Annotated in this window: 114 protein-coding genes, 2 pseudogenes and 1 other annotated feature (2 of these 117 cut by a window edge); of the genes and pseudogenes, 95 read left to right on the forward strand and 21 right to left on the reverse strand. The window is 43.2% G+C overall.

Annotated elements, in window-relative coordinates; genetic code table 11:
• From VIG27_RS00290 to VIG27_RS00310, 5 genes are all read left to right on the forward strand, one after another.
• Window positions 1-966: the 3' portion of a putative manganese-dependent inorganic diphosphatase gene (locus VIG27_RS00290; RefSeq protein ID WP_394524184.1), read on the forward strand. 705 nt of this gene lie to the left of the window's left edge; only the last 966 of its 1671 coding nucleotides appear in the window; the start codon falls outside the window, past its left edge; the stop codon is at window positions 964-966.
• A 12-nt stretch (window positions 967-978) separates the two neighbouring features.
• Window positions 979-1617, forward strand: coding sequence for a flavin reductase family protein (locus tag VIG27_RS00295; protein ID WP_394524185.1), 639 nt, complete (start codon window positions 979-981; stop codon window positions 1615-1617).
• Complete coding sequence (locus tag VIG27_RS00300; RefSeq protein WP_394524189.1) at window positions 1617-2141, forward strand: shikimate kinase; 525 nt, start codon at window positions 1617-1619, stop codon at window positions 2139-2141. The genes VIG27_RS00295 and VIG27_RS00300 overlap by 1 nt, the downstream gene beginning before the upstream one ends.
• Window positions 2142-2301: 160 nt before the next feature.
• The gene (locus tag VIG27_RS00305) at window positions 2302-2757 is read left to right on the forward strand and encodes an ABC transporter substrate-binding protein (RefSeq protein WP_394524190.1); all 456 of its coding nucleotides are present in this window, start codon (window positions 2302-2304) and stop codon (window positions 2755-2757) included.
• Window positions 2751-3038: a hypothetical protein gene (locus tag VIG27_RS00310; protein ID WP_394524193.1), complete on the forward strand. Its 288-nt coding sequence runs from the start codon at window positions 2751-2753 to the stop codon at window positions 3036-3038. Before VIG27_RS00305 ends, VIG27_RS00310 begins: the two co-directional genes overlap by 7 nt.
• Before the next feature lie 35 nt (window positions 3039-3073).
• Here the strand turns inward: VIG27_RS00310 and VIG27_RS00315 are convergent, their stop codons facing one another.
• Window positions 3074-4753 carry a methyl-accepting chemotaxis protein gene (locus VIG27_RS00315; protein ID WP_394524195.1) on the reverse strand — a complete coding sequence of 560 codons (1680 nt, stop codon included), beginning with the start codon at window positions 4751-4753 and terminating at the stop codon, window positions 3074-3076.
• 388 nt (window positions 4754-5141) lie between these two features.
• Between VIG27_RS00315 and VIG27_RS00320 the strand changes: the two genes are divergently transcribed.
• The 31 genes from VIG27_RS00320 to VIG27_RS00470 all read left to right on the forward strand — a co-directional run bounded on the left by VIG27_RS00320 (window position 5142) and on the right by VIG27_RS00470 (window position 42359).
• Window positions 5142-6356 (forward strand): BTAD domain-containing putative transcriptional regulator, encoded by a 1215-nt coding sequence (locus VIG27_RS00320; RefSeq protein WP_394524196.1) that lies wholly within the window; start codon window positions 5142-5144, stop codon window positions 6354-6356.
• Window positions 6357-6568: 212 nt separating this feature from the next.
• Window positions 6569-7090, forward strand: a complete 522-nt coding sequence (locus tag VIG27_RS00325; RefSeq protein ID WP_394524198.1) for a hypothetical protein — start codon at window positions 6569-6571, stop codon at window positions 7088-7090.
• Window positions 7075-10359, forward strand: a complete 3285-nt coding sequence (locus tag VIG27_RS00330) for a hypothetical protein (RefSeq protein ID WP_394524200.1) — start codon at window positions 7075-7077, stop codon at window positions 10357-10359. The genes VIG27_RS00325 and VIG27_RS00330 overlap by 16 nt, the downstream gene beginning before the upstream one ends.
• 15 nt (window positions 10360-10374) lie before the next feature.
• Window positions 10375-10617, forward strand: coding sequence for a hypothetical protein (locus VIG27_RS00335; RefSeq protein ID WP_394524202.1), 243 nt, complete (start codon window positions 10375-10377; stop codon window positions 10615-10617).
• Window positions 10610-11179, forward strand: coding sequence for a signal peptidase I (gene lepB / locus VIG27_RS00340; RefSeq protein ID WP_394524205.1), 570 nt, complete (start codon window positions 10610-10612; stop codon window positions 11177-11179). Before VIG27_RS00335 ends, lepB begins: the two co-directional genes overlap by 8 nt.
• Window positions 11180-11248: 69 nt before the next feature.
• Entirely contained in the window at window positions 11249-12349 is a 1101-nt protein-coding gene (locus VIG27_RS00345) for a hypothetical protein (RefSeq protein ID WP_394524207.1), read from the forward strand.
• A gap of 29 nt (window positions 12350-12378) precedes the next feature.
• Window positions 12379-13113: a class B sortase gene (gene srtB / locus VIG27_RS00350; protein ID WP_394524218.1), complete on the forward strand. Its 735-nt coding sequence runs from the start codon at window positions 12379-12381 to the stop codon at window positions 13111-13113.
• Between the two features lie 25 nt (window positions 13114-13138).
• Entirely contained in the window at window positions 13139-13915 is a 777-nt protein-coding gene (locus VIG27_RS00355) for a Spy0128 family protein (RefSeq protein ID WP_394524222.1), read from the forward strand.
• Window positions 13916-13945: 30 nt separating this feature from the next.
• Window positions 13946-14773, forward strand: coding sequence for a class B sortase (locus VIG27_RS00360; protein WP_394524225.1), 828 nt, complete (start codon window positions 13946-13948; stop codon window positions 14771-14773).
• Window positions 14774-14865: 92 nt separating this feature from the next.
• Window positions 14866-15831, forward strand: coding sequence for a glycosyltransferase family 2 protein (locus VIG27_RS00365; protein WP_394524227.1), 966 nt, complete (start codon window positions 14866-14868; stop codon window positions 15829-15831).
• Entirely contained in the window at window positions 15818-17356 is a 1539-nt protein-coding gene (locus VIG27_RS00370; RefSeq protein WP_394524231.1) for a hypothetical protein, read from the forward strand. The genes VIG27_RS00365 and VIG27_RS00370 overlap by 14 nt, the downstream gene beginning before the upstream one ends.
• A 30-nt stretch (window positions 17357-17386) precedes the next feature.
• On the forward strand, window positions 17387-18250 hold the full coding sequence (locus VIG27_RS00375; protein ID WP_394524233.1) for a hypothetical protein: 864 nt from the start codon (window positions 17387-17389) through the stop codon (window positions 18248-18250).
• 16 nt (window positions 18251-18266) lie between these two features.
• On the forward strand, window positions 18267-19847 hold the full coding sequence (locus tag VIG27_RS00380) for a DUF2334 domain-containing protein (protein WP_394524235.1): 1581 nt from the start codon (window positions 18267-18269) through the stop codon (window positions 19845-19847).
• 43 nt (window positions 19848-19890) lie between these two features.
• A complete protein-coding gene (locus tag VIG27_RS00385; protein ID WP_394524237.1) occupies window positions 19891-21192 on the forward strand; it encodes a glycosyltransferase in 1302 nt (433 codons plus the stop codon).
• 46 nt (window positions 21193-21238) lie between these two features.
• Complete coding sequence (locus VIG27_RS00390; protein WP_394524242.1) at window positions 21239-23422, forward strand: cellulose biosynthesis cyclic di-GMP-binding regulatory protein BcsB; 2184 nt, start codon at window positions 21239-21241, stop codon at window positions 23420-23422.
• A gap of 45 nt (window positions 23423-23467) precedes the next feature.
• On the forward strand, window positions 23468-25420 hold the full coding sequence (locus VIG27_RS00395) for a glycosyltransferase family 39 protein (RefSeq protein ID WP_394524247.1): 1953 nt from the start codon (window positions 23468-23470) through the stop codon (window positions 25418-25420).
• The gene (locus VIG27_RS00400; protein WP_394524250.1) at window positions 25417-27054 is read left to right on the forward strand and encodes a glycosyl hydrolase family 8; all 1638 of its coding nucleotides are present in this window, start codon (window positions 25417-25419) and stop codon (window positions 27052-27054) included. Before VIG27_RS00395 ends, VIG27_RS00400 begins: the two co-directional genes overlap by 4 nt.
• 47 nt (window positions 27055-27101) lie before the next feature.
• A complete protein-coding gene (wecB, locus tag VIG27_RS00405) occupies window positions 27102-28202 on the forward strand; it encodes a non-hydrolyzing UDP-N-acetylglucosamine 2-epimerase (protein ID WP_394524253.1) in 1101 nt (366 codons plus the stop codon).
• A gap of 306 nt (window positions 28203-28508) precedes the next feature.
• Window positions 28509-29477 carry a C-terminal binding protein gene (locus VIG27_RS00410; protein WP_394524255.1) on the forward strand — a complete coding sequence of 323 codons (969 nt, stop codon included), beginning with the start codon at window positions 28509-28511 and terminating at the stop codon, window positions 29475-29477.
• 42 nt (window positions 29478-29519) lie between these two features.
• Complete coding sequence (locus tag VIG27_RS00415) at window positions 29520-30596, forward strand: ABC transporter substrate-binding protein (protein WP_394524257.1); 1077 nt, start codon at window positions 29520-29522, stop codon at window positions 30594-30596.
• 58 nt (window positions 30597-30654) lie between these two features.
• Entirely contained in the window at window positions 30655-31473 is an 819-nt protein-coding gene (locus VIG27_RS00420) for an ABC transporter permease (protein WP_394524260.1), read from the forward strand.
• A gap of 16 nt (window positions 31474-31489) precedes the next feature.
• Window positions 31490-32293, forward strand: coding sequence for an ABC transporter ATP-binding protein (locus VIG27_RS00425; RefSeq protein WP_394524262.1), 804 nt, complete (start codon window positions 31490-31492; stop codon window positions 32291-32293).
• Between the two features lie 88 nt (window positions 32294-32381).
• The gene (locus tag VIG27_RS00430) at window positions 32382-33239 is read left to right on the forward strand and encodes a MurR/RpiR family transcriptional regulator (protein WP_394524264.1); all 858 of its coding nucleotides are present in this window, start codon (window positions 32382-32384) and stop codon (window positions 33237-33239) included.
• Window positions 33240-33359: 120 nt separating this feature from the next.
• On the forward strand, window positions 33360-34634 hold the full coding sequence (locus tag VIG27_RS00435; protein ID WP_394524267.1) for a hydantoinase/carbamoylase family amidase: 1275 nt from the start codon (window positions 33360-33362) through the stop codon (window positions 34632-34634).
• Window positions 34631-35965: an amidohydrolase family protein gene (locus VIG27_RS00440; protein WP_394524270.1), complete on the forward strand. Its 1335-nt coding sequence runs from the start codon at window positions 34631-34633 to the stop codon at window positions 35963-35965. The genes VIG27_RS00435 and VIG27_RS00440 overlap by 4 nt, the downstream gene beginning before the upstream one ends.
• 13 nt (window positions 35966-35978) lie before the next feature.
• Window positions 35979-37178, forward strand: coding sequence for an aconitase X catalytic domain-containing protein (locus VIG27_RS00445; RefSeq protein ID WP_394524273.1), 1200 nt, complete (start codon window positions 35979-35981; stop codon window positions 37176-37178).
• On the forward strand, window positions 37178-37588 hold the full coding sequence (locus VIG27_RS00450) for an aconitase X swivel domain-containing protein (protein ID WP_394524278.1): 411 nt from the start codon (window positions 37178-37180) through the stop codon (window positions 37586-37588). Before VIG27_RS00445 ends, VIG27_RS00450 begins: the two co-directional genes overlap by 1 nt.
• 1 nt (window position 37589) lies before the next feature.
• Window positions 37590-39599: a urocanate hydratase gene (locus tag VIG27_RS00455; protein WP_394524281.1), complete on the forward strand. Its 2010-nt coding sequence runs from the start codon at window positions 37590-37592 to the stop codon at window positions 39597-39599.
• Window positions 39600-39632: 33 nt separating this feature from the next.
• Window positions 39633-40910, forward strand: a complete 1278-nt coding sequence (hutI, locus tag VIG27_RS00460; protein ID WP_394524285.1) for an imidazolonepropionase — start codon at window positions 39633-39635, stop codon at window positions 40908-40910.
• 2 nt (window positions 40911-40912) lie between these two features.
• Window positions 40913-41512 (forward strand): HutD family protein, encoded by a 600-nt coding sequence (locus VIG27_RS00465; RefSeq protein WP_394524288.1) that lies wholly within the window; start codon window positions 40913-40915, stop codon window positions 41510-41512.
• 7 nt (window positions 41513-41519) lie between these two features.
• The gene (locus VIG27_RS00470) at window positions 41520-42359 is read left to right on the forward strand and encodes a YitT family protein (protein WP_394524291.1); all 840 of its coding nucleotides are present in this window, start codon (window positions 41520-41522) and stop codon (window positions 42357-42359) included.
• 75 nt (window positions 42360-42434) lie between these two features.
• Here VIG27_RS00470 and VIG27_RS00475 read toward each other — a convergent pair whose 3' ends face one another.
• The 5 genes from VIG27_RS00475 to VIG27_RS00495 form a co-directional block, all read right to left on the reverse strand.
• Window positions 42435-43622 carry an MBL fold metallo-hydrolase gene (locus tag VIG27_RS00475; protein WP_394524294.1) on the reverse strand — a complete coding sequence of 396 codons (1188 nt, stop codon included), beginning with the start codon at window positions 43620-43622 and terminating at the stop codon, window positions 42435-42437.
• A gap of 1 nt (window position 43623) precedes the next feature.
• Window positions 43624-44322: a DUF542 domain-containing protein gene (locus tag VIG27_RS00480; protein ID WP_394524298.1), complete on the reverse strand. Its 699-nt coding sequence runs from the start codon at window positions 44320-44322 to the stop codon at window positions 43624-43626.
• 98 nt (window positions 44323-44420) lie between these two features.
• Window positions 44421-45107, reverse strand: coding sequence for a Crp/Fnr family transcriptional regulator (locus VIG27_RS00485; RefSeq protein ID WP_394524301.1), 687 nt, complete (start codon window positions 45105-45107; stop codon window positions 44421-44423).
• 44 nt (window positions 45108-45151) lie between these two features.
• Window positions 45152-45253 (reverse strand): hypothetical protein, encoded by a 102-nt coding sequence (locus VIG27_RS00490; protein ID WP_394524303.1) that lies wholly within the window; start codon window positions 45251-45253, stop codon window positions 45152-45154.
• A complete protein-coding gene (locus VIG27_RS00495) occupies window positions 45250-45411 on the reverse strand; it encodes a CorA family divalent cation transporter (RefSeq protein WP_394527354.1) in 162 nt (53 codons plus the stop codon). Before VIG27_RS00495 ends, VIG27_RS00490 begins: the two co-directional genes overlap by 4 nt.
• A gap of 231 nt (window positions 45412-45642) precedes the next feature.
• Here VIG27_RS00495 and tnpA point away from each other — a divergent pair, with 231 nt between their 5' ends.
• The 4 genes from tnpA to VIG27_RS00515 all read left to right on the forward strand — a co-directional run bounded on the left by tnpA (window position 45643) and on the right by VIG27_RS00515 (window position 49060).
• Window positions 45643-45987: an IS66 family insertion sequence element accessory protein TnpA gene (gene tnpA, locus VIG27_RS00500; protein ID WP_394522700.1), complete on the forward strand. Its 345-nt coding sequence runs from the start codon at window positions 45643-45645 to the stop codon at window positions 45985-45987.
• Window positions 45980-46336, forward strand: a complete 357-nt coding sequence (gene tnpB / locus VIG27_RS00505; protein ID WP_394524306.1) for an IS66 family insertion sequence element accessory protein TnpB — start codon at window positions 45980-45982, stop codon at window positions 46334-46336. Before tnpA ends, tnpB begins: the two co-directional genes overlap by 8 nt.
• Window positions 46337-46440: 104 nt before the next feature.
• Window positions 46441-48108, forward strand: a complete 1668-nt coding sequence (gene tnpC / locus VIG27_RS00510) for an IS66 family transposase (RefSeq protein ID WP_394524308.1) — start codon at window positions 46441-46443, stop codon at window positions 48106-48108.
• 163 nt (window positions 48109-48271) lie between these two features.
• The gene (locus tag VIG27_RS00515; RefSeq protein ID WP_394524312.1) at window positions 48272-49060 is read left to right on the forward strand and encodes an AAC(3) family N-acetyltransferase; all 789 of its coding nucleotides are present in this window, start codon (window positions 48272-48274) and stop codon (window positions 49058-49060) included.
• A gap of 82 nt (window positions 49061-49142) precedes the next feature.
• Here the strand turns inward: VIG27_RS00515 and VIG27_RS00520 are convergent, their stop codons facing one another.
• Complete coding sequence (locus VIG27_RS00520) at window positions 49143-51140, reverse strand: FAD-dependent oxidoreductase (protein WP_394524314.1); 1998 nt, start codon at window positions 51138-51140, stop codon at window positions 49143-49145.
• A 281-nt stretch (window positions 51141-51421) separates the two neighbouring features.
• Here VIG27_RS00520 and VIG27_RS00525 point away from each other — a divergent pair, with 281 nt between their 5' ends.
• Complete coding sequence (locus VIG27_RS00525; RefSeq protein WP_394524317.1) at window positions 51422-52897, forward strand: helix-turn-helix domain-containing protein; 1476 nt, start codon at window positions 51422-51424, stop codon at window positions 52895-52897.
• A gap of 449 nt (window positions 52898-53346) precedes the next feature.
• Here the strand turns inward: VIG27_RS00525 and VIG27_RS00530 are convergent.
• Window positions 53347-53847: pseudogene (locus VIG27_RS00530) on the reverse strand (IS3 family transposase); the annotation flags it as partial.
• A gap of 292 nt (window positions 53848-54139) precedes the next feature.
• On the opposite strand from VIG27_RS00530, the gene VIG27_RS00535 reads away from it, so the two are divergent.
• Together VIG27_RS00535 and VIG27_RS00540 are read left to right on the forward strand one after the other, a co-directional pair.
• Window positions 54140-54757 (forward strand): hypothetical protein, encoded by a 618-nt coding sequence (locus VIG27_RS00535; protein WP_394524320.1) that lies wholly within the window; start codon window positions 54140-54142, stop codon window positions 54755-54757.
• A gap of 15 nt (window positions 54758-54772) precedes the next feature.
• On the forward strand, window positions 54773-55204 hold the full coding sequence (locus tag VIG27_RS00540; RefSeq protein WP_394524321.1) for a DUF4279 domain-containing protein: 432 nt from the start codon (window positions 54773-54775) through the stop codon (window positions 55202-55204).
• 116 nt (window positions 55205-55320) lie between these two features.
• Here VIG27_RS00540 and VIG27_RS00545 read toward each other — a convergent pair.
• Window positions 55321-56464, reverse strand: a pseudogene (locus VIG27_RS00545) (IS3 family transposase).
• 206 nt (window positions 56465-56670) lie between these two features.
• Here VIG27_RS00545 and VIG27_RS00550 point away from each other — a divergent pair.
• The 5 genes from VIG27_RS00550 to VIG27_RS00570 all read left to right on the forward strand — a co-directional run bounded on the left by VIG27_RS00550 (window position 56671) and on the right by VIG27_RS00570 (window position 60435).
• A complete protein-coding gene (locus tag VIG27_RS00550; protein WP_318063293.1) occupies window positions 56671-56850 on the forward strand; it encodes a hypothetical protein in 180 nt (59 codons plus the stop codon).
• Between the two features lie 80 nt (window positions 56851-56930).
• Entirely contained in the window at window positions 56931-57407 is a 477-nt protein-coding gene (locus VIG27_RS00555; protein WP_394524326.1) for a zeta toxin family protein, read from the forward strand.
• A 1128-nt stretch (window positions 57408-58535) separates the two neighbouring features.
• Window positions 58536-59576 (forward strand): ATP-binding protein, encoded by a 1041-nt coding sequence (locus VIG27_RS00560; protein WP_394524329.1) that lies wholly within the window; start codon window positions 58536-58538, stop codon window positions 59574-59576.
• A gap of 10 nt (window positions 59577-59586) precedes the next feature.
• Window positions 59587-59913, forward strand: a complete 327-nt coding sequence (locus VIG27_RS00565) for an STAS-like domain-containing protein (RefSeq protein ID WP_394524331.1) — start codon at window positions 59587-59589, stop codon at window positions 59911-59913.
• Window positions 59914-59925: 12 nt separating this feature from the next.
• Complete coding sequence (locus VIG27_RS00570; RefSeq protein ID WP_394524334.1) at window positions 59926-60435, forward strand: hypothetical protein; 510 nt, start codon at window positions 59926-59928, stop codon at window positions 60433-60435.
• Between the two features lie 263 nt (window positions 60436-60698).
• Here the strand turns inward: VIG27_RS00570 and VIG27_RS00575 are convergent, their stop codons facing one another.
• Complete coding sequence (locus VIG27_RS00575; protein WP_394524339.1) at window positions 60699-61307, reverse strand: helix-turn-helix domain-containing protein; 609 nt, start codon at window positions 61305-61307, stop codon at window positions 60699-60701.
• 222 nt (window positions 61308-61529) lie between these two features.
• Here VIG27_RS00575 and VIG27_RS00580 point away from each other — a divergent pair, with 222 nt between their 5' ends.
• The 14 genes from VIG27_RS00580 to VIG27_RS00645 all read left to right on the forward strand — a co-directional run bounded on the left by VIG27_RS00580 (window position 61530) and on the right by VIG27_RS00645 (window position 71652).
• Complete coding sequence (locus VIG27_RS00580) at window positions 61530-61685, forward strand: DUF6462 family protein (RefSeq protein ID WP_394524342.1); 156 nt, start codon at window positions 61530-61532, stop codon at window positions 61683-61685.
• A gap of 2 nt (window positions 61686-61687) precedes the next feature.
• A complete protein-coding gene (locus VIG27_RS00585) occupies window positions 61688-62083 on the forward strand; it encodes a hypothetical protein (protein WP_394524344.1) in 396 nt (131 codons plus the stop codon).
• A 35-nt stretch (window positions 62084-62118) separates the two neighbouring features.
• A complete protein-coding gene (locus VIG27_RS00590) occupies window positions 62119-62889 on the forward strand; it encodes a conserved phage C-terminal domain-containing protein (protein WP_394524348.1) in 771 nt (256 codons plus the stop codon).
• On the forward strand, window positions 62873-63613 hold the full coding sequence (locus tag VIG27_RS00595) for an ATP-binding protein (RefSeq protein ID WP_394524351.1): 741 nt from the start codon (window positions 62873-62875) through the stop codon (window positions 63611-63613). The genes VIG27_RS00590 and VIG27_RS00595 overlap by 17 nt, the downstream gene beginning before the upstream one ends.
• Before the next feature lie 32 nt (window positions 63614-63645).
• A complete protein-coding gene (locus VIG27_RS00600; protein WP_394524353.1) occupies window positions 63646-64194 on the forward strand; it encodes a hypothetical protein in 549 nt (182 codons plus the stop codon).
• Between the two features lie 51 nt (window positions 64195-64245).
• Window positions 64246-65076 carry a hypothetical protein gene (locus tag VIG27_RS00605; RefSeq protein ID WP_394524355.1) on the forward strand — a complete coding sequence of 277 codons (831 nt, stop codon included), beginning with the start codon at window positions 64246-64248 and terminating at the stop codon, window positions 65074-65076.
• Between the two features lie 147 nt (window positions 65077-65223).
• On the forward strand, window positions 65224-65469 hold the full coding sequence (locus tag VIG27_RS00610) for a hypothetical protein (RefSeq protein ID WP_394524356.1): 246 nt from the start codon (window positions 65224-65226) through the stop codon (window positions 65467-65469).
• Entirely contained in the window at window positions 65462-65938 is a 477-nt protein-coding gene (locus tag VIG27_RS00615) for a hypothetical protein (protein WP_394524357.1), read from the forward strand. The genes VIG27_RS00610 and VIG27_RS00615 overlap by 8 nt, the downstream gene beginning before the upstream one ends.
• Window positions 65939-65944: 6 nt before the next feature.
• Window positions 65945-66091, forward strand: a complete 147-nt coding sequence (locus VIG27_RS00620; protein ID WP_394524358.1) for a hypothetical protein — start codon at window positions 65945-65947, stop codon at window positions 66089-66091.
• Window positions 66092-66158: 67 nt separating this feature from the next.
• Window positions 66159-69011 carry a phage tail protein gene (locus tag VIG27_RS00625; protein ID WP_394524359.1) on the forward strand — a complete coding sequence of 951 codons (2853 nt, stop codon included), beginning with the start codon at window positions 66159-66161 and terminating at the stop codon, window positions 69009-69011.
• Between the two features lie 100 nt (window positions 69012-69111).
• The gene (locus VIG27_RS00630; RefSeq protein WP_394524360.1) at window positions 69112-69420 is read left to right on the forward strand and encodes a hypothetical protein; all 309 of its coding nucleotides are present in this window, start codon (window positions 69112-69114) and stop codon (window positions 69418-69420) included.
• 142 nt (window positions 69421-69562) lie between these two features.
• Complete coding sequence (locus VIG27_RS00635) at window positions 69563-70441, forward strand: sigma-70 family RNA polymerase sigma factor (protein WP_394524361.1); 879 nt, start codon at window positions 69563-69565, stop codon at window positions 70439-70441.
• 89 nt (window positions 70442-70530) lie between these two features.
• The gene (locus VIG27_RS00640) at window positions 70531-70785 is read left to right on the forward strand and encodes a hypothetical protein (RefSeq protein ID WP_394524362.1); all 255 of its coding nucleotides are present in this window, start codon (window positions 70531-70533) and stop codon (window positions 70783-70785) included.
• A 669-nt stretch (window positions 70786-71454) separates the two neighbouring features.
• Window positions 71455-71652, forward strand: a complete 198-nt coding sequence (locus tag VIG27_RS00645) for a hypothetical protein (protein WP_394524364.1) — start codon at window positions 71455-71457, stop codon at window positions 71650-71652.
• 1862 nt (window positions 71653-73514) lie between these two features.
• On the opposite strand, the gene VIG27_RS00650 is transcribed toward VIG27_RS00645, so the two are convergent.
• Window positions 73515-73724 (reverse strand): hypothetical protein, encoded by a 210-nt coding sequence (locus tag VIG27_RS00650; protein WP_394524365.1) that lies wholly within the window; start codon window positions 73722-73724, stop codon window positions 73515-73517.
• A gap of 378 nt (window positions 73725-74102) precedes the next feature.
• Between VIG27_RS00650 and VIG27_RS00655 the strand changes: the two genes are divergently transcribed.
• The 10 genes from VIG27_RS00655 to brnQ all read left to right on the forward strand — a co-directional run bounded on the left by VIG27_RS00655 (window position 74103) and on the right by brnQ (window position 84362).
• Window positions 74103-74378 (forward strand): hypothetical protein, encoded by a 276-nt coding sequence (locus VIG27_RS00655; protein ID WP_394524367.1) that lies wholly within the window; start codon window positions 74103-74105, stop codon window positions 74376-74378.
• A gap of 217 nt (window positions 74379-74595) precedes the next feature.
• Window positions 74596-74955, forward strand: coding sequence for a hypothetical protein (locus VIG27_RS00660; RefSeq protein WP_394524369.1), 360 nt, complete (start codon window positions 74596-74598; stop codon window positions 74953-74955).
• A gap of 98 nt (window positions 74956-75053) precedes the next feature.
• On the forward strand, window positions 75054-76175 hold the full coding sequence (locus tag VIG27_RS00665; protein WP_394524370.1) for a tyrosine-type recombinase/integrase: 1122 nt from the start codon (window positions 75054-75056) through the stop codon (window positions 76173-76175).
• Window positions 76176-76378: 203 nt separating this feature from the next.
• Window positions 76379-76882, forward strand: coding sequence for a QueT transporter family protein (locus VIG27_RS00670; protein WP_394524371.1), 504 nt, complete (start codon window positions 76379-76381; stop codon window positions 76880-76882).
• A gap of 181 nt (window positions 76883-77063) precedes the next feature.
• A complete protein-coding gene (locus VIG27_RS00675; protein ID WP_394524372.1) occupies window positions 77064-77837 on the forward strand; it encodes a hypothetical protein in 774 nt (257 codons plus the stop codon).
• A gap of 221 nt (window positions 77838-78058) precedes the next feature.
• Complete coding sequence (murC, locus tag VIG27_RS00680; RefSeq protein WP_394524373.1) at window positions 78059-79438, forward strand: UDP-N-acetylmuramate--L-alanine ligase; 1380 nt, start codon at window positions 78059-78061, stop codon at window positions 79436-79438.
• A 262-nt stretch (window positions 79439-79700) separates the two neighbouring features.
• Complete coding sequence (locus VIG27_RS00685) at window positions 79701-80762, forward strand: DnaD domain protein (protein WP_394524374.1); 1062 nt, start codon at window positions 79701-79703, stop codon at window positions 80760-80762.
• Between the two features lie 36 nt (window positions 80763-80798).
• A complete protein-coding gene (locus tag VIG27_RS00690; RefSeq protein WP_394524375.1) occupies window positions 80799-81794 on the forward strand; it encodes an ATP-binding protein in 996 nt (331 codons plus the stop codon).
• Between the two features lie 72 nt (window positions 81795-81866).
• Window positions 81867-83045, forward strand: a complete 1179-nt coding sequence (locus VIG27_RS00695) for a ribose-phosphate pyrophosphokinase (protein ID WP_394524377.1) — start codon at window positions 81867-81869, stop codon at window positions 83043-83045.
• 12 nt (window positions 83046-83057) lie between these two features.
• Complete coding sequence (brnQ, locus tag VIG27_RS00700) at window positions 83058-84362, forward strand: branched-chain amino acid transport system II carrier protein (RefSeq protein ID WP_394524379.1); 1305 nt, start codon at window positions 83058-83060, stop codon at window positions 84360-84362.
• A 66-nt stretch (window positions 84363-84428) separates the two neighbouring features.
• Here brnQ and VIG27_RS00705 read toward each other — a convergent pair whose 3' ends face one another.
• The 3 genes from VIG27_RS00705 to asnS form a co-directional block, all read right to left on the reverse strand.
• Window positions 84429-86291 (reverse strand): ATP-binding protein, encoded by a 1863-nt coding sequence (locus VIG27_RS00705; protein ID WP_394524382.1) that lies wholly within the window; start codon window positions 86289-86291, stop codon window positions 84429-84431.
• Window positions 86292-86295: 4 nt separating this feature from the next.
• Window positions 86296-87366 (reverse strand): metallophosphoesterase family protein, encoded by a 1071-nt coding sequence (locus VIG27_RS00710; protein ID WP_394524385.1) that lies wholly within the window; start codon window positions 87364-87366, stop codon window positions 86296-86298.
• Window positions 87367-87445: 79 nt separating this feature from the next.
• On the reverse strand, window positions 87446-88837 hold the full coding sequence (gene asnS / locus VIG27_RS00715; protein WP_394524387.1) for an asparagine--tRNA ligase: 1392 nt from the start codon (window positions 88835-88837) through the stop codon (window positions 87446-87448).
• A 242-nt stretch (window positions 88838-89079) separates the two neighbouring features.
• Between asnS and VIG27_RS00720 the strand changes: the two genes are divergently transcribed.
• From VIG27_RS00720 to VIG27_RS00740, 5 genes are all read left to right on the forward strand, one after another.
• Window positions 89080-90354: a glucose-1-phosphate adenylyltransferase gene (locus VIG27_RS00720; RefSeq protein WP_394524388.1), complete on the forward strand. Its 1275-nt coding sequence runs from the start codon at window positions 89080-89082 to the stop codon at window positions 90352-90354.
• The gene (glgD, locus tag VIG27_RS00725; protein ID WP_394524390.1) at window positions 90351-91472 is read left to right on the forward strand and encodes a glucose-1-phosphate adenylyltransferase subunit GlgD; all 1122 of its coding nucleotides are present in this window, start codon (window positions 90351-90353) and stop codon (window positions 91470-91472) included. The genes VIG27_RS00720 and glgD overlap by 4 nt, the downstream gene beginning before the upstream one ends.
• 25 nt (window positions 91473-91497) lie before the next feature.
• Window positions 91498-91779 (forward strand): septation regulator SpoVG, encoded by a 282-nt coding sequence (gene spoVG, locus VIG27_RS00730; protein ID WP_394524393.1) that lies wholly within the window; start codon window positions 91498-91500, stop codon window positions 91777-91779.
• 140 nt (window positions 91780-91919) lie between these two features.
• Window positions 91920-92906: a diaminopimelate dehydrogenase gene (locus tag VIG27_RS00735; protein WP_394524395.1), complete on the forward strand. Its 987-nt coding sequence runs from the start codon at window positions 91920-91922 to the stop codon at window positions 92904-92906.
• 22 nt (window positions 92907-92928) lie between these two features.
• Window positions 92929-93363, forward strand: a complete 435-nt coding sequence (locus VIG27_RS00740) for a DUF3783 domain-containing protein (RefSeq protein WP_394524397.1) — start codon at window positions 92929-92931, stop codon at window positions 93361-93363.
• Between the two features lie 67 nt (window positions 93364-93430).
• Here the strand turns inward: VIG27_RS00740 and VIG27_RS00745 are convergent, their stop codons facing one another.
• The 4 genes from VIG27_RS00745 to VIG27_RS00760 form a co-directional block, all read right to left on the reverse strand.
• Window positions 93431-94180, reverse strand: coding sequence for a phosphotransferase family protein (locus VIG27_RS00745; protein WP_394524398.1), 750 nt, complete (start codon window positions 94178-94180; stop codon window positions 93431-93433).
• A 128-nt stretch (window positions 94181-94308) separates the two neighbouring features.
• Entirely contained in the window at window positions 94309-96219 is a 1911-nt protein-coding gene (gene glgB / locus VIG27_RS00750) for a 1,4-alpha-glucan branching protein GlgB (protein WP_394524399.1), read from the reverse strand.
• A 21-nt stretch (window positions 96220-96240) separates the two neighbouring features.
• The gene (locus VIG27_RS00755; RefSeq protein WP_394524400.1) at window positions 96241-96516 is read right to left on the reverse strand and encodes a YaaL family protein; all 276 of its coding nucleotides are present in this window, start codon (window positions 96514-96516) and stop codon (window positions 96241-96243) included.
• A gap of 73 nt (window positions 96517-96589) precedes the next feature.
• Window positions 96590-96976, reverse strand: coding sequence for an ArsR/SmtB family transcription factor (locus VIG27_RS00760; protein ID WP_394524401.1), 387 nt, complete (start codon window positions 96974-96976; stop codon window positions 96590-96592).
• Between the two features lie 348 nt (window positions 96977-97324).
• Between VIG27_RS00760 and VIG27_RS00765 the strand changes: the two genes are divergently transcribed.
• The 14 genes from VIG27_RS00765 (at window position 97325) to VIG27_RS00830 (ending at window position 109106) form a co-directional block, all read left to right on the forward strand.
• Window positions 97325-97888: a prepilin peptidase gene (locus tag VIG27_RS00765; RefSeq protein ID WP_394524402.1), complete on the forward strand. Its 564-nt coding sequence runs from the start codon at window positions 97325-97327 to the stop codon at window positions 97886-97888.
• A 31-nt stretch (window positions 97889-97919) separates the two neighbouring features.
• Entirely contained in the window at window positions 97920-98906 is a 987-nt protein-coding gene (locus VIG27_RS00770) for a hypothetical protein (protein WP_394527357.1), read from the forward strand.
• A 6-nt stretch (window positions 98907-98912) separates the two neighbouring features.
• Window positions 98913-100139 (forward strand): CpaF family protein, encoded by a 1227-nt coding sequence (locus VIG27_RS00775; RefSeq protein ID WP_394524404.1) that lies wholly within the window; start codon window positions 98913-98915, stop codon window positions 100137-100139.
• Window positions 100129-100866, forward strand: coding sequence for a type II secretion system F family protein (locus tag VIG27_RS00780; protein ID WP_394524406.1), 738 nt, complete (start codon window positions 100129-100131; stop codon window positions 100864-100866). Before VIG27_RS00775 ends, VIG27_RS00780 begins: the two co-directional genes overlap by 11 nt.
• A 9-nt stretch (window positions 100867-100875) precedes the next feature.
• Window positions 100876-102138 (forward strand): immunoglobulin-like domain-containing protein, encoded by a 1263-nt coding sequence (locus VIG27_RS00785; RefSeq protein WP_394524407.1) that lies wholly within the window; start codon window positions 100876-100878, stop codon window positions 102136-102138.
• A 15-nt stretch (window positions 102139-102153) separates the two neighbouring features.
• On the forward strand, window positions 102154-102339 hold the full coding sequence (locus VIG27_RS00790) for a Flp1 family type IVb pilin (protein WP_394524409.1): 186 nt from the start codon (window positions 102154-102156) through the stop codon (window positions 102337-102339).
• Window positions 102339-104234 (forward strand): DUF5702 domain-containing protein, encoded by a 1896-nt coding sequence (locus VIG27_RS00795; protein WP_394524411.1) that lies wholly within the window; start codon window positions 102339-102341, stop codon window positions 104232-104234. Before VIG27_RS00790 ends, VIG27_RS00795 begins: the two co-directional genes overlap by 1 nt.
• An 88-nt stretch (window positions 104235-104322) precedes the next feature.
• The gene (locus VIG27_RS00800) at window positions 104323-105177 is read left to right on the forward strand and encodes a TadE/TadG family type IV pilus assembly protein (RefSeq protein WP_394524412.1); all 855 of its coding nucleotides are present in this window, start codon (window positions 104323-104325) and stop codon (window positions 105175-105177) included.
• Window positions 105178-105188: 11 nt separating this feature from the next.
• Window positions 105189-105623 carry a prepilin peptidase gene (locus VIG27_RS00805; RefSeq protein WP_394524413.1) on the forward strand — a complete coding sequence of 145 codons (435 nt, stop codon included), beginning with the start codon at window positions 105189-105191 and terminating at the stop codon, window positions 105621-105623.
• Window positions 105620-106009, forward strand: coding sequence for a TadE/TadG family type IV pilus assembly protein (locus VIG27_RS00810; RefSeq protein WP_394524416.1), 390 nt, complete (start codon window positions 105620-105622; stop codon window positions 106007-106009). Before VIG27_RS00805 ends, VIG27_RS00810 begins: the two co-directional genes overlap by 4 nt.
• 1 nt (window position 106010) lies before the next feature.
• A complete protein-coding gene (locus VIG27_RS00815) occupies window positions 106011-107435 on the forward strand; it encodes a DUF6382 domain-containing protein (RefSeq protein ID WP_394524418.1) in 1425 nt (474 codons plus the stop codon).
• A gap of 50 nt (window positions 107436-107485) precedes the next feature.
• The gene (locus tag VIG27_RS00820) at window positions 107486-108106 is read left to right on the forward strand and encodes a rhomboid family intramembrane serine protease (protein ID WP_394524421.1); all 621 of its coding nucleotides are present in this window, start codon (window positions 107486-107488) and stop codon (window positions 108104-108106) included.
• 23 nt (window positions 108107-108129) lie between these two features.
• Window positions 108130-108546, forward strand: a complete 417-nt coding sequence (locus VIG27_RS00825; RefSeq protein ID WP_394524422.1) for an HIT family protein — start codon at window positions 108130-108132, stop codon at window positions 108544-108546.
• Window positions 108547-108563: 17 nt separating this feature from the next.
• Complete coding sequence (locus tag VIG27_RS00830; RefSeq protein WP_394524423.1) at window positions 108564-109106, forward strand: RNA polymerase sigma factor; 543 nt, start codon at window positions 108564-108566, stop codon at window positions 109104-109106.
• A gap of 2 nt (window positions 109107-109108) precedes the next feature.
• Here the strand turns inward: VIG27_RS00830 and VIG27_RS00835 are convergent, their stop codons facing one another.
• The gene (locus VIG27_RS00835) at window positions 109109-110176 is read right to left on the reverse strand and encodes an undecaprenyldiphospho-muramoylpentapeptide beta-N-acetylglucosaminyltransferase (RefSeq protein ID WP_394524426.1); all 1068 of its coding nucleotides are present in this window, start codon (window positions 110174-110176) and stop codon (window positions 109109-109111) included.
• Window positions 110177-110288: 112 nt separating this feature from the next.
• Between VIG27_RS00835 and VIG27_RS00840 the strand changes: the two genes are divergently transcribed.
• Window positions 110289-110831, forward strand: a complete 543-nt coding sequence (locus VIG27_RS00840) for a hypothetical protein (protein ID WP_394524428.1) — start codon at window positions 110289-110291, stop codon at window positions 110829-110831.
• 144 nt (window positions 110832-110975) lie between these two features.
• Here VIG27_RS00840 and VIG27_RS00845 read toward each other — a convergent pair whose 3' ends face one another.
• Window positions 110976-111335, reverse strand: a complete 360-nt coding sequence (locus VIG27_RS00845) for an arsenate reductase family protein (protein WP_394524430.1) — start codon at window positions 111333-111335, stop codon at window positions 110976-110978.
• 117 nt (window positions 111336-111452) lie between these two features.
• On the opposite strand from VIG27_RS00845, the gene VIG27_RS00850 reads away from it, so the two are divergent.
• From VIG27_RS00850 to VIG27_RS00860, 3 genes are all read left to right on the forward strand, one after another.
• Complete coding sequence (locus VIG27_RS00850) at window positions 111453-111980, forward strand: spore maturation protein (protein WP_394524433.1); 528 nt, start codon at window positions 111453-111455, stop codon at window positions 111978-111980.
• 107 nt (window positions 111981-112087) lie between these two features.
• Entirely contained in the window at window positions 112088-112537 is a 450-nt protein-coding gene (locus VIG27_RS00855; RefSeq protein ID WP_394524434.1) for a MarR family winged helix-turn-helix transcriptional regulator, read from the forward strand.
• A gap of 27 nt (window positions 112538-112564) precedes the next feature.
• Window positions 112565-113101, forward strand: coding sequence for a GerMN domain-containing protein (locus VIG27_RS00860; protein ID WP_394524436.1), 537 nt, complete (start codon window positions 112565-112567; stop codon window positions 113099-113101).
• Window positions 113102-113154: 53 nt separating this feature from the next.
• Here the strand turns inward: VIG27_RS00860 and VIG27_RS00865 are convergent, their stop codons facing one another.
• Window positions 113155-114975, reverse strand: coding sequence for a DUF885 domain-containing protein (locus VIG27_RS00865; protein WP_394524438.1), 1821 nt, complete (start codon window positions 114973-114975; stop codon window positions 113155-113157).
• 142 nt (window positions 114976-115117) lie between these two features.
• Window positions 115118-115343 (forward strand) — a binding site (T-box leader) (it continues 25 nt past the right edge of the window).

The following is a 115343-nucleotide window of genomic DNA, read 5'->3' on the forward strand; positions in this document are numbered from 1 at the left end:
ACGCCATATGACACGTATACAGCGGCCCGTCTGGTGAACCAGAGCATTCCCATCAGCTTTTTCATGAAGACGGAAGGGCTGATTACGTTTGAAGAGGAAGATTACATTGATGAGATCAAAGACGTGATGGCAAGCAAGCGCCACCGTGATTTCCCGATTCTTGATAAGAACGGAAAGTATAAGGGCATGATTTCCCGCCGTAATTTGCTGGGGGCAAAAGGAAAACGGCTCATCCTTGTGGACCACAACGAAAGGTCCCAGGCGGTGGAAGGTATGGAAAGTGCGGAGATCTTAGAGATCATTGACCATCACCGGCTTGGAACCGTGGAAACCATTGCACCTGTATTTTTCCGCAATCAGCCGGTAGGGTGTACGGCTACCATCGTTTATCAGATGTATCAGGAGAATCAGGTTGCCATTGAGCCTCAGATCGCTGGACTTCTGTGCAGTGCCATCATCTCCGACACGCTTTTGTTCCGTTCTCCGACCTGTACGGATGCAGATAAAAAGGCAGCCCTTGCTCTTGCAGAGATCGCAGGGATTGATGCTGAAAAGTATGCTTCCTCCATGTTTGCGGCAGGCAGTAATTTAAAGGGAAAGACAGACGGGGAGATTTTTTATCAGGATTTTAAGAAGTTTAACGTTGGAAAGGTGACATTTGGCGTAGGTCAGATCAGTTCTTTAAACTCCGAGGAGCTGAAGGAACTGGAGGAACGCATGCTTCCATACATGAAAAAGGCGAGAGAAGAGCACGGGGTGGATATGATGTTCTTTATGCTTACCAATATTCTTACAGAGTCCACGGTTCTGCTCTGCGAAGGCCAGGGAGCAAAGCAGATGATCGCAACAGCCTTCCGCGCAGATGACGACAAAACCAACTCACAGGAACATGTGGTCAGCTTACCGGGTGTGGTATCCAGAAAGAAACAGTTGATTCCCAGCATCATGTTAGCCGTCCAGGGTTAAGGAGGACGGTCCATGAAAAAACAGCAGTCAAATCAAAAACAGCTTCCTGTGAAACGAGAGAAAGTGGAATGGAAGCCGGGCAACATGCTTTATCCGGTTCCTGCCGTTATGATCAGTTGTCAGAGGGAAGGCGAAAAGCCCAATATTATTACGGTAGCATGGGCCGGAACCATTTGTTCCACGCCTGCCATGCTTTCGATCTCTGTGCGGCGGGAGCGTTATTCCTATGATATCATCAAGGAGACCGGGGAATTTGCCGTGAACCTGGTGTCAAAGGAGCTGGTGCGGGCAGCGGACTACTGCGGAGTAAAATCCGGCAGGGACGTGGATAAATTTAAAGAGATGAAGCTAACCCCATGTACGCTCAAGCACATCAAGGTACCTGGAATAGAGGAAAGTCCGGTCTGCCTTGCATGCCGGGTGGTGGAAATCAAGCCTCTGGGAAGCCATGATCTGTTTCTGGCTGAAATCCTGGGAGTGACCGTAGACAGCCGGTATATGGATGAGAAAAACAAATTTCATTTAAATCAGGCCGGGCTGGTGGCTTATTCTCACGGAGAGTACTTTGAGCTTGGAAAGAAAATCGGCAGCTTTGGATATTCGGTAAAAAAAACGGACAAAAAATCAGCCGGCAGGAGGAAAAAAAGATAATGGGGAAGCAAGATAATATCACATTGATCGGAATGCCTGGATCAGGAAAGAGCACCATTGGTGTTTTGCTTGCGAAACGTCTTGGATATTCATTTGTAGACGTGGATATTGTCATTCAGGAACAGGAAAAGCGGCTTTTAAAGGAAATCATCGCCGAGGAAGGGGATGACGGCTTTCTGGAAATAGAAAACCGGGTCAACCGGGAGCTTTCTGCCTCTCACAGTGTGATCGCACCCGGCGGAAGCGTGATTTATGGAAGAGAAGCCATGGAGCATTTAAAGGATATCAGCATCGTGATCTATTTAAAGCTCAGCTATGAAAATCTCAGGGAGCGTTTGGGCAATCTGGTGGACCGGGGGGTGGTACTGAAAAACGGTATGACCTTAAAGGACTTGTATGATGAGCGGATTCCCTATTATGAAAAATATGCGGATATCACCATTGATGAGACTGGACTGGAAGCCGGCAAGGTGGTGGATGAACTGAGAGCCATGATGAAAGAACGGTTCGGACTGGATACATAAGGTATGAAATGAGGAAGCAGAATAATGGTATTTCATATGTTTGACAATGGTTTCTGAGCAGAGAAGGATTCTGCCGGGCACTATTTTTATTTCCTGCGGAGACATGATGCCCTGCGGGATAGAAATGAATGGAATCCGATGATTGTAAGGGGGAAAAGTGATGAAGAAAAAATTAAAGCGGCTGGCAGCCGTCGGTATGGCAGGAATCATGGTATGGTCTTTGACTGCATGCAAAAGTGCAAAGACAGTAACAAAGGAAACGGAGCCTTTAGCTGCCAAAGCCGAGGAAAACCTGTTAAATGTACATATTGATGTGGAAGTGGCCTCTATGGACCCTCAGATTGCCACCGACGGGACTTCCTTTGAAGTCATTGCCGGGATTACCGATGGGTTATATGGAGTGGATGCCGGTGGAAAACCTGTGCCGGCACTGGCAGAGAGTGTGGATAAAAGTTCGGATGGCTTAACGCTCACGTATCATTTAAGAGATGCTATATGGTCCAATGGAACGCCGGTCACAGCCAATGATTTTGTATTTGCCTGGAGACGGGCGGTGGACCCCGATACAGCCAGTGAATATGCATACTCTTTATTGCCCATGACTTATCCATGGTGAAATACATCTCAGACCGGATCGGTGTCCTGCATCTGGGACATTTGGTGGAACCTGGGACCACGGAGGAGATATTTGGAAATCCCATTCACCCCTATACAAGGTCTTTGCTTTCCGCCATTCCAAGGCCGGACCCTCTGGGGGAAAAACGGAGGGTGGCCCTTTCTTATGACTGTAAGGAGCTGGGAATTGATTATGAAGCAGGAACGAGACATTTGCTGGTTGGACAGCATGTGGTACTGGGAACCGGAGATGAGATAAAAAAATGGACAAATGGGAGATAAAAAAAGCAGGAGAACGAAAATCCTCCTGCTTTTAATCATGCTTTTACTTTGAATCGCTGCATCAGTTGTTTCAGCATATGAGCCTGGCTGGACATCTCCTGGCTGGCTGCAGCGCTTTCCTCTGAGGTGGCGGAATTTGTCTGGACAACGCTTGAGATCTGGTCGATTCCCAGCGTTACCTGGGCAACGGCATTGGCCTGTTCCTCGGAAGCGGCCGAGATCTGATGAACCAGTATGGCCATGGACTGAGCAGATTCTACGATATGATCCATGGATTCTGCGGTCTCATTGGCGATTCGGTTACCGGTTTCGATGGAATTTATGGCATCTTCAATCAGAACGGTGGTGTTCTTTGATGCCTCCTGGCTCTTATTGGCAAGATTGCGGACCTCATCGGCAACGACTGCAAAGCCTTTTCCGGCTTCCCCTGCTCTTGCGGCTTCTACGGCGGCATTGAGCGCCAGGATGTTGGTCTGGAATGCAATGTCTTCAATGGTCTTGATGACTTTATTGATCTCTGCAGATGCTTCGCTGACGGCTGCCATGGCATCGGTCAGATCCTTCATTTTGGTTTTGCCGGATTTCAGCTCTAAGGTGGTATTGTTTACCTGTTTGCTGGTTTCTTTTGCATTCTCAGCATTTAAGTTGATGTTGTTGGAAATATCATTGATGGTGGCCGCCAGCTCTTCGATGGAGGAAGCCTGCTCCGTAGCACCCTGGCTCAAGGCCTGGGCACTGCTTGCAACCTGCTCTGCACCGGAAGCGACCTGGTCGGAAGCCTGTGTGATTTTTCCCATAACATCATTTAAAGAGTCTGTAAGGTGCTGGATGGAAATCTGTACCGGACGGAATTCTCCTTTAAATTCTTCCGTATCATGAGGAATGTTAAAATCACCCTTTGCCATACGTCCAGTGGTATCAGAAATGTAATCCATGTAGTAGGAGATCCTTGCCATCATGGTTCTCATGCTGTCGGCAAGACTTCCCAGTTCATCATGGGATTGATACTCAAGACTGCATTTCAACTCGCCCTGTGCCATGTGGTCAGCGACCTCTTTCAGTTCATCAAGAGGTTTGATGATTCCCTTTGTAATACGGAGTGCAAGGATTACAGAGGCGGCAATGGCAGCAAACACAATGACGATCATAATAACGATGAATATGGAAGCCTGTCTGGCAAGCTCTGCGGAACGGATCTGACCGGCGGAAGACTTATCTGCCAGTATGGAATTGATGGTATCTCCGATTTCAGCCGCAAGGGGAGCTGCGTTGCTGCGGAAATAGGACATGGATTCCTTGGAAGATTTTTCTGCAAGAGCGATGGTTTTACTGCGCATCTCCTCGTAGGTTTTCATTTTTTCCGTCAGGTTGTTGAAAAGCTCTTTTTCGGAAGCCGTTTTCATGCGGGTTCCGACCTTTGCCATTTTTTCATTGATCACATCAATTTGTTTGGCAAGGGTGTCCTTTTGCTTTTGGGTTTCGGAAGCACCTTCGGCGTAAATGATGTATAAAACCGTAGCCCGGTGAGCCTGGAATGCCTGTCCCAGACTTCCGATATCGCCCTGGGCAAATCCGTAATCCTCCAGCTCTTTATTGTACTCTTTATCAATGGTGTGAATCAGCTGAATCCCAATGATTCCAGCCAAACTTGAAAACAATACTACAATGAGAAAGGTGACTAGTAACCGGTTTTTAACTTTTAATTTGTTTATCATAAATTCTCCTCCGTGGTTCTTTGCGCTTATTGAAGCGTTTTATCTATAAATAACACTATGAACTCGTGGTATTTTTTTCCAGTGTAATATCGGTTATTATAGTTTTTTTCGTTCTAATAGTCAATGCTCATACTAGACTACATTTCTCAGGAATATTTGTAAATAAATGCCTTTTTTCACAAGGTAATTATATCGTAAATGAAAGTATGGAAGAAGTCAATTTCCTATTTCTGGGAATTATTTTTTTGTTTATCTTTTGATATTTTTATATCAATTTAAAGAGCTGAATGGAAAGAAATTTGACAAAGAAGGTTCCCTTCAGTATGATAAATAAAAAATAAATAACTTACCAGATAGTTGTACGAAAGAATACGAGGGGGTATGAAGTATGGAGAATGAAGGATTTCAGGTCCGTATGCTTGGTGAGTTTTCCATCTCTTACAAAGGGAAAGAAGTGATACTGGGAAAAAGAAGTACATTAAAATACATGCAGCTGCTCCAGTTTATTTGGTATTACGGCAATCGGAGCGGGGTAAAAAAGGAATCGCTGATCAGAGCTTTGTACGGAGGGGAAGGTGTTGCCGATTCCAATAACAGCCTGAACAATCTTATTTATCAGCTGCGGCGTCAGATGGTGAAGACGGGACTGCCAAATGGGGAGTATATCATTCGGTCGGATGGGTTCTATATGACGGACCCGCGATTTCCCGTAAAGCTGGATGTGCAGGAGTTTGAAGATCTTCTTTCCTGTGAATCTGGCAGTAAGGAGAAAATTTCCCGCTATCAAGCCGCATTTGAACTCTACCGTGGAGAACTGCTTCCCTCCATTTCCACGGAAATGTGGGTGATATCTGAGAATTCCCGTCTAAAGTCTATGTATGGAGAGTGTGTGAACTGCCTTGCGGATTATTATGAAAAACAGCTGGATTATCAGATGTTAGAGCAGATTTATGAGAGAGCGTCAAAAATTTATCCCTATGATAACTGGCAGTTAAAACAGATTGAAACGCTTCTGAAGCGGAAGAATTACAAAAAGGCGTACGTCGTGTATAACGATATGGTACACCAGTATTCGGAAGAGATGGGACTGCCCCCTTCTCCGGAGATGCTTAACTGTTATGAAACGTTAAGTCAGATGAGCGAACATGTTCCCGGCGACTTGGAAAATATTAAGAGAGATATGAGGGAGTATATTAACATCATGCCGGAAGAGGCCGGAGCCTACTACTGCTCCTACCGCAGTTTTGTTGATATCTGTCATGTGACCAGCCGGCGCATGGAGCGGCACGGACGATCCGTTTTCCTGATGCTGTGTACACTGGTGGATTATGAGAGAAAAATGATCATGAACGAGGAAAAACTTAGGAAACGCTCTCAACTGATTAAGGAGGTTATCAGCAGCTGTCTCCGGAAGGGAGATGTGTTTACCAAGTATAACTCCGCCCAATATCTGATTCTTTTGGAAGGGGCAAAACAGGAGGACTGTGAGGTGATCTACCGGAGGATTCGGAAAAAGTTTAAGGAACGGTCTGGTTACCGGTCTGAGGTGGAATACCTGATTACGTCCATGGCTGATCTGGTTGATCATAAGAAGACGTTGTAGGAGGCGTGTTAAGCGTCCGTTTTATAATGACATATCAGGTTTAAAAGGGCAAAAGAGGCCAGAGTTTTCTCATAGGAGAGGACCCTGGCTTTTTTGTGGTATCTGATATTGATCCTTAAATTGGTAAAAATGGATAAAAACAAAAATAACAGGTTTTATGATAGTTTGTAAGATAGGTGATTTGCTAAACTGTGTGCATGAGGTGAAAGAATATGGATCAAATGATCAGGAACATCCATGCACCGGATTTGGTCTGCATTTGTATTGATGAGTATCGTCAGGGAGAATATGCCGGGAGGATCTGGCATCAATACGATGATGAACCGCTTGTATTCAGAGGGATTATTCCTCTAATCCGGAAAATGGAGGAGTTATATGATAGCTGGGATTTTCCCCAGGCGTCCACGATCTGCCGTTCATGGACCGGAACGAGAAATGCCGGGGGCAGTATAAAAAAAAGAGATATGAATTTCCCCGTGCACAGATACAGTATCCAGGAGAATAGAGGAAATCTGGGAACCTTTATCGTACAGGTAAAGTACCGGCAGAATGCTACTTGGCAGGGGGATGTGGTTTGGGTGGAAAAAGGCAAGAAGGAATGCTTTCGCAGTGCCATGGAGCTGTTTAAGATGGTCGACGATGCAATCAATCCTGATCCTGTGGCATTGGAAGAATTATTTTCGGTTAAATGCGGCAGAAGAGAGGTGGTGACGGAGCAATGGTTCGAAAATTGAAGGTAAAACCAACGGCAACTCCCCTTGGCGGGAGGCTGCGGCACATGGGCAGACGAATCTGTGCGGCAGGACTTTGCATTAGCTTGATTTTTGGACACGGTGTAAGCACGGTTGAGGCTTCGTCTGAGACATCAGCAGCAAAAGTGGGAGAAACCGGGGTCACTTGCTTTAAATTGGATGGCAGACGGTTGGATCAAGCACTTCAGAAAGCGGTTAAAAAGGAAAAGCAGGTGAAAAAGTTGTTGGCATTCCGGGGAGAGGGAGCGGAGGATTATGAATCACTTTTTGAACCGGATGGAACATTATATGAGCTGAAGCCGAAGTTTGAGAAGGATAATAAATATATGGATCTGCGGATATTTGCCCGCCTGGAGCAGAGTAAAACGCCGGGAAGCAGATACCGGATGGAAGAGGATGAGGAAATTATTTTCCTCGTGACCAATAAATCCCATAAAGAACGGACGGCGGTAATCCGCGTGGATGGAAAGGTGACGGAGCAAATCGTGGTTGTGCCGCGCAGCGAGGTGGAATTGGAAGATGGTGTAAACGGCATCGTAAGCCAGCCTGCGGCAGAAACAAATGAGAAGACTGACGCGGTCAAAGAAGAAACACATGAAGAGACTGCCGCTGTTACAGAAGATGAAACGCCTGAGGAGACCACCGCTGTTTCAGAAGAAGAAATGCCTGAGAAGACCACCGCTGTTACAGAAGATGAAACAACTGAAAAGACGCAGGAAACAACGCAGGATACAAAGGTGCCTGACACTTCGGATGAAAAAATGACAGAGGCGGAAGAAAGCAATATAGAACCCAATGCTCTGGATAAAACGGAGAGCAAGGATGAGGACGGTTTGACAGAGAATCCTGTGGCAGCGATTTCCAGACATCAGACCTCCATTTTGACCATGACAGCAAGTCCCTCTGATGCGGACGGGGAAAGGGAGGATGAGAAAGCCTCCCCTTCGGAGGCGGCATTGGCAGAAGCGGATGAGAAAGAGGTACTGGAGGGAGATATTTATGAGACGGTGCTTCTTGGGAAGAAAACCGCTGCCGCTTTTGTGACGACTGCGGGAGATTTAGGACTGACCCGGCAGGAGTGGGATCTGGCAACTCCGGCTCAGGCAAAGCGTTTATACGAAGCGGATCTGGGGGATGCAGTCATCCAGGCTTATGCGGCAGAAGGAGTTCTGCCGGAGGACGCAGAGCTTCATGCAGTAAAGCTGGAGGAGGAGGGCGAGAATGCAGACCAATACCTGGAAGCAAAGGATGTTCTGGATGGTGACGGCACGAAATATGATGGTATGCTGGCTTACGATATCAGCTTTCTGGATGGGGAAGGGAATGAGATTGAGCCGGATGGGAATGTGCAGGTAAAGATCCGGCTGAATGCAGCAGTCCTTCCGGAAGAGACGGACCCGGAATCCCTTGTGGTCCAGCATCTGGCTGAGAGAAAAGATGGCGTTAAGGTGGAAGCGGTGGCTGATGCCCGGAAGAAAACACCGGGAGCGGTGGAAGTAGGGGAAGCTGAGACGGTCGCTGAATTTCAGGTAGAAAGTTTTTCTAAGTTTATAATTACCTGGACTGGGATTGGGAGAAGTGTGGATGCAGTGACTTATTTGAGGAATGCAGAAGGGGAACTAAATCCAGGTCCTTATAAAAAAATCCGTATGGGTTATGGGGAAGTGCTAAAATTTTCGGAGCAGAGTGATATAAAAGCGGTTACATATGAAGGGATATCATATCACTATGATTATGCGGAACTATATATAAAAGAAGACGGAAGGTATCGAAAAAAACATAACATTCATGGCATCAAAGCAAATTACTGGGGAAGGGATTACACCTATTACACCTATTACTATACGGCTGATGGCAGGGAATATAGTGGAAAAATAAGCGGAGATATTCAAATAAGATTGTACTACAAAGAAGCCCCCCGGTCGGGGGAGGAGATCAACTTTTATTATACTGCCAAGGATGAAATTGACAATGCAGGTTCTGTTACATCAATGAGAGATGCCAGCTACATGCGTTATACAATCGTACTGCGGGATGAAAATGGTGAGGAATATCTTGAGGATTACCTCAGTAAGAATGAAGCGGCAAAGGAAAACCATCCGGCTGAGTACAAATTTAATACAAAAGAGCTTAATATTGGCCCGGCTCTCATTGATGCCATGGGTATTTCCATTCCGGGATATTCGTTTACCGAGGGCTATGCCTATTTCTATTATGATGGTTACTGGAGTAACAGTGGGAATTACGTTAAAGTTTCACAATTACTGAATTATGGAGCACCTGCCGACAACGGAAATAGATATGATTCTAATTTGGCCTATACTGGAACCCATTATCAAGGAGGGCAGAAAATAAATATTAAAAGTTTGCCTGGAGATTACAGGAACACAGAGGAAGGTTATTATTCTTATAATCCCACAGGAACGCTCCGCCTGGTATTTTGTAAGGTTTCTGACATAGAAAAGAGCAAATATCACGTCAGCTATGTGGATGCATTCAGCAAGAACCCGAATTCCATTACGGTACATCAGGAAGAAATGCCCGGGCCGTATTGGGATGAAAAAGAAGAAATATTCTATGGGACGGTGGACGCCATATGGCAGGGGCAACCGGAGAAGGGCCCCAAAGGGTATGTGTTTGGCGGCTGGTACAAGGAAAAGGATTCCGAGGGCAATGGCATGGGGGAGCTGGCGCAAACCGATGTGGATGAGAAAACTCCATTTAAAACGGATGTATATTATTATGCCAAATGGATTCCTGAAGAAAAAAGTATTACGGTTCAGAAAAAGGTTGCAGGAAATGCCGGAAACAGGAGCCAAAAGTTTGAATTTACGATTAAGGTCAATGGGTTATTGGTAAACGGTGATGATTATGGTTATCCTTCCGTAAAAAATGGCGTATTTACGTTGGCAGACGGCCAGTCCATTACCTTTCATAATCTGAAATACAATGACAAGGTCGAAATAGAAGAAAACAATAACAACTCTCTGGGATATGAGACCGGATATGAGACATTTGACCGCAATAATCAAAAAATTGGTTCTCTGGAAGGATCGGTCTGGTATACGGACTGTTTGGGTGATGTATGTACCATAATCTTCACAAACACCAAAAACATAGCGGTACCAACGGGAATTATCACCAATGGAGTTCCGTATCTGCTGATGGTTACCGGAGGGGTATGCGGCGGTTTGTGGTTTCTCTTGGTGGGGCTGAGCCGGAGAAGGCGAAGCAGGAACGAGTTTATTTAAGGAGTTTTTATAGTGATGGAAGCAGAAAATATGGAAAATATAGCCCAGTTGTTTCGGAATCTTCGGTTTAAGAAAAAATTATTTGGCGGAGTGGATGAAAAAGATGTGTGGAAAAAGCTGGATACGGTGCAGAAAGAGTACCGTGCCGCTTATGAAATGCAGAGAGAACGCTACGAGGCACGCTTACAGGAACGGGATGAGATAATCGCTCTGTTTAAGGAAATGCAGAAGCACCCTCAGGAGTCTGCCGATGAGTAGAAGCAAGAAACAAAAACCGGCAGAAGCCATGACGCCGGAAATGGTGATCCGCAAAAGAATCCGCCGTCTTTCCGACCGGGAAGAAATTTTTTCGTTTATTGGGAAGCTGGTTTGTATGATTCTGCTGTTGGGAACGTTTTTCGGCGTGGTGTTCGGTATTACTCCAATGCAGAATAATGACATGTCCCCCAGAATCAGTGCCAGAGACCTTATGCTTTACTACCGGCTGGAACACAACCTTCATTCCCAGGACGTTGTTGTATTTGAAAAGGATGGAACGCAATACACCGGAAGAATCGTAGCTGCCGGGGGAGACCGTGTGGAAATCACCGAAGACTCACGGTTAAAGATCAATGGAAGTCCGGTTGTTGAGACGGATATCTATTACTCCACAGCGCGCTACGGCGACCAGGTGGCCTATCCCCTGACTCTTTTGAAGGGCCAGTATTTTATCCTGTGCGATCACCGGGAGGGGGCAAAGGACAGCCGGTATTTTGGACCGGTGGAGCAGAGGGAAATCAAAGGAAAGGTTATTACCGTTATCCGGCGTTCCGGTCTTTGAGACAGTTAAAAGCAAATGTTTGTAATAAGAAATAGAAGGGGAAACCTTATGAAAGAGAGGATACTATATATGAAAAGAAGAATCATTCGTTTATTTACATCAGCCCTGTTGACAGGAACTATGGTAATGACAATGGGAGGGATGAGCGCCCTGGCGGATACAGAAGGGGCCATATCGTCCATTGAATTAAAGAAAGTGGTTACAACAGACGGAAATACATATGCCCCCAATACGACCTTTGAATTTAAGATCGAACAGGGAAATGGGGAAGGCAGCACAAGCATTGGCGGTCAAACCTTTCTTGTTCAGCCCGGCGTAGAGGGGGGACTGGTACTTGACCAGGCCAATCAGTTTTCCTTTTCTCCGGTTCAAATGAATCAAATTGCAGATTCCTATACGGCAGATGGAAAAATCAATGTGGATATAGACAAATTTACGGCTCCGGGTGTCTATCATTATACGGTGCGTGAAGTCGAGCCTGAACTTGATCAAAAGTATGATGGTATTCTTTATGATAATAAGGTGCGGAATGTCTATGTATTTATACAGAATAAGGAAGCCGGTACGGGCTTAGAATGTAACTATGTGAAAATTGTGAAAGAGGGAGAAGACAGCAAAAGTGATTTGACCTTTACCAATAACTATGGACAGGGAGAAGGTGACAATGATACCACCCATGATGTCACAATCACCAAGAGTGTTACCGGTAATCAGGGAGACAAGGGAAGAGCCTTTACGTTTACTGCAGAGATAAAGAGCAGTAATGAGGGGGAATTTTATAAGGTAGTCCTGGAAAAAAAGGATGGATCGAATACTGAAACCATCGACCACATGGAAAGCGGTAAAAGTGAGACCTTTACATTAAAGGATGGGGAATCCATGCATATCTATGGCCTGACTCAGGGCGATACCTATACGGTATCCGAGGAGGATTACAGCAAAGACGGTTATATTACCATGATTGATGGGGAACAAATAGCTGCAGAGAATGGAAAAGTTACAAAAGTGGGCAACGTTAAGGTGGATGGTGAAACGATTAAGGTTGAAAACAATAAGACCGTATCCACCCCGACTGGTTTAGCTCTTAGTTTTGGACCATATGCACTTATGGTTGGGCTTGCAGGCGTGTTTGGAGCACTGTTTCTTAGAAAGAAAAGAGATGAGGAGTAATAAGTCTCAGGATGTAGGAGGTATTTAAAATGGATACAGCAGTCAATGCAGCAAGGATTGGAAATTGCATATTAAGGGTTTTTGCAGCATTGATGATTCTTCTGATGCTGTCCTACGGAGGGTATTCTCTCTGGGATAGCTTTATGATCAGCAGAGGGGCCTTTCTTTCGGGGGACTTGCTGAAGTATAAGCCCACAGGAGGTTTAAAGGATCAGGTTTCGCTGGAGGAGCTGATGGCCATCAATAAAGATGTGCTGGGCTGGCTGACGATTGATGATACCAGTATTGATTATCCTCTGGTACAGGGTGAGACAGATATGGATTATCTGAATCAGGATGTGAGGGGAAACTTTTCGTTTTCCGGCTCTATTTTCCTGTCTTGTTTAAATCAGCCGGATTTTACAGACAGCTATAGCCTGATCTATGGGCATAACGTGGATACCGGGGGGATGTTTGCGGATGTCAAAAAATTTACGGAGTCAGAATTTTTTGAAACACACAGGACAGGAACTTTGTATCTGAAGAATCAATCCCTAAAAGTGGAGCTGTTTGCATGCATGGAGGCGGATGGTTACGACCGCATTATTTACGCTCCGGGAAAAGAATGTGATATGGAGGAGCTGCTGGGCTATCTGGCGGGAAATTCCGTCTGTTACCGGGAGATTGGTGTCACCTCAAAAGACCGCATCATTGGGATGTCCACCTGTGAAAATGCCCAAACCAACGGCCGTATCATCTTATTCGGCCGGTTGGTTGAGGAATAGGCACAAAAAGGAGGAATTGTGAACGATGTATCAGGGTATTAGAAATATGCTGTTTTATACGATCATTCCAGCTGTGCTTGCAGCCCTGATGCTGCCGATGGTATGCGAAGCTGCACAAGATCCGGTTTCGGTATCAATTCCGGTTGGCATTGAAACATCCGGCAGACGAATACCGGATGGAATCCCTTATACAGTGAGCATTCAAAACGTCACGCCGGGAGCACCTATGCCTGAGACTGCTTCCATTACCATAAAGGGTTCGGGGCAGATCACATTTGGACCCATCGCCTACCGGGTACCGGCAGATTATCAATACCGCATCTGCCAGAATTCAGAGCCGCAAAGTGATTTGACCTATGATCAAACGGTTTATAAAGTCAATGTACGTGTAGTGAATACTCTGCGGGGCAGTCTGGCAGCAGAGATTTGGGCATCAAAGGACGGCGATGGGGGGCAGAAGGCAGATCGCATCGCGTTTACCAACCATTATGACCGTCCATCAGACGGAGGCAGTTCGGGCGGAGACGGAAACGGACCGGGAAGCTCTGATGCTCCAAGGGATGGATTGACCCAGATTGAGGATACAGCGACTCCTCTGGCGGGAATCCTTCCGGCTGGTCTGGTTCCGGACATTTTAATCCCGGAAAATATGGTTCCCAAGTCCATGTTTCCCAATTCCAGACTTCCGAAAACGGGAGATCCCACAAATCTGGCTTTATATATCATCCTGGCCGCCTGTTCAGGCACGGCGCTTGTACTGCTGGTGGCATACAAAAGGCGCATGGATGCAGAAGAAGGTTGAGGCTTTAGAAACAGAGGAGAGAACTAGTTAATGAGTGGTAAAAAGCATGAAGAGGCTGAAACTTCAGATATAAAAAAGAAAAGAACCCTGTTAAACCTATTAATCGTCATTTGCATTGTGTTATTTGCAGGATCGTTTTTCTGTCTGTTCTGGATTCTGTGGAATTCCAGACAAGAAGAAAATTCCTTCCGGACGTTGGCAAATGTGATTCAAACCGGGGAGCAGGAGGCCGGAGGGAAGAGTGAAGCGTCTTGCAGTACCAACGGGGAGCCAAAGCGGTCAAGACCGGCAAGGGATTATCGGAATGTATATGAGTTAAACCATGATTTTGCTGCATGGATCCGTATTGAGGGAACCCTGCTTGATTATCCGGTTATGAGCTCGCCGTATGACCCTCAATATTATATCCGCAGAGATTTCTATGGAAAAGATTCCATCAGCGGGACACCATTTCTCGGCGAAGGCTGCAACGTGGACAGCCTAAGCGTGATCGTTTATGGTCATAACATGAAAAATGGGACCATGTTTGGAACTCTGGATCAATATGCGGAAGAAAGCTACTGGAAAGAACATCCGGTCATTTCTTTTGATACGTTGGAGGAAGAACGGGAATATGAAGTGTTTTCCGCCTTCCAGACGACGCTTAATCAGGGAGAAGGGGAGAACTTTCGCTATTATGAATACGGAGGAGATCTCTCAAAGGAGGAATATGAACAATTTGTTTCCCAGGCACGTAAAGCCGCCTTTTATAATACTGGAATCGTTCCGGAATATGGAGAGGAACTGCTGATTCTTTCCACCTGCAGCTATCAGGCGGTTGACGGCCGTTTTGTTGTAGCTGCGAGAAGACGAAAATGATATTTACCTATAAAATATGAAAAGAAATCACACACCATTGGTATCTTATGAAGAATTTTAGGTAAAATAAATGGGTAAAAGGGGGACTGCGGATGAAGAAGCTCTGTATTGTAGTACCTTGCTATAATGAAGAAGAAGCCCTGGCCTATACGAATACGGAACTGACCGGTATGTTAAAGAAACTGACAGAAAAAGGAAAAGTGAAAAAAGACAGTTTCATTCTTTATGTGGATGACGGCAGCAGGGACCATACCTGGGAGAGGATTCAGGGATTCCGTAAGGAATATGAATGTGTTTTCGGTTTGAAGCTTGCCAGAAATACGGGTCATCAAAATGCCCTCACAGCAGGACTTCTGACTGCCTTGGATTTTGCGGATATGATGATATCCATTGATGCCGATTTACAGGATGATATTTCTGTAATCGAAGAAATGATTGATCAATTTGAACAGGGGAATGATATTGTTTACGGAGTCAGGAACAGAAGGGATACGGATACCTTTTTTAAGAAATATACGGCTCTTGGTTTTTATAAGCTGATGCAGGCCATGAAAATTGATATCGTTTATAATCACGCGGATTACCGGCTCATGTCCAAACGGGCAGTGGAGCAGTTTTCCGGCTATACGGAAAGAAATCTGTTTTTAAGAGGCATCATCCCTTTGATCGGATACCGTTCTGCCATTGTAAAGTATGACAGGAAGTCCCGGATAGCCGGTGAATCCAAATATTCCTTAAATAAAATGTTTTCCATGGCTTTTGAAGGAATCACTTCTTTTAGCATACAGCCGATCCGAATGATAACACGTCTTGGGCTTGCCATTGTGGTTTGCAGTATTTTGGCAGCAGTATATGCATTTATTTCCTTTATTACCGGAAAGGTCGTTGCGGGCTGGACCTCGATCATCTTATCCATCTGGTTTATCGGCGGAGTCCAGCTCTTGTCCGTGGGACTGATCGGCATTTATATCGGGAAAATTTATATAGAAGTAAAACATCGCCCTAGATATAACATTGAAATAAACAATCTTATGGAGAAGCCTCATGAAGAATCGTGAAGAGTCAAAAGCGTCCAGACAGATGAACAGACTGCTGACTTTTTTTAACGGAATCAAAGCGTTTATAAAAAAAGTCAATGTAAAAATGGAGGGAAAATACTCGCCCTCTCTCCTGGCTCTGGCGGTGACTGCCATAACGGCACTGGTGGTTTCTTCCATCCTGTTCCTGCCGGGTGGCCTGGGCGTGGCAGGGGACGGCTCTACGGATGACATTATGAGATCTGCGGGTATTTACTATAAGGATAAGGAACCGGACCGGATTTATAACAATTATTTTGTGAAAACCTATTCCACCGTTGCATCGGGAAACGATGTGCCGGGAAAGACGGTAAACAGCCAGGTGTTTCTCATCAGACTGGCCAAAGGGCTGGATCAGGTCTTGACAAGGGATAATAATTTCGACATCCGTTTTCTTGGGTTTCTATACCTTCTTTTGTATCTGCCGGCGGTTTATCTGATAGTCAGACAGGTATGCCAAAGGGTCCGGCAGTTTTCCGAAGGGGTCATCATTGCGGCAGCAGGCTTGTTCATTTTTTCCGATATCGGGTATGTGACTTACTTTAACTCCTTTTATCCGGAAGCCATCTGGTTTATTACCATGTTATACGTTGCAGGCGCTTCCATGTCCTTTCAGACGGAACGGAATGCTCATTGGGACTTCTACAGCCTGCTTCTGTTTCTGGTCTCTGGGGTCATTCTGGTGGGTTCCAGGCGGCAGTGTGCAGTCATTGGTTTTATTCTGGCCGTATATGTGATCCGCCTCATCTTCGTACGGAAAAGTTTTCTTTGGGGAGTAAGCTGTGTGGCGGCTGCATTTTTATTAAGCATATTTTCAATTTTAAATATCTTTTTATTTCCGTCGGATTTTACGGAAACCAGTAAATTCCACGCAATGACAAGAGGAGTATTGTTTGGTTCTTCCAATCCGGCACAAACCCTTGAGGAATTTGGCATTGATCCCTCCTATGAGCTTTTGACCGATGCCTCCGCCTATGATTATATTCCCTTTGTAAAGGCAGGCGATGATTCCTTATATCATGGCTTTATGGATCAATATACCACCTCAGACGTGGCGGTTTATTATCTGCGGCATCCGGGAAGCCTGTTAGGAATGCTTGATGTTTCTATCCGGGCCGGAATGGATATCCGAAGAAGCAGCTGCGGCAATTATGAGATAACTGCAGGTCTTCCAAAGAAGGCGAGAAGTCTTTTCTGGTCCGGATGGAGTACGTTTAAAATGACATTGGCACCAAGGACCATCGGATATCTGATTTTGCTGATTGGGGCGGTCTTCTTTTTATTTTACAAAGGGTACTCCATCAGGCCCCCAAAGGATCGGAGAAACACCATATTTTTGGATCTGCTTATGATGGTCTTAGGCGTGCTGCTGTCCCAGTCACTTGTCGTGATCATTCATAGCGGTGATGCTGAAATGGTGCAGCGTATGTTCCTTGTGGGAATTTCCCTGGACATTATGACGTATTGTGTATTTGCGGAGCTGCAGCACAGGATCAAAGTTGTTTAAAAAATGCAGAGTAGGAGGAATCGAGGTTAGATGTCAGATAAAAAGTCTTTTGGCTATTTGTTTCAGGATGTTGGTCTGGTTTTGCTGCTGGCCTGTTTGTTTACAGGTGCCATCACCGTCAGTTATACCCCAAGGGCTATGCTTTTTGAATCGGTGCTCATGCTGCTTGGAACCTTTACAGTCCTTTTGTTTGCAGGCTTTAAAATGTTTGGAATTGCTTGTGTGCTGGCAGGCCTTCAGGTGACCATTTACACCGCTTACCGTTTGTATCTGTTCCTTTCCTATGATACGGAGATTCCCAAACTTAGCTTTGTCTGGATATTTCTTCCTCTTCTCAGTGTGGCAGTTATGTATCTGTTCGTATCCGGCAATCACAGGCTGGAACTGGAAAACGATATTTTAAGGGAACAGGTGGAGGAGCTGGTGATGATAAATCCTCTGACCAAGCTCTATAACCTGAGAAGCTTATATTATGACTTAAATGTGCAGGTTTCCTACACCGAGAGGAATAAAATGCCTCTGTCCTTAATGATCATCGTATTGAAATACGAAGCAGAGCTTGCAAGTATTTTATCAAGGCAGAATTATGAGCGTGTGATCCAGCGGCTGGCTCAGATTGTGGTAGATACGGTTCGGGCGGAGGATAAAACCTATTCCATCGACCAAAAAGGCAGTCTGGCAATCATTATGACCTGTGATAAGACGGGAAGTGAAATTGCCATGAGAAGACTGAAAAGCCGTATTTCAGAAAAAGATGCATTTTCCGGTATTACCGATGCTGCGATTAAAATTGATGTGAAAATAGCAAGTCTGGAATATGATAAGGAAGCGTTTGGAGATAACATGTTGTTATTCAAGCAAAGGGTAGAAAATGAACTTCAATATGATGTTTAGAAGAATTCTCGTCTGTATGGCCATATTTATAGTATCCGGTATCATAAATCCGTCCCCGTCATGGGCTTTGAGCGGTAAAAAGATAGAAAAAGGGGACATTCTGCTCATCTACAGCGATGGTTCGGATGAGGAGACCCTTGACACGGTTTATGATATGACAGAGCTTCTGACCTATCAGAGCTTTAAAATAAGCTATGGCTCGGTATCGGAAAGTATGGACCATCTGGATCAGTTTTCCTATATCATTTGCTATGATCTGACCACATATCCCAAAGACTTTACAAAAAAGCTGAATCAGTATGAGAAGAATGTTACCGGCTTGGGCAAGAACACATCGCCCCATATTTTATTTGTTGGCAGCAGATTTTTAAAAAGTTACTTAGAAGATACGAAAAGAGGAGACGATTATGAGGGAATCAACAGTTCCACCGGGAAAGCCAGTTATACCTTTGATGGTTTGACCTATCAGTCGGGAATCGTAAAAGATGATTATTATCTGTTTTTAAAGAAGGTGGGTTACCGGAATGGAAGCCTGATTGCAGATGGCAGAGAGGGCTATCTCTGCGGGAGCAGCGGTGCGATTACCCATATACCGGTGACGAACTTAAAAAATCCTCTGGTCAAGGCCGTATTCATAAAAGAGGCAGCCCGGTGGAAGTGGCCGTTTCAAGGGGAACCCAATATCTTTGCCCAGTATCTTGTGATTGACAAAGTGTTTCCCTATGAAAATCCTGAGAAGCTGCTGGAGGTGGTGAAGCTTTTGGCAGATGCAAAAACTCCTTTTGTAATTTCGGTCATGCCTATGTACGTTAACGGGGATTATCCGGCAATGTCAAGGTTTTGTGAGGTTCTGCGCTATGCCCAGGCAAATGGAGGCTCTGTGGTGATAAATGCTCCCATCAATCAAATGCCGTCCTTTCAAACGGATACCATGCTGAATTATCTGGAACAGGCTTTGGAATTATACAACAAACAGGGGGTTTATCCCCTGGCTCTGGAGGTCCCGCGTAACTGGCTGTTTCATAAAGATACCATTGAGATCATGAGCCATTTTAAAACCATTGTTACATCCCAGGAGAAAGATCCTTATATAGAACCGTCGGATATGGCGGGAAATGAGGTCTATAAAGACGGTCATCAGTGGATCGGCAGTTCTGTGGCTCTTGATGATCTTGGCATCAGCTATGTGTCTGCCTATTCCACCGCAGTTCCCATTTCCTTAGAAGCGGATACGGCAGAAATTCTTAAAATCGCAGATGCCTGCCGCAGTTCCTCCATTCCTTTAAAAAGCCTGTGGGACATGGACCACAGCTGGTGGACGGAAAAAAACATGATGGTTTATAACAATCACAGCCTTGTATTAAATGACAAAAAGATGGATTTGACCTTTGTTCCAAACACGTATGGGAAAAAACATAATTATCACCGAAACATGCTTCAGAGGTTTTCCAGGGATTTGACAACCCAAAACCGAATCCTGGTCACCTTAGTAGGCATTACTTCCATTCTCTTTGTGCTGTTTATATTGTTAGCCAGATATTATAACCGGAGAAATTATTTCTTTAGGGATAGCAATGAGGAGAATGACAGACCATAAATATGATTGATCTGGTAAAAAAGATTAAATACTGGGAGGGTATATGTCAATTATTGATGTACTGGCATTATATTCCATCTTTGTGATATGGGGCCTGATGTTTCTTAATATAGTGCTTTCAGTAGGAGGGTTTATCTATATTATGAGGATGTACCGCACAGATGGTCATAAGCCGATTTCAGAATATCCAATGGTGACCGTCATGGTTCCTGCTCATAATGAAAGCATTGTTATACAAAAAACAATGGAAGCTTTATTAAAATTTGATTATCCCAAAGATAAATATGAAATAATAGTGGTAAATGACAATTCTACGGATCAATCAGCCGAAGTCCTTCAAAGGATTCAGCAGAATAATCCGGATTCCAGGATCATTGTGATCAATACGGACCATGTGGTAGGAGGAAAAGGAAAGTCCAATGCCTTAAATATTGCGCTGTCCGTTGCGTCGGGAACGGTCATTGCAATCTATGATGCAGATAATACTCCGGAACGACAGGCGTTAAAGCTCCTGGTAGAAAATTTAATGTCAGATGATAAATTAGGGGCAGTCATCGGAAAGTTCCGCACCAGAAACAAGTATGCCTCTTTGCTTACCCGGTTTGTAAACATTGAGACCCTGGCTTATCAGTGTATGAACCAGGCCGGCCGGTTTTTCTTCTTCAAACTGTGCACGATACCTGGCACCAACTATGTGATCCGGCGGGAATTGATTGACAGAATGGGCGGCTGGGATGTGAATGCCCTTGCCGAAGATACGGAAATCAGTTTCCGTTTGTACCGGATGGGGTATACCATCAAATTCATTCCTCAAGCGGTCACGTGGGAGCAGGAGCCACAGCTGCTCAAGCAGTGGTTTAAGCAAAGAACCCGTTGGGTAAAAGGGAATCTATATGTATTAAAAAGCAATTTTAAATATGCGTTTGACCCGAAAGCCGGAAGGATGAGGCTGGATGTGATTTATTATGCCCTCGTTTACCTGCTGATGTTCACCTCCCTGGTCTTTTCCGATATGATATTCCTGCTGGGGATTCTGGGATTCTGGTATGTGACTCTTGGCGGATTTTCTTCTCTTTTGTGGGAAATGGCCATTCTCCTCTTTGTATTAAATGTAGCCATCACCTTATCGGTGGAAAAAAATGAGTTTAATTTCAGCAATCTGGTACTTACCTTTTTCATGCTGTTTACTTATGCCAAGCTATGGGTGCTGGTGGTTTTAAACGGAATCTTACAGGGCATAAAGGATACGGTTTATCAAAGGGAAGTCATATGGGATAAGACCGAACGTTTTGAAGAAGACGGTGGGAAGAAAAAAGCCGGTAACCCAAAAGGAACAGAGAAATAAGCCAGAGATTACACCGCCGCCGGCGGAGAAATAGAGGATGACGATTATGAAAATACGGAAAAAAATCGGAGTATATCTGGGACTCGTCCTTTTCATCATGCAAGGACTGACAGGCACAGCATATGCAGACAATACAGATACAGTCAATACAGATGCAGCCATAATGGGGGAAACTCCGCCCCCGCCCCCGGATACCACAGAACCTGTTCATGAACCCACAAGCTATACCCAGGATATTTTCTTTCCCAGAAAGACCTTAAAGGGGATTTATTCTTCTGCCGATTTGTATTTTAATATTCCGGATTACTGGGATGTGAAGTATGTATATGCTCAGATCCAGTATGATGTCAGCCAGCTTCTGGAAGGCAAGCGGTCTTCTGTGACGCTGTCCATCAATGACGTTCCCATCCAGTCCTACAGACTGGAGTATCAGAACGGAAGTTCTCAGATCCTCTATGTGCAAATCCCCATGAGTGAAGTCCGCACCGGTTACAATACTCTCAAAATAACCGCCTATGCAAGGCTTTTTGATGAGGAGGGCTGTGTGGATGAGGAGTCCGGTGCCAACTGGCTTAGAATCGACGAAGCTTCTCACATCCGGTGCGGCTATGAGAGCAAAGACCCGGAACACAGGCTTTCCTATTTTCCTTATCCATTTATGTCAACCTATAATCCCACGGGTGAGGGGCTTGTGATTGCCGTATCCGATCAGGCGTCCAATGGGGAAATCGCTGCGGCCATGAATTTAATGGCAGCTTTAAGTACGGATACGAAGGAGCGGAATGATATTCAGGTATGTCTTCTTTCTGACCTGGCAAATAAAAATCCAAGCCGGACCATAGTAATATCGGATTATGAGAATCTCCCCCAGGAGTATAAAGACCGGGCAGCCAAAGCACCTGATTCCACAGAAAATGCCACGGTGACCTTTACCGATGATGCTCAGGGAAAGCCGCTGCTCCTCATCACCTCAATGGCCGATGAAAGTCTGCTGGAAGCGGCATATATGCTTATGGATAAAAGCCGAACCTCTCAGGAATACACCCATGCTGCCACGGTGGAAAAAGGAAGCGCCCAGATTGCTATGGATGCTACCCAAAAGAATGATATGATGGCCGGCCATTATACCTTTGAAGACATCATGGGCAGCGGAATGAGCTTTGTCGGCCCATTTCACCAGGAAAATTATCTTTATCTTCCCGTATCCAAAGATTTTGTCCTTTCCGAAGGCGGAAAGATTGCCCTGAAGTTCCGGTACAGTGAAAATCTCGATTTTACCCGTTCTCTTATTACTGTCTGTTGGGGAGAGGTGCCAATTGCCAGCAAACGTCTGAGTAAGGAAAATGCCTCCGGAGATGAGCTGAATTTTGAAATCCCCCGTGACGTTATAGGCACGTCCGCAGGCAGCATCAAGATTTCCTTTGATTTGGAGATTGCGGATATGCTCTGCACCCCCAGACAGAGTGATATGCCCTGGGCCTATGTCTCCAGGGAGTCTGCGGTGTTTTTACCGTCCTCGTCGGATGCGGCCCTTTCCTTTGATTTACAGGCATTTCCATTCCGCAGGGATGGGAGATTCAACGATGTGATGCTGGTGGTTTCTGATGCACCCTCTTCCGGGGAGCTGAATCTGCTGGGGCAGATTGTGGCCATGTATGGCAATGGAGTGAAACCTTACGGCAGCTTTTTGGTAAGGAGAGCCGGTGCATTCACGGAGGCGGACGGAGACTACAATCTCATTACAACCGGCACTTATGGGAGCAATCCATGGATTCCTCAGATCAATGATAAGCTGAGTTTTCGATACACCCCGGACGGAACCGGTTTTGAAAGCAATGAACAGCTGATTTTGTCTAAGGAGTATGCCGGGACCATTGGAATCATGCAGCTCATAAAATCTCCATATGCCCTTAACCGGGGGGTGCTTGCTGTTACCGGAAGCAGCAGTGAAACTCTTTTAAACGTTGAGAGATTTTTAAGGGAGAGCAGGCAGCGCAGTAAGATCACAAAGGATTGTGTCATCATTGCTCCCGATTCCAGTGCCACAGCCTTTCAGTTCTATCAGACCACAGCGGGGAAGAAGGAGCCGGCTCCCATAGAAAAGCTGGTCCGGAATAAGCGGTCTGTTATATTTACAGCAGTTGCCACTTCCGCCATGTTTATGATGTTAATTGCTGTCATCATCATACTGCTCCGGATGCGCTCGTACCGGAAAAAGGATGAGAAATAGACTTGCCGGACATTTGGTACTGCCTGAAAAGGAATGAGGGAACGTATGAAATTAGAAAAAAACTGGTTCTATTATTTTTGTATCGCTTTATCTGTGGCTGGAATTGCCTATATCCTGATCTGCGGCGTATCCAATCCGGGAGGAAGTCAGAACTATCCCTATGTGAGGAAAGGGCTGATGATCCTTGTCTTTTTCCTGGTCTGGATCGGTGTGCATTTCTTTGCGCTGCTTTGTGCCAGACTGGATTTGGCTTCCAGGCTTTTAAAAAGAAGAAACCTTTCCTTGGGGCTGGAGGGTGTTTATGTAATACTCATTCTGGGAGCGGCATTTGCACTTCGGTATGCGGTGATCGTTCAGTTCCCCATGGAGCCGGCATCGGATTACAAAACCTATTATGAAATTGCAGAAATGCTGAAAAACGGGACGCTTCAGGAGAAGGGAGAGGGGTACTGCAATTACATTGCCATGTTTCCTCATATCATAGGCTATTGTTACATTTTAAAAAATGTGTTTGTACTGTTTGGTACAAGTGTATGGAACGGCCAGATGGCCAATGTCCTGTTTTCGGTGGGAACGGTATTTGTTATTTACCGGATCGGCAGGAAGCTGGGAGGAAAGCTGGCGGGAGTGATTGCCTTGACGGCAGCCGCATTCTGGCCGTCTCAGATTTTTTACGGGACCATGCTGGCGGCAGAGTTTTCCTTTACGTTTTTTCTTTATTTATCCCTTTTGCTTTTTCTGCACCTTGCAATGGATTATGATGCGGCAACGAGGCATGCGGTGTGGGGAGTGCTTCTTCATATCCTTTTGGGCTTTCTGATTGCGGTAACGTCTGCCATCCGTCCCATGGCCCTGATTCTTCTCATTGCAATCATACTCTGCCTGTCGCCTCAGAACATGAAGCTGCCGAATATACCCAAAAACAGCATCTCAATCTGGGTTCGGTTTATGGCAAAGGGCTGGTTAAGAAGCGTTCTCATCCTGGTTTCCTATTGGATTCTTTCCAGTGTTATTACCACGAATATTGAACTGACCATCAATAAAAGCCTTCCCTCCCTCAGCGAATCCTTTGGCTACAATCTGCTGGTAGGGTTAAATGAGGAATCAAGGGGAGGCTGGAACGAAGAGGATTCCAAATTTTTATATGCAAACCTGGACATCACCAAATCTCCCATACAGGCTCAGATTGCCTGCCGGGACCGGGCCATGAAACGGCTCACTTCCGACCCCAGGGCACTCTTTGATCTGTTTGTCAACAAATATGAATTGCTTTGGGAAAATGATGATTATGGTGTGACCTGGAATCTGGCATTTTTAAAAGAACAGAACCAACTGACTCCCAAGCGGGCGGGTATTCTGACAGCGGCTCAGGAAACGAATCATATGGTATATATGATAACAATTTTGTTTACCTTAATGACGCTGGTTTATTTGCTGCAGCGAAAAGCCTCCTACTTATACGTGCCCATTCTGCTTTATCTTGGTACCGCAGCCATGCATCTGTTCGTGGAAAGCCAAAACAGATACCACTATCACGTGCTTCCGGTCTTCATGATCGCAGCTTCCGTTGGTATCGGATATATTTTTGAAAATGCCATCGTCTTTGTGAAATCCGCGGATCTGCAAAGAAAGGAAAAGGAACGGCAGAAGCATCAGGAAGAAACGGTGTTGAAGCAGTTCGAGGAAGAGGAACGCAAGGCCATAAAAACCCGTTATAAGAACATGACCAATGCGTTTGACATGGATTCTGCAATCAAAAACGGCAATGTAATCGTGACGGTTTCTGCCAAATATATGAAAGAGACAGCACATCCAGACAAAGAAGATCAAAAAGACATAATATTTCAGGAAATGAGAGACAGTGAACGGACTGAGTTATTCAACAAAATAGAGCAGTTAGAGAAACAAAATAAGAAATTGACAACCGAATGTAAAGCATTAAGAGAAGAATTGGAGCTGGAAAAATCCAAGCACAGCAATTGGAGAAAAGAAAAATGAAACCAGTAATTCCTTTATCAAAGCTAGAAAAAATATTGATTATCATTCTCGTTATATTGGCTGCCGTTACCATAGCCGGAGGTATGCTTCTTTTGTTGTATACTCCTGATGATGAGGACCTGCCCGGTCAAAGCAGTGGAAAGAAGGCCGATTGGAGTCAGGAGGAGCAAATGGCACAAGAGGTTTCTCTTGATGACATCACAAGCGTTCTCCCGGAACATTGTGATTTAAACCAGAAGATACCGGATGTTTCCTTTGAGGATGAGAATGGAAAAGAAGTATCGGTAAGGGCGTTTGAAGGGAAGGTAACGGTCCTGACCTTTTGGGCGAGCTGGTGTCCGGACTGCCAGAAAGAGCTTTCTCTCCTGAATCAATTTCTTGACAGGGCCAAAGGATATGGTGAAATCAATTATGTTCTCATCAACAAGCTGGATAATTTAAAGGAAACAAAAGAGAAAGCCACACAATATTTATCCAAACAGGAAATCCCTATAAACACCTATTATGACAATGGTCTGGCTGCTTATAAAAAACTGGGACTGCACAACATTCCCACCACCATATTTCTCGATGAGCAGGGAATCATCAGGGCCTGGAGTTCCAGACAGATCACAGAAGCCTCCGTGTTTGAAGGGTTTTTAAAGGATGCGGTGGAAGGAAGCGCAGCGGTAACCTGCGAATTCGTCACCAGCCACATGATGGATTCCAAAGGCGGCATCCATACGATATACGACACCTCCAGAGAAAAGACAGAGGCAAGTGACGTTCTTTGTGAAACCCAGGGAGCCATGCTTGAATATGCGGTATTAAAAAACGACCGGGAATTATTTGATAAAATATACCATTATGTAAACTCCGTCATGAAAACCCACGGTCTCACCGCCTGGAAAGTCACTGAAAATAAGCCTTCTCCGGTGAATTCCCTTCTGGATGATTTGCGGATCATCAAAGCCTTAATGGCCGCAAACCGTTTATGGGGCGGATATGATGAAGCCATTAACGATTATAAAAAAGAGTTACTTCGATATGGAGTTTCCAATGGATCTTATGTAGATTTTTATGACAGCAAATTCAAAAAAAATGGAAACCGTTTTACTCTCTGCTATGGAGATTTAAAGACAATGAAAGAATTATCCATTCAGGAGGAACGGCTGAAAGAACCTTATGAGAAAGCAAAAAAACTGATTACGGAAGGTAAAATAAGTGATGAATTTCCTCTGTATTACAGCTGGTATAACTACAAGACCAAAGCATATGAAAAAGACGATATCAACATGGCGGAAGCGATGGTCACGCTTCTTCATCTGGCGGAAGCGGATCAGTTGGAGGAGGATACCATAGCCTGGTTAAAGAAAGAAATGGACCAGGAAGGAGTCAAAGCCCGTTACTCCGTGGAAGGGAAAGTGATAGATGGCTATCATTATGATTCCACCGCGGTTTATGCCCTGATTGCCATGATTGCAGAACGGATCGGAGACAGGGATTTACAGGGAAAGGCTCTTAAAAAGATGGAAAAGATGAGAATTGTAAATACCTCTTATGTCTATCACGGAGCGTTTGGACTGGAAGACGGCACGGGCATCACTTCTTTTGATCAGGTGATGGCAATGCTGGCTTACGAATATACCAATTAACCCCTTTTTGAATACAAATTTCTGAAAAACCAATGAGGTGCTTGACGATGAAACATATAATGGTGGTATTTGGGACAAGGCCGGAAGCCATAAAAATGTGTCCGCTTGTGAAAGAATTAAAAACAAGAAAGAATGTCCGGATAAGTGTCTGTGTGACCGGTCAGCACCGGACCATGCTGGATCAGGTACTGGAGGTATTTGACGTGGCTCCGGATCATGATCTTTGTATTATGAAGGAAAATCAGACCCTGTTTGAGATTACAATAAATATTTTAAACGCAATCAGACAAATCCTTCAAAATGAACGGCCGGATATGGTATTGGTCCACGGCGATACGACCACAACCTTTGCCACGGCCCTGGCCTGCTTTTACTTACAGATTCCCATTGGCCATGTGGAGGCGGGACTGAGAACCTATAAGATTCATTCCCCTTATCCCGAAGAATTTAACCGGCAGGCCGTCGGTATCATAGCAAAGTATCATTTTGCCCCCACGGAGCAGGCAAGACAAAATCTGCTCAAAGAAGGGAAACCGGCAGATCAAATCTATGTGACCGGAAATACGGCAATAGACGCATTAAAGACAACCATTCAAAAGGATTATTATCATAAGGAGTTAGACTGGGCATCGGGAAGCCGGCTGATCCTGCTGACCGCCCATCGGAGAGAAAACATGGGAACTCCCATGCAGCAAATGTTTTGTGCCATCAAACGGATTATTGCGGAGACTCCGGATGTAAAAGTCATTTATCCCATCCATTTAAATCCCCTGGTCCGGCAGATTGCTTATGCTGTTTTTAACGGGGAGGAGCGAATCCATATCATAGAGCCTTTGGATGTGCTTGATTTCCATAATTTCCTTGCAAGGTCTTACCTGGTACTAACGGACAGCGGAGGTATTCAGGAGGAAGCTCCAAGCCTTGGAAAGCCTGTCCTTGTCATGCGGGACACAACGGAGCGGCCGGAAGGAATTGCAGCCGGTACCCTGCGTCTTGTGGGAACAGAAGAGGAAAATATCTACTTGTCTGTTAAAAAGCTATTAAGTAATAATGAGGAATACGATCAAATGTCCCAAGCCAGCAATCCTTACGGAGATGGATTTGCCAGTAAACGGATTGCAGATATATTAATGGGGGATGGAGAGTAAAGCCACACCCCATTCGTATCCGATCGCCGAATTATATCTCAGGTCAATATAATAACAACTTTGATTTAATAACCAATGAGTTTGTTATTTTGTCGATTTTTCATCAATTTCCATACATTATAAACTCCACACCTTTTATTTGAAAATAATTAAAATAATAATTGACGCTTCAGCTATTTGATGCTATGGTAATACAAACAAAGACGTTTTGGCAGCAGCCAGAGCGTTTTTTTTTACCCATTCATGAATGAACTCATTAATAGAAAATGGAAATATAATGATATTATTAATTGCCGGAGGTGTAACATGAGTCCCTTAATCTGGATTATTGACGAAGAATGGCCGGACTATGAAGAAGAGAAGAGAATTCTTGCCGAGAGATACCCGCAAGCAGATATCCGGTTTTCCGGATATGATTTTGAGCATGATTTAAATGCGTTTGGTTATCAGGCAGATCTTATTTTGACTCAGATTTATACGTCTATAACCGCTGAAACCATAAACAAACTGGAACGGTGCAAAGGAATTGCTGTGTATGGAGGCGGATATGACCGTGTGGACATAAAGGCCGCAAAGGAAAAAGGAATTAAAGTCACCAATGTACAGGGGTACTGCGCTGAGGATATTGCAGACTATATCATAGCCGCCATGTACACATTCAACAAATGTCTGACTGAATACAAGGAATCCTTAAAAGATGGAAAGTGGGGAGCGCAGGCGATTTTAAAGATCGCCCCCAGAATCTCCGAAACCACTCTTTTTATCATTGGATGCGGAACAATCGGAAGAACGATTGCGGAACGGGTGCAATTACTTGGAGTCAGGGTGACCGGCTATGATCCGTTTCTTACGAAAGAGCAGTTGGAAGCTTCTTTCATCCAGCCGGTCAGCATGGAAGAAGGGTTAAAGACCGCGGATTATGTCAGCATGAATGTAAAATACACCCAAGAGACAAAACATCTGTTGAAAAAAGAACATTTTGAGTTGATGAAACCAACGGCTTACTTTATCAATACGTCGAGAGGAGGCACCGTTGCAGAACAGGATTTGATTGAGGCAGTAAGAGAAAAGAAAATAGCAGGCGCCTGCCTGGATGTAATCACCAACGAGCCGCCAACAGTATCAGAGACCATATTATCGGTGGAAAATATCATTGTAACACCCCACATCTCTTATTTATCTACACAATCCTACGCGGATTTAAAGCGGAGGACCGTAGAAAACGGGTTATGTATGTATGAGGGGAAAGAACCTGCTGATTGGGTAAACCCTTAATCATAAATCACAGACAAAACAGCATGCACAAGGAGGAAAAGGATGAAAAAATTTCTGGCATTATTTTTCGCACTCACAATGACAACCGCTCTTTTAGGAGGATGCGGCAGCAAATCCACAGAAGCACCGGACAGTCAGGCAGAAACAACAAAAACCGAAGAAACAACAAAAACCGCTGAAACCACCAAGCAGCCGGCAGCAGAAGGTGATCTGGCGTTCTATGAAGGCAATACCATCATCGGTCAGTCTTCCTGGATTGGATTTGCACCGATGTATCTGGCAGAGCAGAAAGGATTTTTCAAAAATCACGGTGCTGACGTATCCATTCAGCTATTTGAAAGCAAAACAGACAGTAAAAGTGCACTGATGGCAAAGAGGATTCAGGGTATGTCAACAACCATAGATACCCATGTTTTAAACAAGGCCAGCGGAATGGATATTTCCGTCGTATTAGCACTTGATACCTCCGCAGGCGGAGATGGTCTGATTGCAAAGTCTGATTTAAAAGATGTAAAATCCCTGGCAGGCCATACCGTTGCACTGGATACTACCGGCGGTGCTTCCTACTTCTGGTTCCAGTATCTCCTGCAGAAAGAAGGAATGACGCTGGACGATGTTCAGGCAGTGAATATGAGTTCCGGTGATGCGGGAGCGGCTTTTATTGCAGGGGAAGTGGATGCAGCCGTAACCTGGGAACCATGGCTTTCAAAAGCAAAAGAGACAGAAGGTGACTCCGTCATGATTGATAGTTCTGCCACACCAGGCATTATTTTAGATGCTTTGGCTATGGATAATGATTTTATTAAATCTTATCCCGGAACGGTAAGGGCGATTGTAAGCGGATGGTATGATGCCCTTGACTACATAAAGAGCAATCCTGAGGATGCTTATAAAATTATGGCAGAATATACGGGAAATGACAGCGGTGACAGTCTGAAGGCCGCTATGGAATCCGAGATCGAATTATACGATGAAGCAAAAAATCTCTCCTATTTTGAGACAGATATCTATACGATTGCGGATATGGCCTCAGAATTGTGGATTGATATGGGACTGATCAATGAGGTGCCGGATTCCAAGAAAATGATTACAGGCGATTATCTGGAGCGGTTAAAATAAGGAACAGGCGTAAAACATCATTCATCATGGAATGTTTAGGAAGGAATCAAGGGAAGTCATGAAAGAAATGAAAATGGGACTTTTAAAGAAATTATCCGATTCGTTTACCCCCAAAGGGACAATCAGTAAAAACGCATATGTGACATTGTCAGCCTTTGCATTTCTTTTGATCTTTTTGCTGTGGGGAATTGCATCGTATGTTATAAAGGTAGATCAAATGTTTTTGCCTACCCCCGTCAAGACTGTTGCCACCGCCTTTACCATGTTTACAAAAGGGGGATTTTTACTGGATATACAAATGTCCGTACAAAGAGTTTTGATTGGTTTTTTGATCTCTTCGGTGGTAGGAATCCCTTTGGGGATTTTGATTGGAACCTATGCTCCCTGCTCCGCATTCTGGGAACCCATGTTTTCTTTTATCCGATATTTACCGGCATCTGCCTTTATTCAGCTGTTTATCTTGTGGATTGGAATTGGAGAGGAAGCCAAGGTTGCTATTATTATAGTAGGGAGTTTTGCACAGATTATTCTTATGGTAGCCAATAATGTCCGCAATGTCAGCGGAGAATTGATTGAGGTGTCCTATACCCTGGGAGTTTCCAAGCTGGAAGTTCTGTGGAAAATCATTCTTCCAAAATGTCTGCCCGATGTGATCGACACCCTGCGTGTGGTGTTAGGCTGGGCATGGACCTATATCATTGTTGCTGAAATGGTAGGTGCCTCGAAAGGAATCGGATTTATGATTTCACAGGCAGGCAGACAATTTTGGGTGGATAAGATATTTGTAGGAATCATATCAATCGGATTCATTGGATTGTTCTTAGATATGCTGGGATTATATTTAAAAAAGTTATTATTTCCATGGAATGAATCTTAAGAAAGGAGCTAGTGGTATGGATAAGGATCTGGAAAATCATGGATTGAACATCATTGATATTGAGAAGGTTTATCATACAAAGAACGGTGATGTCCATGCACTTTCAAAAACAAACCTACATGTACACCGAAAAGAATTTGTGGCACTCCTTGGGACTTCCGGCTGTGGAAAATCAACCCTGCTCCGCATGATCGGAGGCTTGACCGAGCAGACCAGCGGAACGATCATATACGATAACCGGGAACTGACCAAACCCAGCGCAGAGGTGGGAATGGTGTTTCAAAAGTATACCCTGTTTCCGTGGCTCAGCGTAGAGAAAAACATTGGGTTTGGGCTGAAACAAAAGAAAGAAAAGACCAATGCAGAGATTCATGAGATTGTAAACCAATATGTTGATTTGGTGGGATTGAGAGGATTTGAAAAGCTCTATCCAAAGTCTTTGTCTGGTGGGATGCAGCAGAGAGTTGCCATTGCAAGGGCACTGGCAAATGATCCAAGTATTCTGCTGTTGGATGAACCATTTGGAGCATTGGACACCACAACCAGGGAAATCATGCAGGAATTGCTGCTGGATGTGTGGCAGAAGTCACCAAAGACTATCGTTATGGTAACGCATGATGTGGAAGAAGCGGTCTTTTTAGCCGATCGGGTGGTGGTCATGTCCGCCCGTCCCGGCAGAGTACGTGAAATAATAGACATTGATTTAGACAGACCACGGGATTATCGGGTAAAATCCTCCCAGAAGTTTATTGAATATAAAATGAGAGCGTTTGAACTGATCCGGGAAGAAAGCATGAAGCTGATGAAAGAGGGGATCTGATCATCGGAGTGAAGGAAAATTTTCATATAGAAATTTGTATGGTACAATACTGTATGTATGATTAAGGAAAACGAAAAGAGGACCCCCTATGGAGAGAACAGAATACTCAAACATTGAAGAGCTGTTTCATGCGATGGCCAAGGCCGCAAGCGAATCAGAGACCTATAAAAAGCTGGCATTTTATCTTGAAAAAGAATATCGGAAAATCATCTTTATGACGGCTGAGGAGGTTGCTAAAAACTGCGGTGTGAGCCAGGGAAGTGTCTCCAGATTCTGCATGGTAATGGGATTTAAAGGCTACAGTGATTTTTATAAACATCTCCAAAAGATGGTGACAGAGGAATTGACGGCCCCTCAACGCTACCACTATACCAAATCGGGCAAAAAAAAGGTGGATGACATTCTGCTGAAAGAGGCAGGCAACATGCGGGAGCTGACCTCCATTTTAGGGGGGAGGCTTTATGAGAAGATGGTGGATGACATTGTAAAAGCAGAAAAGATATTCCTTGTTTCAGCCAGAATGTCTGCAACCTTACTGCCCTATATGAAATATTTGCTGGATAAGTTAAGGGATCAGGTGGAGATCGTGACACCGGATTCCAATGGCTGGAATCGTTTTTATCTGGAGAACCGGGAGCAAACATTGATTATTTCCACCTGCTTTCCAAGGTACTCCAAAGCACTGGTGGAAAAATTAGTGGAACTGAAGAGGGAAGGCTTTTCTATATATGCCTTGACCGACCGAAGAGTATCGCCCACCATACAGGCGGAGATCCCCTCCATTGTTGTACCCATTACAACCACCTCCATTTTTGATTTATACAGCACCCCCATGGCTTTTATTAATCTGACCCTGCGGGATGTGTCAAAGAAGATTCCTGATTTGGATAAAAGACTGGAAATGATCGAGAATTACGACAATAAGTACGGCGTGTTTTACCGTTAGAGGACGAAACCGAGTTTTGCTTGGAATAAGGATGAAAAAAACTGTAGATAGGATCAGGGATTTACAGTGTTTTTCTATATCCTGCCATGAATGAAAACATTCACATTTTATAAAAGGAGAATGAAACCAATAAAAAAGAAACCCATGAATAACATAAATATTGATCGCTTAATAAAAAACGTACAAACATTAGGAACCATTGGTGAAAATCCGGAAGGAGGCATTGACCGGGCCTTGGGAAGCGAAGCGGATTTACTTGCCAGGAAGTGGCTGATGGAGTACTGGAAAGAAGTGTTTCACCGGGAAACAATTGTGGATGGCATTGCAAATATGTGGCTCCATGTGGAAAACGGCGGAAATAAAAAGGCCATTGTTCTCGGCTCTCACCACGATGCGGTTCCAAACGGAGGAAAGTACGACGGTGCTCTCGGGGTCCTGATGGCAACGGAGGTTGCAGAGACGATTGCAGAGCAAAAGATCACACTAAAGCATCCTCTGATGATCGTTTCCTTTACCGGAGAGGAGCCCAACCCTTACGGCATCTCCACCCTTGGCAGCAAAGCCCTGGCAGGAAGGATAAAAAAAGACCAGCTCATGAATTATTCCCATAGAGATACAACAGAAAATCTGGTGGAAGGGATTCAAAGACTTGGAGGCGGCCTTGAAAAGTGGGGGGAGATACCGGGCAAAGAGGAAATCGGGGCATATCTTGAGTGCCATATCGAACAGGGAAACCGGCTGGTGAAGATGGATTTACCGGTCGCCTGTGTTTCTGCCATTACAGGAATCTACCGGGAGCAGATAACCGTAACCGGTGAGGCAAACCATGCAGGGACCACCATGATGGACAGCCGAAAGGATGCCTTGCTGGGTGCATGTGAGGCAGCACTTGCAATGGAAGCTATCTTGCTGGAATTACAGGATAAAGACATCGTGGGAACCATTGGCTATATCAAAAACCTGCCAAATGAAGCCAATATCATTCCTGATCACACTGAAATGATTCTGGATGTAAGGATATCCAATGAAGAAAAAAAGATAAAGCTGCAGCATCAGATCAATGAAAGAATGAAAGAAATAGAGTCCCGAAGAGGAGTAAAAATACATAGGAGCATTATCTTAAACCAGCCCGCACAGCCTATGAGTGATGTGGTGATTCGTGCGGTCAGCCGGGGAATCGAGCAGACAGGATTCCCTCCGGTGCAGCTGGTCAGCATGGCGGGACATGATGCTTCCAATGTTGCAGTCATAGCGGACAGCGGAATGATATTTGTCAGAAGCATTGACGGAAAAAGCCATTGCAAAGAAGAGTATTCCACTCCGGGAGACATTGAAGCATGTGCCAATGCAATGCTGCAGGCAGTACTGATTTTAGATGAGGAGATGGCTGAATGAAATTGTTTAAAGCTGAAATTGTTCATTATAATGGAGCATTTTACCGGGATTACGGGATATTGGTGGAGTCAGATACCATCAAAGCCGTTGAACCTGTATCAAACCTGCAGGCACAGTACAAAGATCAGATTGATGAAATTATAGAATGGAAAGACCAGGTGATTGTTTCCGGAACGGTAAATGTTCATAACCACAGCTTTCAAAGTCTCCTTCGGGGAATTGCAGCAGACCGGCCGTTTTTAGAATGGAGAGATGAATCTCTTTATAAGTTCTCTAAGGGGATGACATTGGAGGACATCTATCATGGAGCCTTATTTGCTTTTGCCGAGATGATGAAGCGTGGAGTCACCACAGTATGTGATTTCTTTTATTTACACAATTTTGGAACGGAAAGTGATGAAGCGGTCATACAGGCGGCAAAAGACGTTGGAATCCGGCTGGTTCTCGCCAGGACCATGTATGACTGGGAGGGTGCACCAAAGGGATATGTGGAGACAATTGATGAGGCGGTCACCCATACCAGAGATCTGTTTTACAAATACAAGGAAGATGACATGGTAAACATTGTTCCGGCTCCCCACAGCCTCCATGCGGCAACCCCCAAGATGATTATAGCAGGTCACAGCCTGGCAAAGGAATTGGGAACAAAATTTCACATCCATGTTGCAGAGGAACCCTTTGAGGTGGAAGAATGCAGGCTGGCACACAATGGGATGACTGTGATTGAATATCTGGATTCCATAGAAGTGGTGGATGAGCATATGATGATCGTCCATGGTGTTTATCTAAAAGAAGAAGAAATAAAACTTCTTGGAGCCAAAGGTGCCTCTCTGGCCTATTGTCCTTCCAGCAACATGTTTTTAGCCGATGGAATCACCAACATTCCGGCTATGATGGAAGCAGGAGTTACCATCGGCCTCGGCTCTGACGGTGCATGCAGCAATAACCGGATCAGTGTATTCGAGGAGATGCGGATGGTATCCATTCTCCAAAAGGCAAGTACCTGCAATGCCATGTGTGTGAATTATCACCAAAGCTTTGACATGGGGACCGTCAACGGAGGGAAAATTCTGGATCTGCCGATTGGTGAAATCAAAGAAGGGAAAAAAGCAGATTTTGTATCCATTGACTTAAACGATTTTTCCATGCAGCCAATGAATGAACAACTGGAACAGATGCTTCCAAACATTGTTTATTCCATGGAACCAACGGCCATAAAGCATGTGGTAGTCAATGGAGATTTCACCGTATCCCATGGTAGGCTGGCAAAACAAAAAGAAGAAGATGTGATCAAAGGCGTAAAAGATACCATGAGCCGTTTTTATCAATGAAAGGAGTCCTAGGATGCAGCTGACAAAAAAAGAACAGGATATGCTGGATGGGAAAATGGGAGCAGGCACCCAATTAGCCATGAAAATACTGGTGGCGGTGGGAGAGTCCTTTGATGCTCCTTACATGGTGCCTGTTACAAGGACCCATGTGGCATTAAGCAATCAGGAGGCAGACTTATGGTTTGCGGAAAAGCTGGTCAATTTGGGGGCAAAATGTGCGGTGCCCCCTACGGTAAACCCCAGCTTTCACTTAGAACAATTCAAAGAGATTACAACCATTTCTCCAATGGATGAAGAAATTGTAAAAAGGACCCATGCGGCTTATACCAAACTGGGTGCCATTATGACATATGACTGTACCCCTTATTTAGAGCATAATGTTCCAAGATTTGGAGAAGTGATTTCCTTCTCCGAATCCAGTGCCACACCCTTTGTCAACTCGGTTTATGGGGCAAGAAGCAACCGGGAAGCGGCCCAAAGTGCACTCTGTTCCGCCATTACAGGTGTGACCCCGTATTATGGCTACCTGCTTGATGAAAACCGGAAAGGAGAAGTGCTGGTACGGGTGGAAGCAGATTTAAACAGTGATTTCGATTACCAGATGCTTGGATATGTGGTGCCGAAATTTACCGGATTTAAGATTCCTGTTTTTACCGGCATTCATAATCCTTCCAAAGAAGCCCTGATGAATCTTGGTGCACAGTTAAATACCGGAGGAAATGTTGCCATATACCACATCGTGGGATTTACCCCAGAAGCACCAACGGCAGAAGCCGCATTTCATGGAGAAGTTCCAAAGGAAGAAGTAGTGATCACAAACAAAGATCTGGAACAGATGAGAGAAGATTTGACCGATGCCGGCGGTAAGATAGATTTTGCATTGTTTGGCTGTCCTCACCTGACCATTCATCAGATTACAAAAGTGGCTGAAATTGTAGAAGGAAACAAATTGGCAGTCCCCCTTTTCATTATGTGCAGCGCGTCCACCAGGAATTTAGCAACCCAGATGGGGCTGCGTGAGACCATAGAAAAGGCAGGCGGTCATTTAATGGCAGATACCTGCATGGACCAGCCAAGCTGGCATTTCCTTTACGGAAAAAAGGGAGTGACGGATTCCCCCAAATGTGCCTATTATACCAAACGCCGTGACATGCAGTTTGTCATAGCCAGTCTGGAAGATTCCGTAAAAGCAGCTTTGAAAGGAGAAATCTGATGCAGGAGTTTAAATGCCATAAAATATCGGAAGGAATTGTGACGGGTGAAGTTTTAATATCAAAGGATGATTTCTGTTTCTATCTGGTGGACCCGAAAACGGGTGTGGTGATTGAGAAACAGCATTGCCTTTATGGTCAGTGCATTGCAAATAAAATTTTGGTTTTCCCTAACGGAAAAGGAAGCTCTGTGGTTCAGGCAGATGGTATGTATCAGTTAAAGATGACAGGAATGGAACCAAAGGGAATGATTATTAAAAATCCAGATACCACTCTGGTAGCAAGCGCAATTATTATGGAAGCTCCTCTTGTGGATAAAGCAGAAGCGGCATTCTATGAAACCATAAAAGACGGAGATATCATCACCCTAAATGCTACCGAGGGACGGATCACATGGGAAGGAGAACGCTGAGATGACACCATTAAACAGGAATATGACTATTGATACATTGCCTCCAATGCCGGAATTTGAACCAGGAATCCGCAGGGCACCCTCCAGAGGCTTCCGCCTGACAAAGGATCAGACCGTAACCGCACTGAAAAATGCCCTGCGCTACCTTCATCCGGATCTTCATGAAACAATGATTCCGGAATTTTTGAATGAACTGTATACCTATGGAAGAATTTACGGCTACCGCTTCCGTCCGGCAGGAAGCATCAAAGGCGGTTCCATAGACGACTACAAAGGCAACTGTCTGGAAGGCAGAGCGTTTCAGATGATGATTCATAACAATCTGGACTTTGAGGTTGCGCTGTATCCGTATGAGCTGGTTACTTATGGAGAGACAGGGAGTGTATTTCAAAACTGGATGCAGTACCGTCTGACCATGCAGTATCTGGAACTGTTGACCGATGAGCAGACGTTGGTACTGGAATCGGGCCATCCTCTGGGACTGTTCCATTCCAAAAAAGATGCGCCAAGGGTCACCATAACCAACGCACTGATGATTGGTATGTTTGATAATCCGGACGACTGGGAAGTAGCCGAAGAGATGGGAGTTGCCAACTACGGGCAGATGACAGCAGGCGGCTGGATGTACATTGGACCCCAGGGCATTGTCCATGGTACTTACAATACCTTGCTGAATGCAGGAAGACAGCAGCTTGGAATTGCCAATGACAAGGATTTAAGCGGCGTGCTGTTCGTAAGCTCCGGTCTTGGAGGAATGAGCGGTGCACAGCCGAAAGCCATTGAGATTGCAGGCGGAGTGGGAATTGTTGCAGAAGTGGATGAATCCAGAATCAAAACAAGACTGGATCAGGGCTGGGTGAAGGAAGCCTCCTCTGATTTGGGGTATGTTTTTCAGCTGGCAAAAGAATATATGGAGAAGAAAGAATCCATTTCCATTGCTTATCATGGCAATATTGTTGATTTACTCCAATATGCGGTGGATCATAACGTGAAGATTGATTTGCTGTCGGACCAGACCTCCTGTCATGCCGCACATGAAGGCGGTTACTGTCCTCAGGGCATTACCTTTGAAGAACGGACGGTACTGTTAAAAGAGAACCGGGAACGTTTTGTTGAAATGGTAGATGCAACTTTAAGAAAACATATAGAGTTAGTGAAAGCCTGTGTGGAAAACGGAACGTATTTCTTTGATTACGGAAATGCATTTTTAAAAGCCGTATTTGATGCTGGGGTAAAGGAAGTATCAAGAAATGGAATTGACGATAAGGACGGATTTATTTACCCCTCTTATGTGGAAGATATTATGGGCCCCCAATTATTTGATTACGGCTACGGGCCATTTCGCTGGGTGTGCTTAAGCGGAAAAGAGGAAGACTTAGATAAGACCGATCAGGCCGCAATGGAAAGCATTGACAAAGACCGCAGGTATCAGGATTTGGATAATTACAACTGGATACGGGATGCCAAGAAAAACCAGCTGGTGGTGGGAACCAAGGCAAGAATCCTTTATCAGGATGCCGAAGGACGGAAAAACATTGCCCTCCGGTTTAATGAAATGGTAAGAAACAAAGAAGTTGGTCCTATTATGTTAGGCAGGGACCACCACGATGTAAGCGGTACGGATTCCCCATTCCGTGAGACCTCCAACATCAAAGACGGAAGCAATGTGATGGCAGACATGGCCGTTCAGTGTTATGTTGGAAATGCAGCAAGGGGAATGAGCCTGGTGGCCTTACATAACGGCGGCGGAGTTGGAATCGGAAAATCCATTAACGGTGGATTCGGCCTGGTATTGGATGGAAGCGAGAGGATTGATGAAATTATTAAAAGCGCCATGATTTGGGATGTGATGGGCGGCGTTGCCAGAAGAAGCTGGGCAAGAAATGAACATGCAATCGAAACCTCGGTTCAGTTCAACAAAACCTATGAGGGGCAGGCAATGATCACCATTCCTCATGTGGCTGATGAGGATCTGGTAAAACAGGCGGTAGAAAAAACCTTTTGCCAATAGTCAGGAAAAAGGGATGGAAAGGAGGGGGATTTGTTGAACAAATTATTGCTGTATAATTGTTCCCAGATTGTTACACCAAAAGGCAGCCATATAAAAAAGGGCAAAGAGATGGATGAGATAGAAGTGCTGCAAAATGCCAGTATTTATATGGAACAAGGAACCATTGTATTCCTTGGGCCGAATGAAGAGGTTCTGCAAAGACTTGGTGCCGATAGCTTGGCGCAGATTCCAGGGGATATTCCGGTCATTGATGGAGCAGGAAGAGCCGCCTTGCCTGGATTTGTGGACTCCCATACTCATTTTATCTTTGGAGGATACCGGGAAGTGGAGTTTATGGAAAGACTGTCCGGTGTGTCCTATCTGGACATTATGAGAAAAGGCGGCGGTATTCAAAGTACGGTAAATGCAACAAGAAGCTATGGGGAAGACCAGCTTGCCGCAGATGGAAGAAACCGCTTAAATGACATGCTTTCCCAGGGCGTTACCACGGTAGAAGGAAAAAGCGGCTATGGGCTGGATCTGGAGTGCGAACAAAAACAGCTTCGGGCAATGAAACGATTAAATGAAACCCATCCGATAGAGATTGTCTCCACGTATTTAGGGGCCCATGCAGTACCATTGGAATACAAAGATGATCCTGCCGGCTACGTGCGTTACATGGCTGATGTTGTAATGCCAAGGATAAAGGAAGAGAACCTGGCCGAATTTTGTGATGTGTTTTGTGAAGAGGAGGCTTTTGATATAGAGCAGAGCAGAAGCCTTTTAACAAAAGCAAAGCACATGGGGTTTGAACTCAAGATTCATGCAGACGAGATATATAATCTTGAAGGCGGAGCCCTTGCCGCAGAACTGGGGGCTGCCTCGGCAGACCACTTATTGATGATATCAGAGCAGTCCATCCAAGCACTTGCAGAAAGTGAAACCGTTGCAACCGTGCTGCCATGTACCGCCTTTTGCCTCAATAAACCCTTTGCTCCGGCAAAGAAAATGATAGAATCCGGATGCGGGATTGCTTTAGCCACGGATTTCAACCCCGGAAGCTGCTTTACCAATTCCATTCCCTTAATGCTTTCCCTGGCCGTTTTAAAAATGGGAATGACCTTACCCCAGGCCATAACCGCCCTTACCATCAATGGGGCGTGCGCCCTGAAACGGGGGGATAAAATAGGAACTCTGGAAGCAGGAAAACAAGGAGATGTGGTATTACTGGATTATCCGGATTACCGGTTTTTAATCTATCATACTGCTAAAAATATTGTTCATACGGTCATAAAAAATGGACAGTTGGTTTATAAAAAAGAAGAAAGCTGATTATGGATGCCAATATAAAAATATTAAAAGAAACGGATTTTAAGACAACCGCCTGGAGCGGCGGGGATACGACCCAGATTTATATTTATCCCGAAACAGCCCAATACGCGGACCAGGATTTTTTGTACCGCATCAGCACGGCCACTGTATTATCGGAGACCTCCCGTTTTACAAGGCTTGAGAATTATGACCGGATTTTAACCGTTCTGGAAGGGAGTATGGAATTGGAACGGGAAAAACAACTCCCCCTGATTCCGCTAAAACCTTTAAAACCATTCCTGTTTGGAGGAGAAGTTCCAATTATCAGCCATGGCCAGTGCAAAGATTTTAATCTGATGTTTCAAAAGAGTGCACAAGGGCAGGTTCGTATCCTTCCGATGGAAGAAGGGGAAGCAGAGTTTGTTTTGGAGCCGGAAAACCATTACGTGCTGTATCTGATCAAAGGAAGGTTAAACGTAACATTTGGTGGGAAAGAGTGTTTCCTATGCAACGGAGAAGCATTGGTCCTCAATCAAATCAGGGAGACCGGATGCAAATTAAAGATTACCAGAAAGGAAGAAAATACGCTTTTGGCACTATGCTGTATTGCGTTCAATGGTTAAGATTGTGATGAAGAATAAAAAGAACACGAAACTGGCGGCAGACATTGCCTGCATTTTGCTGGGAAGTTTTTTATTTGCATTTGCCACAAACAGCATTTATACCCAGTACCGGTTGTTGAGTACAGGGTTCAACGGGGTAGCACTGCTATTGCACTATTCCCTTGGAACAAGTATCCCGATTTGTTCTTTTTTATTTAATATTATTTTTGTAGTCATCGGAATAAAATTGATCAGTCCCATGTTTGCAATCAAAAGTGCAATCGGAATCAGCTCGGTTTCCGTGTTCTTATATCTTACGGAGGGGATTTCACTTCCCATTGACAATATCATTGTTGCAATTATCTTCGGAGGTGTGATCCTGGGAGGCGGTGTCGGTCTCGCTTTACGTCATGACGGAGCGCTTGGAGGCATGAACATCCTTGGGAAAATAATCAATAAGTACGTGGGAGTCAGTATTGGTACGGTTGACATGGTGTTCAATGGGGTCCTGATTATTTGCGCAGGTTTTATTTTTGATCTTAATATAGCCTTGTATACGATACTGGCAAGATACATTGCAAATCTTGTCATTGATAATGTACTGGAAGGGTTCAACCGAAAGAAGACCGTTATAATCGTTTCGGATAAATACAAGGAAATAGCGGACAGAATCATGATAAACCCAAAAAGAGGAATCACATTATTAAACGGAGAGGGCGCTTACACCGGAGTGGATAAACACATGATATACTGCGTCATTCAATTGACTCAGCTTGCCAAGGTGAAACATATTGTAATGGAGGAAGACCCTAAGGCATTCATGACCATCCTTGATGCCAAGGAAGTGGTTGGAAAAGGATTTATATAGTAGCAATCATCTGAAAAAACGTCGGATGCCCTTCAAATAAAAGAGCATCCGACGTTTTTTTATGAAAATGATTTTTTATTCACAAAGGGCTTTTGCGATTCCGGCAGCTCTTTCAAAGTCTTCTTCCCGTGGATTCCATAGGCATTTGGCTTCCGCCTCAACCACCGAAAATCCTGCATCGGTCAGCTTTTCACGAAGCACCTTAGTCCCTTCCCCGCTCCAGCCGTAGCAGCCGAATACGGCAGCTTTTTTCTCTTTGAATTTAAGCTCTTTTAAGAAATCCAGCCAGCCGCCCACGGAGGAAAGGATGCTGTTACCCACAGTCGGGGAACCGAGCGCAATGGCTTTTGACTTGAATACTTCGGTCATAATATCATTTTTATCCGCCTTGGAAATGTTATAGATCTTCACTCTGGTCTGAGGGGAAAGCTCTGCAATTTCCGAGCTGATCTTATGGGCAAGCTGTTTTGTTCCCTCCCACATGGTATCGTAAACAATGGTGATCTGGTCTTCCTGGTAGTTCTGGGACCACTCATAGTATTTTTCCACGATCTGTAAGGGATTATCTCTCCAGATGCATCCATGGCTGGTGGCAATGATGTCGATAGGAAGGTTAAGTGCCTGGATTTCCTCCACTTTCTTTTTTACAAGAGGAGAGAAGGGAGTTAAAATATTGGCATAATATTTCAGCGCTTCTTCCCAAAGTCTGCACTGGTCGGCCTTATCATTGAATAATTCCTCTACGGCAAAGTGCTGTCCAAACGCATCGTTGGAAAAGAGGATGTTATCTCCGGTCAAGTAGGTCGCCATGCTGTCCGGCCAGTGAAGCATCCGCATCTCCACAAATACCAGCTTCTTGCCGTTTCCAATGTCCACAGAATCCCCGGTTTTCACCACCTGGTAATTCCACTCCGGATGATGATACTGTCCGGTCAGGGATTTCACTCCGTTGGCGGTACAGTAAATGGGGGTGTTGGGTATCCTCTCCATCAAAGCGGGAAGGGAACCGCTGTGGTCGATCTCGCCGTGGTTTGCAACGATAAAGTCAATCGTATTCAAATCAATTTCTTTTTCCAGATTATCAATAAACTCGGTGGAATGAGGTTTCCATACGGTATCAATCAACACGGTTTTTTCTTCCTGGATTAGATAGGCATTCTGGCTGGAGCCATGGTTAATGGAGTAGTCCGCCCCGTGGAAGGATTCCAGCTCCCAATCAATAATACCCACCCAGTTGACATTGTTTTTAACAAGTTTTTTCATCTTAACGTCCTCCTTCATATTTTGGAAATAACAGTGAATTTTCTGTAAATATATGGTTGTAAATATCTTTGATCAGCTCATGAAGCTTTTGAAACAGCAAATGATAAGAGGGACAGCCTCCATCAGGAACTGTAAAGTCATTGGTGCAGGCCGTAATTTCCTTAATCAGGTTTCCGGCTGCATCGTGTTCCTCTTCCAGTTCTTTCACATACCCTGCATCGCTTTTCTCATTATAGTTCTGTTTCATATATGGAAAGACAAGTTTTTCCTCCTTGGCAAAATGCTCCTCCAGTTCCTTTTTTAAGTCAGAGAAAAGTCCGTGAAGGGGCACCAGCTGATCCTGATGATGGGTATAATGAGCCAGAAGCACCCGGTTTACCAGGACATCAATTTCTGAAAGAAGGGTCCGTTCCTTTCCATGATGAGTATCCATGATGTAATCAATGAGTTCAGGAACCTCCATTTCCATAAGACGGTCTACGTCTAAAATTTCTGACGAAGCAGGTATGTTTTCCTGTTTTTCCAGTTTTTTATTCAATACATCAATAAAACTTTTGGAATCAATGGAACGCTGCTTTAAGGCATCCTCCAGTAAATCATTGCCTCCGCAGCAATAATCAATATGAAAGTCATTAAAGATATCAACTGCCCTGGGATATGCTTTTACGATTTCGTTTAATTTCATGTTATTTGTAATCATCTATTTCCTCCCTTTCGAGTTTGTAACTGTTTTTGTAAGGTTAGTATAACCCGGCAAGGGAAAATAAAATGTGATTTAAATCACTATTTGAAATTTTTTTAATCATTTTCAAAGATATCTCTTAGCAAATCTTTGTTTAAAATCCGCACCTTACGGTTCCCTTCCAGAGCAATGGCGCCTTCCTTGCGAAGCTCTCCCAGCTTTCGGCTGATGGTCTCCCGTCGGACGTTGATGTAGGCTGCAATGTCCTCTCTGGTCAGTTCAATGGTGTCTTTACTGATCCGGCTGCTCCGAAACAAAATGAATCCAGCGATTCTTGCCTTGGCATCATTTACGGATAGCAATTGAACCAGTTCGTTGGCAAGGGAAAGTTTATTGCCGATCACATTTAACAGCTTAATTCCTATCTCCGGTCTTTTTAAGATTATATTCTGGATATCCTTTAAATAAATCAAACACACCCCGCTTTCTCCCACGGAAACGGCGTTTGCTTCCATGGTTTTGCCGCCAAATAGGTTCTGCTCTCCATAGATTTCCCCTTCCTCAAGAATATCAAGAACATACTCTTTTCCTTCCATGGAATAGCGGTTGATCTTGATTCTGCCGTACCGGATGACCATGATTTTATCTGCCGGGTCCTTTTCAAATAAGATGGTTTCCCCTTTCTGATAATCCAGATGCTGTGCCTTTGAGATCAGTTCCTTTTGTTCTTCAAGAGAGAGGGGTTCAAAAAGTGAGATGCGGGAAGTGCATAGTTGGTTGCAGCAGGTGCAATGATGTGCCATGTATCTCCTTTCCAGGCATTTGTATTCCTTTTGTTTTTTCTGTATCATATATCATACCAAATGAAAATTGCAATCACCAGCTTGACCACCCATGTGGTGCCATATCCCCACCGCACACGAAGCTCCGGCATATACACAAAGTTCATTCCATATACCCATCAGTAAACGTCAGGGGGATAAAGATGGTGGATATGATGGTCAGCACATTCATGATCTCGTTGAGACGGTAGCTTGTATTGGATAGATGCAGATCAGCAATCTCTTTTCTTCCATAGCTATAAGGAGGGAATATAATTTTCCATATGTTTTAAGGTTTTATGTTAAGTGGTATCATCTATTAGTAGTATAACACATTCCATATTTTTATAACATGATTGATCTCCGGCTTAAAGAAAGAATTTTGGCCATAAAACAGAAATATCGTAAATGGTAAATAACTCGTCTACTTTTGGATTCCTCATAAAATTGAGATAATGGTGTAAAGTTGAAAAAGTTTCTAACAAACTTTCACACAGAACTCAAGGAGGAACTCCACATGGACACAAGACTTGCAACCAACCAGATCCGACTCAGTGAGTGGACCAGAATTATTAAAGACCGTTGTCAAAGTGGTCTGAACGTCAATGAATACTGTGAACAGCACCAGCTATCACGTCATGCCTATTACTACTGGCTAAGAAAAGTAAAAGAAGCTGCTCTGATACATAACAGCTTTGTTGAACTGCCGACTCTCCAGGAAAAAACTGTTCCTGTTTCAATAAGTGAAAATCTTTCTACTTATCAAATGACCATTGCTATTGGAAATACTATATTGGGAGTTAGTGAATCAACTCCAATGGAACTTCTCTCCAGAGTGCTGAAGGTGGTTCGTAATGCTTAATGATGCTGCTGGTTTTAAGCACATTTATATCTGTACTGGATATGTGGATCTGCGCCGAGGGGTGGATGGACTGGCAGCTATCATCAGTGGCTCTTTTGGGCTTGATCCAACGGAACCCGGAAGTATTTACCTGTTTTGCGGAAGAAAAACAGACCGGATGAAAGCACTTTTGTATGAGGGTGACGGCTGGCTGCTTTTATATAAGAGACTAACAAACGGTCATCTAAACTGGCCACGCAGTACTCAGGAAGCACAATCAATTACCCACCAGCAATTCCGATGGCTGATGGAGGGGCTTTCCATTGAGCAGAAAAGGATGATATCCAAGGTAAAACCGGAGATCTATTAACTCCCGACTATACAAAGTATCTTGACAGCTAAATCCTTTATCCTAAAGCTAAAAAACACCAGAAATATACTGAATTTCAGAGCTTTTCATGGTATAATAATCCTATGGAAACGATTACTATTACTAAGGATGAACTGAATAATCTCTCTAAAGATATGATTGTTATGCTATACTTGCAGCTGCATGAAAGTTTCCAGCTTATTTCGGAGCAGAATACTACCATTCAAAAGCAGAATGAGCAGATGCTCCATCAAGTTGAAAGTATGAAGGAACAAATCTCCATTCTTACACAGAATCGGTTTGGCAGGAAATCTGAGAAGACTCTGCCGACAGAAGGGCAATTATCTTTTGACTTTGAAAATCTGTGTATCTTCAATGAGGCTGAGTCACTGACTGAGAATGGAATTTCCGAAGAACTGGATATGGAAACAGTCCTTGTTCGTAAGCGCAAGCCTCGTTCCAAGGGAAAGCGTGATATTAATCTGAAGGATATCGATACTATCGTCGTTTCACATGAACGTACGGAAAAAGAGCTCTCAGAACATTTCCCCAAGGGATGGCATAATCTGCCAGATGAAATATACAAAGAGTTAAAGTATGTACCGGCTCACTTCGAAGTACTGGAGCATCACATCAAAGTATATGCCGGAAATCATGATACCGGCGGGATTCTTCGCGCAGAGGTTCCTCTGCGTTTATTAAGTCACAGCATCCTTACCCCGGAACTGGCAGGCGCCATCATTAACGCCAAATATGTCAATGCAGTACCATTAAACCGGCTTTCTGAAGAGTTTTTAAGAAATGATGTTAACATTCCAAGACAAGACATGGCCGGCTGGCTGATCCGTATTTATCAATACTATCTTGGCCCGGTACGTGACATGATGAAGGCAGAGATTATGAAAAGTCATCATATACACTGTGACGAGACCCCCTTTGTAATGCCGGAGAAAAGCAAGCAGTACATGTGGGTCTACCATTCACCTGGCAGTTCAGAAAAACCACCGGTTTTCCTTTACGAGTATCCAGGAACGAGAGGAACTGCCGCTCCAAGAGAATTCCTAAAAGGATACAAAGGGACTCTTGTGACAGATGGTTATCAGGTATATCACACCCTGGCGAAAGAACGGTCTGATGATCTGAAGGTTGCCGGATGCTGGTCTCATGCCAGAAGACGATTCGCTGAGATTGTAAAAGCCAGTGGAAAAAACGGCCCTTCCACATCTGGACAGAAAATAGCAGCTGAAGCAGTAAAAAGAATTGCTGCAATCTATCATGTAGATCATATGTATGAAAAATCATTCGATGAGGAAGGGCTGGATCATAGAAAAAACTCAGTCAAGCCTCTTGTGGATGCTTATTTTGAGTGGGTAAAAGAGTATGCCGGTAAAACGAGACTGGATAAAAGTTCAAAACTGGCAGGTGCTCTTAATTATTCCATCCATCAGGAACAGTTTTTAAGAGTATTTCTGGAGGATCCGGAAATACCTCTTGATAACAATGATGCAGAAAGAAGTGTCCGTTCATTCTGTGTTGGTAAACACAGCTGGCACATCATCGATTCGAAGAACGGCGCAGAGGCTAGCGCTGCCTTATATAGTATTGCTGAAACAGCAAAAGCGAATAATCTTAAACCGTATGAGTACTTCTCATATCTGCTAGAACAGTTAATGCACTATCCAAGGAATAATGTTCCAGAAAACAAACTGGCAGAATTAATGCCTTGGTCAGATGAATTGCCAGATCGATGTAGAAAACTAAAAACACGGTAAATATACCGCCGCCCCAATCGGGCGGCGAACTTATTGACCTGGACGGGTTATTTACCATTTACGAAATATCCATTGAATGGCCGGTTGAAAAATAGCACAAACTCCATTATGATAAAAGAAGTTTGTGCTATAAAAATATTTGCAGTAGAGAGAAGGTTTTAATATGTATAAAAAACAGGACCTGTTGCTACATCTTGAGAAAATGGGTCTTATGCCCAATGACACAGTCCTTGTACACTCATCCATGAAAGCGATTGGAGAAGTTGACGGCGGTGCGGATACGGTACTGGATGTCCTGATGGAATATTTTTCAGAAGGATTGCTGGTTCTTCCCACCCATACCTGGGCGACGATTGATGAAATTTACAATGTATTTGATCCGGCAATGGAACCGGCCTGTGTCGGAATATTACCCAATCTTTTCCGAAACCGGCCGGGAGTCGTTCGTTCTCTTCACCCCACCCACAGTGTAGCCGCTTACGGAAAAGACAGCAAAGCCTTCATCGAAGGGGAAGTGGACCGGACAACTCCCTGCGGACCGGGCAGCTGCTATGACCGCCTCAGACAACGCAATGGAAAGATTCTGCTCATTGGTGTGGGACATGCGAGAAATACGTTCATCCATTGCGTGGAAGAACTTCTAAATGTACCGGAGAGATTGACCAAGGTACCAACATATTTTAAAATTGTCATGCCGGATAAGCAATTAAAACCTGTCTTCGTATACCGCCATGACAACCCCCATACCGACCACATATCAGATGCTTACACAAAACTTGAGCAGGCGTTCTATGACAGAAAAGCTGCAAAAAAAGTAATGTTTGGGGATGCCGCCTGCATCTTGTGTGATGCCAATGAGATATATCATGTAACAAAAGATATTTTATCCCATCAAATCAATTGCCTTATGGAATTGGACGAGATTCCGAAAGAGTGGTGGAATCTCACCTAATGTAGAATACCAGTTATAAAGCCTTGGCAGATATATCGGTCCCCGCATTAAATTCACTTTAAAAGCGGGGATAGCTTCTGTCTTAGATTCTCTTTGAATAGGTAAAGCCATCCAAAACAGCAGTCAGGATATTCTGGGCTTTTCCAGAGCAGTCGCCCAGCAGATAGCTTTGCGGAACTACCGAACCAAGCCTTTCCACCAGGTCTTTGTCAAGGGTCATTCCAAGTGCATTTACCACATTGTCGCACCGGATGGTATGTTCTGTCTGAGTCACCTCATCATAATATGTAACGCTGTCCTTTGTAACATTCTTTATTACTGACTGGAAATGAATTTCAATCCCCAGTTCATGTACCAAGCGTACCAGTGTCAGGATTACCAGTCCACTGGTGCCTTTCAGGAAATCCTCCGGCTTAACCATATCCACCAGGATGACTTTCTTTCCTTCCTGTGCCAGTGCAACTGCACATTCGGTGCCGGTCAGACCGGAGCCTGCGATAACTACAGTCTCCCCAACTTTTACTTTCTTTGTATCAACATCACCGGCCCATGCCACATTCTCTCTGGTCATTCCGGGAATGGCCGGATACAGGGGAACCGCTCCCACCGCTACAAAAACCACATCCGGGTTCACTTCCCTTATCAGCTGCTCTGTCACTTCCGTATTTAAGTGAATCTCAGCGTTACATTCCATTGTCTGGCGAATCATCCATCTCATATATTGCACAAGATCCTGCTTAAAGCTTTGGGCCGAAGCAGTGTGGAGCATGCCGCCAAGTTCAGGCCCCTTCTCATACAGCAATACGGTATGCCCAAGCTCTGTTAAACGCTGGCAGGCTTCCATACCCGCAGGACCGCCGCCAATTATCATTACTTTCCGCTTTTTGGCAGCCATGGAAAGCATATCGGGATATTCCAGTTCCCGGCCGATTAGGGGATTTACAGCACAGCGGATACTCTTAAAGTTAGGGGGCTGAATACGGCCCGCGCAGTATACACAACGCATACAGGGCCTGATTTCATCATCCCTGCCCTGCTCTGCCTTTATAAAGACCTCATTGTCAGCCAGACATGCCCTGCCCATTCCTACCATATCGGATTTACCCTGGGCAATGAATTCATCCGCCTCGTCCACCGTTACAAAGGAACCGGCTACCGAAATGGGGATATGCAGGTGTGGCTTTGCCTTTTCCGCAAATTCAGCATTTGTCATATGGGGAAGAAGGTAGGAGGGAATCATATATTCCCCGGTTTCCAGCACCGGAATAAATCCTGCGGAGAAGTTCATCATATCCAGATAAGGCTCCGCTGCCTGCAGGAAAGTGATTAGTTCCTCAAAATTTGCCTCATCCGGCAGCATTCCCTCAGGCAGGCGCGGATGACCGGAAACTCTCATATCAAGGGCAATCTGGTCACCATAAGCATCATGAATTGCTTTCAGTACTTCCAAAGGAAAACGCATTCTGTTTTCCAGGCTGCCGCCGTACTTATCGGTCCTCTGATTAAAAGAGGGAGATAGGAACTGTCCAAGCAGCCAGCCATGTCCGCTATGTATAGAAACCATATCAAATCCGGCCTGGACACATCTTCCCACCGCATCCACAAAATTCTGCTTTACCTGGTCGATCATAGCCTGATCCATTTCCTCCACCCGGTGTCCTTTATAGAGGGGGGCAATATAATCCGGGGCGGGAGAAGGTGAGATTCTGGCTTTGCCATTTAAGAGCACCTCGTAAGCCAGGGCACCCGCATGACTAAGCTCAATGGTGGCTTTTGCGCCATAACGGTGCACTTCTTCAACCGCTACCGCTAAAGCAGGCACAAAAAGATCCGAACCCAGATTAAGGGTGGCAATATGATCGTATGCCCGGTCCATATCTATGCTGGATTCTCCAAAGGAAACCAGACCAGCTCCCGATTTGGCCAGCCTTCCCATAAAAGCGGCCAATTCTGTAGTGCTTCTTCCCTCCGGAGTAGCCAGGCAGGGCATCATAGGCGGTATTACGATTCGGTTTTTCAGTGTAAGTCTGCCCACACGGATTGGCTGGAAAATGTGGGTATGCTTGGTGTTTCTGTTCATAAGGCGACCTCCATGACTTCATTTTAGTTTGTTAATAGTTCAATATTAGTTACTGCTTTTCCCCTTACTCATAGAAATGGGATTGTACGTGTGATATAATAATCAAAAAACTATACGATGACCCGGAAAATTTTTATTGTTACTATTTTACAGAAAAGTTCTTCCTGGTATAATGTTAGCATATTACATTGTCTAAAAAATAACAATATATGCATTGCACGTTATCGTAATAAAAAACAAAAGCTGCATTGTACGAATCGTATATTATGGAGAACGCTCTAATGAAACTCAGTATGTGGATGCTGGCCCATTGGCTGAAAAGATACAGCCCGGAGGTCCAGATTGTAAATGGCGGTATGGTTCTAAAGAAGCTGCGAATAGTATCTGGTAATCAGAAATCTGATAATAGAGAAGTGGATAAGACAGCCCTGCTGATACAAAGCTCAGTCGGTTTTCAGTCGGAAAATACCGATAAAGAGGAGATTCTTTTATCAAATTGCGGTGACAGTCTCCGCCTTTTAGGATATCCGCAGGAAGTTATTGTAAACGAAATCAGCAGTGCTTTTGCCTATTATAACGACTGGGAAGAACGATTGCGCCTTGCCGCAGGGAGTGCCGAACCCGAACAGAATATCATTGATGAATGTACCAGTCTGTTTGGCCCAATATTTTTAATTGATATGGAGATGCGGAAAATTGCCATGTCAGCACAATATGGCGCTGGAACAGTAAGTCCGGTGTGGGACGAGCTGCTTGCTAAGGGAGTGTCCTCATTTCATGTAATGGAAAAGCTGAGAAATACCTGGTTTTTCAATAATTACACCAGCCTGCACAAATGTAGCGTAACGGAAATCGAGAATGTGGAAGAAGTGATGCCCTATAATAAATGCATTATTATCAGTCAGGTCAATGACATGGGCGAGGTAATCGGCCAGATGTTAATCAGCAGTAAGGATGCTTTTGAAATGGCAAAGCTGCAGCTTGCCACCGTAATCTACGAAGTGCTGTCAACCATCCGTCCCAGGAGACCCAGTACCAGTAACAAAGAAGTGGTCAGCAACTTTTTCTCTTCTATGCTTTACAGTTCCGAGCAAAAAAAGGAATATCAAAGTTTTATTTATTCCGTGAACTGCTGGAGTCCCAAGGAGGAATATTGTGTGGTGGTATTTAAAAAGACGGCAGCCCAGATTCTTGTCAATGCAAAGACCACTCTCTCCATGATCAGTGACCTGCTTGAGCATTGTATTATAACCCATGAGAAGGAATACATTACTGCCTGCATTAACGTTACCAGAAACAGCAGATATCAGCAGCAGATTCAGCAAATCTGTACAAAAAGATGGTACGTATACGGTATGAGCTTTGTTTTCGAGGGTATGGAATCGGTATATGAAATGAAAAAACAGGCTATGCTGGCTCTTGCGGGAAACCGCAGCCTCTTTTCAGAAGTTGCTTTTGATTCACTGATTCACTCTATTGAAGATCAGAATTTTGTAATTGCCTGTATTCATCCGGCACTGCGCAAGCTTAAAAATTATGACCAGGAAAATCATACCCAGCTTCTCCCTACCTTGAAAGTTTTTCTGCAATGTGAAAGGAGCTGGGTACGAACCGCTGAAGAATTAGAACTTCACCGAAACACAATAATATCCCGGATGAGCAAGATTTCCGAGCTTCTTTGCCTTGATTTTGATGATGCCGACGAAAGAGAATATCTGCTTTATTCCTTTCGGATTCTAGCAAGCCGCAATGAATAAATCTGATATTAGATAATTGTCATGTGTGAATTGCGAGATTAAATGATAGTAAACATTTATTTACATAATTGAAAGCAATCTGGTGATATGTCCATACTATCATATTTTTTTATAACACTTGGGGCGAAAAAGGTGCGCGGCACTGATCTTGAATCATTTATCGAAAGCTACAAACTTGATAATTAATGTTCCATTCTTCAAGTAGGACGAGTAGAACAAAGGCCTGCTGCCGGGAAACGTAATTGTACATTGAAAAGGGATATAATACCATATTGACATGGAACAATCGTGTCACTGCAAGGGCGTTGGCCTTCCATCATACATAGATGGGAGGTGGTGCGGATGAAATATGACTTTAAAGACCTTATGACCTTTGGTATGTTCATAGTCGCATTACTTACCTTTATTTTCGTTAATTGTAAGTAGTGTTTTGGATTGTCAACAGTTTTCTAGACAACTTTTTTAAGGGTAATCATTCTATACTTCACCGGTGATAGATATCCCAGTGAAGAATGAATTCTGTGGTTGTTGAACCAGTTTACATAATCAGCCAATTCAATTTGAAGATGGTATAAGCTGCTAAAAATCTGGTTTCTGACGAACTCTGTTCTGATTATTTTAAATGTTGCTTCTGAAACTGCATTATCATAAGGGCAGCCTTTATGGCTGAGAGAGCGTTGAATTTCAAATGCTTTCAGAGTTTCATCAATCGTCTGATTCTTGAATTCGTTTCCACGATCCGTATGAAATATCTGGATATCTTTCAGATTTCCCTTTACGGACTGAAATGCCTGTTTTACAAGGTCTGCTGTTTTGTTGCGTCCGGCACTGTATCCGATTATTTCTCTATTAAAGAGGTCAACAAGGACACATATGTAGTTCCAGCTCATGCCGACCCGGACATATGTTAGGTCACTTACAACAATATTTCTATATGGTTGTTGATTGAACGTAAGCGCTATATAAAATAGCGCTTACGGTGTTACAATGGATTTTTTGATGCAGGGAGTGTTACACTTTTGGATTGCATTTCGTTACAGTTTTATTTTACACTAAACATGTAGTAAAAAACCATAAAATATATTATATATTTGCAATTAACCTTTAGGACGAAAAACCCCACGATAAATGCGAAAATATTTATAAGAGTAATAATATGGTACAATATACATGTGACCATGTAACTACAATATCTATGAGAAACAATGAAACTAATTAATTACCAAAAAATGGAGAACTTCAATGAAGAAGATGAAAAAAGTATTAACTCTATTACTGGCTGTTATTGTATTTACGAATACAAATCTTATTGCATATGCAAGTAGTAAAACAGTTATTCCAAGCACAGATACCCATTCAAAAAGCATCGGAAATATTATTGTTACAAACCAAGGAATTTATATTAATGACGTATATTATACTCAAGAAGAATTTATACAACTTCTTGACAGCGCACAAAAAGAGGAAGTTGCAAATACGAACGCCTTACCATTAATTATTGCAGCAGGTACTTGGCTTATTCCCACAGTTGGAACAGTTGTCGTTACAGCAGCAGGTTTAATACTTTTAGATGGTGTAGAAGTTAAAAATAATACCTGGGTATATAAAGCTGTTATAGAATGGTTTAAAAGTAAAGCTGATGGTAATAATAAAAAGTCAGGGAAACCCTATAAAAACAACAAGGAAGCTAATAAACAAGCACAAAAACATGGATATAAGGATGCTCACGATTTAAAAGAAGCGTATGTTGGCAAAGATCTGGCTAAATATGATATGAAATATGATACTAAAACTGGTGAGATTTATTTAGAAAGTAAAAATGGAAAAATTCAGGTTCCAACAGGATTATACAATAAATAGAAAGGTCAAATTTGTATGAATGATAAAAAAATGCCTTTGTTGAGCGTGGAGTTTAGTCTGTCCTCTGATTTTGCTGATCTAGAAAGAATTACTAATATTTTAGAATTAGTTCCAACGAGGACGAGAAAAAAACAAGACTGGCCTCAAGGCTCTAGGGATACTGGAGTAGCATGTGATTTGTGGGAAATAAGTACAGAGCAGGAAACAAGTAAATCTGTAGATGAAGAATGTAAAAAAATGATAAATAAATTGAGAGGTAAGGAGAAACTTATACGAGATTTATGTGAAGAGTATAATATGGAATCACATTTTGAAGTTGTTATACATATGGTCAATTCTGAAACACCGGCAATTTATTTAGAAAAAGAGTCAATTTATTTCCTGTCTACTATTAATGCAGATATCGGGTTTGATATATATACTTACGAAGATGAGGAGGACTACTAATCCAGTTTATTTTTAGCGAGAGTAAATTTGCCCGTAATGCATTTGGCGTTCTTTCCACAGATATTTTATACTGACAAAGTGTTCAATACACTAGAAATTGGATTGTCAACAGTTTTCTAGACAACTTTTTTAAGGTTAGTAAGTCGATATTCTTTAGGGGTTAAATAACCAAGTGAGGAATGAATCCTATGGTTATTTAACCAGTTTACATAATCACATAATTCGTATTGTAACTGTTCCAGCGTCTCATATTCCTGGCCTTTCACGAATTCGGTCTTGATGATTTTAAATATGGCCTCTGCCACCGCATTGTCATAAGGACAGCCTTTCATGCTCAGGGAACGGCGAATATGAAATGCCTGAAGTGTTTCATCCAGAGTTTTATTTTTAAACTCATTTCCACGGTCGGTGTGGAAAATTTGTATTTTTTCCAGATTAACATTGACTCTGGAAAAAGCTTTGCTCACCAGCAGGGCATCCTTATTCTTGCCAGCACTGTAACCGATGATTTCCCGGTTGAACAGATCAACAAGCACACAGATGTAATTCCAGCTGTTTCCTACCCGTACATAGGTCAAATTGCTGACTACAACGTTATATTGAGGCTGATCGGAGAAATCCCGGTTTACTATGTTTTGAACTTTGGATTCATTGCATTTCTCTACAGGTGGTTTGTATTGTGCTACAGTATAGGAGGATACAAGCCCCTCCTGTTTCATGATTCGCCCAATGCGCCTACGGGAAACCCTGAGGTCTTTTTTGGAAAGCTCCACTTTGATTTTCCGGGTACCATAATTATTCCGGCTCTGCCGGAATATCTCCCGGATTTCAGCTGCCAGACGATCTTCTTGTTGTTTCTGCGTTGCTTCATAATAATAGGAACTTCTGGGGATGTTTAGAACTTTACACATTGCTGATACAGAGTATTTGTGAGCATTTGCCCTAATCACATTTACTTTCGTCCTAAAATCAGCGCTGCTTGTTTGGCGCTGCCCACCCTTGGTGTAAAATGTCGTTCTCCATCTCCAATTGTTTATTTCATTTACGCAGTTCAACTAATTCTTGCTGTTCTGTGGAACGGTTATCTTTCTTGTGAAAAGAACCAGAAGTGGCAGACTGCTTAAGCCACTTATCCAATAGCGAGGTGGCGATATCATATTCGCGGCAGATATCACATTTTCTTTTTCCATTTTGATACAACTGAACTAACTGCTGCTTAAATTCATCTGTATAGGAACGAGGCTTTCTTCTTTCGGTCATAATCGTAACTCCTTTTCTACTTTCTATTTTACATGACCTTAAAATATCTGTCCAATTTATTGTAGCCTATACAGAATCAGGAAGTAATTCATGGTGAAATTGTAGAGGAAGCGGCATAAAAGTACCTACCGTAATTGTTTTGACTGTTCCATTGTATTCTGTTATGTGCTTGTGTTATAATATATTTACAAGGAAGGAGTGATGACATGTTAATGAATGATGCTTTGAAAATGTTATATAAAGAGTGCCAGAAATTGGAGCCGGATGAGGCAACGCAGTTGATTCTTGGTGCGGAAACGGAAGAAGAGCAGGAGTTTTATTCCATGGTCAGCGACCTTGTTCTTCAGCAGAGACAGAGAAAAGTAATTGAGGAGAATCGTTTTTGATGAAACAATATATTGTTTTTGCAGGGGTGAATGGAGCAGGGAAGTCAACACTATATTAGACATTTCCAAGATTCCAGCATATGCCCAGAATAAACACGGACGAAATTCTTAAGACGTTTGGGGATTGGAAGGTCACCAGTGATGTTATGAAAGCCGGGAAGTTGGCTGTCCAAGAATTAAATCGGTGTTTGTCTGCAGGAATTTCCTTTAATCAAGAAACAACTCTCTGCGGTAAGACCATTTTTAAAACGATAGAAAAGGCGAAGAACCAGGGGTATTCCATTGAACTGTATTATGTTGGAGTGAATACTGTGGAGCTGGCTAAAGAGAGAATTGCCTACCGGGTATCAAAGGGAGGGCATGGAATCCCAGATGCGGACGTGGAAAAGAGGTATCAGGAGACGTTCCAGAATCTTAAGCAGATTCTTCCTATGTGCAATCTGGCTTCTTTGTATGACAATACGGAGAAATTTAGAAGAATTGCCATTTATAAAGATGGAATTCCGGTTCGTATTTCCCATAATGTGCCGGACTGGTTTCAAAAACATATTCAATAGAAAATGCCCTTACAGTGTAAGCTGCAGGGGCTTTTTGCTGTAAAAGAAGGTGATGATATGAATTTGAAAGACTTAATGGAACAGTTAGTTTGTGGGTGTCATATTGTATGGAATGTTTAAGCAGGGTGTTAAGTCAGGATTAATGAGTAAGAATCCTGTAGCAATGGCAACTATACCAAAAGCAAAGCAAATGCAAAAAATGGAGGACGTATTTAAATAAGTCTTGATAACTGGTATTCTGAATGATATACTATACCCGTCAATAAGGTCGTGATATAAGGTTCTGAATGCCAGCTTTTATGTGTAACAGTGTAAAAACTGTGTAGCAGTCATTCTTACATAGACATTGTTGATTCAATAAGGCCGAGAAACCTTTGATTTACAAGGATTCTCACAACAAAGACCGGTGTGTTCGAGACCTTCCACACCTAAAACAAAACTTCATTTTTGGATTGTTTATCATGTCCTATCATGCGCTACAGAGTACTGAAAATCAGTATTTTTGTAGCGCATTTTGCTATCATCGTTTATCATGCTCTATCTTAGATGGGGTATGAATGGGGTATAAATTAAAGTATTCCATGAGTGATAAGAGGTGTTTAAGGGGATATTAACAGGTTTTACCTTTAATGGTATTGACATTATGGAAATTGTATTACCTGGACCTGATGGAGCTATGTGTAAATCTCAGTTGGTGGCTGATGGTGATAAGGTATATGCCATAGATTCTGATGGGAAAATGGTTGCTGCCGAAATTCAACTATACACTAAGCGTTGGTGCATTAGATTACAAAGGATTAGTAAATAACAATAAAAATATGGAGATACGATAGCACTGTTTTTTTATCTACCAAAATGCTCTCAATAATTATATGTTTTTTCTTGTTTACATTAATATGTATTTCTTCTTTTTTATAAATATGCGCAAACAAGGAGGTGTGACATTGGTTGAGAATTAAGTCCGCTCAAACCAAGAATCTTATTAACTTTATAATTTTATTAATAATTTCACTATTTACTGTACATTTTATTTATAGTATACTTTCATTGAATGAAGATTAGACTAGCCTTGTAAATACTTATGAAAAATTTTCGAGTAATTTAAATCCAAATAAAAAAGGATAGATAATGAGCAAGAAATTCAATGAGAAGATACGTTTAGATCGTCGAAGCCGTAAACTCCAAAACAAAAAATATCATAAAAGAAAAAAAAGGCGCTCCAGTTCTAAGTTAAGTGCTACAGCGGTTACAAAAAACAGCGCAAGCAATTACATTAGGAAAATTATTGAATCCCATAAAGAGGTCCCTAAAACCTTTAGTTTTACCAGTTCTCCAGTTGTTACCATTGATTTCTTTAATGATTTAGTTCTAGACATTACTAATAAACAATATAAAAAAAGTTTTTTTATAAACTCTTCCGAAGTTGAATTTGTTACGGTAGATGCATTGATATATCTCATAGCCATAATGCATAATATAAAAATAAATATTGAAATGCATTATACCTTTAGGGGGAATCTTCCTGAAAATGAAAAGGCTAGTATTGTTTATAGGGAATCCGGATTTATGACTTATGTAGAATCAAAATTAAGACGTTTACCAGATAGTACTAATAAAATGAAAATTACATCAGGTAATAAGAACGATCCACAAATAGCCAGCCAAATGTGTAAATTCGTTATGGATAAATTAAACAAAAAAATAACGGATACACTAAGTCTACACAAAATACTCATTGAATTAATGTCAAATGTATACCATCATGCATATAATAATACAGATATTAATAAGAAACAATGGTATGTTTATGCAGAATTAATTGATGACTACATTCATTTTGTGTTTGTAGATACCGGAGCAGGCATTGCACGCACTGTTAGAAAAAATATTTTCGAAAAAATTGGAAGATCTACTGGCGCACTTTTTAACGATGGAGATTTAATTTTTTCTACGCTAAAAGGGGATTTCAGAACAGAGACGAAAGAGACTCATAGAGGAAACGGGCTTAGTGGGGTTAAAGATTTAGCGGCATCTGGGTTGTTCAGGAATTTTACTGTTATATCTGGTAGCGGTAGTTGTGTAATTTCCGATGATGCAAGCAAAGAATTAGTAAAAAGTAATTACAACAATTCTATTTTCGGAACAATTTTTACATTTGATGTTGTTTAGGAGGTATAATATGAATGTTATAAATATAAGTGAAGTTTTTTCAAATACACCTGGTGGGAGATACAAAGACGAAGGCGATTTTTCTGGCGAAGAATTTCGCGAATCTATACTATTACCAGAATATGAAAAAGTTGAAAATACTGATAATAAATTAAAAATTAACTTTGACAATTGTTTTGGTTTCGCCACATCATTTTTAGAAGAATCCTTTGGAGGCCTTGTAAGAAAATACAAAAAAAAGAACGTGCTGTCACATATAGAGATTATCTCTAATGATGATGAAACAATACCTAAACTAATTCGAAATTATGTTGAAGCTGCTGAAAAGAAAATATAAGGAGATCAACAGATGAATTATAAAAGTATACTTTCTGGAATCTTTATGTTCGCAGTTGCATGTGTTGCGATAATTCTAGTATTAAAAAATTATAACTCTACAGACTTTTATCAAGCGAGCTTACTTCAAATATTAACTTTTATACTCGCTACAATAATTTCAATTATTTTTGTACAACATAGAACTGATAAAAGAAGAAAAATTGATTGTATAGAACATATAATTATTGAAATCCAAAATGTAATTCAGCATAATGAAAATATATTTTCATTAAAAAGTGATGCACTTATGTTGCAAGCCTCAGCTGCAAATAAGATTATGTATATAAAGGACATGGGATTTCCTCAAAATCAAAAAGATATTGCTTACATATATGATGAATTTCAAGAATTGAGAGACCTTTATGGGAATCATGTTAAAACAGAAGAAGATTTGGAAAGTATAGAAAATGATTTAAAAAGACACAAGTTAAACATTACCACTAAATGCGACAAGGTTCGATTAAGCTTATATGATTTGTAAGTGATAATAACTAAATATCAAATCAGATTGTGCTCTAAAAATATAAGGCGGCTCCGTGAGGAAACCGCTTTTTTATTGCCCTAAAACCATAGCCCACTGACATACCGTTACATAGGATAACAGTTTTAAGCTTACATCAGATCAGGAAGGAGTGAGCGTTACATGTCATAACCAAGAAGCTTAATAAGGAGCAGAAATAGGATAGCATATCATTAGGTTTAGTTATTCCAGCGCCTTGTTGTGTTAGTATTTAGAATGAGATATTATAATGTATCTTGTTCAGTGATAAATGGTAGTCCTTCATCTGGAAGGTCGTCAAAAGGATCTATATTTTTATTTTTATTTTTCTGTATAATATCCTTTTTCCATAACTCATACATAGTAGTTCCAATTTCTTTTCCTCTGCAAAACTCCTTTGTTTCATTCCACTCTTTCATAAAATCATTAAGATACTCGCCATAATAAAAGTTACTTTCAAAACATAGCCCATATAAAGTAACATCATAAGGCTTTGCTCCATCATAACTTAAATCGTATCTGGTTTCCTCCATTGCACTGATTGAAGTTTGTGTGGCATCTTCTATTAAAAATAAGCTCTCAATAATATCTCCTATAGTTTTTAATTCTTTTTTCTTTTTAATTGTTTCTGTATCATCTATCCCAAGAAGCCAATCAATAGATATATCGTATTGTTCGTGTAGATTTAACAACATTTCTATAGAAGGAACTTTATCACTTTTCACATTTTCATAGCTAGAATAAGCAGCTTGGCTGCATTGCATGGCTTCGTACATTTCCTTCTGTTTAAGTTTGTTTTCTTCTCTAAATTGCTTTAATCGTTCTACTAATTTTCCTTTTTTTTGCTCTAACATTACTAAACCTCCTTCGATTATCACAATATAATACATCAATATAAAAATGCGTAATAATTATATATTGGCAATATAACAACTTAATTAGTGATATAACTATGAAATGGTGATACAATATCATTGTAGCATATAGCTGTTTAATTGTCTATAGATAAAGACAGGTGGAAAGGAAAAAATATGAAAGCAAGAACTGTGAACACAGTAACAGGAGAAAATCGCCTAATGGATACTGATGAATTACGAGCCTATACCAATTTAGGGCGCGATAATGCCATGAAGTTAGGGGAAGAGATCGGAGCCAAAATAAAAGTAGGTAAACGCGTCCTTTGGGATCGTGTGAAATTGGATCAATATCTTGACGAATTAACGGGGGCATGATTATGCAAGAGCGTAAACGATTGGGGTTAATAAAAAAAGCCCAGAATCACACACCGATGCAGGAGACGGCGGCAACCGTACCTGAAAAAACCTTACCATTCGTGGTAATAGAGGCTTTACATACTGGAAAAGAAAATGCTATCAGCGCCCAGGACCTATGTACATATCTTGGATTTAATAGTGCACGGGAGTTGCAGCACGAGATTGCCAGGGAAAGAAAAGCCGGCGCAGTAATCCTTTCTACTTGCCAGGAGGGAGGAGGTTACTTTCTTCCGAGCAATGAGAGGGAAGTCAGGCAGTTCATAAAGACCTTAGAGAATCGAGCTAAGAATACCTTTGAGGCACTGCGTTCAGCCAGATTATTCTTACGGCAGCAGGAGCATTCTAGTGACGAATAAAAGGCTAAGTATGCCAGGTTAAGAGAGGGCCTTTGATGAATGGAAAGAAAGGAGTCTATGGAATAGTGTATCAAAATGTAATGCGGAGCTCGGAGTTAAGTCCAGAAAGTAAAGCAATATATGGCTATCTGGCCAGTTTTGCCGGTTGCGAAAATACATGCTTCCCATCCAGGAAAATGATGTTGAAAGAATTACAGATGAGTGAAACAAGATTTTCAAAGCACATGAATCCTTTAATAGCACTTGGAGTTGTTTCTGTAACGAGAGAGCGAAACGGTAATGTGTATGGGAAAAATATATACACTATAAACCATGAAATTCAAATCATAGAAAAACAAGTTTCCCGATACTCGGGAAATGAGAGTGCCGAGAATGAGAGTGCCGAAAACCTTAGTACTAACAGTAACAGTATTAACATTAACAATATTAACAATAACAATAAAGAATATAAAGATATAGTCGAGAAGAACCTCGACAAGCCCCCATACAAGGAAATCATTGATTATCTTAATGACAAAACAGGTAAGGGATATCGGTGGCAGGGAAAGGCTACACAAGGCCATATCAACGCTCGTTTTGCGGAAGGGTACACCTTGGAGGACTTTAAGAAGGTCATAGACAACAAGGCAGCAGAGTGGAAGGGCGGAAAGATGGAGCAGTACTTAAGACCAGAAACACTGTTCGGGACAAAGTTTGAAGGATATCTTAACCAGCAGCAGGGAGAGGAGGAAAAAGAAAACGGAACTAGTACAGGGGAATCAACATCAGATCACTATTTCAGGAAATACGGTGTTAGGATTGATTAAATTTGTGCAAAGAGTACCGGGTGGATCGTTTGTAACTTATGATGTGGAGCATTATGGAGAAACACAACCGTTTTGGATTCCAGATGGTACAGTAATGGGAACGGAGGAGCGAAGAAATCAAAGTATGATTCCGCCAGAGTATGTTTATAAAACTGCCAAAGAGTTTCAGTGGGATATATATGGCGAAAATGTAAAGCTCCAGAAGCAGATCGTAAACGCATTTACCGTAAACTTTAGGGAATTTGAAAGACAAGGGCGGGGATTATACATATACTCTGGAACCAAAGGGTCCGGCAAAACCATGTTGGCCTGCTGTCTTTGCAATGAAATCATAGAGCGGTATGGTATCTCGGTAAAATTCATATCTGTGCCAGATTTCGTGGAGTTAATCAAAGATAAGCGTGAGGGAAGCAGAGAGAAGACCGATTCCATATATCAGACCAGGCTATTGGTTTTAGATGATATTGGAGCACAGACAGGGAAGCAGGAATGGATTGACAATGCTCTTTTCCGCCTTGTTGATTACCGGAAGAGGGAATTCCTGCCAACCATATTCACAAGCAACAGTGATGCTGAAAAGCTTAAGATGGACGATAGGACTGTTGACCGGATCGTATCAATCTCTACAGATGTGAAAATACCGGAGCGCAGCATTCGCAGAGAAAAGGCAGCAGAATCCAATCGAATGTTTATTCAAGGACTTCTTGATGCAGAGAAGGCTTAAACCGAAAGAAAATGAATGGAGGTAGAAAAGATATGGAGTCAGTAAAAGAACGGGCTTTAACCGCAATCAAAGCAAGGAAGGATTTAAGCCCGCCGATGATTAGTGTGTATAACCTTCTAAGAATAGGCAAGGTAGAAACGTGGGCTGGTCAATGCTGTGATCGCATAGCGGATGCAAATCTTATCGACATGGAGGACGTGCAAATCGATTTTATCAATATGCCAGGGCTTTGCCTTACTGCCGATGGGATTATGGCTTGCCAGGACATTCTGGAATCGTACATTGGAAAAGATACTATTCGTGATGCGTTTAAATGGATGTGTTCTGAGGAATCCATAAATGCAGATGTAAATACCGCGGTTCAAGTTTTGCGAGGACTGAATGGTTGGAGATTGAGAAAATTGTACAGAGAAGCAGATTCATTACAGTTATCGGAAGGTATCAATGCCCGGGAACTAATTCGAGAAGAAATGCACCAGCGTTCACCTTTTATGGCACTGGCTCGCAAAGTTAAGAAAGAATACCGGTTGCTGCCTGTCAGGAGGATTCTTTTAAGAACAAAAATGAGTAGCAGCCAGTAAAAACGTAGTTATTATGGTTGATAACGCAGTAACTACGAGGAAGGAAAGAAGATGTACTGTGTCATTCAGGAAATTGAAACCAGGAGGCTGCAAAAGAATGGGCATCCGAAACGGATTGAAACTTACTTTACTAAAAGTAATATCATACCCAGTTACTACGGTTATTGCTACAGTACAGAACGGTTTGAAAGGCCAATTAAAAAGGCTTATCGGATCAGCATTCATGAAAGCTATAGGGAAGACGGGAAGATAAAGAAAAAGCAGTTTGTAATATGTACTGTGAATTATTATGATTTGGCTGATGATATCTTTACTCTTTATGATTGGGGAGATAAGAAGATGTGCATTGCAGCAGATGCCTTGCACTGTTCTGTGGAATCTTTATATAACCTGATTGAAAAGAAGCTAAATCCTCTTATAGAACGTATTCAAGCTGAATTTGCTCAAACGGAAGAGTTTACGGTTCATAAAGAGCATGAGCGCATAACGACTCTATACGCTTTCAATAAGGCTGAATTTAATGAAAGGTATGGAACTGTAGGCTCTAAGGCTTATGACCAGTGCTATGACGTTTTTGGAGTGTTACAGGACCCAAAGAGGCTTAAGGAGATAGAGGAGGAATACTTAGATAGAATAAACTACGAACAACGAAGCAGGGAACAGAGCCGGAGTTATTATGAAAATTCTTACAGTAACTACAATAGGAATAGTTCCAGCAGCTTTGGTTCTGCCGGTGATCAACGAAATGAGGAGAGCAAAGCCACTCTTAAGCAGTTTTACCGGACGCTTTCCAAAGTATATCACCCAGACAGTAATCCCGGGAAAGATACATCAGAGGAAATGAAGATTCTTAATCTGCTTAAAACGGAGTGGGGGCTGTAGTAGTTTGCCGCAGTATCAAAATCAAAGGCGCAGGCCTTGAGAATAAAAGAAGAAAGGAACTTATGAACATGATAGCAATAGGTATTTTATTATTTGTGATTGTATGTGAGTTGGCAGCAATTTACGGAAAGATGGAGGAAAAGAAGCATGAATAAAAATAACATGCAAAATCAAAGAGCTTTGATTTCAGGGTGCCTGGGTAGACTGAAAGAAGCACTAGGAGACTTTGAGCCTGTCATTAAGCAGGCGGAGGAAGGGCTTCCCATTGTTCTTAATGCAGCATCACAATCTATGCAAAGGGAAGCTGAATACATGAGGAAATATAAACAGAAGTACGATAAAGAAATGAAAAAATATGAAGAAATAATGATGGAGGAAAATATCAATGAGTAATAAAATGCAAAGCATTAATTTTTCGGACGGTTATAAATCTTTCTGTATTAACGATGATCCAGATCGGGTAATAAGGTTTAACCCTACGGATATTGATATCGTAAAGCGATTTAATCAGGCAATGAAAGAATTGAGAGAAGAAAAGGATGGACTGGAGGACGTAAATATCAATCCAGATGGCACGATTGCCGTTGACGATGATACCACACTGGAAAAGACTTCGGAAGTGCTGGAAAAATTCAATCAGGTGATTCGTGAAAAGCTGAATTTCATCTTTAAATCTGATGTATATGACACCATATTTGACGGTCAGTCCCCCATGGCTATTGTGGGAAAGGAAAGGCAGCTGTTGTTTGAGGCTTTTATGGACGCAGCATTTCATGTGATTAATGAAGAGGTTGAGAAAGCCACAAAGGAAAGGGTTAATAAGTATGTGTCTAAATATAAAAAGGAAACAGTTCGGGGGTAATCATACATGAATGAAGAAATGCAAAGAGTGATAGAAGAGATACATAGCCGGGGGAATACGGCAGAGATCAAACAGCGCAAAGACGATGTTATTGTTTTGGAGGTAGTTAAAAAAATTGCATATAAGTGTGACAGGCAAAAGGGTGCTTGTTAAAGGCTAAATGGTGCCGATGGTTTTCAGAAATGGAAGCCGTCGGCCTTTTTATTTGAGGTGGTGAAACATGGAGCAATACGATGGCTCGGTACGTATTGATACAAAAATCAATACAGATGGTGCAGAAAAAGGAACCAGGAATTTAAAATCAGAATTTGAAAAGATCGTATCCAGTGCGCAAAAAGCAGGTGACAGAGTGAATGATAGCTTTTCAAAATCTATGAAACAGGTTGGATCGTCTACACAAAATGTTAGTTCCGGTTATGATCCGAAGGCGATGGAGATGGTTTTTGGTCAATCGGCGGCTCAAATCGGAAACTATGCGCAGGCGGTTGAAGTGTATGGGCAGATGGCCGGAATGGCAATGAATAAAATAGACGTGGATAGCCAGCAGGCGGCTTCCTCTTTAAAAAACGTATCAAATGCGGGGCAGCAGACCGGAGGAGCTTTGAAAGAGGTTTCCAGCGGGGGGAAAACCGCTTCTGAAGCATTAAAGCAAACGGCTACCGCCGGTCAGACCTCAATGGTAAGCCTGAAAGATTCTGTTTTATGGGGAATGAGCACAGTAAAAAACACATTAACATCTACGATTGCGAATATTCCAACTATCATTCGATCAGGATTCAGTAAGGTTCCAGTTATTGCAGGATCTGCATTGAAAGGTATGGCAGCAGCAGGGAAGACAGCTTTTAATTCTCTGGGTAAATTTTCAATTAAGGCAGCAGGACAGATGATTAACTTTGCCAAAAGTGTGATGAAATCAGTTGGGAAAATTGCAAAATCTTTTTTAAGCCTAAGAAAGAATACGCAGAAAACGGGAAAAAGTCTTAACTTGCTGGGAATGCTTTTTCATACTCTTGTGTTCAGTGTGTTTTATAAGGCTATAAACGGTATTACGTCTGCAGTAAAAGAAGGAATTGAGAATCTTGCCCGATATTCCGATGAAACAAATCAGACAATTTCCACACTGAAATCATCATTAACAACGCTAAAGAACAGCTTTGCAGTAGCTTTCGCACCGATCATAGAATTTGTAACGCCCGCATTGACAAAGCTAATATCCAAAATGGTGGAGTTAAATAACTGGATTTCGCAAACGCTGGCAGCTCTGGCCGGGAAAGATACTTTTGTAAAAGCGGTGCAGGTACAAGAAGACTATGCAGCAAGTCTTGATGCAACAAAGAAAGCCACAAAGGAAGCGGCAAAGGAATCAAAAAAGGCTACATTTGCATTTGACACCTTGATACAGGCACAGGGTAAGAAGAAGGACGAAGAAGAATACAAAGGTCCGACCCCGGATCAGATGTTTGAAACGGAAAAAATAGCAGATAATGTACAAAAATCCGCAGATAAAATAAAGGAATTGCTTAATAGTCTGGATTTTGCAGGAATAGGAGAATTGTTAGGACAGAAGATCAATGCAGCCATTGCTCAGATTAGTTCTTACATTGACTGGAATAATGTAGGGGATAGAATCACTCAGATTGTATCAAGGTTTGTGAGCTTATTCAACTCCTTGGTATCAACCATTAATTGGGATTCCCTGGGAAGAATGGTGGGGAAGGGTATTAATACAATCGTAAATACTCTGTACCTTCTGTTAAATGGGATTGATTGGAGAAAGTTAGGGGAATCTCTCGCAAAAGGTCTAAATGGGCTTATTTATGAAGTTGATTGGGAAAAGTTCGGTGCCACTATCGGAAGTCTTATCCAGGCAAACATCGACCTATTATATGGTTTCGTGACTACTGCAGACTGGCCAGCTATAGGGAAAGCCATGGGAGATAGTGTCATGGGCCTGATAAACAGGATTGATTGGGCCAGGTTTGGGGAAACCATGGGAAAGACACTGTCAGGCATTATAAGCAGTGTACATAATTTCATCAACACAATAGACTGGACCGAGTTGGGAAAGAAAATCTCCACAAGCCTTAATAATTTCTTTTCGAATGTTGATTGGGCCGATTTGGGTCAGACTTTGAGTGACTTTGCATTAGGTATTTTGGATACACTGCGTACTGTCTTAAAAGAAACTGACTGGGAGGCGATAGGCGAGGACATAGGCGAATTCCTCGTTAATGTTGATTGGTGGGGCATATTCACCAGTGTTGTCGATGTAGTTGCTAGGATAGCTTTAGCAGTAGTAAAAGCCGCGTGGGGATTGTTAAAAGTGGTTGGAAAGGCCTTATGGGACGGTATTGCAGAAGGAGTCGCAGATTTCTCAGAAAATCCCGGAGAATGGATTAAAAAGCATATTGTCGATCCGTTCGTAACCTGGATTAAAGACTTGTTTGGGATTCATTCGCCGTCTACGGTTATGGCTGAAATCGGAAAATATCTAATTGCCGGTTTGATCCAGGGACTTGAAAATTCAATGGGTAATCTTGCAAGACCATTGAATAACCTGTCTGATAAAATTAAAAATGGGTTCCAAAGTGCATTTGAAGGAGTGAAGAACATCGCCGTAAATGCCATGAATTCCATCATTGATGTTCTGAATCGACTAAAATTTGATGTACCTAACTGGGTCCCTGAAATTGGTGGGAAGTCCTTTGGATTTAATATAAAACATGTAGCTGTTTCTGGAAACGCATTCTCTTCTTCTCGTTATCCGGCCAATGCTTATGCTGCCTACTCCAATAACATTCCGCGTTTGGCAACAGGCACTGTAGTGCCTCCGAAAGCTGGTGAGTTCTTTGCAATGTTGGGAGATAACAACAAAGATTATGAGGTCGTATCCCCTCTTGGAACAATCAAGCAGGCGGTACTTGAAGCTATCGGAGAAGCCGGAGGACTTGGCGGCGGCACCATACAGGCAGATTTAATTATGGACGGTACAAAGTTCGGGCAGTTAGTTTATAAGTATAACAACAAAGAAAGTCAGCGAGTGGGCGTGAGAATGGTAACAAATGGGGAGTAAGTACCTCCCAAAACCTCAGTTTCTATTATTTATAGTATTAAAAGAGTAAAAAGACACAAGAATACTATTTAAAATACTATGGAAGTAGAGGAAGAAATAAATGAATGCAGAACAGGAAGTTAAAATTATGTACGATGCAGAGCATATAGCGGAGCACGTGGCACGCATCTTGTTAAGTACAGCAAAGTATCCAGAGTTCCAAGCTGGTGGTGTTCCGGTAGAAGTGGCCGCCGCAGTTTATGGAAAAGATGCAACGTGGGTACGGCAGGGGATAGAAGATGGTTGGTTACCCATTGGACACATGACCAGAAGTGAGAATAAAAGGAATTTCTATATATCCCCCAAAAAGCTATGGGAAGATACGGGATTTGTGTGGAAAGACAGTAATAATGCTAGACGTTATGATTAATATCACAAAACGTGATGCAAGGTTAAGAAAGGCAGGTTATTCAGGGGGCGGCTGAAAGTTCAGCCCTCCCATATTGCCTAATAAAAGATTGAAAAAACTTGAGGTTTCAACCTATATAGTTAATGCAGGGAGGCAGCAGGATATGACCAACGAGGAGCTTGTAATCAGAATTAAAGCAGGAATTAACCCGGAGGAAGATATGCTTGCTTTGTATAATCAGGTAAAAGCCTTTATTCGTAAAGTAGCCTGGAAATACAGGGGGCAAGAAGATATTGAAGACCTGGAACAGGAAGGTTTCCTTGCCTTATATGATGCGGTTAGAGGTTATGATCCGAATACCGGATATAAATTCCTTACCTATGCCGAGAAATGGTTTAGACAGGCAATGGGAAGATACATAGAAAAAAACTCTAGTAGTCTGCGGATATCTTATCAAAGCCACGCAAGATTACGGAAGTATAACCAGTTCCACGATTCCTTTGTAAAAGAATATGATCGTGAACCATCAGAAGCCGAAACGGCAGCTTCTATGGGCTTAAGTATAGATCAGGTAAGAGATATCCGTAAGAACGTCTGTATGGTGAATCTGGTAAGCCTGGACGCTCCTGTGAAGGGTTTTGAGGAGGAAGGGTTTACAACGGGTGACAGTATTCCATCGTCTGAAGATATGGAAGCGGAAACTCTTGACCGGCTGCAGCAGGAACAGCTTAAGACTGTATTATGGGGGTACGTGGACAGTTTGCAGGATAGGCAGCCAGAAGTGATCCGCAAGAGATACATAGGCAACATGACTTTGGAAGCCATAGGAAACGAACGTGGAGTAAAGCCTGGAGTTATCCGAAAGGAGGAACTTAAAGCAATGCGGGAATTACGGAAACCTCATATCAGCGGAAAGCTGAAGCCGTTTTTACCTGAAGCAGATGTGATTTATAGTATGGGAATAAAGGGAACTGGTTACGAACGGTTTAATCAGACATGGACCAGTGTGACAGAAAGGATGGCCCTCCATCTTGAGGTATGAGAGAATATAAAATATGACTGTTATCAAGTGACTTACAATTCTTTTGTTTGGCGATATACTGGAATTATCACAAATGAAGGAGGTAAAATATGCCAAAAGTAAAACTTACCGATTATGAACAAAAAAGACTAATTGCTCGTGCAACTATCAAAAATCGAATGGAAATTAAACAAATTACCGTAAGGGGAATTGCAAAACGGTTAAACAAACCAGTAAGCACATTATACAACCGTTTTGCACATCCTGAAATTATGAGGTTAGATGATCTATGGACCTTGGTATCAATTCTTGGATTAAGTGATCAAGAGATTTTACAGATTGTCAGAGGGAGGGAAGATGTATAAAGAGGATTGGTTTTTGAATGTTGTACAACAAAGAAAGTACAACAAAAGAATTACGTAAAATAAAGCAGAAAGGAACGACTTATCCTTGGGGACGGCTCAAGTTTTAACACTCCTATTTATAAAAAAAGCATGATTATATGCGAACGGTGATGCTTGTAAATGCTAGTATTTTAAAAGCAACCGATGTTAGGAAATGTTAGGGTTGTTCCCTAAGAAGCCCTAAGGTATTACGCATTGTTGTGTGCTCCCCAAATGATTGGTAATTGTATGCAACAGCCTGCACTTAAAACCCTAGTAAACCCTAGTATATCCTTGTATGATCCTCGGATAGAAATGCTAGAGTGATTTAAACTGGAAAGTGCAGATTATATCATGAAAATAGTATGTAATGTAGGCCCTTTTTAAAGAAAGAATGAATGCAACGCAAAGCGAACGTTGCAAAATGAACGTTGCGAACGTTCGGTATTCTCGCAGCCGAAAATTCGGCCACCAATATATAAGCTGGTACGGCGATTTTGCCGACTCAGAGCAATCAAGAGTAATATACTGTTTGTTGAAAAATGTTGGCATATCTGCCTATATAGCTGTTAGGCAAAATAGATTGGTAAGCTTCAAGCGGAAAGTAAAGCTATATGAATCTATGATTTAATAAACAGTAGAGGAGATATTATGAGTAAATACGTGATAACTGCGGCTGAGATCGCTGAAATTTTGGAGGTATCTGATCGAACTGGATACATCATTATAAAGAAGCTGAATAGAGAATTAACTGAAAAGGGGTACATGACACAGTCTGGAAGAGTCGCACGCAAATATTTTTATGAAAGGTTTGGTCTGGAGTTCTCCTGCGAATCGGAGAAGAAGTAAGTACATATTTAACCGTCTAAATAGAATTAATTGACAAAATGTTAGAAAGTGCAGGGACCGTCCTTAAATAGAACAAGGCAAACTCTATCGTTTTATTGACCTCAACAAAATGATCGTAAACATCATTTTCGTCATTTTCGTAACCTGTTTTCTTCTTTTTAATTATATTGATGTACAGCTAATGTTGACAATTGTCGGTGTTTCAACTTATATAGCAGGAACATTCAATCCAATGCACAAGGCAGTGGAAAATGGTTGCATTTTAAGAATATAGCTTATCAGCCTGCCAAGAACAAAATATTTAAATAAATGATGACTTATGATGCCTATTTGTATATATAGAGGACCGGTAAGCCGGCTGGCAATTAAGAAAAAGCAGTTAAGCTACTACAAAACACTACAATTTTAGCCTGTATAGCAGAATAACAGGAACACCAGATATCATATACAAATTAGTTGCAATTAGTGGCATATCTGTACATATAGCGGATTATTCAAGTGGATAGCGAATGTTGACATATTGGCTTATATAGCTACTTCCAGTAAGAAATGCCAGAGAAGGAGCAAATCGTTACAGCCTTTTGATGTAAGCCACAATACAACTGATGACCTCCATAAACCTCCCATTAAAACCTATATAGTAGAGCACCTCCAATTTAAAAATAATGACTTCTGTTGACCTATTGGACTATATAGTTATCTTACGATCAAACAAGAGGAATTACAACCGCTGCAGCAGGTCAGAGCCTAAAATTAGGCTGTGATGCATTATTCTTTTACGGGTATATCCCTGTAGGAGACTAACTGAATAACATGGAAAATTCCATTGTACTTTAATACCTGGTAGCTCTTATAGTAAAGAATTCGGACTCCTCAATTCTAAAGAGTCGTGATGGGGTACTTTTATATAAGGAGATGCGCATATAAGAAAAAATGAATAGAGCCGAAAATTCGGCTGTATGAAAGACAACGCAATATTGCACAGTCCTACTAAGAGGACGGCTAAATTTTAAACTGTCAGGGCGGAGTTTTACGTTGAGAGTTTTGCAGCCTTGAACGTAGGGAGGAGGCGATGGTTGCAATAGACCAGAAGTGAAAGAAGTGTCGCATTATAATCAAGGTCACAGATTGACACCCCGATATAATAACGGGTGCTCAGTCTATACCCCCGTCAGCGACAGCCTGTCCCTCTCAGATGCCAGGGTTCAACATGACGTAGAGCCCTGGCATTCATTACTAGAGGCGAAGGGGTCACAGTTTGATACCCCTTCCATTCGTCTCGGAGGACGAGTATAGAAGCAAATTTGATTTTGTGGCTGCTGGTAGATCGGGAAAGTTTTCGACATGAAGGTCGAAAAGAGTTGACCCCCTCAGTTTGCAGGGGTCAATTATTAGTATATATTGACCGTGTCAGTTTGACACCCTTAATGGAATGATCAAGGAGATAAGAGGAGAATAGACCGGCATAATTGTGCGTCTAGTTGCCAGGAAAAGTAATTGCACATTGAAATGGGATATGTTACCATAGTGACATGGAACAATCGTGTCACTGCAAGGGCGTTGGCCTTCCATCATACATAGATGGGAGGTGGTGCGGATGAAATATGACTTTAAAGACCTTATGGCCTTTGGTATGTTCATAATCGCATTACTTACCTTTATTTTCGTTAATTGTAAGTAGCGTTTTTCTATAAAGTCCCGGAAACGGGCATAGAAAAACCACCCTTGTAAAACATTGGACGTGTTTGAGGGTGGAATTTTCTATCTTATTCATGGCCAACCCCTTGTAGGGGGCGGTTGTTCCTTTTGTAATTCTAATATAGCATATCTGCAATTCAAAATCAAGAGAGCAGTTCCTATTTTCATACTTCCTTATTGTCACGTTCCATGGTTTCAGCTATTGCCCGGTTGATAAAACTATTTAATGTTTCGCCGACAGAGGCAGCATGGCTTTTTAATTCGTCCTTTTTTCCTTTCGGCTTTACGGTCAGTTCGATTCTATCATAATTATTTTTAACGTATTTATGAACCGCTTTTTGTTGTGCCTTACTGATTTTATTTTCTTCTGTCATATAGCTCACTTCCTTTCATAATTGGTTGGGGCCAAATTGAACAGACCTCATCCACCTTACATTTATTTTAACACAAAAGTCTATTCACGTAAATATAAAAAATGAACAAATATATTCACGTAAATATATTAAATGTGCCGATAGACTATTCACGTAAATAGATATATAATAAGTACATAAGACAACAAAACAACAAACCACCGATAACCCCGAAAAGGTTATGAAATTCCAGTCAATATCCCTGTGAGTGAGCCAAGGCAAAACCAATAGTCGGGAAGATTACCGGAACGGTGCAAAGATTCAATCCCGGTGAGGAGGAGCCAAGGTTGGCGAACAATAGCCCGGTAAGAATCTGCAAGAAAGAAGGGAGAACACACAATGTCAGAGAGAACATTACTTAAAAAGGTAAATAGTTTAAAGGATTTGGAAATTCAGAAGAAAGCCATTGAAAAGCAAATGACGGGCCTGCAGGAAGAAATCAAAAAGGAAATGGAGGTCAGAGGAGCAGAAGAGGAAGCAATCGGAGAATGGATTGTGAGATTCAAAGCGGTAATGAGTAATAAGTTTAACAGCAAAGCCTTTGCAGCGGACCACCCCATTCTTTATAAGAAATATATGGCTTCCTCACAGACTATGAGATTTACGGTCCAGTAAGCGCACAGAGCTAATAAAAAAGCCCAGGTAGTAGCGAGTAACGGCAATTACATAGACCTGCTTCCATATCACACACCAAGATAAAAACCCTATGCATCGGCAAACGCACAGGGCTAATAAAAAAATTTAACCCGATCACACACCATGCAAAAGGGATACTTTGATTATAACACAGTTCTATCCCTTTGCAACCCCAAAATAAAGGAGAGCTTTCAAAATGGATAGAGAATTCTATATAAGTAGTAAACTTGGAGACATTGAGGTATTAGCTCAAAAAGCCAAAGTAATGATTGAGGATGTTACAGAAGGTTATTTTAGTGAAAGTCTTGAAACGTCAAAGGATGCGTGGAAAATTGGGGGACCTTTTTACGATAAGGCAAGCACGAAGGCAACTATTATAAATGATATAATTTTTGAACTTATGGTGGGCCTATCGAATCTGCGTAGTGTTCTGGAAGCCGAAGGTGATGATGTAGAGCAAGAAATAAAACTATATGACTTTATGGATAAACATAATTGTGATAGGGAGGTTGCGGAGCTTCTGCTTCAGCACCAAAAAGAGCAGGAAACAACTTAACAATATATTTTTAGAATAAGAGTTTGATGTTGAAAAATGTTGAAGAAATGCAGCATATAGTAACTGTACTGTTGCATTCCTTATAAGGAGTATATAATATGGCAGTAGATAAGAACGGAAAGACGTTACCGCCTGGAATCAGGCAGCGAAGCAATGGAAAGTATGAAGGACGTGTTCAATATGAATTTGATCGTTATTCAGTATATGCAGATACCTTGACAGAGCTTAAAAAGAAAATGAATGATTTACGGTATAGGCTGGAACACGGCGAATTTATAGCCAGCGCAAAGATTACATTAAGTGAATGGTTCAAGACATGGATAGAGCAGTATAAGGAAAATCAGGTTAAGGCCGGAACTATTATTTCTTATAATGACTATTTCACCTATTATATTAAGGAAAGTTTAGGAAAAAAGAAACTGGTGGATATCCGGGGAGAGCATATTCAGAAATTATACAATGATTTGGTAAAGAAAGGCCTTGCGCTATCTAGTATAAAGATCATATCTGCTATTCTTAATGGATGTCTGAAACAGGCTATGAAAAATGGGCTGATTGAACGGAATCCGGTGCCATTAGCTACATTACCCAAGGGAACGGTCAAAAGCGGGCACAGGGTATTTACAAAAGAAGAGCAGAATATTTTTCTAAAATACGCTCAGGACAGCTATTTATTCAATCTGTTCGCCCTGGCAATCAGAACAGGATTGAGGGGAGGAGAAATTAGAGGTCTGAAGCTGTCAGATGTGGATAAGGCGGCAAATTTGCTTCATATACAAAGGACATTAAAATATGGTGTTGGCCGAGGATTCTTTGAGGATACACCTAAGACAGCTACATCAATGAGAGATATTCCCCTAACCAAAGATATGCTAACCATAATTGAAAGAGAAAAGCAGGCCTATGGAGAAAAGGTACTGAGAATGGACGGATATATCTTTCATCTACCTGACGGAACTCCGATCAGTAGAGAACGGCTACAAGGAGAGATAGATCGGATCGTGAAAAGAATCAATGAAGCAGGTATTACCTTTGAGCGTTTTACGCCTCACTGCTTCCGCCACACATTCGCCACCAGAGCTATAGAAAACGGAATGAAGCCTCAGACCCTTAAAACAATCTTGGGTCATTCTACCCTGTCTATGACCATGGACCTATATTCTCATGTTTTACCAACAACCAGAGCGGAGGAAATGGAGCTGATTGCAAAGGCATTTTAAAGGGCTGAAATATCAGCTCTTTTTATGTAATAAAATCCTAATGGGGTAAAAGTGGGGTACGCTCTTGATTTTCTATCCCCATTATGTTATAGTAACACCCGTAATAAGGCCGTGAAACCCTTGATTTTACAAGGAATTTTACAAAACAGACCGGTGTGTTCGAGACCTTCCACACCTAAAACAAAACTAAAGGAGAAAAGAATATGAACTACAAATCATCAGAAAAGACTTATTTCATGGTTTTTTCCGCAGCAATTGCTGCCCTCTACACCGTACTGACCATGGTCTTTGCACCAATCAGCTTCGGGCCTGTCCAGTTTCGGATATCAGAAATCCTCTGTATTCTTCCATTTTTTACCCCGGCTGCAATTCCAGGGTTATTTATCGGTTGTCTGCTGTCCAATTTTTTGTGCGGTGCAGCAACCCTTGATGTGATTTTCGGCAGTCTGGCAACTTTGATTGGAGCTATCGGCTCTTACAAACTGCGTAAAAACCAGTGGTTGGTCTGTGTGCCCCCGATCTTGGCCAACACCATTATCATTCCCTGGGTACTTCGGTTTGCTTACGGCTCCCAGGATCTTATCTGGTATGCCATGATTACCGTCGGGATCGGAGAAATTTTGGCCATCGGAGTGCTGGGAAATCTTTTATTGGGTATTTTAAACCGCTACAAGCATGTGGTCTTTGGCCGGTTTTTGTCAGAATAAAAATAATGATATGAGAAAACTCCTGGCTGACTGGAATCACCAGGAGTTTTTTGTCCCCATTTATGCCGATTTCGTTCAAAAGTTACATTGGAAAAATATATTTCACAAGTAGTGGAAAATGTAACCAGGGTGTAACCGGCTTTGTTTATAATTAATATATCATAAAAGGGCAGCGGTGAAAATGATGGCAATTGGAAGAATGAGTGGAGTCCGGGAATTAAACCGGTATTTAACAATCGCAGTGGATTCGTACGATGACTGGGATATTGGCGGTGTGATCTTTCAGGGAGACAGTTTTAAAGGGGTTCGTTTTTGCAGTTTTGCAGAAATGATGATAAATATGGATCGTCTGTTTGATTCGGTGGGCGCGCCGAAGCAGACATTTCAGATGCGCAATCTGCCGGGAACCACATCTGAGGCTTTTCAGATGCGGAGCATAAAGACGGCAGAAAAGAAAGGAAAACTGCATACCATTCACATTTACCTTCGTTTCCGCTATCATGCCAGCTGGCAGGGAACCATGCTTTGGGATGACGGTAAGCAGAAGCAGCAGTTTGAAAGCGAGCTTCAGTTTATTCTTCTTACGGATGCAATTTTAAAAGGATGCACAGAAGGAAAGACCGTTGATCTCCAGAAGGCACTGAGTCACCCCGCTGTTTCCTCGGATGAATTTTTTAATGTCAGTGGGAAATATATGGAACTATGCATGACAGACGACACCGAAAATGCATTTGGCCTCAATTTCAGCAGGATCATTTCCCATAAGGCGGCGGATACACTGAAACAGAACGGTCAAAAGGCTTCTTTTTCCCTAAAGGTCATGTTTCTGGAACACTTCACCTGGCAGGGAATTTTATACTGGCGGGAAGGAAAAGTACAGCTGCCATTTCGCAGTTTTAAGGAAATGATTTACATGATTTCTTCCGTAGTAGAAACAACATTAACGGACGGGTAGTCCCCGGAAACAGGCAGGTCCTTATAATACGTGTCATAAATAGCACTTTACAGGTCATAAAATCTGTAAGGTGCATTTTTTTGATTGAGATTCTATTGTAGATTTTCTCTATGCTTTCTTATATAATAGAGAAGAAAGCAGTTGACTTTCCAAAAGAAAAGCAGTAAAAGTAATTGGAAGTGTCTAGTCATACCGAATACAAAATTAAGGATGGAAAAAACATGTATCAGATTGATTTTAATAAACCAGAAGCAATTCATTTTATCGGAATTGGTGGAATCAGCATGAGCGGACTGGCAGAAATCCTCATTGATGAAGGGTTTACGGTATCAGGATCAGATGCACACGAATCTGATCTTACACGCCATTTGGAGGCAAAGGGTGCTAAAGTGGCCTATGGACAGCGTGAGGAAAATATTACTGCTGATATGGATGTTGTCGTGTATACGGCAGCCGTACACGAGGATAATCCGGAGTTGGCAAAAGCCAGGGAGATGGGACTTCCTATTTTGACCAGAGCAGAGCTTCTGGGCCAGATGATGAAGAATTATGCCAACGCCATTGCCATTTCCGGAACCCATGGAAAGACCACTACCACCTCCATGATCACGGAGATACTCTTATCTGCGGATGCGGACCCAACCATTTCCGTAGGCGGAATCCTGAATTCCATCAGCGGCAACATTCGTGTGGGAGGTCCGGAGTTATTTGTAACAGAGGCGTGTGAATATACCAACAGCTTCTTGTCCTTTTTCCCGACGACAGCAGTCATATTAAATATAGAAGCAGATCACCTGGATTTCTTTAAGGATATCAAGGACATCCGCCGTTCGTTCCATCTGTTTGCCCAGAAAGTGCCGAAGAAAGGCTGGCTGGTGATCAATCAGGACATTGACAATATGGAAGAGATCGTAGAGGGACTCCCCTGTAAGGTCATTACCTTCGGAAAAAGTCAGAAAAGCAGATATCGGGCGGAAAATATCCGGTTTGATGAAATTGCAAGAGCCACCTATGATTTAAAAATAGACGATGTTGTGGTGGATACTGTCACCCTGGGTGTACCTGGAGAGCACAATGTGTATAACTCTCTGGCAGCGGCAGCCGTTTGTGCAGAACTGGGAATTTCCATGGAAATAATCAAAAAGGGTCTGAAACGTTTTACCGGAACAAACCGCCGTTTTGAAAAGAAAGGGGAGATTTCCGGCGTAACGGTCATTGACGATTATGCCCACCATCCCCAGGAAATCCGTGCAACGCTGGAAACCGCCAAGCATTATCCACATAAAAAGCTGTGGGTGGTATTCCAACCCCATACATATACCAGGACAAAAGCGTTTCTGGACGATTTTGCAGATGCGTTGTCGCTGGCCGACGAAGTCATACTGGCTGACATCTACGCCGCGCGGGAAACCGACAATTTGGGGATCAGTTCCAGAGATATTGCGGAGAGAATCGAGAAAAAAGGGGTAAAAGCCCACTATATCTCTTCCTTTGAAGAAATCGAAACATTTATTTTGGAAAATTGTATACACGGTGATTTGTTGATAACTATGGGAGCCGGAGACATTGTAAAAGTGGGAGAAACCTTGCTGGGAATATAGTTATCCACATTATCCACATAGTTTTCAACATTTTATGTTAAGAAGCTATGTGGATTTTTTAATTTACATAATTTAAAGTCTAACAATTTACAAAATCCCGATTTTATCAGCATATCGACACGATTGGAGGAAGAAATCCAAATTATGTATACTTGATTTCCACATTATCCACAATTTCCACAATTTATTTGGTGGATAACTGCGCCTATTTTCTTTTCTGATGACCTGTGGTATGATAAGAGCATGATAAAAAGGTGAGGTTATGGCAGTGAATGTGAAGAGCAGTTTAAGGATCAGCGCAACGGTGATATCCAACGATTTCATAGATGAATATATGGCTTCGGCCAATGGAGAGTACATCAAAGAGTATTTATTCCTCCTGCGTCATGAAGGGGAGGATGTGACCGTATCCATGATTGCGGATGCACTAAACCATACAGAGGCGGATGTGACAAGGGCTCTGGCTTACTGGAAAAAGGCCGGGGTCCTCTTAGAAGAGGTTCCGGTAAAACCGGAGCCTTCTTCTGCCGTATCGGAGACCGCCTGTTCCGGAAGCGTTCCGGTGCTTTCAAGGGAGCCGGAAGTCCCTGTCAGGCGGACCGCCTATACCCCAGAGAAGATCAGCGGACTTGCAGGAGATGAGGATTTTTCCCAGCTCCTTTATATTGCCCAGAAGTACATGAATAAGGTTTTTACGCAGAGGGAATGTGAAGTGTTTGCTTATCTTTACGACGGACTCCATATGTCGGCAGAGCTGCTGGAATATGTGGTGGAATACTGCGTTCAGGGAGGCCACTCCAGCATTCGCTACATCGAGACGGTTGCTATCGGCTGGCATGAAAAAGGAATCCGTACCATCGAGGAAGCGAAAACAAACGCAGTATCCTTTTCCAAGGATTCCTATGCCATTATGAAGGCTTTTGGGATAAATGACAGAAATCCGGGAAATCTGGAGCGGGAATTTATGGACCGGTGGTTCCGCACATTTGGATTTACGAGAGAGATCGTGACTGAGGCGTGCAACCGCGCCCTGTCGGCAACTCACAAGCCAAGTTTCCAGTATGCGGATAAGATTTTGGAGGGCTGGAAAAAGGCGGGAGTGAGAACCTTGGAGGAGATTCGGAAACTGGACGAGCAGTATGCAGACCGGAAGAACGGGGATTTGAAGAACGGAAAAAAACCGGCAGCAGATGGTGCTGGCGGAGGATACAAGCAGACTTCCCCGTCTAAGGGGAGAAGCGGACAGAATCAGTTTCAGAACTTTCCTCAACGCGAGATTGATTATGATGCACTGATTCTTGAAGAACTTACGAAACAAAAGTAGTTTACATGGACAGCATCAAACAGAACGGAGGTAATTATGGCGCTTAGCAATTCACAGTATGACGCCATCATGAGGGCTTACGGGCAGCAGCAGCTGAAGAACCGTCATGAACAGGAAGAACGGATTGCAGAAGTATATGGACGGATTCCGGTGATAAAGGAACTGGACCAGTCCATCAGCACAAGAGCGGTGGCCTGTGCCCGAAGACTTTTGGATGGGGATAAAGAAGCCTTGAAGGAGCTGCGGGATGAGATCGCTGATTTGAGAGAACAAAAGAGCGTACTGTTAAAATCCGCAGGATTTTCTACGGATTACATGGAGATGCACTACCGGTGCCCGGACTGCAAGGACACCGGATATGCAGACGGTGTCAAATGCCACTGCTTCCGCCAGTCGGAGATGAAGTACCTTTATGCCCAGTCAAACATCGAACAAATCGTGGCAGTCGAGAATTTTGATTCATTTTCTTTTGAATATTTTGATGATACCAGAGTGATTCCTCATTTGAACCGGACCGTAAAGGAATATATGGGACAAGTTGTGGAAACCTGCAAAAATTTTGCAGTGGGATTTTCCAAAGAGCGGGGAAATCTTTTATTTACAGGGCCTACGGGGGTAGGGAAGACGTTTTTGACCAACTGTATCGCAAAGGAACTGATTGATCAGTATTACTCCGTCATTTATCTGTCGGCCAATGACTTATTTGAAGTGTTTTCCAAAAACCGGTTTGATTACCAGGATGAAGAGGATATGAAGGGAATGTACCAGTACATTCTGGACTGCGATCTTTTGATCATTGATGATCTGGGAACGGAGCTTAATAACAGCTTTACCTCGTCGGAGCTGTTTTACTGCATCAATGAGCGGCTTAATTCCTCAAAATCCACCATTATTTCCACCAACCATCCCATCAACGAACTGAGAGACCGGTATACGGAACGAGTTACGTCAAGGCTCATCAGCCGCTATACTGTGATCCCCCTTTACGGAGATGATATCCGTATCAGAAAGAAGGCAAAAAGGACCGATTAACTTGACTATTTCCGCACATAATGATATAAAAGAAACGTTGTAATGTATTTAGATACGTTGGAGGAGAAAAGAATGCTTTACGAAGAGAAAACGATAGAAACCATTCCGGTTGGCCCCCTTGGTTTAATTCCCCTGAAAAGCTGCAAGGAATTGGGCGATAAGGTAAATGATTACCTGGTAGAATGGAGACATGAGCGGGAAAGCGAGCACAAGTCTACCATAGCTTTTTCCGGCTATCAGAGAGATACTTACCTGGTCGGAGCCAGCACACCAAGATTTGGAACCGGAGAAGCGAAAGGTACCTTACAGGAATCCATACGTGGTGATGACCTTTACTTCATGGTCGATGTATGCAACTACAGCCTGACCTATTCTTTAAGCGGTATGACCAATCACATGTCCCCGGATGATCATTTCCAGGATTTGAAGCGTGTCATTGCAGCTTCTGCAGGAAAAGCCCGCCGCATCAATGTAATCATGCCTTTCTTATATGAAAGCAGACAGCATAAAAGATCCAGCAGAGAATCTTTGGACTGTGCACTGGCCCTTCAGGAGCTGGTGAATATGGGAGTTGAGAACATTATTACCTTTGATGCTCATGATCCAAGAGTACAGAATGCCATCCCGTTAAAGGGTTTTGAAACCGTACAGCCGATTTATCAGTTTATCAAACATCTCTTAAAGAATGAGAAGGAGCTGGAGATCGACAGCGATCACATGATGGTGATCAGCCCGGACGAAGGCGGCATGGGACGTGCAGTATACTTTGCCAACGTGCTGGGACTTGATATGGGTATGTTCTACAAACGCCGTGATTATACTCAGATCGTCAATGGACGCAACCCTATCGTTGCCCATGAATTCTTAGGAAGCAGCGTGGAAGGCAAGGATGTGATTATTGTGGATGATATGATATCTTCCGGTGAGAGCATGCTTGATGTAGCAAAGGAGTTGAAGAGAAGAAAAGCAAGAAAGGTTTTTGTATGTGCCACCTTTGGTCTTTTCACCAACGGCCTTGCGAAATTTGATGAATATTATGAGAATGGTTTTATTGACCGGATCTTGACCACCAACCTGGTATATCAGACTCCGGATCTTCTCTCAAGACCATATTATATTGATGTGGATATGAGTAAATACATCGCACTGATTATAGATAATTTAAATCATGATGCCTCTTTAAGCGATCTTTTAAATCCTACGACCAGAATTAACCGGGTACTGGAACGTTATCGCTCCGGTGACAGGTAATTTGGGGGACATATGGAAAAATTATCAATGCGAAAGCTGGTTTTAGTCGGTCTGACACTTTTCTCCATGTTTTTTGGGGCGGGAAATTTAATATTTCCGCCCTTTTTAGGTTCACTGGCCGGCACGTACACCTGGACAGCCATGGTTGGTTTTGCGGCAACGGCCATAGGATTTCCTGTACTTGGTGTAATTGCCGTAGCAAAGTCGGGGGGATTTTATCATTTGGCAGAACGGGTACATCCCAAATTTGCGTTTGTGTTTACTCTGCTTAATTATTTATCCATCGGACCATGTCTTGCCATTCCAAGAACCGCAAGTACCTCTTTTGAGATGGCAGTCGTGCCGTTTTTGGGAAGGGATACCTTTCCTGCGGCTCAGTTTTTGTATTCGGCTGTGTTTTTTGCCATTGCATTTGTAGTTGCACTGAATCCGGACCAATTGACGGAACGGCTGGGTAAGATTTTAACCCCTTGCCTTCTGGTGCTGATTGGGGTGGTTTTTGCAGGCTGTATCTTCCATCCGCCCGGTTCTTATGGAGAACCTGCAAAGGCGTATGCATCGGCTCCTCTGGTCAAAGGCTTTCTGGAAGGATACATGACCATGGATACCTTGGCAGCTCTGACTTTCGGAGTGGTCATCTCTTTAAACATAAAGGCCATAGGCATACAAAAGGAATCCGTTGTGGTAGGTGAGACCATAAAGGCAGGATTTATAGCCGGAGGGATACTCATTCTCGTATACGGTGCGCTGGCTCATGTGGGGGCAGTAACCGGAGGTGCCTTCGGTCCTGCCGAGAATGGTGCCCGGACCCTTAATCAGGCAGTACGTTTTCTTTTCGGCAATACTGGACTTGTCATGCTGGCAGCCATCTTTTTTATTGCCTGCTTAAATACATGCATCGGCCTGATCAGCTGCTGCAGCAAATATTTTTGTTCCATAATACCAGGAATCGGATACCGGACCTGGGCTTTGGTTTTTGCCGTGGTAAGCTTTATCATTTCCAATGTAGGGCTGACCAAAATACTGGAGATTTCAGTTCCAGTATTAAATGTAATTTATCCCGTGGCGATTGTGCTGATTCTGCTCTCATTTCTGTTTCGGGACGGAACGAAGTGGAGATCCGTTTATACATGTTCCGTTGGTTTTACGGGAGTGATTAGTGTACTATTAGCTTTAGAACAGGCGGGGATATCTGTGCTTCATGGTTTGCTTATAACACTTCCTTTATATGAGGTGGGACTTGGCTGGATGGTTCCGGCTCTGGTGGGTATGGTTTTTGGAATATTGTTTAAATTATTTAGTAATAAAGAGAATTAGAAAAACCGTGATGCAGAATAAATACTGTGTCACGGTTTTTTATGATACTGCTGAAACTTATTAAAATTATATCTCCACCAAATGATAAGGAATCAAATTCGCAGTCAGCATCTGAGCCTCTCTCTGGTGACAGGTAAAGATAATGATCTGGTCGGAGTAAGTCCCAACCAGCCATCTCAAAGCGGTACGCAGCCTGTCGTCATCATAGAGGACAAAGCTGTCATCGAAGATGAGGGGCATGCGTTCACTGCCTTCCTGGATCAGGGTGGCGGCGGCGAGACGGAGTGCCAAATATACCTGGTCCATGGTTCCGCTGCTGACCTGTTCCAAGGGCACCAGCTTGGTTTTTGTATTTAAAAAGACATTTAAATTCTCATCCACGCTCATACTGGTATAGATTCCTCCCGTGATTCCTGCGATTAAGTCTGAAGCAGTCCGGTTCAAATACAGACCAAAGGAATCCCGAATGGAGGAAGACAGGCTGGTCATGGTCTCTAACGCTAAATCAATGGCGGAAATCTCTTCCCGGATCCGGTCGTTTTCTCCTAAGATGTGTTTTAACCCTTCCGCCTGAGTCTTACAGTTGGAAAGATGCTCCAGCTTTTTTTCCAGCTCCCATTGACTTTTTTGCTGCTTTTCAATGGATTCTCCAAAGCCCTCCTGCTTTTTCTGAAGCTCTTCAATCTCAGCGGCCTTCTGGGTAACGGCAGACTCTGATTTAACTACAGCAGAGCATAGGCGGGAGAATTCTGCCATTCTTGCCTGAAAGGCCCGGATGGCTTCTGTGGAAATCTCCGTATTCCCCAGATGTCTGGAAAGAATTTCCTGCAGAATCTTTGCACTCATCTCCATATCCTTCTGGCTGTGCTTCAGCTTTAAAAAGAGAAGAAGGCCGATGAGATAAAAGATGATGGCAGCGCCCACGAATACTCCCATAAGCAACAGCAGATCCAGTCCGTAATAAGCGGTGAAATAATTGGATTCTCCCAGATAATAAAGAACGCCAACTCCGCATAAAAGCATGGTTGCAACCATAAGGGAAAGAATGGAGAAAACTTTTCTTGGCTTTTTGCTGCAGGCTTCCTTGGCTTCCATATATTCATCAAAGTTTTCCTGTGCCTTAACCGAGTAATCATTGATGGAGTCCAGGTCTGTAAACTGGTTGCTGCTTAGAACCTGTCTTCCCCTGGCCACCTTCTTAATCAGTTCTTCCTTTTCCGCCTGCTTTTTCTCCAAAGCAGTCTTAACCTCTGTGCGCAGCTTCTGGTATTCGGTGATCTGGTTTTCATATTCCGGGGAGGAGATTTCTTTTTCCGTGTTTCGGATCTCACTTAGTAAAGAGGTATAGGTGCGTGCGGCTTCAGGCACCATCTGAGCTTCCAGTTCTTTTCTCTGTGATTTTAAGAATGCGGCGGCCTTGGTGATGTTAAGAGCCAGATTGCCCGTATTGTTCAAGTTGGCAATGTAGTTCTTAAGCTCTGAAACCATGCCTTCATCGGTGGCACTTTTTAACTGCCCGATGCTTACCGTATTGATATAGGCGGTTTCGCTCAGACCGCATAAAAGGTCGTCTAAAAATGCTTTGGTGGGTTCGATTTCACGCCCCGCCGTCTCATCGACAATCTTAAATTCCTTTTTGTTTTTTTGAAATGTCCTTTCGATCCGGTAAATATGTTCCTTGTGTTCCAAGCGGATCTGGCCTTCGTAGGTCCCGCTGTTTTCCCAGGGTTCGTATTTGGTGTAAAGATCGTTCTTTGAAGCTCTTCCCCGCTGGCGTTCAATGCCAAACAGCATCCCCCGGATAAAGGTATGTATGGTAGATTTTCCTGCCTCGTTCTTTCCGTAGACAATGTTGAGCCCATCTCCAAAGGTTAAGTTCCTGCCATGGAATTTTCCAAAGCCATTGATATAAATATCCAGTATTTTCATGGGATCAGCTCCTTTCGTCTGTGGTGCGAAGCAGTGCATTGATGCCGTAATAGAGGGCTTTTTTCTCCACCTGGCTCATCTCCGGTTTTTGGAGGGCCTGAATAAAAAACCCGATCATGTCACTGGAGTGCTCGGCAAAGAGGGCGGAAAAGTCATATTGGGGCTCGGATTCATCCACGATCTCCATGATCTTGAAACGGGTGGAAAGCATATCTAAGTCAAAGGAAATGTCAGGATCTCTCATGCCCCGGATTCGGAAGCGGAAGATATTTTCCGTTCCCCGGTTCTGGATCTCCTGGGTGATTTTCATAGCCAGCTCGGTATTGGTGGTGGCTGGGGTAACATTGACAGCCAGGGAGATGTACTGGAGCTTTGCAAGGGGAATAAACTTTAAGGAGGTTACCATGCGGGTCACCTCATTGATTTCTCCAACCATCATGCCATGATGTCCGGACTCTGTCTTATCGAGAGGCTCTAAAGAACCGGCAAATGCCATCCGGTTTTCCAAAAGAATCTCCGGCCGGTGAATGTGGCCCATGGCAATGTAGGAAAAGTCAAGGTTTGCCATGGCACCCTTATCAAAGGGGATATGGTTTGCATCTCCGCCGTGTCCAAGAAGCACATGGATACGCCCGTTATTAGGCACTTTTAAGTGATCCAGACGGTTTTCCGGAATCTCAGCAGAATAGTAGCTGAACCCATAGACCTCTGTGTTGATCTCCTTAAAATAAACACTTTCCAGTTCCTCTCCCATGAGATAGGTCACATTGGGAGCCCAGGTAAAGCTTAAAAGAGCGGAGTTCTTGCGTATCCGGTCATGATTACCGGCGATGATGACCACATGCACAGAGGGAATGGTGGAAAATAAATAGTTTACCTCCTTTAAATCTTTGGCAAGGGGCTGCCGGTGAAATAAGTCACCGGAAATGAAAAGGCAGTCCGCTTCCAGGACCTTGGCCTGGTTTACCGCCTTTGCAAAGGTGTCCTTAATGTCCTGGCACCGCTCCTTGCTCCAGGGTTTATCGCTGTCCGGGCTCATGCCCCAGTGCACATCTGCAATATGTATGAATTTCATTGTCGTTACCTCGCTGGTCCTATGTGTAAAGATACCACAAATTCCCCGCCCATTAGGGAAGGGAATTTGTGGTACCGGCTTAAAGTTCGCAGTTGTTCACGGTTCTTGGGAATGGAACTACATCACGGATGTTGGCCATTCCGGTTAAATACATCACACAGCGCTCAAAGCCTAAACCAAAGCCTGCATGGCGGGTGGAGCCGTATTTTCTTAAATCAAGGTAGAACTCATAGTCTTCCTTGTTCAGGGAAAGCTCGTCCATACGTGCAACAAGTTTGTCATAATTGTCTTCCCTCTGGCTTCCTCCGATGATCTCTCCGATTCCGGGAACCAGACAGTCCACAGCAGCCACAGTCTTGTTATCCGGGTTCATCTTCATATAGAAAGCCTTGATTTCTTTTGGATAATCCGTAACGAATACCGGCTTTTTATAGAGCTGTTCTGTCAGATAACGCTCATGCTCGGTCTGTAAATCACAGCCCCAGAATACTTTATAATCAAATTCATCGTTATGCTTTGCAAGGAGCTCTACAGCCTCCGTATAGGTAATACGTGCAAATTCGGAATTAAGAACGTTATTTAACCGGTTCAGTAACTCCTTGTCCACAAACTGGTTAAAGAAATTCATCTCTTCCGGTGCGTGTTCTAAAACAAAACGGATCACGTATTTTAACATAGATTCCGCCAGTGCCATATCATCATTTAAGTCTGCAAATGCCATCTCCGGTTCGATCATCCAGAATTCCGCCGCATGGCGGGTGGTGTTGGAATTTTCTGCGCGGAAGGTCGGTCCGAAGGTATAGATGTTACGGAATGCCATGGCATAAGTTTCTCCGTTCAACTGTCCGCTTACGGTTAGATTGGTAGGCTTTCCAAAAAAGTCCTGGGAAAAATCCACTTTGCCGTCTCCGGTCTTTGGTACATTGTTTAAATCCAGAGTGGTTACCTGGAACATCTCCCCCGCACCCTCGCAGTCACTTCCTGTAATGAGGGGAGTGTGGACATAAACAAAGTCTCTTTCCTGGAAAAACTGGTGAATGGCATAAGCGATCAGAGAGCGTACTCGAAAAACTGCCTGAAAGGTATTGGTTCTTGGACGAAGGTGGGAAATCGTCCTTAAATATTCAAAGGAATGGCGTTTTTTCTGAAGCGGATAATCGGAGGAAGAGGTTCCTTCCACGGTGATTTCCGTGGCCTGGATTTCAAATGGCTGCTTTGCATCAGGAGTGGGAACCAGAGTTCCGGTAACGATAATGGCAGCTCCTACGTTTAATTTGGATATCTCGGCGAAATTTGCCATCGTATCATGGTAGACCACCTGAAGGGGTTCAAAATAGGAACCATCGTTTAATACGATAAACCCGAATGCTTTGGAATCACGCAGGCTTCGCACCCAGCCTCCGACCGTAATCTGGGTATTTAAAAATGCTTCCTGCTTTTTATATATTTGACGCACTGTTGTTAAATCCATAATAGCTTCTCCTTTATGTGTTCGCATACTTACTAAGATTATACTTTATTTTCAGCATTGATTCAAGGGGGCGCAGCCCAAAAACACCAGATAAGGACTAAAATGTAAAAAAATTGTAAACACCACGAATAATGTCGGAAATTGCACAAAAATTAAAGATATAAAAACAAAAATTTGTTCACTATTTTTAAAAAGTGTGATATAATGTAGAAACAATAAAATACACAGCAAGGGGTGATAACGTGATAAAAAAAGAGATGATTGCCATGCTTTTGGCAGGCGGACAAGGAAGCCGGTTAGGGGTGCTGACGCAAAAAGTAGCCAAACCTGCAGTATCCTTTGGCGGCAAGTACCGAATCATCGATTTCCCGCTGAGCAACTGCATCAATTCCGGAGTGGATACGGTAGGCGTGCTGACCCAGTATCAGCCGCTGCGTTTGAACACCCATATCGGAATCGGTATTCCGTGGGATCTGGACCGCAACGTGGGCGGAGTCACCATTCTTCCTCCCTATGAAAGAAGCAAGGGAAGTGACTGGTATACGGGGACAGCCAATGCCATCTATCAGAACCTGGAATACATAGAGACTTATCATCCGGATTATGTGCTCATCCTGTCCGGAGACCATATTTATAAGATGGATTATGAAGTCATGCTGGAATATCATAAAGCAAATAATGCAGATATCACGATTGCTGCGATGCCGGTACCGATTGAGGAAGCCAGCCGGTTCGGGATTCTTATTACAGACGAAAGCAACAGAATAACGGAATTTGAGGAAAAGCCTGCCAATCCCAGAAGCAATCTTGCCTCTATGGGGATATACATATTCAGCCGCAAGGTGCTGAAGGAAGCACTGATCCGCATGTCAGACGTACCGGGCTGTGATTTTGGCAAACATATCATTCCCTTCTGTTTTGAGGAAGGAAAAAGGGTATTTGCTTATGAATACAACGGTTACTGGAAGGATGTCGGGACCCTTGGCTCTTACTGGGAGGCCAACATGGAGCTGATAGACATCATACCGGAATTCAATCTTTATGAAGAATACTGGAAAATCTACACAAAGAGCGACATCATTCCCCCTCAGTATGTCTCGGAAGATGCAGTCATTGACCGGAGCATTGTAGGAGAGGGCGCTGAAATTTACGGAGAAGTCCGCAATTCTGTGATCGGTGCCGGTGTTGTCATAAAAAAGGGGGCGGTAGTGGAGGATTCCATTGTTATGAGGGAATGCGTGATAGGGGAAGGCGCAGTCATTAATAAAGCCATACTTGCCGAGAATGTAACGGTCGGTGCAGGAGCAGAGCTTGGGACCGGGGAGTATGAGAAGAGCAAATACGATCCTAAAGTTTATCAGTTCGATCTGGTAACGGTCGGAGAAAATTCCATCATTCCGGAACATGTAAAGGTGGGAAAGAATACGGCCATCGTTGGAGATACCACACTTGAGGATTATCAGAATGGGGAACTGGCCAGCGGAGATTACATCATAAAGGCAGGTGGCATGCGATGAGAGCGATAGGAATTGTATTAGCAGGCGGAAACAGCAAGAGGATGGGGGAACTTTCCAGCAAACGGGCCATTGCGGCCATGCCCATTGCAGGCAACTACCGGAGCATTGACTTTGTACTCAGCAGCATGACCAACTCCCATATTCAGAATGTAGCAGTTTTGACCCAGTATAACTCCAGATCCCTTCATCTGCATTTAAGCTCTTCCAAATGGTGGGACTTTGGAAGAAAGCAGGGAGGACTTTATGTCTTCACCCCTACCATAACCGCGGAAAGCAGCGACTGGTACCGGGGAACCGCAGATGCATTGTATCAGAACCTGACATTTTTAAAGAACAGCCACGAGCCTTACGTAGTCATTGCCGCGGGGGACGGCATCTATAAGCTTGATTACGGAAAGGTGCTGGAATATCATATTGAGAAAAAGGCAGATATTACGGTGGTATGCACAGAGCTTCCCATGGAAGAGGATATCACCCGTTTCGGACTGGTAAAGACCAATCAGGACGGAAGGATCACGGAATTTGAAGAAAAGCCCATGGAGGTTTCTTCCAATACCGTATCCTGCGGCATTTATGTGATCCGGAGACGGCAGCTGATCGAGCTGATCGAAAAATGCGCCATGGAGGACCGCTATGATTTTGTGAGTGACATTCTGGTACGTTATCGGAATTTAAAAAGGATATATGCCTATAAAATGAACGCTTACTGGCGGAATATTGCTTCTGTGAAATCCTATTATAAGACCAATATGGATTTCTTAAAACCGGAAGTGAGGGACTATTTTTTCCGGCAGTACCCGGATGTTTATTCAAAGATTGACGACTTACCGCCTGCAAAATACAATCCGGGAGCTTCTGTAAAGAACAGCCTGGTATCCAGCGGCAGTATCGTCAACGGCGTTGTCGAGAATTCGGTCCTGTTTAAAAAGGCCTATATCGGCAACAACTGCGTCATTAAAAATTCCATTATTTTAAATGACGTTTACATAGGGGATAATACGGTCATTGAAAACTGTATTGTAGAAAGCCGGGATACCATCCGGGCCAATACCACCTATATAGGGACACCGGACAAGATAAAAATTGTCCTTGAAAAAAACGAAAGATACACATTATAGGAAATGTGACGGGAAGGGGTTTCATATGCAGATTACAGACGTAAGAGTGAGACGCATCGAAAAAGAAGGAAAGATGAAGGCCATTGTATCAATTACACTGGACAATGAATTCGTAATTCATGACATTAAAGTCATTGAAGGGGAAAAAGGATTATTCATTGCCATGCCAAGCCGTAAGGCGGCAGACGGGGAGTACCGGGATATTGCACATCCCATCAATTCCAGCACCAGGGATACCATCCAGAAGGTGATTTTGGATAAGTATGAAACCACCGCGATGGATATGCCGGAGGCAGCATTCGCGTAATAAAAATATGAGATCCGCAGGCAGGCCATCATTCTGTCTGCGGATTTTTATGTAAAAGGGAAATGAATCCATTATTTACACCATATGCTTTTTCGGGTTATAATGGAAACCAGCAATATTTTAGAAAGGTAGTTGAACCTATGACAATTAAAATCGGTATTGTAGGCTATGGGAATCTTGGAAAAGGAGTGGAATGTGCCATTCGCCATAATCCGGATATGGAACTGGCAGCTGTATTTACCAGAAGAGACCCGGAAACGTTGAAGATCTTAACAGAAGGTGTAAAGGTATATTCCTATGAGGAGGCCGAGTCAAAGAAGGAGTTCATTGACGTGCTCATCCTTTGCGGCGGAAGCGCCACGGATTTGCCGGCACAGACACCGGAATTAGTAAAGCATTTTAATGTGGTAGACAGCTTTGACACCCATGCAAAGATCCCGGAACATTTTGCGGCCGTAGATACAGCCGCAGCACAAGGGAAAAAGGTGGGAATCATTTCCGTAGGCTGGGATCCCGGTATGTTTTCTTTAAACCGCCTGTATGCCGGAGCAGTTCTGCCGGGGGGACATGACTATACATTCTGGGGACGAGGCGTCAGCCAGGGACATTCTGATGCCATCCGAAGGATCAAGGGCGTAAAGGATGCCAGACAGTATACCATCCCGGTTGATAAGGCCTTAAAAGAGGTCCGGGAGGGCAAAAACCCGGAACTGACCGTAAGAGAAAAGCATACCAGAGAGTGCTTTGTCGTTGCAGAGGAAGGCGCTGATTTAGACCGGATCAGAGAAGAAATCGTAACCATGCCTAATTATTTCTCCGATTATGATACCACGGTGCATTTTATCAGCGAAGAGGAACTGTTGAGAGATCATAAGAAAATCCCTCACGGCGGGTTTGTGATCCGCACCGGAAAGACCGGCTGGGAGGATGAAAACAGCCATGTGATCGAATACAGCTTAAAATTGGATTCCAACCCTGAATTTACCGCTTCTGTGCTTACTTCTTATGCCCGCGCTGCTTATCGCCTGAATCAGGAAGGGCAGAGCGGCTGTAAGACTGTATTTGATGTAGCTCCGGCGTATTTAAGTCCTTTGAGCGGGGAAGAATTGAGAAGACATCTGTTATAATTGGCAGCAGGAGGGATAGAACATGGCAGTCACAAAAGAAATGGTCCTTTATTATCAGCCGGAACAGGCAAAGCAGAGTGGTAATGATACCAAATCTGCAAAATTAAAAGCAGTGCTGGTTCGTATGGGAATCCGGATCAGGAATATTTCCGCAGACCAGATGAATCAGACGGTAGGCTATCTGGCCGGATATGACGGCTTTGAAGAACGCGGCTTTGAGGAATGTCCTCCGGTAAAAGAAGAGATTCTGGTGATGAAAAACTTTTCCAACCGCCGGGTGGACGAGCTGTTAATGAGTCTCAGACGGGCCGGTGTACCGAGGATCGAATTAAAGGCAGTGGTCACGGATACCAACTGCAAATGGAGGTTTTATGATCTGTATGAGGAACTGAAGAAGGAACATGAAGTGATGTCCGGCAATCAGGAACCCTCACCGGAAATGGATTCAAAAGAATAATCACGGAAATAAAAAAAGCCGCATACAGCCTTTAAAAAGATGTATGCGGCTTATGAAATGTACCGGTTTATTGGTATTCAAAAACATTGGCCCATTGATTTAAAAGCTCTGCTTCCTCCGGCCGTTTCTTAGAGAGCTGTGCAGCGGCTACGATGGGGAGCCAGGACTGGACATATTTCTTTGCCGTACCTGTCTTCTTACAGAATAAATCCATGTACATATCGGCCTTTTTCTGATCCTTTAGGCAGAATAGGAGATACGTTCTTGCTACGTCGGCGCTGGCATTGCCCTGGGTTGCGTGTACCCAGTCGATCACGTAAAAGGTTCCGTCATCTTTTACAATGATATTGGTGGGATTAAAATCACCATGGCAAAGTTTCGTGTGCTTTGGCATACTGTCCAGACGGGTCTGCATTTCATACCGGGTCGAATCTCCCAGTTCTTCAATGTCTGAGATTTGTCTTGCCATCTTATCCTTTAGCTTATTTAAAAGAGGGCACTGCTTTGCCATGACCGAAAGATGAAGATCCACCATTTTTTCCATGTAATCCGGTATCTGATCCGGATGTTCCTCCATGAGCTGTTCCAACGTTTTTCCTTCAATAAATTCAAAGGTAATGGACCATTCACCTTCAAAAACACCCACTTCCAGTACTTTCGGAACTTTAATTCCGCCGGTTTCTTCCACTCTTGCAGTGATCAATGCTTCATTAAGGACCTCAGCTTTCGGAAAATCTGCATGAAAGACCTTGATTGCCTTATCCCCATCACGGTACACCGTTTTTGTTGCAGTTGCAGCGATAATTTCTGCTCCCATAAAACACCTCTCCTTCCATTTTTGCACTTAAATTATGTAAGAATCATATCTTAATTTTACTACAAAATATATAAAAAGTATAGAAAAATTACAAAATTATTGGAAGAAATATATAAAAACACGGTCTGTTAAAAGGAGAACACCCGTACCCCATAAGCGGGAAGAGAAAATGCGATGGAGTACTCTTTCTCATCCCATTTCATAGCTTGTGCAGAATAGGAGGGTGGTTTTTTCCCCGTGTGGTAAAGTCCCTGACTTTCATCTAAAACAAGGGAATAGGTGCCTTTTTTGGGAACGCCTACCCGGTAATCGCTCCGCTCCACCGGCGTGAAATTGAGAACAAATAAAAGGCTGTTCCTGCCGTTGCTGCTGTGGCGGATAAAACTGAAAATGCTTCGTTCGCTGTCATTGGCATTGACCCAGGAGAATCCTTCCCAGTCATAGTCCTTTTCGTAAAGGGCCGGATATTTTTTATAAAGATGCAAAAGATCCCTGACGTAATTTTTTAACTCCATTCCAAGGGGTTCCTCTGCCAGATACCAGTCAAGAGAAGTGTTCTCATCCCATTCATGGAACTGTCCGAAATCCTGTCCCATAAAAAGAAGTTTTTTGCCGGGATGTCCAAGCATAAATGTATAACCCACTTTTAGATTGGCGAATTTATCCTCAAGGAGGCCTGGCATTTTTTCGATCATAGAGCATTTTAAATGCACGACTTCATCATGGGATAATACAAGTATATAATTTTCACTGGTAAAATATGTAAGTCCAAAGGTCATTTTATGATGATTGTATTTTCTGAAGTAAGGGTCCAGCTTCATGTATTCCAAAAAATCATGCATCCAGCCCATGTTCCACTTAAACGTAAAGCCCAGACCGCCGTTTTCCGGTTCCTCTGTCACTTTGGGCCAGGCGGTGGATTCTTCCGCAATGATTATGGCTCCGTTTCCCCGCTTTTTTATGACACTGTTTAAATGCCTGAAAAATTCTATGGCTTCCAGATTTTCATTGCCGCCGTTCTGGTTTGGCACCCATTCTCCGTTTCCTCTTCCGTAGTCCAGATAAAGCATGGAGGCAACTGCGTCCACACGAAGTCCGTCTACATGGAACTTTTCCACCCAGTAAAGGGCGTTGGCAATGAGAAAATTGTCTACTTCATACTTGCCGTAATCAAAGACCTTGGTCCCCCAGTCCGGATGCTCTCCTTTTCTTGGATCGGCATATTCATAGCAGGCCTGTCCGTCAAAGTCAGAAAGTCCGTGGGCATCCTTCGGGAAATGAGCTGGAACCCAGTCCAGGATCACACCAATGCCTTTCTGGTGCAGGTAATCAATAAAATACATGAATTCTTGTGGAGTTCCATACCGGGAGGTTGGGGCAAAGTAGCCGGTCACCTGATAGCCCCAGGAGCCGTCATAAGGATGCTCTGCGATTCCCAGGAGCTCTACATGGGTATAGCCCATCCCGGCAACGTAATCTCCCAGTTCGTGAGCCGCCTCCACATAGGTATAAAAGCCATCCTTTTCTTCCCTGTTTTTCCTCTTCCAGGAACCGAGATGAACCTCGTAAATGCTGACCGGGCCGTCTGTGGGGTCTTGCTTTTTGCGTTTTTCCATCCAGGACGCATCGTTCCAGACATAACTGGAAAGATCAGCAGTAACAGAAGCGGTCTGAGGCCGGTATTCTGCCTCAAATGCGTAAGGATCTGCTTTAAAAAGAATCTTTCCGCTTTCGGAGGTGATTGCGTACTTATAAAGAGCACCAATTGAAAGACCCGGAACAAATGCTTCCCAGATTCCCGAATCAGCCAGTCTTGTCATGGGATTTTTCTCCGGATTCCATCCGTTGAAATCCCCCACCACGCCGATCTGCTTTGCGTGAGGTGCCCACACCGCAAAATACATCCCGTCTTCGCCCTTATAATTTTTTTTATGAGCACCCAGCTTTTCGTAGATTTCGTAATGCTTTCCGTTATTATAAAGATAACGGTCTACCTCTGTAATAAAACCAGTTCCGATTCCATTTTTTTCTTCTGCCATTTGCTCACTCCTCCGTGATTTTTAAGACAGCACTCTGTGCTTTCCGTTTGCAATTGGAAGCGTCTGTGCTTCCTGCAGCTTTACCTCCTGGCTTTTGAAACGGCGCAGGAGAAACTGGTAACGCAGCTGGGCTGCATTCAGTTCATAGATGTAGCAGTCAATAAGCGTTGGGTCGACCACCTGTTCAAAGTGGTTTCTGGCAGCATCAATGGCTGTTTTGGAACACTCGATCTCATGTCTGAGTCTCTGTTCCTCTTCCGATGCAGTCAGACGTTTTTTAAAAGTTCCATGCTTCATTTTACCATCTCCATTTCTTGAAATTTTACAGGATATCTGTTAATTTCATTATAACTGGAAAATGGCTTTTTATTCATATATTACCTGTATCACCTAAAAGCTCCTGCAGATGCAGACCTAGAAAACACAGCTTTTTTGTACTGTCTCCAAGAGTTAAGTAGTAGTAGTTCGCAGTTCCCTCCTGGCGGACAGCAATCAGTCCGGCTTCTTTTAGAATCTTTAAATGGTGGGAGACAGCAGGCCGGGAAAGATTGGTTCTTTCTGTAATGTCCTTTACGTTCATTCCCTTGACGAAAGACGGAGTATGTCCGCAGGCGGAAGCCGAAATCTCATTCCCCTCACTGTCATACAGGCCGGTAAGGGCAAGAGACTCAATGATGGTGAGCCGGACCTCATCTCCAAGGGCAATAAAAAGGGGCATACAATCCTTAAAAAGCAGATGAAAGTCCTGGGCCTTCATTGGTTGCTCCTCCTTTGGTTTAAAAATATAAACTAATTTTATCTTACCATGCAGCCATGAAAAAATCAATCAGAATCCGTAAAGATTTTTGTGGTTTTTACTATAAAATAAAATTCAATACGACAAAAATTGTTAAAACACGACAAAAAATAAACCGGGTTTTAATCCGTTCTTCTGCCAAACATTGTATACAGTATTTCTGAAAAAAACAGTTGACATTTCTGCTTCTCTTGTGCATAATGGAACTATATTCCAGTATGCGTTCTGCATACAGCCATTTCATTATTTCAGAGTTATGGAAGTTGGTTCCATAATCCTACAGCTGATATTCCAGCATGAATTCCAGAGTTGACAGTAACGAAAGAAGGGGTTTTTATCGTACAATATTTTATTTTGCTGTTTTTTTTAGGAGCGGCAGCGTATTTTGATGTCCGGGAACATCGGATTCCCAACTGGTGGGTGTTTTTAGGAATGAGTAACGGCATGGTTCTTGCCATATTTCAAGCAGGCAGCCCCTCCGCGGATTTTCTTCTTTTGAAGGCACCTTTTTGGTTCCTTTTGCGGATGCTGGCGGCGACTGCAGTGTTCTTTCTCTTTTTTCTCTGCCGTATGATCGGCGCAGGCGATATTAAGCTTGCCGCACTGATCTGCGGGTATCTTGGTTTTCGCACCGGTTCTGCGTCAATCGGAGCCGGGTTTCTTATCGGGGCATTCTGGTCCCTGATCAAAATGGCAGGCAAAGGCAGTCTCTTATACCGACTTTCCTGTTTTCTGACCTACATCAGGTATGTATTCCAAACGGGTAAAATAACTGCTTACTACCATCCGGACAGGGATGGGTATGACATGGTCATTCCATTGGGGCCTTGTCTTTTCTTAGGGACATTCATTACCATTGTGGCTTTGCAGTAAAAAAGGAGGTTTTTATTTGGCAGATCGAGTGATGGCAGTTTACGATGCAGATCCTTTCTACGCAGAGAGATTTGCGGATTTTGTAAACCAGAAGGAACAGGTTCCCTTTCAGGTGATGGCTTTTACCACTCTTGAGAAACTTACGGTTTTTGCAGGCGCTCATGAGATTGAGATTTTACTGATCCATGCATCGGTTCCGCGGGAAGAGATTGGGAAAATAAGTGCGGTACAGGTGGTCCTTTTAACCGATGGTGAGGCGGTTTCTCTTGGGGGAACGTATAAAAGCATTTACAAATATCAGGCAGCCGACTGCATGATGAGGGAGGTGATGGAATGCTACTGCACCAGTGCGGAAGAATCCGGCAGTACCATGATTTCCAGGACCGGCCGGATCATTGGAGTCTATTCTCCGGTCAACCGGTGCTTGAAGACTTCGTTTTCTCTTACCATGGGACAGCTTCTCTCCAGAGATTTAAAGGTGCTCTATATGAACTTTGAGGATTGTTCCGGGTTTGGTAAATTGATTGGAGAAGAGCACAAAGCAGGTTTATCCGATCTTTTTTATTACTACAGTCTGGAAAAGTATAACTGGGTCCGGCTGGCTTCTCTTGTCTATACCTGGGGAGAACTTGATTACGTGCCGCCGGTACGTTACCCGGAAGACTTAAATCAGATAACGGCAAAAGAGGTGGCAGATCTGGTGAGCCGTATTGCAAGGGAAAGTGGGTATGATGTTATCATTCTGGATCTGGGTCAGTTTGGCAAAAAGGCGGCTGAGGTGCTTGAGATCTGCGATGCAGTGTACATGCCCGTACAGGAGGACTGTTTGTCTGCCGCAAAAGTGGAGGAGTTTGAAGAATATCTTTCCGCCTGCGGTCATGAATCCGTTAGAAAGCGGATTCAGAAGATAAAACTCCCCTATCACAGCAGTTTCGGCCGGAGAGATTCTTACCTGGAACAGCTTCTGTGGGGAGAGCTTGGAGATTATACGCGGCAGCTTTTGAGAAAGCAGCCATAAGGAGGCATGAATATGGATGAGGAAAGACGGAAAAGAATGCGGGAAGAGATCTTCAAAGAGTTAAACGAGAAGCAGCAGGTCACGGATGAAGAACTGTACACCATTATTGACCGGAGAATCATGGAATATGGTCAGGAGGTTTTTCTTCCTCTAAAAGACAGGATGGAACTTAGGGGCAGGCTGTTTGATTCCTTCCGCCGTCTGGGTGCACTTCAGGAATTGGTGGATGATAATGAAGTGACGGAGATCATGGTCAATGGGGCCGATCAGGTGTTTGTAGAGAGAAACGGGAGCGTGGAGCTGTGCGGCAGAGCCTTTGACAGCCAGGAACAGCTGGAGGACACCATTCAGCAGATCGTCAGCCGGGTAAACCGTACGGTGAATGTATCAAGACCCATTGCAGATGCCAGACTGCCGGACGGCTCCAGAGTTCATATAGTCCTTCCCCCCATTGCTTTAGATGGCCCGGCAGTAACCATAAGGAAATTTCCCAAACCAATTACTATGGAAAGGCTTTTAAGGCTTCAAGCCGTAACAGAGGAGGCTGCCCATTTCCTGAAAGCGATTGTGGAAGCCGGTTATAATATTTTTGTATGCGGTGGAACAAACTCAGGGAAAAGTACATTTCTTAATGCGTTGTCCGCTTACATTCCAAAGGATGAGAGAATTGTGACCATTGAAGATTCTGCAGAACTTAAAATCACTCAGATAAAAAATCTGGTAAGGCTTGAGACCAGAGGCGCCAATGGGGAGGGGGAAGGAGAGATTACCATAGGGGATTTGATCAAGGCCTCCCTTCGGATGAACCCGGACAGAATTATTGTCGGAGAGGTGAGGGGAAAGGAAGCTCTTGATATGATATCCGCCATGAACACAGGCCATGACGGCAGTCTTAGCACCGGGCATGGGAACAGTCCCAAAGATATGCTCTCAAGACTTGAGACCATGATTCTTATGGGAGCTGATATTCCTCTTGCCGCAGTCAGAAGCCAGGTCGCGGCCGCCCTTGATATTTTAATTCATCTTGGAAGACTGAGGGACAAAAGCAGGAGGGTTTTATCCATTATGGAGGTGGCTGGTTATGAAAATGGAGAAATCAGACTTCACCCGTTATACCGGTTTGAAGAAGATTATGAAAACCGGGACAGTGGGAAAGCGGTACGGGGAAGTCTTAAAAAGGTGGGGAACCTGGAAAACACCGAAAAACTCAAAGCAGCAGGCATTGAGATATGATAAATACGATCTGGCACCTGTTGAATGGTGCATCTATGGGGCCCAGGGCCTGTTTCTTTCCGGGCTTTTCGCCTATGTCTTTTACCGCAGTATACTGGTATTTTTATTCCTTATTCCGTTCGGATACATTTACCCTGTCATGAAAAGAAAAGAACAAAAAGAAAAAAGACTGCAGGAGTTAAACCTTGAGTTTAAGGAAGGGATTTTGCTGTTATCCTCTTTTTTAAGTGCCGGATACTCGGTTGAGAATGCATTTTCCTCTTCCGTGAGAGAACTGGTTTTACTCTATGGAGAAAAGGGACTGATCACAAGAGAGTTTAAACACATTGAAAACCAGATAAAGATTAACCGTTCTGTGGAACAGGCGCTATCAGAATTTGCTTCCCGAAGCGGCCTTGATGATGTGAAAAATTTTGCAGAGGTATTTACTGCGGCAAAAAGAAGCGGCGGGGAGCTGGTGGCCATCATCAGCCATACGGCAGATGTGATTCGGGATAAGGTTCTTGTGAGACAGGAGATCCTGACGATGACAGCCTCCAAGCAGTTTGAACAGAAGATCATGAACATGATCCCTTTCTTTATTGTTTTCTATATTGATATCACATCACCGGGATTTTTTAACATCATGTATACAACGGGAATCGGAAGGATTTTAATGACCGTATGTCTGGCTTTTTATATTATGGCTTTTTTCATTGCAAAGCGGATCATGAACATCGAAATTTAAGGAGGTACCATGTGGAACAAAGGCGGAAAAAAATGGAACCTTCCATTTACAAAGCAACAGGCAGTCTGTATAGCAGCAGGCATGGGCCTTTATGCTGCAATGGCCATCACTTCCGGGCTAAGGGGAGGATCCATATCAGATGAAGGTGGTTTAAAGAGGGCCGGGCCAGGCCAGGGAGAAACGATTTATGACATTGAGGTGTCAGGACTTGATAAGAAGGAACAGCATAGAAAAGTGCCGGTAAGAATCCCCGTCAGTGAACGCCGCTATTCAGAGAAAGAAGCCAAGAAATTATTTGAGCAGCTTAAGCCCCGGCTGGAAAAAGAGATGCTGGGAGATAATGAGTCGTTTGCAGCGATCCGAAGCAATTTAAACTTAAAGAAAAGTCTTGGGGAATACGGAGTCAAGCTGAGATGGGAATCGGACAATCCTGAACTGGTGGATTCTCTTGGAGGCGTTCACAATGAAACAACAAAGGAGAAAGGGGAGTCAGCCGTTCTTCGTGTAAGTGCCAGTGATGGGAGGCACGAATATACCTATGAATTTCATTTGACGGTTTACCCTCCTTTCCTGACACCGGAAGAACAAGCGGCAGATAAGTTTTTGACATGGGCGGGCAAAGAAGATTTGAAACAGCAAACCGAGGATTCCCTTATCCTTCCTACCATCTATGACGGACAAAAACTGAACTATTATCTGCCCAAAGACGGAAGCTACCGGCTGTTTCCGGTGCTGGGCCTGGTGATGGCGGCTCTTCTGCATATAAAAAAGGGGGTGGATAAGCAAAATCAGGCAAAAAAGCGGGAACAGCAGCTTCTGTTTGACTATTCGGAAGTGGTTTCAAAGCTGGTGGTCTATATTGGTGCAGGACTTACGGTCAGAGGGGCATTTGAAAGAATATCCGCGGGCTATGAAGCAGGAATCAGGGAAGGAAAAAGGGAGACACGGCCGGCTTACGAGGAGATGTTAAAAACGGTATCTCAGCTTAACAGCGGAGTATCAGAAGGGAGAGCCTTTGGTGAATTTGGAAGAAGATGCGGTCTGCAGTCCTATTTAAAGCTTTCCACGCTTTTGGAACAGAGTCAGAAGAATGGAAGCCGGCAGCTGCGGCAGGCGTTGGAACTTGAGATGGTATCTGCCTTTGAACAAAGAAAAAACCTGGCAAAAAAGCTGGGAGAAGAGGCAGGAACCAAACTTCTGCTTCCCCTTTTTTTCATGCTTGCAGAGGTTATGGTCATGATTGTAGTTCCTGCATTTCTGTCATTTTATTAGGAAGGGGGTGAGACAATGGGAGAATTTTTAAAGGCACAGATTACGGATTTTATGAAAGAAGAAGATGGAGTGGGAGTCATTGAGGTAGTTCTTATTCTGGTGGTTTTGATTGGTCTTGTAATTATTTTTAAGGACAGGATCAATGCACTTCTTGAACTTATTTTTAAACAGATTGATAACCAGTCGAAAGAGGTGTACTGATGCAAAGAAGCGGTCAGATAACCGTATTTTTAAGTTTGGCTCTGTTATGCATCTTCAGTCTTATGTGCGGACTCCTTGAGTCCGCGCGGACGGCTGGAGCCAGGTGTTATTTGAAGCTGGCAGCCGACTCCGCCATGGATTCTGTATTCAGTGAATATCATATGGAGGCATGGAATCAATACCGGCTGTTTCTTTTGGAGTCCGGGGAAGAAGAAGCGCTTCAAACAGCATGGAAGGAATATCTGGCACCCTATATGGATACTTCCGGCTGGTATTCCATGGAACTGAATTCTGCCGATACCATACAGCGTGTTTTCATTACGGACGACGGCGGAGAGCATTTGAACCAGGAGATACTTGATTATATGAAGTTTGGGATTTTTGAGGATATGCCTGATGCCAAAGGAGCGATAGACTTGCTTAAAAACTTAAAGGAAGCCTCCTCAGTAGGAAAGCTGACGGAATCTTTTTCCGGACATACCAGAGAGGCAGTCCGGCTGGAACGGGCGTTGGAGGACATCAATGATTCTTTGAAAAAACAAAAGGACCATTGGAAGAAAGCCGTAGAACGGCTGAATGATTACGATGGAGGCGGATTCCAAAAAGAAGCGGAAACACTGGAACAAGAGATGAAACGAATCCCGTCTCTTGTTAAGACCTATGGCAGAGTGGCAGATCAATTAAAAACGAGTCTGGCTGAAACCAATAAAAAGAAAGCTGCGTTAAAAAATGAGATCAGTCAAAAGGTGTATCAGGAGCTATGTGAAGATACCAGTAGTTATGAAGCATATGTCAATCAGGATGGGGTGCGCAGAAGAGAAATAGAAGGACTTCCAGATAAACTTGAACAGTTAAAGCCGGTCATCAATCAGGCCAAAGAGCGGGCTGATGAGGTGGAAGAGATTATTGATCACTGGGATGATAGTGACAGCGAAGAAGATGATGATGACGAACCGGATTACGAACAATTATGGGGGTCTGTGAAAGATATCTGGAATCGGATTGAAATCCCGGCATTGTCCTATTCCAATGGAGTCAAAGATCCGGAAAAACAAAGAATCTTAGAAAAGGTGGAAAACTTTGCCCAAAAAGGACTTTTGAGCCTGGTGCTTCCGGAAGGATGTGAGGAATCAAAAGGTATGATAAGAGGAGATTCATTCCCCTCTGCATCCATGAAAAAGGACGGCAGATCACCATCAAACCTGTTGGACCGGATCATCTTTGAAGAGTATTGCAGCCGCTTTTTAACCAGCTTTTTGTCAGAAGAAGAAAAAGACATTAAGTATGAGATGGAGTATATGGTTTCGGGAAAGAAATCCGATGAGGACAACTTAAAACAGGTGGTTACGGATCTTATAGGGATCAGAGAAGGAATGAATCTAATTCATATCCTGTCCGACAGTCAGAAAAGAGAAGAGGCAAAAGCCTTGGCAGGCGTGATTACAGGTGTGACAGGGATTGCCCCTCTGACAGGCGTGGTGGCATTTTTTATTATGGGAGTATGGGCACTGGGAGAATCCATTGTAGATGTTAAAATGCTTTTGGAAGGAAAAAAAGTGGTCTTGGTAAAATCAAAGGATACCTGGAATTTAACGCTTTCAAGTCTTTTGGAACTTGGAAGTAAAGGATTAGTCAGCGGAGGAAAGGAAGGAGGCGGGGGAATTGATTATACAGGCTATTTAAAGCTGTTATTGTTCCTTGGAGAACAACAGCTCCAGAACTATCGCTTAATGGATGTGATTCAGTGGAACATATGCAGAAAACAAGGGGATTTTCGCATGGAAAACTGCATATATCAGGCTGAAATAAAGGGAAGTGTAAAATCAAAGCATCTGTTTTTCGGCGGCAGAGATCCTTTATATCCGGTTGATGTCCGGACGGAAAAGGCTTATTAAAGAGAGGAGGCAGATGATCATGCCCTTTTTCAAAGAATCTGAACACTCAACAAACAAAAAAATTGTTACTCTCCAGGTACAGATCCCCATGAAAATAAACAGATTGTTTGCAAAAAGGGTATTATCATCTGCCTTCTGTTTTGATCCAAAGGCTAGCCTGACCGTAGAGGCCGCCATGGTGCTTCCTCTATTCCTGTTTTTTATGGTGCTGTTAATGATGCCCATGGAGATTATGAACCAGAGCAGGAGGATTCAGACGGCTCTGGAGGCCGCCGGAGAAGAACTGAGCCAGTATGCCTATGTGCTGGATCAGTTAAAGCAAGGGGGAAAAATTGATGCAGAAAAAATGGATGGATTTTCAGATGCTTTTTTAGATGGTCTAACAGAGAAGGGAGTTCTCCTTTCTGCCAGAAAAAAGGTAGAAGATCATGTGGATCTAAAAAGAGTTGAGAATATCTCCTTTGCCAGATCCTCAGTACTGCAAGACGGTGTAACCATTGATTTAATCATGAATTACCAAGTCAGGCTCCCTTTTTCCGTTTTTGGTTTAAAAAGTGTTCCCATGACGGCCAGATCCTGCCGCAGAGCCTGGGTAGGAAAGGAAGGCGGAAAAAGCATAAGGGAGGGAGAAAACGAGGAGATAGTCTATGTTGGGAAGGGAAGTGTAAGATATCACAGGTCAAGAACCTGCCATTATTTACATAATGATTTGCAGCAGACCACACTTGCCGGGGTGGAGAATCTCCGTAATCTGTCTGGTGGAAAGTACAAGCCCTGCAGCAGATGCGGGAGAACGGCAGCTTCAGGCAGTACGGTTTATGTTATGCCGTCAGGGGAACGATACCATACGGATAAAAACTGTTCGTCCATCATATCTTACGTTTCAGCCGTTTCCATATCGGAAGTCAGACATCTGGGCCCTTGTTCGTATTGTTCCCATTAGGAGGTGAAGCCATGCCGGAGGGCATAAACAAGATGATTTTTGGAATGTTTCTTTTTCTTGCAGCGTTGCAGGATGGGAAAAGCAAGACCATACATGTATGGCTGTTGGTAGCAGCTGCATTGGCAGGAGGAATTTTGTGTTTTATCAGCGGATCGTTTTCATATGACCGGATTCTAAGCTGTTTCATAGGAATTCTGATTGTTTTTTTGAGCCGGATGACCCATGGGGCCATTGGTGCAGGAGATGGCTGGTTTTTTACGGTCAGCGGACTTTTTCTGAGTTCTTTGATGAATCTGAGTCTGCTGGTTTACGGTGTGTTTTTAAGCGGATTTTTTTGCGGCGGGATTTATTTTTGCTGCCGGATAAGAGGAACGGATGTAAGAAAGGTATCTGTTCCCTTCCTGCCGTTTCTGGTTCCGGTATGGATTGGGCTGGTGATCTTATGAACAAAGGTATTTCCGGCAGTTTTACTGTGGAAGCAGCGTTTGTTATGGCTATTGTATTATGGGCCCTGCTATTTTCTATCCAGGCGGCATATGGAGTCAGGGACGAGACGGTTGGAGCAATGGCACTTCAGGAAGCAGTCCAAAGACTTCGCCATAATGAATCGGAATTACCAGAACAAGCCGTTGCCTGGGCAGAAAAAAGAGCAGGAAAACCATTTTCCTGGGAGAGATACGAGTTTCAGCTGAGCACGTCCGGAAACCTCATAACCGGAAAAAAGGTAGATGCGGCAGCAGCAGGGGGGCGTTTTAAGCTGTCTCTGGAACAGAAGGTATTTGATCCGGAGAATTTTTTAAGGATGATGACTCTGACCAATCAGGAGGAATGAGATGAAGATTACATACAGACGGGAAATGAAGCATAACTATTTGATAATCAACCCGGATGAAGCTGGCTATGAGGGCTTTGAACTGCACATGATGGCTGCAAATGCCATAGAAGGGCTGATGAAATTTCATATAAAACAGGTGGATAGCCATAGATCCTATTACTATGAGATAACCTCAAAGCAGCCCTTAGACCGGCTTTTGGAGTATCAAAGCCTTGGGGAAGAAGAACTGAAAAAATTAATTGGAGGCATCGCCCGGACGCTTGGCAGAGTGGAAGTCTTTCTCTTGAACGAAAATCAGATTATTCTGGAACCGGAATATATTTATGTGGAACCGGAGCGTTTTCAGGTTTATTTATGTCTGGTCCCAGGGAGAAAAGGCTCATTTCCGGCAGAAATGACCGGGCTTTTACGCTATCTTTTGGGAAAAGTGGATCATCAGGATAAAGAATGTGTAGTCATGGCTTACGGACTGTATCAGGAGAGTCTGAAGGAAAACTACGGGATAAATGATCTTCTTAAAATCATCGGTAGAAAATCTGCGGACAAACAAGAGGAAGAGATTACGGAAAAAGACCAAATCAAAGACAGGACACAGACGGAGGACTCCAATTCTCTTTTTTTGGATTCCAGGAAAGAGGATAACAGAAGTAATGTGGATTTTTCTGATGAGCCAAATTCCAGTTTGGATACGATTCCAGTGGTCAAAACAGCAATGGTATTTTTGTTATCCACAGCCGTTGTTTCTGCTGTTATGTGGCTTGCCCTTGGCTTTAAAGGACTATATCAATACTGGTATGCCCCTTTTGCCGCCGGTATCCTTTCTGCCGCCGCTGTTTGCATTATGTCTAACAAAAAAAGTGAAGAAATCCAAAGCCAGTCAGAAGAACGGTATGACTGGAAGATGGCATTTGATGAAGAGAATGATATCGAAGAGGCAAAAGTACATCCACAATTGAAAGAAAAGAAAGAGGTGAAAGAGAAGAAAGAAACTATAGAGTATCAAATAAATAAGGATCAAAATGTCTATATAGATCAAACTACAAATATGAAGCATAATAATGATAGAGAGCAACCTGTTGCGGAACCAGACTGTATTCAGACGGTCCTTCTGACGGATATGCCGGAAAACAAAGACATCCGGTATCTGCGGTCGGTGGGATCAAAAATTCCAGATGCTTCCATCACCTATGTTCCGTTTCTCATAGGAAAGCAGGAGGGCTTAGTGGATTATGTCATTGAGAGTGAAACCATCAGCCGGATCCATGCGAGAATTGACCGGATAGAGGATGAATATCAGCTCAGTGATTTAAATTCTACCAATGGAACTTCCGTAAATGGAAGGATTCTGGAAACAAACGAGACGGTGGCTTTAAAAAAGGGAGATGAAATTTTTATTGCAAATTTCGCGTTTATATTTACATAATATGTCGGTTTGTGCTAAAATAAGCATATTATTTTAGAAGGAGTACTGTGATGGAAGACTGGAACAGGCGAAAAAAAGCATATGTCAATTACTGTTTTATTGCTATAAATGTCATCAGTTTTCTGTATTTGGAAATGACAGGCTCCACGGAAAACACGGAATTTATGGTTTCTCATGGTGCAATGTACGCGCCGTATGTAGTGGAAGGAAGGGAGTATTACCGGTTACTCACTTCTGTTTTTATGCATTTTGGTATCAATCATATTATGAATAATATGCTTATCTTGTTTATTCTGGGCGACAATCTGGAAAGAGCCCTGGGGCATGTGAAATATTTCTTCTTCTATCTGTTTTGCGGAGTGGGGGCCAATGTGGTTTCTATGTTTGTGAATCTGGTAGATTACCGGACTGTAGTTTCGGCAGGTGCTTCAGGTGCAATCTTCGGTGTGATCGGCGGTCTTTTGTATGCAGTAGCACGCAACCGGGGGAGGCTGGAAGATTTGAGTACCCGGCAGCTGGTTGTAGTAATCGTATGTTCCCTGTATTTTGGTTTTTCCAGCACAGGTGTAGATAATGCCGCTCACGTTGCGGGGCTTGTAATTGGTATTTTTATGGGAGTCATCCTGTACCGTAAGCCAAAGAAGCGTACCAATGTGGAAATATGGGAATAATGATACCGGAAGGAGGTGAGCGTGTGAGAGAAGATGATTGCATTTTCTGCAAAATTGCAAATGGCGAAATATCTTCTGAGACCATATATGAAGATGATACATTTCGCGTAATAATGGACTTGGGACCGGCAACCAAAGGGCATGCCCTGATTCTTCCGAAACAGCATTACAGAGATCTCTGTGAGCTTGATGGGGATACCGCATCCAAGGTCCTTCCCTTAGCAGCTAAAATAGGAGCCGCCATGAAAACGTCATTAGGCTGCGCCGGATTCAATGTGGTGCAGAATAATGGAAAAGAAGCAGGCCAGACAGTTTTTCATTTTCATGTACATTTGATTCCCCGTTATGAGGGAGGTCCTGTTATGGTTTCATGGGTATCGGGCAAAGAAAGTCCGGAAGACTTAGCAAAGACAGGAGCCGCTATAAGGAGCGCCCTGTAATCAGAGGGGCAAAATCAATGAGCATACATGAAGATGAAAATTTGTTGCTGCAATCCATTTACGGAGAGTACCAGGGACTGCTTCGCCGGATTGCAAAAACACTCCATGTACCAGACATGGAATTAGACGATGTAGTACAGGAAACGTTTATTGCGTATTTTGAGAATTATTCTCTGACCTGGACAGATACACGTAAAAAAGGCATGCTGATTAAGATACTAAAGAGAAAATCCATCGACTGTCTCCGTAAAAACGGTCATTATGAAAAAGTTAGTCTTAACGAGAAAGATGCTGTCAATGAGATCGGGCTGCTGGCAAATTACATCATTACGGACCCGCTTGATTTCATCCTTGAAGAGGAAGCTCTTTTAAAGATCACTGAGGAGATCTCGAACATGAGAGAGGAATGGAAGGAGATGGCTGTTCTTTATTTCTTAAAACAGCTGACGATTTCTGAGATTTGCGAATTGCTGGAGATTCCGGGAACGGTATGCCGTTCCCGGATTTACCGGACAAGAGTCTGTTTAAAAAAGATTCTGGGTCCCAATTTTGATGCATAGATTTATTTCTGAGAAATAGATTCGATCATTTCAACAATGGCATCAATGGCATTGTGCTGCTCACTTTGCTCCATATTGGAGATATAGTTTTTCCGGTTCTTATACGTTTCAGTGACAGCCTGAAGCAGGGAATCGCCGGTTAAGTTTTCTTCCTCCAAAAGACAGCTGAATCCTTGCCTTGCAAAGGATTTTGCATTTAAGATCTGGTCACCTCTGCTGGCAGCCGCAGACAGCGGGATCAAAATATTAGGTTTCCGCAGAGCCAGTATTTCACAGATAGCGTTAGCACCGGCTCTGGAAATCATCAGATCTGCAGCCGCAAACAAATGCTTTAAAGGTGCGTCAACATATTCATACTGTACATATCCTTCCGTGTCGATCAGGCTTTCATCCAAATTGCCTTTTCCGCAGATATGTATTATCTGAAAGTTTTTTAGCAGTTTCGGGAGAATTTCTCTCACTGCATTGTTGACGGTGACAGATCCCAGGCTTCCGCCGATAATCAAAATGATGGGGCGGTTTTCGGATAAGTGGGTATAATTGATCCCCTTCAGCCGATCCCCCTCTAACAGCTCTTTGCGGATAGGAGAACCTGTGAGAACTGCTTTATTTTTTGGAAGATAGGAAAGTGTTTCCGGAAAATTGCAGCATACATGGACCGCCGAAGGAATACAGAGCTTGTTCGCCAGTCCGGGAGTCATATCGGATTCGTGAATGATAACAGGTACTTTGCAGTGTTTTGCAGCTAATACCACAGGAACGGCTACAAATCCGCCTTTTGAAAATACCACATCAGGTTTGTATTTTTTTATAAATTTTAAGGCTTCCCTGTATCCTTTTATGACCCGGAACGGATCGGAGAAATTTTTCAAGTCAAAATACCTGCGGAATTTACCGGATGAGATGCCGATGTAGGCAATACCTGCTCCTTCTATCAGTTTCCGCTCGATTCCCTGGTAAGAACCTATATAATGGATGTCATAATTCCGCTCTTTCAAAGAAGGAATCAGAGCCAGGTTCGGAGTAACATGACCGGCAGTCCCGCCGCCGGTTAAGATGATTTTTTTCATAAAGCGTTGCCTCCCAAATTCGATATACTATTAATAGTAAACGCTGGTGGTAAAAAGTCAACCCCAAAGAGTGTGGAAACGAAAGGATAAGTTGTATTGAAGAGGTGCGGACGTGGAGCAGAAAAAAAATAATTTAAAAAAATGTTCCATATTAAAACGGAAAAAAAGAACCAGGGATTTCGAGGAAAATTTAGATTCCCATTTTGTTGAGTATATGCAGAAACACCCGGAATTAACACCGGAGCCGCCTTCACCGCCGCCCGGAGAATTCCAGATGATTATGGAAGAACTAAACCGCCGTGGGACAAAGCTCCTTGTCAGGAAGCAGCTGGAGATGATAAATAAATGCCGCAGAATGGTTTTCTATCTGCACAAGCCCTTTATGATCACCATGATGGCTCTTGTTATTATGTCAGCCATAACCATTGATATTTCTGCCGAAAGAGCCTATGCCTCACATAATAATGAATCCAGGTATTCCAGAGTGGATTATAGTACCATCCAGGATTGCCAGATCATCATCTTTTTCGAGACGGTTTACCATGATTTTCTTAATAAAGATTTTTTAAATGAAGAACATAGGCGATCCAATCAATATGCCGTCTGCCGTAAAAAGATTCCAACGGATGGCACAGATTCTGGTTTTAAACCATGATAGAGAGAATCCCGGAGTGGCAGAAGGAACAACAGGTGGAAAAGTACAGGTTTGTTTACAGTACCACTAAACTATACACAAGAAAAACCTGGACCGCATGAAGATTTTAACATTCATGCAGTCCAGGTTTTTCTGATATTAATCTTAAAGAATGAAAGCTTTTTTCCATTCCTCTTCTTTAAATCCAACAAGCACGAAGCCGTCTCCAATGACCAGGGGACGTTTCACAAGCATTCCGTCTGTAGCTAACAGGTCGATCTGCTCTTTTTCACTCATGCCGGGCAGAAGATCCTTTAAATGCTTTTCCTTATAAAGAATACCGCTGGTATTAAAAAACTTTTTAATGGGAAGTCCGCTTTTTTTGATCCATTCCATAAGCTCCGAAGCAGTGGGATGTTCCTCTTTGATATTCCTTGACTGGTAGGAAATCTGGTTGGCGTCCAGCCATTTTTTTGCATTTTTGCAGGTGCTGCAGGGTGGGTATTGTAAAAATAATACACTCATGTGTTTCGCTCCCTTCCATTTACGATTGTGTTCCCATATATTTTACCCTGAAACCGTTTGAATGAAAAGGAGAGATTTGGAATAGAATGTAATAATCAAGAAAAACCGGGGGAAAAAATGACGTTTTTAATGTTCTTGTCGGAGGCGTTGGTACCGCTTGTGATCTTTTATATTGTAGGGTTTGGGATTCTCTCCAAAAGGCCGGTCTTTGATGATTTCATCAATGGTGCCAAGGATGGGATGAAAACGGTGGCAGGGATCTTGCCTACACTCATCGGCTTAATGACTGCGGTAGGGGTGCTTCGTGCTTCCGGGTTTCTGGATTTCCTTGCGAAGCTATTGATAAAACCAGCCTCCCTTTTATTCCTTCCTGCTCCTGTGGTGCCGGTGATTCTGATCCGTCTGGTGTCCAACTCAGCAGCCATCGGCCTGGTACTTGATATTTTTAAAAAATTTGGAACGGACTCCTATATCGGTATGCTGACCTCTGTTGTGATGAGTTGTACGGAAACCTTGTTTTACTGTCTAAGCGTTTACTTTGGAACTGTAAAAATCAGGAAAACCAGGTATGCTTTAACCGGTGCAATGGCTGCTACTGCAGCAGGGATTGCCGCCAGTGTGGTTTTAAGCCGTTTTTTGGCATAAAAGGGATTATTTCGTCCCGATTTTAAGAATTTCATAAGAATTCAAGTGGTTGTCTATAAATACATAATCATGTATAATTACGAAGAAGCTTTTATTGTCATAAAGAAATGAAAGGGATAAACGTGGATACTTACGGAACTCTTAACGAAGTATTGGTAAGACTGTTTCGGGATGTTATGGATATTGAACAACAGGCTATCATTACTCAGGAATTTAAAAATATTACGAATAATGATATGCATGTAATAGAAGCAATCGGTGTCGGAGAACCTAAAAATATGTCGACCATTGCCAGAGAGCTTTCTGTTACTGTTGGCACACTCACCATAGCCATGAACAGCCTTGTAAAGAAAGGGTATGTGATCCGCCAGAGGGGAAAAGAGGACCGGCGAGTCGTATATATCTCCCTTTCAGAAAAAGGGAAACAAGCCTATGAACATCATGCTAAATTTCATCAGGAGATGATAGACGGCATTGTAAAAGCGTTAGGCGAGGATGAGATAGAAGTTTTGATCAAAGCTCTGACCAAGTTGAATCAATGGTTTCGGAGCCTTTAAGAGAATTTAAGGAGGCAATACGCAATTATGAGAAAATTCATCGTGATGTTAATGAGCGTTATAATGATGATGTCCCTGGCGGCGTGTACACCAACACAGCCTAAGATGGAGACAACTGCACCTGACCCCCAGGTAGAAACTTCTACCGGAGGTGCAAGTGACAAGGTTCCCGATCCGAATGTGGAACCGATGGAAATCATCTCTATATATAGTCAGAACGAGGATGGAAGCGGTTTGAATCAGGCTATGGATGCAGTAGACAAGCTGACGGCAGAAGCCCTGGTGGAAAAGCTGGTGGAATATGGCGTTCTGGAAAAAGGCACAAAAGTCCTTAAATTTGATTCCAAGGATGGGACAGGTACTCTGGATTTATCAAAAGCACCTGTGAAAGGCACAAAGGGAGATTTGATCATGCTGACAGCCGTTGGCAATACCTTTATCGAGAATTTTGAACTGGATAAGTTAAAGGTTCTTGTGAACGGAAAGGATATTACCAGTGATACCGTTAAGCAGGGAGATAAGGATTACCTGGAATATGTAAAAGATTATAAAAAGATGGGTTAAGATCCATATTGAAAACAGGCAGGAGCGAGGATACCATGCTCCTGCCTGTTTTATTATCCGTTTCTCAGTTCTTTAGCCAGCCAGTTACGGAATTCCGGCTGAATGACAGAGAAGGGGGCCGGCCCGATATCAAGCAAAAAGGTATGAAAGGCTTTTAAGTTGAATTGATCCTTTAAGATCTTTTCGGCGGTGTTGCGCATTTCCATGATTTCCAAATATCCCACATAATACTCCATGTAGTTTGTGGGATTTTCCACTAAGCTGCTGTAAATGGTATCCACAATATCGGTATTCTCCACCTTATAAAAGTTGCTCAGATATTTCCCGGTCTGTTCCTTATCCCAGCCCTCATAGTTAATGCAGATATCCAGATATGCATAGATGCCCAAAGTTACGGCAGTATTGTGGGCAAGCAGTTTTCCAAGCTCCGGGTCCAGTCCGTTATCCAGGCTATAAGAGTAAAATTCCACATAGGTAGCCCAGCCTTCCGAGTAGCTGGAAAATGAGAGGATGCTTCTGATATCACTGGGCTTTTTGCTTAAAAAGTATACGTTCTGATATAAGTGTCCCGGATACCCTTCATGGGCCAGGGTGGTATAAAGATCGTCATTCTGAAAACGGGGATTGCCGTTAATATAAATGGTATTTTCTTCATACCGGTCCAGAGGAGGAACCAGGTAAAAGGCCGGACTGAGAGAAGATTCCAGTGCCTCAGGAACATATTTGACCGTATAGTTACAGGGCGGCAGCTCCGGAAAATCGGCTGTGATCTGTGTTTTTAAAGATTCCAGAATCTCTTCCGGTTTGGTGTAACGGAAGGTATACGTCTCCAGCTGATCCAGGGTCTGCGGGTGCTCTTTGGTGATCTGGCCCAGGGCTTTGATATCAGAGTTCATCTGCTTTTCAATGGCTTTTTTAAGGCTTGTTATGGATTTATAGGAGGTTCCGGTATTGGAATTGACCAGATATTCAAAATATTCCTTTCCATCCGGATACCAGTACAACCCCTTGTCATTTTTCCCAGTTCCCATAAGAGCGGTGATTCCGTCGATGAGATTCTTATAAGCGGGAACAAAATGTTCTTCAAGAACTTTAAGGTTCTTCTCTTTATAAGCGGCTTTTTCGTCTGCCGTTAAGTCATTAAGTGCATCAATCCGGCTGTTAAAGGTTTCCGCCAGAAAGTTGTGGTCCGGTTGAATCAAATATGCTTCACAGGATTTTAATACGTGGTCTGCCGCCGAATCCGACATAAAAAGACCAGCCTCTGATTTCTTTTTTTCAAACTCCATGATCTGTGCATAATAATCATCAATGGTGGAAAGAAGTGACAGGTAATGGTCCACATCCTCCCGGCTGTAAAATGCATACTCAGCAAACAGGACCGGAAGCTGGGCCTGGATTCCGATGGTGCTTGTCAAAGGCTGGGAATACAGCTCAAGACCTTCGGAAGTAAGTTCTGTATCTATGTAAGAGTAAAGAATCTGATAGGTAAGTCTTTGGTCACTGGTAAGCTTTCTCGGATTGAACCGGGTAAGCTTTTTCTTTAACTCCATAAGATCCTTGAAGTTGTTCTTCATTTTGTCCAGGGAAAAGTCGCCCAGGGTCAAAGGAACGGTATCAAACCCCCGGGAAGCAGGATCTGCAATGGTGAAATGAAAGCTGATTCCCGAATTGCTTATTTCTTCCCGGAACAAATCATCTGTAAACAGATTAAATTCCTTCTGCATGGTTAAATCATCGGCCCGGTAGCGTTCGTATCCGGCACTGGAAGGAGTGGCGGGAGCATTTGGGGGTGCCGTACATGCACTTAGCAGGGCAACCGATAGAAAAATGGAAAGAATTCTACGGCTCAATGTTAAAAATTTGTTTGTCATATAAGATTCCTCCGTAATTCACTAATAATATTTATATGTTGAAATAAAAAAAGTCATGACAAAACCAGTCATAAGAAGGTTTCCCTGCTTGACAAACTTTCCTTAAACCATTACACTAGGGTTACTAACAATTGATCTATATGAGAATGCTGAGAAAAGAAGAGTAAGAAATAAACGATCATGAGCAGAGACTTCCGGCAGCTGAAAAGGAAGCATGGTCTTATTTCCCAACATGGCCTTGGAGCAGCGGAGTTGAATTGGCATAATTATTGCTTTTAAACTCCGACGGTCACACCCGTTATCGTGTCAGACTGTTTATGCAGCCGATAAGGTCCATGCTGTAAGGTATGGATGAATTAAAGTGGTAA

The organism is Lacrimispora sinapis (assembly GCF_043633585.1).
GTDB classification, from domain to species: domain Bacteria; phylum Bacillota; class Clostridia; order Lachnospirales; family Lachnospiraceae; genus Lacrimispora; species Lacrimispora sinapis.

Excerpts from the sequence above, each read along its gene's own strand:
- VIG27_RS00485 (WP_394524301.1), bottom strand. The coding sequence starts at position 45,107 with ATGGCACATCATTGCACCTGCTGCAACCAACTATGCACTTCCCGCATC.
- VIG27_RS00865 (WP_394524438.1), bottom strand. The coding sequence starts at position 114,975 with ATGACAAACAAATTTTTAACATTGAGCCGTAGAATTCTTTCCATTTTT.
- VIG27_RS00440 (WP_394524270.1), top strand. The coding sequence starts at position 34,631 with ATGAAATTGTTTAAAGCTGAAATTGTTCATTATAATGGAGCATTTTAC.
- murC (WP_394524373.1), top strand. The coding sequence starts at position 78,059 with ATGTATCAGATTGATTTTAATAAACCAGAAGCAATTCATTTTATCGGA.
- VIG27_RS00305 (WP_394524190.1), top strand. The coding sequence starts at position 2,302 with ATGAAGAAAAAATTAAAGCGGCTGGCAGCCGTCGGTATGGCAGGAATC.
- VIG27_RS00845 (WP_394524430.1), bottom strand. The coding sequence starts at position 111,335 with ATGAGTGTATTATTTTTACAATACCCACCCTGCAGCACCTGCAAAAAT.
- VIG27_RS00335 (WP_394524202.1), top strand. The coding sequence starts at position 10,375 with ATGGAAGCAGAAAATATGGAAAATATAGCCCAGTTGTTTCGGAATCTT.
- VIG27_RS00295 (WP_394524185.1), top strand. The coding sequence starts at position 979 with ATGAAAAAACAGCAGTCAAATCAAAAACAGCTTCCTGTGAAACGAGAG.
- VIG27_RS00535 (WP_394524320.1), top strand. The coding sequence starts at position 54,140 with ATGAAGAAGATGAAAAAAGTATTAACTCTATTACTGGCTGTTATTGTA.
- VIG27_RS00550 (WP_318063293.1), top strand. The coding sequence starts at position 56,671 with ATGTTAATGAATGATGCTTTGAAAATGTTATATAAAGAGTGCCAGAAA.
- tnpA (WP_394522700.1), top strand. The coding sequence starts at position 45,643 with ATGGACACAAGACTTGCAACCAACCAGATCCGACTCAGTGAGTGGACC.
- VIG27_RS00385 (WP_394524237.1), top strand. The coding sequence starts at position 19,891 with ATGTCAATTATTGATGTACTGGCATTATATTCCATCTTTGTGATATGG.
- VIG27_RS00445 (WP_394524273.1), top strand. The coding sequence starts at position 35,979 with ATGCAGCTGACAAAAAAAGAACAGGATATGCTGGATGGGAAAATGGGA.
- srtB (WP_394524218.1), top strand. The coding sequence starts at position 12,379 with ATGGATACAGCAGTCAATGCAGCAAGGATTGGAAATTGCATATTAAGG.
- VIG27_RS00590 (WP_394524348.1), top strand. The coding sequence starts at position 62,119 with ATGAATGGAAAGAAAGGAGTCTATGGAATAGTGTATCAAAATGTAATG.
- VIG27_RS00360 (WP_394524225.1), top strand. The coding sequence starts at position 13,946 with ATGAGTGGTAAAAAGCATGAAGAGGCTGAAACTTCAGATATAAAAAAG.
- VIG27_RS00785 (WP_394524407.1), top strand. The coding sequence starts at position 100,876 with ATGTGGAACAAAGGCGGAAAAAAATGGAACCTTCCATTTACAAAGCAA.
- VIG27_RS00315 (WP_394524195.1), bottom strand. The coding sequence starts at position 4,753 with ATGATAAACAAATTAAAAGTTAAAAACCGGTTACTAGTCACCTTTCTC.
- VIG27_RS00620 (WP_394524358.1), top strand. The coding sequence starts at position 65,945 with ATGAATGAAGAAATGCAAAGAGTGATAGAAGAGATACATAGCCGGGGG.
- VIG27_RS00770 (WP_394527357.1), top strand. The coding sequence starts at position 97,920 with ATGGCAGTTTACGATGCAGATCCTTTCTACGCAGAGAGATTTGCGGAT.
- asnS (WP_394524387.1), bottom strand. The coding sequence starts at position 88,837 with ATGGATTTAACAACAGTGCGTCAAATATATAAAAAGCAGGAAGCATTT.
- VIG27_RS00410 (WP_394524255.1), top strand. The coding sequence starts at position 28,509 with ATGAGTCCCTTAATCTGGATTATTGACGAAGAATGGCCGGACTATGAA.
- VIG27_RS00570 (WP_394524334.1), top strand. The coding sequence starts at position 59,926 with ATGAATTATAAAAGTATACTTTCTGGAATCTTTATGTTCGCAGTTGCA.
- VIG27_RS00300 (WP_394524189.1), top strand. The coding sequence starts at position 1,617 with ATGGGGAAGCAAGATAATATCACATTGATCGGAATGCCTGGATCAGGA.
- VIG27_RS00560 (WP_394524329.1), top strand. The coding sequence starts at position 58,536 with ATGAGCAAGAAATTCAATGAGAAGATACGTTTAGATCGTCGAAGCCGT.
- VIG27_RS00370 (WP_394524231.1), top strand. The coding sequence starts at position 15,818 with ATGAAGAATCGTGAAGAGTCAAAAGCGTCCAGACAGATGAACAGACTG.
- tnpB (WP_394524306.1), top strand. The coding sequence starts at position 45,980 with ATGCTTAATGATGCTGCTGGTTTTAAGCACATTTATATCTGTACTGGA.
- VIG27_RS00705 (WP_394524382.1), bottom strand. The coding sequence starts at position 86,291 with ATGAAAATACTGGATATTTATATCAATGGCTTTGGAAAATTCCATGGC.
- VIG27_RS00670 (WP_394524371.1), top strand. The coding sequence starts at position 76,379 with ATGAACTACAAATCATCAGAAAAGACTTATTTCATGGTTTTTTCCGCA.
- VIG27_RS00390 (WP_394524242.1), top strand. The coding sequence starts at position 21,239 with ATGAAAATACGGAAAAAAATCGGAGTATATCTGGGACTCGTCCTTTTC.
- tnpC (WP_394524308.1), top strand. The coding sequence starts at position 46,441 with ATGGAAACGATTACTATTACTAAGGATGAACTGAATAATCTCTCTAAA.
- VIG27_RS00470 (WP_394524291.1), top strand. The coding sequence starts at position 41,520 with ATGAAGAATAAAAAGAACACGAAACTGGCGGCAGACATTGCCTGCATT.
- VIG27_RS00800 (WP_394524412.1), top strand. The coding sequence starts at position 104,323 with ATGAAAATAAACAGATTGTTTGCAAAAAGGGTATTATCATCTGCCTTC.
- VIG27_RS00735 (WP_394524395.1), top strand. The coding sequence starts at position 91,920 with ATGACAATTAAAATCGGTATTGTAGGCTATGGGAATCTTGGAAAAGGA.
- VIG27_RS00525 (WP_394524317.1), top strand. The coding sequence starts at position 51,422 with ATGAAACTCAGTATGTGGATGCTGGCCCATTGGCTGAAAAGATACAGC.
- glgB (WP_394524399.1), bottom strand. The coding sequence starts at position 96,219 with ATGGCAGAAGAAAAAAATGGAATCGGAACTGGTTTTATTACAGAGGTA.
- VIG27_RS00380 (WP_394524235.1), top strand. The coding sequence starts at position 18,267 with ATGGCCATATTTATAGTATCCGGTATCATAAATCCGTCCCCGTCATGG.
- VIG27_RS00855 (WP_394524434.1), top strand. The coding sequence starts at position 112,088 with ATGAAAGGGATAAACGTGGATACTTACGGAACTCTTAACGAAGTATTG.
- VIG27_RS00520 (WP_394524314.1), bottom strand. The coding sequence starts at position 51,140 with ATGAACAGAAACACCAAGCATACCCACATTTTCCAGCCAATCCGTGTG.
- VIG27_RS00650 (WP_394524365.1), bottom strand. The coding sequence starts at position 73,724 with ATGACAGAAGAAAATAAAATCAGTAAGGCACAACAAAAAGCGGTTCAT.
- VIG27_RS00325 (WP_394524198.1), top strand. The coding sequence starts at position 6,569 with ATGGATCAAATGATCAGGAACATCCATGCACCGGATTTGGTCTGCATT.
- VIG27_RS00435 (WP_394524267.1), top strand. The coding sequence starts at position 33,360 with ATGAAACCAATAAAAAAGAAACCCATGAATAACATAAATATTGATCGC.
- VIG27_RS00655 (WP_394524367.1), top strand. The coding sequence starts at position 74,103 with ATGTCAGAGAGAACATTACTTAAAAAGGTAAATAGTTTAAAGGATTTG.
- VIG27_RS00395 (WP_394524247.1), top strand. The coding sequence starts at position 23,468 with ATGAAATTAGAAAAAAACTGGTTCTATTATTTTTGTATCGCTTTATCT.
- VIG27_RS00375 (WP_394524233.1), top strand. The coding sequence starts at position 17,387 with ATGTCAGATAAAAAGTCTTTTGGCTATTTGTTTCAGGATGTTGGTCTG.
- VIG27_RS00605 (WP_394524355.1), top strand. The coding sequence starts at position 64,246 with ATGTACTGTGTCATTCAGGAAATTGAAACCAGGAGGCTGCAAAAGAAT.
- VIG27_RS00310 (WP_394524193.1), top strand. The coding sequence starts at position 2,751 with ATGGTGAAATACATCTCAGACCGGATCGGTGTCCTGCATCTGGGACAT.
- VIG27_RS00685 (WP_394524374.1), top strand. The coding sequence starts at position 79,701 with ATGGCAGTGAATGTGAAGAGCAGTTTAAGGATCAGCGCAACGGTGATA.
- VIG27_RS00760 (WP_394524401.1), bottom strand. The coding sequence starts at position 96,976 with ATGAAGGCCCAGGACTTTCATCTGCTTTTTAAGGATTGTATGCCCCTT.
- spoVG (WP_394524393.1), top strand. The coding sequence starts at position 91,498 with ATGCAGATTACAGACGTAAGAGTGAGACGCATCGAAAAAGAAGGAAAG.
- VIG27_RS00790 (WP_394524409.1), top strand. The coding sequence starts at position 102,154 with ATGGGAGAATTTTTAAAGGCACAGATTACGGATTTTATGAAAGAAGAA.
- VIG27_RS00455 (WP_394524281.1), top strand. The coding sequence starts at position 37,590 with ATGACACCATTAAACAGGAATATGACTATTGATACATTGCCTCCAATG.
- VIG27_RS00420 (WP_394524260.1), top strand. The coding sequence starts at position 30,655 with ATGAAAGAAATGAAAATGGGACTTTTAAAGAAATTATCCGATTCGTTT.
- VIG27_RS00850 (WP_394524433.1), top strand. The coding sequence starts at position 111,453 with ATGACGTTTTTAATGTTCTTGTCGGAGGCGTTGGTACCGCTTGTGATC.
- VIG27_RS00775 (WP_394524404.1), top strand. The coding sequence starts at position 98,913 with ATGAATATGGATGAGGAAAGACGGAAAAGAATGCGGGAAGAGATCTTC.
- VIG27_RS00585 (WP_394524344.1), top strand. The coding sequence starts at position 61,688 with ATGCAAGAGCGTAAACGATTGGGGTTAATAAAAAAAGCCCAGAATCAC.
- VIG27_RS00830 (WP_394524423.1), top strand. The coding sequence starts at position 108,564 with ATGAGCATACATGAAGATGAAAATTTGTTGCTGCAATCCATTTACGGA.
- VIG27_RS00400 (WP_394524250.1), top strand. The coding sequence starts at position 25,417 with ATGAAACCAGTAATTCCTTTATCAAAGCTAGAAAAAATATTGATTATC.
- VIG27_RS00610 (WP_394524356.1), top strand. The coding sequence starts at position 65,224 with ATGAATAAAAATAACATGCAAAATCAAAGAGCTTTGATTTCAGGGTGC.
- VIG27_RS00835 (WP_394524426.1), bottom strand. The coding sequence starts at position 110,176 with ATGAAAAAAATCATCTTAACCGGCGGCGGGACTGCCGGTCATGTTACT.
- VIG27_RS00640 (WP_394524362.1), top strand. The coding sequence starts at position 70,531 with ATGCCAAAAGTAAAACTTACCGATTATGAACAAAAAAGACTAATTGCT.
- VIG27_RS00665 (WP_394524370.1), top strand. The coding sequence starts at position 75,054 with ATGGCAGTAGATAAGAACGGAAAGACGTTACCGCCTGGAATCAGGCAG.
- VIG27_RS00365 (WP_394524227.1), top strand. The coding sequence starts at position 14,866 with ATGAAGAAGCTCTGTATTGTAGTACCTTGCTATAATGAAGAAGAAGCC.
- VIG27_RS00355 (WP_394524222.1), top strand. The coding sequence starts at position 13,139 with ATGTATCAGGGTATTAGAAATATGCTGTTTTATACGATCATTCCAGCT.
- VIG27_RS00795 (WP_394524411.1), top strand. The coding sequence starts at position 102,339 with ATGCAAAGAAGCGGTCAGATAACCGTATTTTTAAGTTTGGCTCTGTTA.
- VIG27_RS00415 (WP_394524257.1), top strand. The coding sequence starts at position 29,520 with ATGAAAAAATTTCTGGCATTATTTTTCGCACTCACAATGACAACCGCT.
- VIG27_RS00820 (WP_394524421.1), top strand. The coding sequence starts at position 107,486 with ATGGAAGACTGGAACAGGCGAAAAAAAGCATATGTCAATTACTGTTTT.
- VIG27_RS00690 (WP_394524375.1), top strand. The coding sequence starts at position 80,799 with ATGGCGCTTAGCAATTCACAGTATGACGCCATCATGAGGGCTTACGGG.
- VIG27_RS00815 (WP_394524418.1), top strand. The coding sequence starts at position 106,011 with ATGAAGATTACATACAGACGGGAAATGAAGCATAACTATTTGATAATC.
- VIG27_RS00710 (WP_394524385.1), bottom strand. The coding sequence starts at position 87,366 with ATGAAATTCATACATATTGCAGATGTGCACTGGGGCATGAGCCCGGAC.
- VIG27_RS00695 (WP_394524377.1), top strand. The coding sequence starts at position 81,867 with ATGCTTTACGAAGAGAAAACGATAGAAACCATTCCGGTTGGCCCCCTT.
- VIG27_RS00810 (WP_394524416.1), top strand. The coding sequence starts at position 105,620 with ATGAACAAAGGTATTTCCGGCAGTTTTACTGTGGAAGCAGCGTTTGTT.
- VIG27_RS00345 (WP_394524207.1), top strand. The coding sequence starts at position 11,249 with ATGAAAAGAAGAATCATTCGTTTATTTACATCAGCCCTGTTGACAGGA.
- VIG27_RS00450 (WP_394524278.1), top strand. The coding sequence starts at position 37,178 with ATGCAGGAGTTTAAATGCCATAAAATATCGGAAGGAATTGTGACGGGT.
- VIG27_RS00755 (WP_394524400.1), bottom strand. The coding sequence starts at position 96,516 with ATGAAGCATGGAACTTTTAAAAAACGTCTGACTGCATCGGAAGAGGAA.
- VIG27_RS00625 (WP_394524359.1), top strand. The coding sequence starts at position 66,159 with ATGGAGCAATACGATGGCTCGGTACGTATTGATACAAAAATCAATACA.
- VIG27_RS00745 (WP_394524398.1), bottom strand. The coding sequence starts at position 94,180 with ATGGGAGCAGAAATTATCGCTGCAACTGCAACAAAAACGGTGTACCGT.
- VIG27_RS00465 (WP_394524288.1), top strand. The coding sequence starts at position 40,913 with ATGGATGCCAATATAAAAATATTAAAAGAAACGGATTTTAAGACAACC.
- VIG27_RS00580 (WP_394524342.1), top strand. The coding sequence starts at position 61,530 with ATGGATACTGATGAATTACGAGCCTATACCAATTTAGGGCGCGATAAT.
- brnQ (WP_394524379.1), top strand. The coding sequence starts at position 83,058 with ATGGAAAAATTATCAATGCGAAAGCTGGTTTTAGTCGGTCTGACACTT.
- VIG27_RS00630 (WP_394524360.1), top strand. The coding sequence starts at position 69,112 with ATGAATGCAGAACAGGAAGTTAAAATTATGTACGATGCAGAGCATATA.
- VIG27_RS00805 (WP_394524413.1), top strand. The coding sequence starts at position 105,189 with ATGCCGGAGGGCATAAACAAGATGATTTTTGGAATGTTTCTTTTTCTT.
- VIG27_RS00480 (WP_394524298.1), bottom strand. The coding sequence starts at position 44,322 with ATGATTACAAATAACATGAAATTAAACGAAATCGTAAAAGCATATCCC.
- VIG27_RS00490 (WP_394524303.1), bottom strand. The coding sequence starts at position 45,253 with ATGAACTTTGTGTATATGCCGGAGCTTCGTGTGCGGTGGGGATATGGC.
- VIG27_RS00860 (WP_394524436.1), top strand. The coding sequence starts at position 112,565 with ATGAGAAAATTCATCGTGATGTTAATGAGCGTTATAATGATGATGTCC.
- VIG27_RS00540 (WP_394524321.1), top strand. The coding sequence starts at position 54,773 with ATGAATGATAAAAAAATGCCTTTGTTGAGCGTGGAGTTTAGTCTGTCC.
- wecB (WP_394524253.1), top strand. The coding sequence starts at position 27,102 with ATGAAACATATAATGGTGGTATTTGGGACAAGGCCGGAAGCCATAAAA.
- glgD (WP_394524390.1), top strand. The coding sequence starts at position 90,351 with ATGAGAGCGATAGGAATTGTATTAGCAGGCGGAAACAGCAAGAGGATG.
- VIG27_RS00330 (WP_394524200.1), top strand. The coding sequence starts at position 7,075 with ATGGTTCGAAAATTGAAGGTAAAACCAACGGCAACTCCCCTTGGCGGG.
- VIG27_RS00425 (WP_394524262.1), top strand. The coding sequence starts at position 31,490 with ATGGATAAGGATCTGGAAAATCATGGATTGAACATCATTGATATTGAG.
- VIG27_RS00565 (WP_394524331.1), top strand. The coding sequence starts at position 59,587 with ATGAATGTTATAAATATAAGTGAAGTTTTTTCAAATACACCTGGTGGG.
- VIG27_RS00635 (WP_394524361.1), top strand. The coding sequence starts at position 69,563 with ATGACCAACGAGGAGCTTGTAATCAGAATTAAAGCAGGAATTAACCCG.
- VIG27_RS00675 (WP_394524372.1), top strand. The coding sequence starts at position 77,064 with ATGATGGCAATTGGAAGAATGAGTGGAGTCCGGGAATTAAACCGGTAT.
- VIG27_RS00575 (WP_394524339.1), bottom strand. The coding sequence starts at position 61,307 with ATGTTAGAGCAAAAAAAAGGAAAATTAGTAGAACGATTAAAGCAATTT.
- VIG27_RS00320 (WP_394524196.1), top strand. The coding sequence starts at position 5,142 with ATGGAGAATGAAGGATTTCAGGTCCGTATGCTTGGTGAGTTTTCCATC.
- VIG27_RS00645 (WP_394524364.1), top strand. The coding sequence starts at position 71,455 with ATGAGTAAATACGTGATAACTGCGGCTGAGATCGCTGAAATTTTGGAG.
- VIG27_RS00615 (WP_394524357.1), top strand. The coding sequence starts at position 65,462 with ATGAGTAATAAAATGCAAAGCATTAATTTTTCGGACGGTTATAAATCT.
- VIG27_RS00600 (WP_394524353.1), top strand. The coding sequence starts at position 63,646 with ATGGAGTCAGTAAAAGAACGGGCTTTAACCGCAATCAAAGCAAGGAAG.
- VIG27_RS00430 (WP_394524264.1), top strand. The coding sequence starts at position 32,382 with ATGGAGAGAACAGAATACTCAAACATTGAAGAGCTGTTTCATGCGATG.
- VIG27_RS00740 (WP_394524397.1), top strand. The coding sequence starts at position 92,929 with ATGGCAGTCACAAAAGAAATGGTCCTTTATTATCAGCCGGAACAGGCA.
- VIG27_RS00515 (WP_394524312.1), top strand. The coding sequence starts at position 48,272 with ATGTATAAAAAACAGGACCTGTTGCTACATCTTGAGAAAATGGGTCTT.
- VIG27_RS00555 (WP_394524326.1), top strand. The coding sequence starts at position 56,931 with ATGCCCAGAATAAACACGGACGAAATTCTTAAGACGTTTGGGGATTGG.
- lepB (WP_394524205.1), top strand. The coding sequence starts at position 10,610 with ATGAGTAGAAGCAAGAAACAAAAACCGGCAGAAGCCATGACGCCGGAA.
- VIG27_RS00660 (WP_394524369.1), top strand. The coding sequence starts at position 74,596 with ATGGATAGAGAATTCTATATAAGTAGTAAACTTGGAGACATTGAGGTA.
- VIG27_RS00475 (WP_394524294.1), bottom strand. The coding sequence starts at position 43,622 with ATGAAAAAACTTGTTAAAAACAATGTCAACTGGGTGGGTATTATTGAT.